We start from the raw sequence: 113,441 nt of genomic DNA on the forward strand, positions 1-113,441 counted from the left end.
CAAGCTGCTGCACATCGCCTATGGGGTACTTAAATCGGGCCAGCGTTTCGACCCTCAACTGGCCCTTGCGCGCTAATGGGGAAGACGGTATCTACAGCCGCAGCGCCGGTCCAATGTAGGGTGGAAAACGGCCACAGCCTTTTCCACCAGCATTCAACCGCAACAGAGGCGTCACGCCGTATCACAGCACGAACGGCTACTCGCCCGGTATCCCGCGCACCTGCTCGCCAACCTCGATCCCGTTGCGTTCGAACCATCCCTGATTCACCTCCAGCGCATAGCGCGCTGGCTCGCTTGAACAGCGAATCGCCTTACTCAACGGCTCCAGATCGATCACATCGACGATGCGTCCCTGCTCGTCCATGAACGCCGCTGACAGCGGTAGCGGTGTGTTCTTCATCCACAGGCAGTGACGACGAAAGTCATCGAAGCGAAACAGCATCCCGTGGTCGGCAGCCATCTCGGTACGCTCCATCAGGCCGCGTTCACGTTCAGCGGGAGAACGGGCGTACTCGGCCGCAACGCTTGCGCCCCCCACCTGAAGATCAAGAAGCGGCTCGCTTGCATGGACGATGGCTGGCCCGACCACGGCAACGAGAAACGGCAGTAACACAATACGCATCGATGATCGGCCTCTGATGGTTAAGCGCAGCGTGGTGAGAAGCATACAACGCCGGGTCTTCATTCCTTGTCAGCCGGCGCTTAGACCGCAACCTGATCGCTGTCGCCGTAGCGTTTCTGGCAACGCTCGCAAAAGAAGCTTCGCCGTTTGCTGCGGCCAAGCGATTTGGCCCGAATGAAGGGAATCTTACAGCGCGGGCAGGTGGTTTTGGTATGCGCGAGCCAGTGCGCCTTGAGCGTGCCCTCTCGCTTCCACAGCAGGAACTCAAAGCTGTAGGTGCGAACCTCACGCGTCAGCTCCCTGAGCTTCGGCGCAGAGAGATCGCCGATCAGCGAAAGCGGATGGATGCGGGTGCGAAACAGCACTTCGTTCTTGATGATGTTGCCGGAGCCGGAAAACAGCGTTTGGTCCAGCAGCGCATCGCAGGCCAGCAGTCGTGGCCGCTTGCGCAACTTCCTGAGCGTTGTGCGGTTGTCCCAGGCGTCGCTCATGACGTCCGCACGCCAGTCGTACGCCTCGTCCAGCGGGCCTTCGATGAACTGCACCGAGCAGCCGTAGAAATTCAGCTCACCGTTCGGGAAACCCAGGCTCAGGCGCGGCGCGGATTCCTTGCGCTCATTGATCCGGTAGCTGCCAAACAGCAGCAGGTGGATACGCAGGGACACATCGTCCAGCTCGATCAGGAAGTGTTTGCCCCAGCTGCGGAATGAGCGAACCGTCTGGCCGACCAGTCTTGATTTGTCGAGCTTGCTATTACCCTCCGCGCGCTCGATGGTCTTGCCGGTGAATGCGGCAACTTCTTCGCGGAGGATGACGATGGATGGGCCTTCAGGCATGGCGGCTTTGCTTCGGTGCGGGGACAGGAATATCGACTGGGACCTGACGAGAAGGTGCCGCGACGCTGCCCAGCTGAGCGAGGCGCGGAGTTCTTGCAGGCACCGCAAAACGGCGCGGAAGCGGATCGCCAGCAAGCTGGCTCCTACAAAAGCGGTGCGGTGGTCGTGCGCAACTATCTACGCATTCAAGGCAGGGGATCACGGATCGCCAAGTGTGCGTGCTGCGGTCCCGGCTAGTCCCGTAGGAGCCAGCTTGCTGGCGATCCAGGAGCCAAGGCACCCCGCGAAGACGGCGAATAAGCTCTGGAAACTACCAATCCAACTGCAGACGGCTCTCGAATTGGCGCAATTCGCCAGTAAGCGGATCTTGAAACTCTAGACCACGCGCCAGCAGCTTGAGCGGGTTGGCGTAGTCGTCCTGATCACGCCGGCCGCGTTCCAGCAGTTCGGGATAGAAAGGGTCATTGCAGATGCCGGCCCCCAGCGTGGCCATCTGCAGACGCAGCTGATGCTTGCGCCCGGTGACTGGATAGAGCGCATAGCGCCAGAGTTCACCACGACGCTCGAGCACCTCGATACGCGTCTCGCTGTTGGGTTCGCCGTCGCCCCGCTTCATCAGAAAGAACGGTTCGCCGTCGACCATGTGCAAGCGTTCATCACGCGGAAAGTCCAGATCAGGCAGCGCCGGGCAGATCGCCTCGTAGCGCTTGTCGATCTTGCGTTCGCGAAACAGCGCCTGATAGCGCCCGCGACTTTCGGGATTGGTAGAAAACAGCACCAGCCCGGCGGTCAGGCGATCGATGCGATGGATCGGCACCAGATCCGGATCGCCCACACGCTTGCTCAGGCGCGCCAGCAGGGTCTCGTTGACGTACTCCCCAGCCGGCATCACCGGCAGGAAGTGCGGCTTGTCCGCTACCAGCAGGTGCTCGTCGAGGTGCAGGATCTGCTCCTCGAAGGGAATTGGCTTCTCGTCCGGCACCTCGCGAAAGTAATAGACCTTCAACCCGACCTGATAAGGATGCGTCGCCTGCAGTGGCTGCCCGTCAGCGCCGAGTACCCGCCCTCGCACGAAGCGATCGGCCCAGGTGCTTCGGTCAATCGCCGGAAAATGCGCGCACAGGCAGTCGAGCACCGTCGCCCAGTTGCCTTGGGGGAGATGCAGCGTGCTGCGAGCGTTGGGGGCGGGCATGGACATGGCGACCGTCTGAACGAAGAGGCGCGAAATGATACTTCAACATCGCGGCCGAGCCGTGGCAGTTCCGTTGGCTGTCCTCGGCCGGAATCAATTTCGCCCGCGACGAGGACGGCAGCACCTTCATACCTTTTCTGCCTACCGCCGCGGCGCCGAAGAAGAGGCTCGTCCGTCACCCAGGTGAACTTTTGGGAAACCCTCACGGCCCAGTCCGGTCCAGACGTGAACAGCCAGGCATAGGGTTGCGACGGTTGCTTCGTTGCGCAGCGCACGACAGCAGCCTCGAAGTTCCAGCCCCTTGTGTCTGAACGCTCACGCCCAGACCACGCGAGGTTTCCATGGCAATGACAGTCGGTGACTACGTAATCGAACGCCTCTACCAATGGGGCGTGCGCCGCATTTATGGCTACCCAGGCGACGGCATCAACGGTGTGTTTGGCGCGCTGAATCGCTCCAACGAAAAGATCCGTTTCATTCAAGCCCGACATGAGGAAATGGCGGCATTCATGGCCTCGGCCGACGCCAAGTTCAACGGCGGGTTGGGCGTCTGTATTGCCACGTCCGGCCCGGGTGCGGCGCATCTGATCACCGGTCTCTACGACGCGCGACTGGACCACATGCCGGTACTGGCCATCACCGGCCAGAAATCACGCACCTCATTGGGCAGCCACTACCAGCAGGAAATCGACCTGCCGGCGCTGTTCAAGGATGTCTCCGGTGCGTTCGTCGAGCAGGCCAGCGCACCGGCGCAAGTTCGGCATTTGATCGACCGGGCGATCCGCACCGCAGTGGGCGAGCGCAAGGTCGCCACCATCATCCTGCCGAGCGACTTGCAGGACGCGGAGTACAGCGAGCCACCCCGCGCCCACGGGGCGGTGCATTCCGGCATTGGCTATACGCGGCCGAAGATGGTGCCGTACGAAGCTGACCTGCAGCGTGCCGCCGAGGTGCTCAACGACGGCAAAAAGGTCGCCCTTCTGGTGGGCGCCGGTGCGTTGAATGCCACCGATGAGGTCATCGCCGTGGCCGAGAAACTCGGGGCTGGCGTTGCCAAGGCGCTGCTGGGCAAGGCAGCCGTGCCTGATGACCTGCCTTGGGTCACCGGCTCTATCGGCTTGTTGGGCACGGAGCCGAGCTACAAGCTGATGACCGAGTGCGACACCCTGCTGATGATCGGCTCGGGCTTCCCCTACTCCGAATTTCTGCCTGAAGAAGGTCAGGCCCGCGGCGTGCAGATCGACCTCAAGGCCGACATGCTCAGCATCCGTTATCCGATGGAAGTGAATCTTCAGGGCGACTCGGCTGAAACCCTACGCGCGCTGTTGCCCCTGCTGCAGGAGAAGACCGAGCGCAAGTGGCGCAAGCGCGTTGAAGAGTGGCGCATGGATTGGGAAAGCGTGCTGGAGAAGCGAGCCCTGGTGGAGGCCAACCCGATCAATCCGCAGCGCGTCGCCTTCGAGCTGTCACCACGGCTGCCGGATTACTCGATCATCACCAGCGACTCGGGCTCCTGCGCCAACTGGTATGCCCGCGATGTGAAGATGCGCCGCGGCATGATGGGCTCGCTCTCCGGCGGGCTGGCTTCGATGGGTGCGGCGGTGCCCTATGCCATTGCCGCCAAGTTCTCTCATCCGGATCGCCCGGTAGTAGCGATGGTCGGCGATGGGGCCATGCAGATGAACAACATGGCCGAGCTGATCACGGTCGCCAAGTATTGGAAGGAATGGCAGAACCCGCAGTGGATCTGCTGCGTGTTCAACAACGAGGACCTCAATCAGGTCACCTGGGAACAGCGCGTGATGGAGGGCGACCCGAAATTCGAGGCATCGCAGGATATTCCCAACGTGCCTTACCACCGCTTCGCCGAATCCATTGGCCTGATCGGCATCTACGTCGACCGTGAGGATCAGGTCGCGGCAGCCTGGGACAAGGCTTTCGCGGCGGATCGGCCGGTGTTGATCGAATTCAAGACCGACCCGGACGTACCGCCACTGCCCCCGCACATCAAGCTGGAACAGGCCAAAGCTTACGCCTCGGTCCTGCTGCATGGGGATCCGGATCAGGCCGGGATCATCAAGCAATCAGCCAAGCAGGTGCTCAGCAAATTCATGCCTGGGCATGACAAGGATGATGACAAGGACAAGGACAAGGAATGACCAAGCGTCCGGACGCCGCTATCCGCGCGTTGCGGGTGGCGGCTTATCGCGTTCCCACCGATGCGCCCGAGGCCGACGGCACCTTCCAGTGGGACGCCACCACGCTGGTTGTGGTGCAGCTTGAGGCCGGCGGTCAGGCCGGGCTGGGCTACACCTATGCCGACGCGTCGCTGGTGCGGCTGATCGAGGGGCATTTTCGTGATCTGCTTGAAGGTGCGGATGCGCTCGCCATTGGCCAGATCAACGAACGGCTCTGGGCAAGCGTGCGCAACCTGGGGCGCTCCGGCCTCGCAGCCTGCGCCATCTCGGCGGTGGACACGGCGCTATGGGATCTCAAGGCGCGGCTACTCGATCTGCCGCTGGCGCAACTGCTGGGCATGCGCCGCGAAGACGTCGCTGTCTATGGCAGCGGCGGCTTCACCAGCTACGACGATGGCCGTCTGAGCGAGCAGCTGGGCCGCTGGGTGCAAGAGGACGGCTGCCACTGGGTGAAAATGAAGATCGGTGCCGACGCGCTGCGCGACGCCGAACGGGTCCGCGCCGCACGCGAAGCCATCGGCGCTGCCGGGCTGTTCATCGATGCGAACGGGGCGCATACGCCGCGCAGTGCCATCGCCTTTGCCTACCGCATCGCCGAGCAACAGGTCAGCTGGTTCGAGGAACCGGTCAGCTCCGACGACCTTGTGGGGCTGCGGCAGGTACGGGACGCCCTTGGTGCCAGCGGGCAGGCAATGGATGTCGCAGCAGGTGAATATGCCTACACCCCCGATGACTTTCGCCGCATGGTCGAGCACGGATCGGTGGATGTGCTGCAAGCGGACCTCACCCGCTGCGGCGGTGTGAGCGGTTTCCTGCAAGCGGCCGGATTGTGCGAGGCCTTTCATCTCGACCTATCCGCGCACTGTGCCCCGGCGCTGCACCTGCACGCCTGCTGCGCCGCGCCGCGCTTTCGCCATCAGGAATGGTTTCACGATCACGTCCGGCTCGAATCGATACTGTTCGACGGAGCGCCACAGGTCGAACACGGCAGGATAGCGCCGGACCTGGGACGGCCGGGACACGGTCTGACGCTGCGCGAAGCCGATGCTCGCCGCTACGCAATCTGACGGGGGTCTCATGGTTTCACGGACGCAACTCCGGCTACTGGCAGTTGGCACAACCACTGCGCTAGGACTCGCTGCACTGAGCTGGCAGAAGCACGAGAAACGCGGACGCGGCCTCTTGTTCAGCCCTAGCGAAGGCACCATGGTCGATGCGGCGCGTACGCTGAACCGTGGCGCGGGTTTACTCGCTACCTCGGTGGCGCTGGACAGCGCGCTGGAGCACTACCGTGGAGACTTTCAGAACCGCGCCATGTACACGCCGTTGGCGGCCTCGACGCTCTCGCTGCTCGCCAGTGGACAAGGCCAGCAGGACCCGGACGCCTTCGCCAGTAAGGTGCGAGACCCGATCTACGTATTGACTGGCCTGATCGGGTTGATCGGTGCTGGCTTTCATCTCTACAACGTGACCAAGCGTCCAGGCGGCATGAGCTGGAGCAACCTGTTCTATGCGGCGCCATTGGGAGCGCCCGCCGCGCTGGTGCTGTCCGGACTGCTCGGCTACTACAGCGAACAGCTACGCAATACCAGCGGTGACGCCGAACCACGCGTCATGGGGTTACCGGCCGGCAAATCCGTCGCGCTGATGGCCGCGGCCGGCCTGCTCGGCACCACGGCCGAGGCCGGGCTGCTGCACTTTCGCGGTTCGTTCCAGAACCCGGCCATGTACCTGCCGGTGACCGCCCCGCCGCTCGCCGCCGCGCTGCTAGCAGCCAGCGCCCTGACCAGCCCGCGGCGCAAGCGGCTGCGCTGGACGTCGCGCCTCGTCCTGCGCTTCACCGCGTTCATGGGCTTCGCTGGCGCGGGCTTCCACGCCTTGGGTATCGCCCGTAACAACGGCGGCTGGCGTAACTGGCGACAGAATCTACAGGCTGGCCCGCCGCTGCCGGCACCGCCGAGTTTCACCGGCCTGGCACTGGCCGGGCTGGCCGCGCATTCGCTACTGGATGAGGAAAAAGAACTCGCCCAATACCGATGGTGGAAATGATGAGCAACCGTTACCCCGATTACGACGTGCTGCGCAAACGCCAGGGGCCGTCGTGGAACGAGCCGAGCCGTCAGGTCGTCGACCGCCGGCTGGCGGTGCCGCGCGAGAATGGCGTTTTCAGCACGACGCAACGACGCACGCTGGAGGCGTTATGTGATCGCATCGTTCCGCAGCCAAAGGATCGACCACCGATACCGGTCGCCGCGCTGGTGCAGTTCAAGGTCGCTGAGGGACGTGGCGATGGCTACCGTGACGCGCGGCTGCCGCCTTTACAACAGGCCTGGCCGCTCGGCCTCGACGCCCTCGACAGCGAAGCGCAACTGAGCCATCAGCGCGGCTTCGCGGAGCTGGCCGCAGCCGAGCAGGACGCACTGATCGCCGCCATGCAGCGCGACGAACTCACAAGCGACGCCTGGCAGGGCGTACCGGCCGCCGCCTTCTTCAGCCATCGCGTGGTGCACGACATCAGCACCGCTTACTACAGCCACCCGACCGCCTGGAACGAGCTCGGCTTCGGTGGCCCGGCCAGCCCACGTGGTTACGTGCGCCTCGCCGAAGACAGCCGCGACAGCTGGGAAGCGGCCGAAGCTCATCCCGGCGAAGAAGCCAAAGCAAGGAAGTTGAACCGCCATGTCCGTTGATCCGTTACTCGACGCCCTTTACCACCCACGCGGCGGCGACGGTCGCGCACCGGATGTTTTTCATCGCCGAGGCTGGGTGCCGATGCGCGAATACCCGGAGCACGAGCCGGTCGACTTCGCCATTGTCGGCACCGGCGCGGGCGGCGGCACCCTCGCCTGCAAGCTGGCCGAGGCCGGCTTCTCTGTGGTCGCTTTCGATGCCGGTGCCTGGTGGCGACCGCTGGAGGAATTCGCCTCTGACGAGGCGCATCAGGAAAAACTGTTCTGGACCGACGAGCGCCTGTGCGACGGCGAAAACCCGCTGAAGCTTGGCACCAACAACAGCGGCAAGGCGGTCGGCGGCAGCACGGTGCACTTCGCCATGGTTTCGCTGCGCATGCGTCCGGAGTGGTTCAAGTCACGCTCGCTGCTCGGCTATGGGTTCGACTGGCCAATCGATTGGCAGGAGATGTGGCATTACTACGAAGAGGTCGAGCAGGCCCTGAAAATCGCCGGTCCGGTGCGCTACCCATGGGGCCCGAAGCGCCCCCGTTACCCTTATCGTCAGCATGAGGTGAATGCCTCCGGTCTGGCATTGGCAAAGGCCTGCGAAGCCATGGGTGTGGACTGGGCACCGACACCCCTGGCGACGCTCTCGGCGCCGCGCGACAACGCGCCGCCCTGCGTCTACCGCGGCTTCTGCGTCACCGGTTGCTCGACCAATGCCAAGCAGAGCGTGTTGAACACCTGGATTCCACGGGCATTGAAAGCCGGCGCAGAGATTCGAGACCTGGCCATGGTGGGTCGCATCGAAACGGACGCCGATGGCCTCGCCAACGGCGTGCACTACCACCGTAACGGCGAGTGGCGCTTCCAGCGCGCACGCCATGTAGTGGTCGCAGGCTACGCCATCGAAACGCCGCGGCTGCTGCTCAATTCGGCCAACTCACGCTATCCGGATGGGCTCGCCAATAGCAGCGGCCTGGTCGGCAGGAATCTGATGGTGCATACCAACCAGGCAGTGTGGGGGCGTGTCGACGAAGAGATCCGCTGGTACAAGGGGCCGCCGTCGCTGGCGGTTACAGAACACTGGAACTACGAGGACCGCGGCAAGGATTTCCATGGCGGCTACGCGATCATGAGTCAGGGGCCATTGCCGGCTGCGTGGGCCGCGACCCAGACCGGCAACCACGGTCTCTGGGGCCAGGCGCTTGTGGATGAGATGGCGCACTACAACCATCAGGTCGGGCTTAAAATCGTCGGCGAGACACTCCCCCTGGAGCACAACCGAGTTTCCCTGGCCGAAGAAAAGGACCAGTACGGGCTACCGATCGCACGCGTCACCTGGTCGATGGGCGATAACGATCAACGGCTGGTGGACCATTCCATCAACTTCATGCGCCGGGGGCTGGAAGGCATAGGGGCGCAGGACACCTGGAGCGAAGCGGACGGTACGGCGCATCTGATGGGCACCGTGCGGATGGGCAGTGACCCGGCCAACAGCGTGGTCGATGCAGATTGCCGCAGCTGGGACATTCGCAACCTGTGGATCTGCGACGGCTCGGTGTTTCCGACGTCAGGCGGGGTGAACCCGTCGCTGACCATCCAGGCCATCGCCTGCCGCACTGCCGATCGCATCCGCGACATGGCAGCGCGTGGCGAGCTATAGCCTGCCGAGCTGTCAGTCTTCCTCGTCCAGCGTGATCTTGCCGGTCGTGCCTTCCATCTGGAATTCGTACTTCTTGCCATCAGCTTTCAGGCCTTTGCCTTCCCAGCTTTTGTCGTCGACTTCCAGGCTATGCAGCTCGGTGTAGCCCGCCGCCTTGGCCTTTTCCATGGCCTGCTCGAAGGTAATCCAGTCCGCGCCGGGCTCATCCGCCAGCGCGATGGTGCTGGTAGAACCCAGTACGGCAATGGCAAGCGCGGCGGTCAGTTTCTTGTGATACATGGTCGATCCTCTCTGTGAATGAGCGTTGGGCGTATGACAGCCCTGTTACATACGAGCAACATCATTCATCGAGGGTTCATCGCAATTCGTCTGGAATGCGCCTTTCAGGGTTTCTCGATGGACACCAGAGCCGCTTCGTCGCCCTCACTCTGGAAGCTGATGCGAACCTGATCACCGGTTGAAAGCCCCTCCAGCTGCTCGCGCCGAGCCTGGAAGTCCATGGTCGCTGCTGGCCACTTCAGCGCGGGAATCGGGCCGTGGACGATGGTCACCACACCCCGCTCACGATCCAGGGCTTCGATGGTGCCAGTGGCGTGAATCACCGGCTCGGAAACCATCTCGGTGGCGGGTCCGCCGTTGATTTCCGGCGAACCCGTGGGCCCCTCAGGCTTGAGCAGATCCTGGGCCAGCGCAGGCGGGGCGACCAATATCAGGCTGAGCGTGACGCAATGGAATATCTTCATGGCAGACCTCCCGCAACAGGTGGACGTACCCCGTATTGGACAATGCCGCAGCGAGGATTACTGCCAACCTGCGCCCCCGTCTCACGACGCCTCGTTCAGTTTCGCGTAAGCCGCGCCTCGTAGCCTGTGAATCGTCGAAACCCACACAGGAAAACGAAACCATGAAAACACTGACTACGCTGATCACTGCCGCCACCCTCGCCCTCGGCGCCAACCTGGCCATGGCCCGCGATCTGGGACCGGATGAAGCTTTGAGGCTGCGCGATGCGGGCACCATCCAATCCTTCGAGAAACTCAACGAAGCTGCACTGGCCAAACACCCCGGGGCCACCGTCGAGGAAACCGAGCTGGAAGAAGAATACGGTCGCCACATCTATCAGGTTGAATTGCGCGACGACAAAGGTGTGCAATGGGACCTGGAGCTCGACGCCAAGACCGGCGAAGTACTCAAGGACCATCAGGACGACTAATGCGACCCGCCCCTCTTCTCATCATTCCACTGACCTTGCTGCTCGCCGCCACTCCGGTGGCGAGCCGCGACCTGGATCAGGATGAAGCCCTGCGCCTGCGTCGCGAGGGGCTGATCCAGCCGTTGGAAAGCCTGCTGAACCAGGCGATGGAGCGCCACCCCGGCGCCCGGCTGCTGGAAGCCGAACTGGAAGAAGAGGATGGCATCTACGTTTACGAGATCGAACTGCTGACTGCAGACGGCGTCGCCCGCGAGCTGGAACTGGACGCGCGCGACGGTCGTCTGCTCAAGGACGAAGAAGACTGATGCGCCTGTTACTGGTCGAAGACAATGTGCCGCTGGCCGATGAACTGGTCGCCAGCCTTACGCGTCAGGGCTATGCCACCGACTGGCTGGCCGATGGTCGCGACGCCGACTATCAGGGCAGCAGCGAACCCTATGACCTGATCGTTCTGGATCTTGGCCTGCCTGGCAAGCCGGGGCTCGAGGTATTGCGCGCTTGGCGTAGCCGAGGCCTGGCGACGCCGGTGCTGATCCTGACGGCCCGCGACTCCTGGGCCGAACGCATCGAAGGGCTGAAAGCCGGTGCCGACGACTACTTGACCAAACCCTTCCATCCCGAAGAGCTGCTGCTGCGTATCCAGGCGCTGCTGCGACGCGCCCACGGCGTAGCCAACCAGCCATTGCTACAGGCAGGAGGAATAGCCCTGGACGAAGCACGCCAGCGCTGCCACAAGGATGGTCAGGACATCGAACTGACCGCGGGCGAATTTCGGCTGCTGCGCTATTTCATGCTGCATCCCGGCCAGCTCATATCGAAAACCCAGCTGGCCGAACACCTTTACGACGGCGAAACCGAGCGTGACTCCAATGTCATCGAAGTGCACGTCAATCGCCTGCGCGGCAAGCTCGGCCGCGAGCTGATCGAAACCCGCCGCGGGCAGGGCTATCGCTTCGGCGGCGCGCCTTGAAGTCGATCCAGCGCAGTCTCAGTATCGGACTGATCTCGGTGCTGCTGCTGGTCGGACTGTTGCTGGTCCAGAGCAGTCTCTGGCTGTTCGAGTCGGGCCTACGGCGCAACCTGGCCACCGACCTGCGGGAAGAGACCGAAGGCCTGCTGATGGCCGTTGTTCAGGGCCCGGAGGGGTTTGTGCTGGATTCGAGCCGGCTCAACCCTCGTTATCAACGCGCATTTTCCGGCCACTATTTCCGCATCGACCTGCCGGCGCGCAGCTGGCGCTCACGCTCACTATGGGACGCCGAACCGGCCTGGCCGGATAGCAATGGCATGGCGGACGATCTGCTGGATGGCCCACAGGACCAGCGGCTGTTGGCTTATCGGACCGCCTATCGCCGCGACGGACAGACCATTGTCATCAACGTGGCGCGCGATTACACGCCCATCCTCAAAAGCTTTACTCAGGTTCGTCTCGGTGGCTTGGGACTGGTCGGCCTGGCGCTGCTGGTGTTGCTGCTGCTGCAGCGCTACGCAGTCAAACTCGCCATGCGCCCGCTGGAACGAGCGCGCCAGCAGATTGCGCAGCTTCAGCAGGGCCAGCGTCAGCAACTGGACGTTCAGGCACCGATCGAACTGCAGCCGCTCGTGGAGCAGATCAATCATCTGCTGGCGCACACCGACGACACCCTGAAACGCTCACGCCATGCGCTGGGCAATCTGGGCCACGCATTGAAGACGCCCCTGGCCGTGCTGGGTAGCCTGGTTCGACGCGAGGAAATGGCAGCGCATCCGGAGCTGCAGGCCAGCCTTGCCGAACAGCTCGAGCAGATCCAACAGCGGGTCACGCGGGAACTGGGCCGCGCACGCCTGGCTGGCGAAGTGCTGCCCGGCAGCTATTTCGATTGCGCAGCAGAACTCGGCCCGCTGTTCGATACGTTGCGGATGATCCACCGTCGGGATCTCGATCTGCATTGGCACAGCCATGAAGGATGCCGCTTGCCTTGGGACCGTGAAGACATGCTGGAGCTGCTCGGCAACCTGCTGGACAACGCCTGCAAGTTTGCCCGGTCGCAGGTGCGGCTGACGATCGCCCCGATCACCGACGGCTATCTCATCTCAGTCGATGACGATGGGCCGGGCATTCCGCCGGAGCGTCGCGAAGCAGTGCTGGAGCGCGGCATCCGTCTCGATGAACATGCCGAAGGGCATGGGCTGGGGCTTGGGATCGTGCGCGATATTCTGGTTGCCTGGCGGGGTGAGCTGTCACTGGAGCAGAGCGAGCTTGGAGGGCTCTGCGTACGCATCCGCCTTCCGATGCAACGCAAAGGGCAGATACAGCGGAGCGGGTCGTAACGAATGACGCGGTGGGTTACTGAACTCGCGCCAGCTCGTTGCGCATGTCTTCGAGGATGGTCTCAACCAGCAGACCGTTCTGCACGTGCCGGCCCGACACCATCCGGATGGCCTCGGTGCCATTGAGCGGATAACCGACACGTACGACCAGGTAACCGTCTTCTTGCGGTTCCACGCGGGTCTTGTAATCAGCCGGAAAGTTGTCGGCAAGGTGACGGGACAGGGTTTTCATGGGGGCCTCGTGCGCTGGGTCTGAAACAAAGACCCTGCTTTACACTCGGAGATTCCAACCACTCATCGGATGACTGTTCATCGGCAACGAAACTGTAACCACCCCTCACTTCCGTTCGTTAGCACCGTAAGCCAGCCACGCCAGAACGCCCATTCCGGCAAAGGCAGTAAACGAAAAAATAAGCGCATTCAATAACAGGCTCATGGGGGCGTTCCTCTATCTGCTTGCTTGAAGTACGCCCTGAATATATGTAGCTTCGCACGACACGTCGAGTCACCCGATAGTCGCGGTAAACATTTCCAACAGATGGGGCGCGCATGAAACGCAAGCAATCGATCAGTCAGGTTCGCTGGGATCTGGCACTGCGGTACCGCCTGATCGAGACGATTGCCTGGTGGGAAGGCCGCCTGACCACGGGTCACCTGATGCAGAGTTTTGGCATCAGCCGGCAGCAAGCGTCGAAGGACATCAACACCTACCTGAACGAACATGCGCCGGAAAATCTTACATATGACCGCCATCTGAAAGGCTATAAGCCAAGCCCGCAGTTCGAGCCGCTGTTCATCGATGGCAGCGCCAGCGCCTACCTGCACCTGCTGGATCAGAACCGCGACCGCGCCCCGCATATCGAAGGCCTGGCGCTGGCTTACTCCCACACCGAAGTGCTGCACATGCCTGACCGCAGCATCCGGCCCGAGGTGCTGCGACCGATTCTCAAGGCCTGCCGCGAAGGGCTGCGACTGGAAACCGAATACGTCTCCCTCGCCCACCCGGACGTGGAGATCCGCGTGATGGCGCCGCATACCCTGGTGTTCACCGGCACCCGCTGGCATGTGCGCGCCTATTGCGAGAAGAACCGTGGCTTTCGCGACTTCGTCCTCAGTCGCTTCCGTGGCGAACCGGACCTGATGGATGAAAGCGAGAACAGGCTCGAGCAGGACGAAGCCTGGAACACACCGGTGGATGTGGTCATCGAGCCGGATGTGCGACTCAGTGCGGAGCAGAAATCCATCATCGAAACTGACTACGGCATGCAGGATGGCGAGCTGCGCATCGCCACCCGCGGGGCGTTGGTGCAGTACGTATTGCAGCGGTATCAGATCGATCCGAATACGGTGCTGGCCAATGCGGCGGCGCAGCAGATTCAGGTGAGGAATCTGCAGGGGTTGAAGGTTTGGTTGTACACATGACCATTACCTGCGGCCGCCTTCCCTGCAGGGGCGAATTCATACGCCCGCCCTCCTCCATTAGGCCGATTGCGAGTGAAGCGCCTGTTGATTGGACAACGCACCGGCCCGTCGCCATTCGTAGGAGCGAGCTTGCTCGCGATCCGGCGTCGGAGGCACAACTAGATTTAGTAGACAAAGCGCATAAGGTGGCCCGTACCTCAGGTTTCACCCTGCTGGGCAGGGCGAAACCAATGCCTCAGCCAACATCGGCAATCGGGCGCCCCCAACGAAGCGAAAGCCAAATAGCTTCGCGAGAAAAGACTCGGGGCGCCACTCGCCCCAACAATCCTACCCTGAGTTCCATGCCCAGACGTTCGCATCCAGTCCCGCCCCGCTGCGACTCCAACGAAAAAAGCCCCCTCTTATGCGCCTGATCCATACCTCCGACTGGCACCTCGGCCAGACCCTCCACGGCCAGGACCGCGACTACGAACACGCGCAGTTCCTCGCCTGGCTGCTCGACCAGCTAACCGTCCACCAGCCGGACGCCCTGCTCATCGCCGGCGATATCTTCGACACGGTCAACCCGCCGCTCAAGGCCCAGGAGCGCCTGTACGACTTCATCGTCCGCGCCCACGAAAAGCTCCCGCAGCTGGACATCGTGATGATCGCCGGCAACCACGACTCCGGCGGGCGCATCGAATTGCCCGGGCCGCTTATGAGACGCCTTAACGCCCACGCCATCGGTCGTATCAGCTGGCTGGCGGACCATCAGCTCGACCACGGTCGGCTGCTGGTGCCGCTGCACGATGCCAAGGGCGAGGTGGCCGGTTGGTGCCTCGCCCTGCCCTTTCTGCGTCCGGCGGAAGTTACCGGCGGTGAGGCGGGCGAGGACTACATGGCCGGCATCCGTCATGTGCATCAGCACCTGATCGCCGCGGCAGAAGCACAGCGCCAGCCCGGCCAGGCGCTGATCGCCATGAGTCACGCGCACATGGCCGGCGGTGCGGTGTCGGAGGACTCGGAGCGCAATATCGTCATCGGCAATGCCGAGGCGCTGCCCGCCAGCCTGTTTCCCGAGCCCATCGCCTATGTCGCGCTCGGGCATCTGCACAAGCCGCAGAAGGTCGCCGGCCAAGAGCGCATCCGTTACAGCGGCTCGCCCTTGCCCCTGTCATTCGGCGAGATCAATTACCCGCACCAGATCCTGCTGGTGAGCTTCGACGGCGACAGGCTGGACACTATCGAGGCGTTGCCCATACCCCGCGCGGTGGAGATGATCCGCATCGGCCGCGCGCCGCTGGCCGACGTCATCAGCCAGCTCGAATCGCTGCCGCCGGTAGGCCTGTTCGCCGAGAACCTGCCCTGGCTGGAAGTGCGCGTGCAGCTCGACGAGCCGCTTCCGGACCTGCGCCAGCGCATCGAAACGGCGATCACCGGAAAGGCCTGCCGGCTGGTGCGAATCGCCAGTGAATATGCAGGGAAACGCGGTGAGGCCGACTCGGATGTGCTGCTGGGCCTCGACCAGATCACCCCGCAGGAACTCTTCGCGCGCGCCTGGGAAGAACAGTTCGGCAACCCGCCGGATGAGCAGGCACTGGACGACTTCGCCAGCCTCTTGCAAGGCGTTGAGTTCGAAGGTGAAGGAGACGCCCGATGAAGATCCTCGCCATTCGCCTGAAGAACCTCGCCTCGCTGGCAGGCGAGCAGGTCATCGACTTCACCGCCGAACCCCTGGCCAGCGCTGGCCTGTTCGCCATCACGGGGCCTACAGGTGCCGGCAAGAGCACGATTCTCGATGCGCTGTGTCTGGCGCTGTTCGGCAGTACGCCACGTCTCGATGGCGCCTCGCTGCTGAGCAAGGTGCCCGACGGTAGCGACGAGATCGGCAGTGGCGATGAGCGCAACCTGCTGCGCCGGGGCTGTGGCAGCGGGTACGCGGAAGTCGATTTTGTCGGCGTCGACGGGCATCGCTACCGCGCCCGTTGGGAGGTCAAGCGCGCCCGCGAGAAGATCGACGGGCGTTTACAGGCGAGCAACCAGAGCCTGCTCGACCTGGACCGCGACCAGTTGCTCGCCAGCGGCAAGAAGCGCGAATTCAGGGAACTGCTCGAAGCCAAGCTCGGCCTGACCCTGCCGCAGTTCACCCGCGCCGTGTTGCTGGCGCAGAGCGAGTTTTCCGCCTTTCTTAAAGCCGACGACAACGACCGCGGCACCCTGCTGGAAAAGCTCACCGACACCGGCCTCTACAGCCGCCTCGGCCAGGCGGCCTTCGAAGCGGCCAAGCGCGCTCGCGAAGCGCTGACAGCCTTGCAACAACAGGCCGGCGGCGTGCAGCCTCTAGACGCCGAAGCACGCCAGGCGCTGGAAGCCCAGCACCAGACGCAACTGGCCGAACTCAAGGCGCTGCAGCAGCAGCTCGAAACGTTGAAACAGCAAAGCCAGTGGCTACAGGACCTGTCCCGTTTGCAAGGCGAACGGGACAGCGCCAGGCAGCAGCTAACCGATGCTGAATCCGAGCATGAGAACCTGGCCGATGCCCGCCGCATCCTCGGGTTGTTCGAACTCCTGGCGCCGCAGCGGCATCGCTTCATCCGCGAGCAGGAGCTGGCACCGCTGCTGGCGAAGGTTGAGGAAAACCTGGCTCGCCATGGTCGCGAGCACAGCGCAGTCCAGCAGCGGCTCGACGAGCTGGAGCATCTCTGCGAGACGTCGACCGATGCGTTGAAAGCAGCGGAGCAGGCGCTCAAATCTGCCGAACCCCGACTGGTTCAGGCGCGCCGCGAAGAAGAGCGCCTTAGCCATCTGTCCAATGACCTGGGTGACGCGCGGCGGCAAACCGAACACGCCGAAGCCGCGAGCAAGGCCGGCGAACAGACCCTGGCTCAGCTGCGACAGCAACAGGAACGGGCCGCCACCCAACTGGCGGCCTTGACTGAAGGGCTCGCCCGCAGCACCGAATTGCAGCCGCTGTGCGCCGCCTGGAATGGCTACCGGCCGCGCTTGCAGCAGGCCGTGCAAATCGCGGCGCGCCTGCAACAGGGCCGTCTGGAACTCCCCGCTCTGGAAACTGCTGCCAAGACCGCCGAGGCCGCACAGGTGCAGGCACGCCAGGCACTCGACGAACTGCAAACTGGGATTGGCGGTGTGACGGGCCTGGCCGACCAGCTCGCGCAACTGAACGCAGGGCTCGACGTTTGGCGCGACGCCCAGCGCGAAGGCGAAACCCTGCTCGGGATCTGGTCCCGCCATCAGCAGCTAACAGATCAGCAGCGGACGTTGCTCCATGAGCAGCGCCGCCAGCAGCAGGAGCTCGACGCTCTGACGAAAGCCGGCAAGCTCGCTCGCACGGAACGCGATGACGCGGAAAAGGCGCTCACCGTGGTGCAGGCCCTGCTGGAGCGCCAGCGCATAGCCCGCAGCGCCAATGTCGAAGCCTTGCGCGCGGCGCTGGCCCCCGGCGAGCCGTGCAGCGTCTGCGGCAGCCTCGAGCATCCCTGGCATAACGGTAAGGCGCTGCTCGCTGCCCTCGACCAGGGCGACGAGCGCGAAGTCGAGCAGGCCCAGCTGCAGCTCAAAAGTCACGACGAAAAACTCCAGGCGCTGCGCGACCAGCACATCGCCCTGACCACGGGCATCAAACAGAACGCGCAGCGACACGCAGAAATCGCCGATGAGCTGGCGAAGCTGGAGCCGCAACTGACCGCACTGCCCCTTTATGCCGAGCTGCTGAAAGAGCCGGAAACCGGGCGCCACTCCTGGCTGGACACGAAACTCGCCACGCTCAAAACCGAGATCACCGCAGCCAACGTCCGCCAGCGCGAACTGCTGGCGCTGCAGCAGCGCAGCGAAACCCTGCAGCACGCTTGGCAAATTGCACGCGACGCCTGCGTTCAGGCGAGCCAGGCCCTCACCGGCCAGCGCGACGCCATATCCCGCGATGAGGGACGATTGGACGAGGAGCTGGCCGAATTCGCCAGCCTGCTACCGGCCGCCCTGCTCAGCCGTTGGCGCGAGGCACCGGCCGAAACCTTTATGCACCTTGACAGCCAGATCGAAGCCCGGCGCCAGCAGATCGACCAACAGGCTGAGGTAGCTGAGGAGCAGCAACAGCGCCAGAGCGCACTGGAACGCGAACAGCTGCAGCAACAGAATCGTCTAGATCAGCAAAAGGCCTGCGCGGCCCGCCTCAGTGAACTCGAAGCCCGCGAGCGGGCCTGTCGTCAGAGCCTGCGCGACAGTCTGGGCGAGCAAGCCAGCGCCGCGGCCTGGCAGCAGCAACTGGAGAACACGATCCAGATTGCTCGCCAGCAACAGGCCGACATTGACCGGCAACTCAACGAAGCGCGCGTCGAGCTGACCCGGCTTGCCAGCGAGCAGCAGAACTGCGCCGGGCGCCGCGACGAACTACTGGCCGAACGCAAAACACTCGGCGAAGAACTTGCCGCCTGGCGCGCTGCGCATCCTGATCTAGACGATGCGACCCTCACGCAGTTGTTGCAACTGGACGACTCATTGCTCGCCGAAGCCCGCGAACGTCTGCGCGCCAACACCGAACTGCTCGCCCGCAGCCGTGAACGGCTGGACGGCTGCACGCAGCGGCTGGCAGCGCATCAGGCCGGGCAGCCCGATGCGCCGGATGGCGAAACCCTGAAACGCCAGTACGCGGAGCAGGAAATCAGCTGCAATGCCGCCGAGCAACGCAGCGCCGAAACCCGCGCCGCGCTGCTCGACGATGATCGCCGACGCAATCAAAGCCAGGCTTTGCTTCAGCAGATCGCCGATGCGACGGCTGAAAGCCAGCGCTGGGGCCGTATCGCCGCACTGATCGGCTCCAGCGACGGCGGCGCCTTCCGCAAGATCGCCCAGGCCTACAACCTCGACCTCCTGGTGCAGCACGCCAATGTGCAATTGCGGCAGTTGGCTCGTCGTTATCGGCTCAAGCGCGGCGGCAGCCCGCTGGGGCTACTGGTGATGGATACAGAGATGGGCGACGAGCTGCGCTCGGTGCATTCGCTGTCGGGTGGCGAGACCTTCCTCGTCTCGCTGGCCCTGGCGCTGGGACTGGCCTCGATGGCGTCGAGCAAACTCAAGATCGAATCGCTGTTCATCGACGAAGGCTTCGGCAGCCTCGACCCGGAATCCCTGCAGATCGCCATGGACGCCTTGGATTCGCTACAGGCTCAGGGCCGCAAGGTGGCGGTGATCTCACACGTGGCGGAGATGCATGAGCGCATCCCGGTGCAGATTCAGGTGCAGCGACAGGGCAATGGTCAGAGCGGGTTGAGGATCGTCAGCGGAGCGGGCGTCTAGAACTCAGGCAAACTTGACGGCCTTGAGCAGCAGCTTCGCTGTCATTCGAGGCTAGAAGCGAACCCGGCAGACGCCGCTTGTGGCTGCGCGCCGGGGTTCGCACAAGAAAGGGTGAAACGGGCTCACCGCTTGTGGCCGTGTGCCTGCTGCGACGACAGGTCATCACCAGCGCCAGCAGGATACGAACCCAAGCTTTCAACAAACTGTCGATAACGGTGAACGTCACTGAATCGACCGCCATGTCACCCAGCCGCAGCACCGCCGAGCAGTTACAGGCCATGCACCAGCAGGGCTTCGTTCTGCTGCGCCAGGTGTTGCAGCCGCCGCAGGTCGAGCCTGTGCGAACGGCCATCGATCGCCTCGAACCCATCCACTGGGACTACCAGGGTCTGGTCGACGATCACTACAAATGCGTCTTTAACCGTGATCCGTTCTGGCTGCCCCTGCTTGATCTTCCTGGTGTAATCGAGTTGGCTGAAGCCTGTCTCGGCACGGATTGCCATGTCATCGGCCAGACTGCCTGGCGCAGCCATCCGGGCTTCGTTGGCGGTGAACTGCATGCCGATTACCTTGCTATGGAGCTGCCCGAGCGCTGCTTACACGATCCAGCTTTCGAGCTGCCGATGCAGGTCTGCACGGCGCATATTTATCTCGACCAGATCGATGCAGACCTCTGCCCTACCCTGGTGATACCCGGTAGTCACCGGTCCGGTCGCAAACCACGCACGGGTGAAATCCACTGGCAGGGTCGCGAGGCACAGCCAGTGCTCTGCGAAGCAGGTGACGTGCTGGTGTTTCGCAGCGACCTCTGGCACGCCGGCAGCCGCAACCGCACGCCTGACCGCAGCCGCTACCTGCTGCAGGTGCATTACGGCCGCCGCATGGTGGCGCAGAAGTTTTCGCCCTACCTGCAGTGGCGCTTCAACCCGGACGTGATAGCCGCTGCCACGCCGAGGCAGCGGCGTCTGCTCGGCGAGCATGAGCCGTCGGAATACGATTGAGCCGGCTGGGTAAGGCGCGGCCAGCCCAACAGGCAACCGACTGGCACATCCTCTGCATCGGCGTGTGCGTCCAGCCGCAATACGCGGCTCGCTCACTCCAGTCGAAGAGGAACCCCCGATGATTTCCTGCCGTAGCCAAGTGACCCAGATGATCGTTTCTGCCAAGGTCCGCAAGAACCTCAAATGGACCCAGGTCGCAGAAACCATAGGCATGTCCAAGGAATGGACCACCGCCGGCTGCCTGGGTCAGATGGCCTTCGACAAAGCCCAGGCAGAAACCCTCGGCAAGCTGTTCGAGCTGCCAGACGAAGCCGTCGCCTGGCTACAGATCGTGCCCTATAAAGGGTCACTGCCCACGTCCGTGCCCACCGATCCGCTCATTTATCGCTGGTATGAGCTGGTCAACGTCTACGGCAGCACCATCAAGGAACTGATCCACGAAGAATTCGGCGACGGCATCATGAGTGCCATCGATTTCTCCATGGACATCCAACGCCAGCCGGATCCCAAGGGCGACCGGGTCAACGTCGTCCTGTCGGGCAAATTCTTGCCGTACAAGAGCTATTGATCAGCGGGTGCGGATTTCCCCACGCGCCAGGCTCTCGACCTTATTGCCCATCGGATCGCTTGCCTCGAGATCGGCCCCGCGCTCGCGTAGTGCTTGGAGCAAGGCATCCCGCTGGAACAGCGCGGCATACATGGCCGGGGTCTGGCCTGCATGGTTGCGCTGATCGGGGTCGCATTCGGTGGCCAGCAGGCGCTTGGCGATGCGCAGCTCACCTTTGAAGATCGCGCCCATCAGGGCGGTGTTGCCGCGCGCATCCTGGGCACAAGCATCGGCGCCGGCAGCGATAAGCCGCTCCACCGTGTCCGGATGACCGTTGTAGGCCGCCAGAATCAACGCGGTGTAGCCCTTGTCGTCAGCAGTGTTGAGGTCGTATCCGGCCTGGATGAACTCGTCGAGCACTTCGTTATCGCCGAAACGCGCTGCGTTGAAGAAGTAATCGCGTAGCTGGATCTGGACCTGCTCGGCGTCGCTCGACACCGCGTTCAGTTCCGGCGCGGCGATTGCCTGCCCACTGCCGAGCAGCAAGACAGCCATCAGATAAAAGCACTTCATGCTCTGCTCCTGAAATAGATGACCCGAGCCGGGCTCGGGTCAGTGCCGTCGTGCGTGGCGACAGCCGTGCTGCATCAATCCTTCAGGTTGGCGGCCAGCGCTTTGACTCGCTCGAGGTCGGACTGGGCGACCCTGGTCAGGCCTTCGCCGTATTCGGCATCGGCCTTGTAGAAGTACGACAGCAGGAGGTAGCGCGCTTCCTGATCAGCCTTAGCCAATTCGCCACCCAATGTGTTGATCAGATCCGTCTGCTCCTTCTTGCTGAATGAGCGGTACAGCTCGCCGGTCTGCTTGAAGTTCTGCTCGCGGTAGATCGGCGCCTGTTGGGTGGTGCCGGTCAGTGCAGTCTTGCTGTAGACCGCCCGCGGCGTTTCTTCACGGTTTTCGCGGCGGCTCGGCTGATAGTTGACGCTGGTGGTGGTATGTCCGCTATTCAGCTGCCCATCCTGGTTACCATTGTTGATGGGCACCTTGGGACGGTTGATCGGCAGGCTCATGCCGTTGGCGCCGACGCGGTACATCTGGGTATCGGCATAGGAAAAGAGACGACCTTGCAGCAGACGATCCTCGGAGGGCTCGATGCCAGGCACCAGATTGGCCGGGGCCATGGCGACCTGCTCAGTTTCTTGAAAGACGTTGTCCGGGTTCTTGTTCAGCACCATCTGACCGATCTTGCGCTCCGGCACGTCGGGCCAGATCTTGGTGGCGTCCAGCGGATCGAAGTCGAACTTGGCCAGATCCTCAGGCTTGAGCACTTGGATGTAGAGGTCCCACTTCGGATAGTCGCCTCGGTCGATGGCGGCGATCAGGTCCGAGGTCAGGTGGCTGTAGTCCTTGCCCTGCATCTCCTGGGTTTCCTTCGGATCCAGGTTCTTCAGACCCTGCAGGCTTTTCCAGTGAAACTTCACGTAGTGCACATCGCCCTGATCATTGATCAGCTTGTAGGCGTGAACACCGTTGCCGTCCATCATCCGGTAGCTGGCCGGCGTGCCCTGGTTCGAATACAGCAGGGTCAGGGTGCGAGTGGATTCCGGATGGTGAGAGAGGAAATCGAAGCGACGCGTGTCGTCATCCAGATTGGTGCGCGGATCAGGCTTGAACGCGTGGACCATGTCCGGAAACTTGATCGCGTCGCGGATGAAAAAGGTCGGAAAGTTGTTACCGACGAGGTCCCAATTGCCGTCTGCCGTGTAGAACTTGGTGGCGAAGCCACGGGGATCACGTAGGGTTTCCGGCGAATGAAGGCCATGCACAACGGCGGAAAAGCGCACGAATACCGGCGTCGTGCTGCCCTTTTCAAAGACTTTGGCCAGGGACAAATCGGAAATATCGTCGGTGGCGGTGAATTCGCCATGGGCGCCCGTACCGCGCGCATGCACCACTCGCTCAGGTACACGCTCACGGCCGAAGCGCTGCAGCTTCTGCAGCAGTTGCACATCCTGCAGCAGGGTCGAGCCGTTCGGGCCGGCAGTCTGCGAGTTCTGGTTGTTGCCGACGGGCGCACCATTGTCGCGGGTAAGAGGAGCCGCATGGGCAGAAAGCGAAAGTACGCTTGCGGCAAGCACACCGAGCATCAATCGCGAAGGCGAAAAGCCAAGCAGGTTTCGGTACATCGTCACGTCCTTTTCTAGTTTTAGGTTGCGTCGCGCAACGCTGGGCAAGACTAGAAGGACGGGCTCTTGGGACCCAATTGAATAAGCGAAGCGGCGTGATAGCCAGATTCTGGTTGTTTCACGCCTCAAGATAGGCGACGCGCACCAGCACGCCAGAGAGCGGGTGTATCAATGGAGGCGTTGCGAATGGGTCAGCGCGTACTTGCTCCGAGCAGCTGCGCGGCGGCTTGCTGCTCTTGCTGTTCACTCAGCTGCAGCTGCGTCAGATAGGCGGCCAGGGCCTCTATGTCGGCCTCGGACAGCTGGCCAGCGATGCCAATCATCACCGAACCGGCTCGGCTCGGGTCATTGCTGCGGAAACGGCCGAGGGCCTTGCGGATGTATTCATCAGGCTGGCCGGCCAATCGCGGCATGGTCTCCTTGCCCTGCGCATGGCTGCCGTGACAGGCGGTACAGGTGCGCTGAAACAACGCTCCACCACGCTGGACCAGCGCCGCATCCGACGCAGTGGCAGTAGGCTCGACCTTCTGCTGACTGAAGTAGACGGCGATGTTGACGCGGTCTTCGAGCGACAAGCTTTTCGCCAGTTTCGACATCACGAAATCGACGCGCTCGCCCTTGGCGAATTTTTCGAAGGAATGGAACAGATAGATCGGATTCTGCGAAGCCAGATTGGGAATATGCGGGCGCTTGCTGTTGCCGTTTTCGCCATGGCAGTAACCGCAGAAGAGCGCGCGTTCTTGGCCGGCCGCATACGCCTGCTGGCGCCGGGCCGCATCGCCCATTACGTGCTGAAAGCGCTCCATCGCCTCTTCGCTGGCATGGGCGAAAGGAACAAGGCAACTGAGCAGAATAAGGCTGAATAAACGCATGGCAAGTCCGGCGCTGAGGGGTGATGAGGCGTGTATGGCAGCCTCCGGACTATAGGGAGAAAAACAGTCGCGATACTGGCGCAGGTCAATAAAGCCGCACACCACCGCACTGGATTTCCGGGCACGAGCAGCTGTTCGCAACTTCTGAGTGCTTCACGATCCGCGGCGCAACGGGCAGGCACGAGCGACCATGCTGCACACGGTTCATCATAGGGCGGTGAGGTAACACCGGCCTGCGCGCTATTGCCACATTGACCACCCGAAAAAAAACGGCTGATGGCGCAGATTTCTGGGCCACAGCCGTCTCGTATTCGACTAAAGTAGCAGCCCTTTTTGCCAGCACGAGCCGCGCAACATGCTTGATGGACATGCCGAACTGACCATGACCGTATTGATGACCCCGGACAAGGCCAACTTTTCGGGCAACGTACATGGCGGCACGCTGTTGAAATATCTGGACGAGGTGGCCTACGCCTGCGCCAGCCGCTATGCCGGCCAATACGTGGTGACCCTGTCGGTCGATCAGGTGAATTTTCGCCAACCGGTGCATGTTGGCGAGCTGGTGACCTTTCTCGCCTCGGTCAACTACGTCGGCAACACCTCTATGGAAATCGGTATCAAAGTAATCACCGAAGACATCCGACAAAAAACGGTTCGTCATACCAATAGTTGCTTCTTCACGATGGTGGCGGTTGGTGAGGACGGCCGCCCCGCTACAGTGCCTCCCCTGGAGCCAAAAACACCCGACCAGAAGCGTCGTTTCGCCCAGGCCCAGCAGCGCAGACAGATTCGCCGGGAGCTGGAAGAGCGCTACCGCGCGCTCAAAGACGATTACTGAGCCCTGTTGGCTGCCAACCTCCACCTTCACTCGTTCAGGCGGAGCGGGCAGCGATTCTCGACAGGTTCGCAAGTTTCCACGTCCTGGCGCACCCGCCCGCGAGCCGATAAAACCCTATACAATCCGCGGCTTTTCGCACCGCCAATGAGGATCCGCCGTGAGCGCTTTGCCAGCCTGCCCCCAATGCAACTCCGAATACACCTATGAAGATGGCCAGATGCTGGTCTGCCCGGAGTGCGCCCACGAGTGGTCGGCGAATGCTGCAGAGCCCTCTGGTGAGGACGAAAAGCTGATCAAGGATTCGGTAGGCAACACGCTGCAGGACGGCGACACCATCACCGTGATCAAGGACCTCAAGGTCAAGGGCTCTTCGCTGGTGGTGAAGGTGGGCACCAAGGTCAAAAACATCCGCCTGGTTGACGGCGACCACGACATCGACTGCAAGATCGACGGCATCGGCGCGATGAAGCTGAAGTCGGAATTCGTCAGAAAGGTTTGAAGCGAAAAGCTTCGCGCCGGGGCGGCCCTCTCACAGAAGCACAAAGCCCACCGCACGCTTGTGGGAGGCGCGCCCCGCGGCGAATGCAGTCCGTAGGGTGGATCGCGCTTCATCGATCCACCGAGCGGAGCCACGGTGGATGTAAAAGGCGACATCCACCCTACGGTCCTTCGCGCCGCCGCGGCGCTCCTACAGCTACCCCGATCAGGGCGTCAGATAGGAAGAACGTGTCAGTCCCAGCCGCAACGCATCGATGTACTGGGTGCGCTCCTTGGCGCTGAGCCGAGCACTGGAGACCTTGTCACGGTAGTAGGTCATCAGCTCCTCGGGCGACAGGTGCACGTAGCGCAACATGTCTTCGATGGTGTCATGGGTCTCGATGCCGGCGTGGTAGAAGGTGCCATCCTCGCGCTGATAGACGTTGACCGAATCGGTATCGCCGAACAGGTTGTGCATGTCGCCGAGAATTTCCTGGTAGGCGCCCACCAGGAAGACGCCGAGGAAGTATTCCTCGCCTGCCTGGATCTCATGCACCGGCATGCTGTTCTCGATGCTCTGCTCATCCACGTAATGCTTGATCTTGCCGTCAGAATCGCAGGTCAGGTCCTGCAGCACCGCGCGGCGCACCGGTTCCTCGCTCAGACGCTGCAGCGGCACGATCGGCAGGATCTGGTCGATCGCCCAGGTGTCCGGCAAGCTCTGGAATACCGAGAAGTTGCAGATGTACTTGTCGGCCAACTTGTCGTTGAGCTCATCGAGCACCGCGCGGTGTGAACGCTGGCGCGCCTTGAGCTGGTTGTACAAGCGGCGACAGATGGCGAAGTAGCTCTGCTCGGCCAGCGCCTTTTGCGCCAGGCTCAGCTTGCCGGACGCGTATTGCGCTGCGGCCTCGCTCATATAGTGAGTGGCGCGCCAGTAGGTCTCGGTAACCATTTCAGGATCGGTTGGGCCGAGTAGATCGGCCAGCGCCTGGACGATCTCGGGTAGCTCGTCGTAGCTCTCGATGGTTGGCGCTTCGTCGTTGTGGCGCTCGAAGTCCGTCACCTGCATCACCAGCACGGCGTGATGCGCCGTCATAGCCCGGCCGCTTTCAGAGAAAATGTGCGGGTGCGGGAGCTCCTGGCGATCGCAGAACTCCTTGAGCATCCCGACCACGGTGCCGGCGTATTCATCAATGTCGTAGTTGATCGAGCTGGCATTGCGCGAGTGCGTGCCGTCGTAGTCGACACCGAGGCCGCCGCCCACATCGATATGGTCGACCGGCAACCCGAGCGCGCGGAGCTCGGCGTAATAACGAATGGCTTCACGGAAACCGTCGCGGTAGTCCGCCAGGTTGGCGATCTGCGAGCCCATGTGGAAGTGCAGCAGCCGCACGCCTTGCTCCACGCCTGCGGCGCGGAAGCGCTCGATCACGGTGAGCAACTGTGCGGCTGAAAGGCCGAACTTGGACTTTTCGCCACCGGTATCGGCCCACTTGCTCGAAGCCAGCGACGAAAGCCGCACGCGCAAACCAACCTGCGGGATCACCTTCAGCTCCGCCGCTTCCTCGATGACCATGCCCACTTCCGACATCTTCTCGATGACGATGAAGACGTTGTGACCGAGCTTCTGCCCCATCAACGCCAAGCGGATGAATTCACGGTCCTTGTAGCCGTTGCAGACAATGGTGCCGCCCTTCGGTGCCAGCGCCAGCACGGCCATCAGCTCCGGCTTGGAGCCCGCTTCGAGGCCGATCGAAACATTCTGCGTGGCGATGATGTTCTCGATCACCGCCTCTTGTTGGTTGACCTTGATCGGGTAAAGCGCGGTGTACTTGCTCTGATATTCCAGGCGCTCGATATTGGCGTCAAAGGCACCGGTCAAATGACGCACGCGGTCCTGAAGAATGTCCGGGAAGCGCACCAGCAACGGCAGGGTCAACCCAGCGTCGCGTAGCTGCTCGATCAACCCGGTGAATTCAACCGCCGCGCCATTGGGACCTTGCGGGCGCACTTCGACATGACCGTCATCACTGATCGAAAAATAGCCGGCGCCCCAGTGGCGAATACCGTAGACGCTACGGCTATCCGCTGCGGTCCATTGGCTGCCGTCATCTTTACGTGTGCGTCTTACAGGCATCTAGGCCTCCTGCGAAAATGGGATGAGTCTGTCGAGCATGGTGCGACAACAGGGCTGTCCGAGTTGGACAGCCGGCGTGCCCGGAAATAAGCGCACGCGCCTGATTGATCAGGTCGAGCGGTCAACCGCCCGACTTCTTAGCCTTGAATCCGCGCTTGATCAGTTCGTCGATGAGCAATTGAACATGGTCGCCCTGGATCTCGATCACGCCTTCTTTGAGCGCGCCGCCGGTACCGCAGCGGCGCTTGAGCGCACTGGCCAGCTCCTTGAGTTCAGCTTCAGCGAGGGGAACGCCGGATATGGTCGTTACCGTCTTGCCGCCCCGCCCTTTGCTTTCCCGGCGAACACGAGCGATGCCATCACCCGCGGGAATCAGCAGTTGCTTGCAGATGCAGGCGTCCAGCGGTTGGCTGCAATCTGGGCAGTGGCGCCCCGTGTCGGTGGAAAAGACCAGACCGCCAAGGCCTGAAAGGGACGTGGTTTTCTTGGCCACACACAACCTCTTGAAGACAGAAATCGGCGCGACAAGGCTCAGCGCCATAAAGCCGTCCAATTTAACAGCAAAACCCGCGCACTCGAAGGGCTGCGCAGCGCTTTGCTGCAAACGCCGCCGAATAGCACGACAGCACCGCACTGAGTGATGAAATGCTGCGTTCAAGCTGCTGAAAGACCCGCCGCTCTGCCTTTTGGCCATCGGTTACGCATGCGTAACGGCGGACGTTGTGTACGGTCCGATCCGCGGCGAATGCCGACGCGCCTCAGCCCAAGGGTATCGATGTCGGACATGACGGTCCAACGAAACGACGCGCCCGACAATCAAACCCAACCAGCGCCGGGCTGGTCATCAATGCACAGTGCGCACCAAATCCTTGGCAAGACCAGAATCAGAGTCGACCAGCAGGAGCGTACGGCTCCGGATCGATGCAAGGCGAGCGATCCAGCATCAGATCCGTCAATAGCTGGCATGAAGCAGGCGCCAATACCAGCCCGTTTCGGAAATGTCCGCAGTTAAGCCAAAGCCCCTCGTGGCCCGGCACCGGCCCTATGTAAGGAATGCCCTCAGGCGAAGCAGGACGCAGACCCGCCCAATGCTTGACCACTGTTGCATCTGCCAGCCCAGGAAGCAGCTCAATGGCCGTCTCTCGGAGGCTTTCCAGGGCATCTTCGGTTGGCGTCTTGTCGAAACCGACATCTTCCAGAGTGCTGCCCACGAGAATGTGACCATCACGTCGCGGAATCGCATAACGCCGCTTGGCCAGCACCATGCTCGGCAGGAAATCTTCGGCGCACTTGAACAAGATCATCTGGCCCTTCATCGGCTTGACCGGAAGCTCGAGCCCAAGCTTTGCAAGCAGCCGCCCACTCCAGGCGCCCGCCGCGACGACAACCTGCTCGGCACGCATCTCACCCTGCGCCGTTTGCACACCGACGACTCGCGCTCCGTCATTGATGAAACCGCTTACAGGGCAATGTTCGATGATCGTCACATTGGGCAGCTTCGCCAATGCTGCACGCAGCGCCTGCAACAAACGAGGATTACGGACATTGGCGACGCCTGGCATGTACACCGCGCTTGAGAAACCATCGCCAAGCGAAGGCACAGCGGTATGTACCTGCTCCATGTCTACGGGGTGCAGCGGTCGACCATGGCGGTGTGCCCAGGCCAGGGCTTGGTCTTCATCTTCTAGATCCAGCCAGTACAGCCCCGTCTCGTGAACCTCCGGATCGACCCCGCTCTGCTGCAAGAGCGTCTTGCCTAGGCTGGGGTAGTAGTCCTGCGACCAGTGCGCTAGCGCCGTTATCGCCGGGCTGTAACGCCAAGGATAAAGAGGAGAAACGATACCTCCGCCTGCCCAGGAGGCTTCGGTGCCGGTCGCCGATGCCTCAAGCAGCAGCACCTTTCGTCCTTCATTCGCGAGAAGCTGGGCAGAGAGCAGCCCAAGAATTCCGCCTCCCACGATTATTGATACATCAACCACACTTACCTCCGAAAGATCAGCCTAGCCACCGACCAACGTCTTGACTTTGAGGCACACGAAGTTAAAACAAGGGCCGGTCTAGAAGACCGAATCATACGTGCAAAAGGAAGCGCACCATGAACTCCATCTATATAAGAGCGTTTACCCTTATCGAGCTGCTTGTTACCGTTGCGGTCCTGAGTGTCTTGCTGGGTATCGCCATCCCCAACTTTAGGTCCCTTGTCGAGCGGCATCATCGGTCAACCGCAAGCCTTGACCTGCTCGAAGCTCTCAATCATGCGCGGGGATTAGCGGTTACACGGCGCGAACGTATAAGCCTCTGCGCAGGCATCGATATTTGCAACGCATCGGCAGACTGGGAAGACGGAATCATCATATTCAGCGACCCAAACCAGAACGGGACTCTTGACGCCGGAGAACAGCTTCATCGGGTCACGACGCTACCGGACGAATACCATTGGAACTGGAGCAACTTCCGAAGCCGGACATTCATGACGTACAAAGCTAACGGAACGACCGATAGCTTAAACGGAACCTATACCCTCTGTAGCCGCGGCGAAGCGATACAGCAGCTCGTGATCAATATCACAGGACGACTGAGAACCCGGTCACCGGAGGGCAATGGCGCCTGTACCTAGCGACCGTATACCCCCAGAAAGGGACCGAACATCACCTTTGGATTCGTAGCCGACAGGTAAGCTGGGATGATTCTTTGGCCGTTACGCTAGAAGAGCAATCATGCCGAATTATCGTGGTTTCACCCTGATCGAATTGATGGTAACCATCGCTGTCCTGGCAATAATGGTAGCGATCGCCGTTCCTTCTTTTACATCGCTAATCCAGAACAATCGGACAACATCCCTGCATCACGAAATACTCGGGGCTATTCAGCTAGCGAGATCTGAGGCTGTGAAGCGCCGCAAAGACGTGATCATTTGCAGAACGGAAAATCAGAACGTGTGCGCAAATGGAACGAACTGGGCGGCAGGCTGGCTCGTCAGGGAGGTCGGTGGCGACGTAGTAAAGGTCTGGGATCCGGTAGCTGGAATGGCTTTAACCGGGCCGAATGCTGGGGTTGTGTTCCACAGCAGCGGCATGGCTGATGCGATAGCCAACTTCGTCACTACCTCATCCAGCTGCACTAGCGGAGCCAAATACGCGATTGGCGTTTCCTTGACCGGAAGCTCGACCACCAACAAGACAGGATGTCCATGATGCCGCTGCAGCGATACCACAAAGAAGCCGGGGCGACCCTGATCGAAGTGCTGATCGCCATGTTGGTACTTGCTATCGGGCTCCTCGGTCTGGCAGGCCTGCAAGCCACCAGTATTCAGAGCAATCACAGCGCTTACTATCGTTCTCAGGCGACTTTACTTGCTGGCGACCTGGCCGACCGCATGCGCGCCAACCGCCTCGAGGCATTGACCAACGCTTACCTAACGGACTTCCCGACTCCCTCTTCAACTAACACTGTAACGGGCACTACGGCTGAAAAGGATGTGGCCGAATGGCTAAACCAGTTAGCTCTAACGTTGCCAGAAGGCACCGGTAAAGTTGAGAAAAACGGCACCCTGATCACCATATCGGTTCGCTGGAACGATTCCCGGGGTCATATAAAAGCTAACAACGATAACAACACCCACAGCGAAACCTTCGCTTATCGGACAGAAATATGACCCACATATCCCTCCGACAACAACACGGCCTCTCGCTTGTTGAGTTGATGGTCGCGATGGCCTTGAGCCTGTTACTTATGCTTGGCGTTATGCAAATATTTCTCAGCAGTAAGCAGACATACAGCACTAACATTGCGCTCTCTCGGGTGCAAGAGAGTGGACGCTTCGCATTGGACTTTTTGGCCCGTGATATTCGTAACGCGGGCTACAAGGGCGAGTGTTTAGGAACACCTAACAATCTCCTTAACGAAGCATCCTCCGCATATTCCAGCGAGCTATTCGACCTAAATGTTGCCATCATGGGTTGGGATGAAAACGTCTCTCCTGCACCTGCTGCCAAAATAACAGGCATAGCTAACCGCACACCCGGGACCGATATGATCCTAGTCAAGCATGCAGCGCAGGCCTCCGGAGCCACCGCAACCGGCGCCACCCCCGCCAATTCAAATACTATAAGCGTCAATACAGCTAGTTCTATTCCCAACGATAGTATCGTGATTGTTGCTGACGCTCTGGGATGTGACGTTTTTCAGACAGCGAATAATAAAAACGCAAATTCACTAACCCGACAGAATCAAGGCACGCCCGGCAACAAGAATCCAGGCCACCATGAGTTTAGCCACGCCTATGGCAACAGTATGGAAATCCTAACGCTACAGTCTGCGCTTTACTACATTGGCACCGGGGCCAACAACCGGCCATCTCTACGTCGGGTGACCTTCAACAGCGGCACTCCAGTTAACATGGAACTCGTTGAAGGGATAGAAAATATTCAGATCATCTATGGACTGATCAATGCCAAACGCCAGGTTACCGAATATAAAAAAGCAAAAGACATGAGTTTGGCAGAGTGGGGAGACGTAGGCAGCGTGCGCCTCCAGATACTTGCCGCTGGCGCTGATCAAAATGTAGTCAGCGCTACCCAAAAGCTTATGTTCGACGGCGCCAGCATCGACATTAGTGATAGAAGGCTCGGCCAGGTATTTACTAGCACACTTGGCCTTCGGAATCGTCTCCAATGAGGTTGTTAGGGATGAAACAAACGGACACAAGCTCTCAAAAAGGAGCGGTTTTGGTAGTAGCACTGATCATGCTTTTATTACTTACCGTCATCGGGCTAGCCAGCATGCGTGGTACCTCGTTGCAGGAGAGTATGTCTGGGAATATGCGCGACAGTAGCTTGGCCCTGCAAGCATCGGAAGCTGCCCTCCGCAAAGGAGAAGAAGATGTCGTCAACCATTTTACTGCTGGCACACTGAACATTCTCGAGGCCGCCAACGCCTCCGATAGCTATGACGATTTTCCGGGTGCAAGCAAAGACCCAGAATACACCATCGTCCTACTCGCAAAGATTAGAACCAGTACAGAGGCTGGCGCGCCTATTGACGATGAGGGCGCATTGGTACGGGTCGAATCGGATGGCTACGGTGCCAGCGTCAACGCAGATAACGAACCCAGCTCACATATTAAGCTCCGCTCTACCTTTCTGGTCGAGCAATAAAACCTTAGTTGCCCGCCGACCTATTTTTCGGAGCGCCAATCATGATGTCGTACCAGTCCACTTTTTTCCCACTTAGAACCAGCGCTGGCTTTGCCCTCTCGCTTTGTATTGCCGCCGCCGCAACGCCTACTTACGCCGCAATAGCACAGTCCCCCCTGCTTCTGGGTGGTGGTAGCGTGCCGGGAAACCTGGCACTTGTACCATCAGTCGAATTCCCGACAGTTATTAGCGTTGCCAACATTGACACAACCTATACCCACGCAACCAACTATGTAGGAAATTTTGACAGCTCAAAATGCTATCAATATATAAAGGAAGACGTAAACCATATCATTTTCGGAACAATTAGTGGGGATGATGGCGGCGGGTATTTCACCCCTATCCGGAAAGGCAAGGACTGCACCGGTAACGAGGAGTGGAGCGGGAACTATCTAAACTGGGCCACCACCCAGACTATTGACCCCTTCCGCCTGGCGCTGACTGGTGGTTACAGGGTAGTTGACACGAGCAATAAAACAATTATTGAAAAGGCCACCCGAGCCAACCGAGGCGACTATTTTGACAATCGGTCCGTGACCGATGATGCATTGATAAGTAGCATAGCCCCTTATATCGGCAAGACATTGGCCAGCTCCGTCAAAAGCTCAGACGGCAGCAAAAGTGCGGCGATTCAGAACTACCAAAAGAACAAGACTCTTCGCATTATCAACGATGGTAAGACAGCTTTTTATTCCGTGCGGGTTGAGGTTTGTAAAAATCTAGATCTGCTAGAGAGCAATTGTGTTCGATATGGCAACACGTGGAAGCCCGAAGGGCTTATACAACGCTACGCAGACACCATCCGCTATAGCGCCTTCAGCTACTTGAACATTGATGGCAATGATCGCAATGGTGGCGTACTTCGAGCTCCACAGAAATATGTGGGACCAACCATGAGTACGCCCCGCACCGCCGGGATAGCTGCCAACCCAGCCAAGGAATGGGATGAAACCACCGGAATTCTTATAACAAACCCGCACAACGATGCCACCGGCAATAGTGGTGTTATCAATTACATTAACAAATTTGGCGAGTTAACAAACCAGCACAAGTCCAACGACCCGGTCAGCGAGCTTTACTACGCAGCTCTGCGCTACTTTAAGAACCAAGGCAATGTCGAGGCCTACTCCAACACATCGGATAACACTCAGAAAGACAATTTTCCTGTCATTACCGCCTGGAGCGATCCAATCCAATATGCCTGCCAGAAAAACGTAGTTCTAGGTATTGGCGACGTTAACACTCACCAAGATCATGATGTGCCTTATACCGGCGACACGCTTGCCGTGAGCAGTTATACGAAAACGGTATTCGACCTTGAACGCATAACCAAAAGCGCGACCAGCGAGTTCACTGGCCGCGGAAACTCAGCCCATATTGCTGGCCTGGCCTACTACGCCAATACCACCGATATTCGGAGCGACTGGGCGGGTAAACAAACGATTTCCACTTACTGGGTTGATGTACGCGAAGGGCGAACTCTGCTGGAAAAAAATCGTAACCAATACTGGCTTGCTGCCAAGTATGGTGGATTTAAAGTTCCCAGTAATTTCGGTGTAGCGCTGAACCGCAAAACTATACTCGACGAAGATTGGTGGCACACAACCACAGACACACTGGATACAACGGATCCAAGGCCCGACAACTTCTTCGTTGCCAGCGATGCCACCAACATGGTGGAGGGTCTGAAAAAGGCGTTTGCAAAAATTTCTAACGAGGTACAGAGTACCACCGCCTCCTTGGCCACCAACTCTACTCGCTTAGAAACTGATACCGCACTCTTTCAATCGCGTCTGGATAGTCGTTTCTGGAGCGGTGACCTGCTCGCACGGCGAGTCGATGAAAATGGTGTGGTTGGAGCGGATACAGCCTGGAGTGCAGCACAGAAGCTCGACAGCCTAGACTCTATCGATTCCCGCAATATCTTAACCATCACACCTGCCACTACTTCGGGTAATTCTGGCGAAACAATCGCTACACGTGGCGCCAATTTCACTTGGGACGGCCTTAACGGCGACCAACGAGCACTGCTGCAGAAGACTGCCGAGACCGGTACGGAAAACGCCGAGAAACGCCTGGCCTATCTGCGCGGAGATCGAACCAACGAAATCACAACAGAAGACCGAACGAAGTTATTCCGCCAGCGCGGCAGCCGCCTGGGTGATATCGCTAACTCCGACCCGCAGTTCATCCACAACCAAGATTTCGGTTATTCACGCCTCAGCTGGGGAACCAACGGCGCCGTAGGCACTGCCTATACCACTTTCCGCGCCAGTAGCGCTTATCGAACGCGTACGCCTCTGGTGATCGTAGGCGCCAACGATGGCATGCTCCACGGCTTCGACGCCCGGGTCAGCGATACAGCAGCCAACAACGGCGGTCGTGAGATCTTTGCCTATGTGCCTAATGGTGTTTTCAGCAACCTGATCAACCTGACCGACCCGGCCTACACACATCGCTACTATGTCGACGGCACTCCGCGCATCTCCGACGTGTGGATCGGAAGTTCCTGGAAGACCATGGTAGTAGGAACTACTGGCGCAGGTGGTAGAAACGTTTTTGCTCTCGACGTAACCAATCCGGACAGCATGACCAGCAACAGCGTCATGTGGGAGTTCAGCCACCCTGAAATGGGCTACACCATGGGTCAACCAGCGCTGGTTGCACTGCCCAACGAAAAATTCGGCGTAATTGTCAGTAGTGGCTATCACAACACGGCGCCAGAAGAAGGTAAGGTCTGGATACTCGACGCGGAGACCGGCAGCATCATTCAGGAGGTGGAGCTACCAACTACCGGTAACCTGGGCTCGCCTCTGGCTGCGGATACTGACTACAACCAGGTTGCAGATAGGGTATACGTGGCCGATACGTTGGGCAACGTATGGCGGATAGACCTGACCGGCAGCAACCCGTCCGGCTGGGACATTCCGGACAGTCTTGGCAATAACCCTCTGTTCGTTGCCAAAATTGGCAGCACTCGCCAGGCCATCACCGCTCCGCTTTCGTCGGCCTTTAATGATAAGGGCGAGCACATGATCTTCTTCGGAACTGGCAGCTTTTATCGCGACGGCGATAACGAAATACCAGAATCTCCATCCATCGATACCTTCTACGGAATCATTGACCGAGGTCAGGCTATCGATGGGCGTAGCTCCCTGCTAAAGCAAGCGGTAATAAAACAAGCGACCCTGGCCAGCGGGCTCAATGCACGGGCAATCACGAACAATGCACTCACCACTCAGTCCGGCTGGTACATAGACCTCGGCTGGTTAGAAGGTGAAGGCGCGACAGGAGCCCTTGGTGAACGCGTCATTGCCAAGCCAACCCTTCGAACCGATCGCGTAATTTTCACAACCATGACGCCTTCCGCCGATCCCTGCGCCTCCGGCGGCACGAGTTTCATCATGGCAATGAATTTATCAAGCGGATCCCGCTTGAACTATGCCTATTTCGACACAAACGGTGATGGCACTCCTGATAAAGATGACACGACTATCGGCGATGACGACGAGAACATCCCTTGGTCTGGCATCGACACAGATGACGGTGTGACCAAAGGTGTCACGTTACTACCAAAGCTCCTGTGCTTTGCCGGCTCCAGCGGAGCTACCCCGCTATGCATTCCTAATCCAGGATCGCAACGTTTTGGCCGCAACTCATGGCATGAAGTGAGGACGAATTGATGGAGAGGAAACTGACAAGGCAGGCTCATAAACCGAGCAGGGGCTTCACCCTGATTGAAGTTATGATTGTCGTGGCGATAGTCGGGATCCTGGCCGCGATTGCCTATCCGTCTTATCAGGAACACGTACGCAAGGCCCGCCGGGCGGATGCGCAGGCAGCCTTAATGGAGCTGGCGCAGTTTATGGAGCGTCACTATACGGCGAACGGCAGATATCTGACGGCAGCCAACGCGAACCCTGCTAACGCAGCCCCTACGTTGCCCTTTACAGATGCACCAAAGGACGGAGCGACGAAGTTCTATACCTTGGAGTTTTCAGCAACCCCAACCGCCAGTGCTTATACGCTCCGAGCAGTGCCAAAAAACGCAATGGCAAACGATAGTTGCGGCACGCTCACGCTTGCGCATACCGGAGCGAAGGGGCAGAAAGCCGGAGCGACATTGGCACAGTGTTGGAGACGTTAAAACAGACGGTATCGAAGGGAGCTATCAGAGCTCCCTCAACCGCAACTCTTTAGGCATCGAGAACGTCACGTTCTCGGGCCGGCCATCCAGCTCATCCATACCCGTAGCACCCCACTCGCGCAGCCGGTCGATCACCCCAAGCACCAACACCTCAGGCGCTGAAGCGCCGGCGGTGATACCGATCCGATCGACGCTCTCAAACCATTCGCGCCTGAGATCTTCCGCGCCGTCAATGAGATAAGCCGGCGTGCTCATCCGCTCCGCCAGCTCGCGCAAACGATTGGAGTTCGAACTGTTCGGGCTGCCCACGACCAATACCAAGTCGCACTCAGCCGCAAGCTGCTTGACCGCATCCTGACGATTCTGAGTGGCGTAGCAGATGTCGTCCTTGCGCGGGCCGCCGATACTGGGAAAACGCGCACGCAGCGCATCGATCACGCGGCTGGTGTCATCCATCGACAGGGTCGTTTGAGTGACGAACGCCAGGGCTTCCGGGTTGCGTACTTGCAATTCAGCAACATCCTTTTCGTCTTCCACCAGATAGATCGAGCCGCCACTGGCGGTATCGTACTGCCCCATGGTGCCTTCTACTTCCGGGTGGCCTGCATGGCCGATAAGGATGCATTCGCGCCCTTCCCGGCTGTACTTGGTCACTTCCAGATGGACCTTGGTCACCAATGGGCAAGTAGCGTCAAATACCTTGAGGCCGCGCCGTTCCCCTTCCATCCGCACGGCCTGGGACACGCCATGAGCGCTGAAGATGACGATGAAGCCGTCCGGCACCTGCTCCAGCTCATCGACGAAGATGGCGCCACGCTCGCGCAGGTCTTCCACCACAAACTTGTTATGCACGACTTCGTGCCGCACGTAGATCGGCGGCCCGAATACCTCAAGCGCACGGTTGACGATTTCAATGGCGCGGTCGACACCGGCACAAAAGCCACGAGGATTGGCGAGTTTAATTTGCATGGCGGGTATCTCGATGCGCGCGGCACGCGGGATGGATGGACAGATTATGACCCGTAGGGTGGATGGCGCTTTTAAACCCACCAGTGCGGCCTGCGGTGGTTCGGTGAAGCGTGATCCACCCTACGATCTGGCTCCTACAACAAGCACTTATTTACGTGAGCCGGTCACTCAGACCGGCTTGACTTCAAATATCTCTACTTCAAAAGTCAGTGCCTTGCCTGCCAGCGGATGATTGAAGTCGACGATGACCTGACGATCATCGAAGTTTTTGACGACACCCGGCAGTTCGGTCTTGGCGGCGTCGTTGAAGATCACCAGCAAGCCCTCGGACAGCTCCATACCTTCGAATTGATTACGCGGCATGGTTTGCACGTTCTGCGGGTTGTGCTGGCCGAACCCCTGTTCCGGAGCGATCTGGAAGGTCCGCTTGTCGCCTGCCTTGAGTCCGAACAGCTGCTGCTCAAAACCCGGTAGCAGGTTTCCGTCGCCCACCTTAAAGGTGGCTGGCTGCTTGTCAAAGGTCGTGTCGACCTGCTCGCCGTTTTCCAGGCTGAGGGAGAAATGCAGTGTCACCTGCATATCCTGCCCGATGCGCTGCTCACTCATTTACGGTTTCTCCCGTTTTACTGCTACGGAACATATCCAGCGCCAGCATGACAGCGCCTATGGTGATGGCGCTGTCGGCGATGTTGAACGCAGGGAAGTACCAGCGGTTCTGCCAATGCACGAGGATGAAATCGACAACATGACCAAGCACAACGCGGTCATAGAGGTTACCAAGCGCGCCACCCAAAACCAGCGCCAGGGCAACGGCAAGCCAAGTCTCACCAGCCTTCAAACGCTTCATCCAGACCACCAGCACGACGCTGACGCCCATGGCGATTACTGCGAACAACCAGCGTTGCCAACCCGAATGATCGGCGAGAAAGCTGAAGGCAGCGCCGGTATTGTAGGCCAGCGTCCAGGCGAAATAATCGGGGATGACATCGACCTTCTGATACAGGCTGAAGTTGGCCTCGAAGTAGTGCTTGGTTGCTTGATCCAGTGCAATCACCAGCACGCTTAGCCAGAGCCAGGCGAGCTTGCCAAGGCGGGCGGTCATGCTGCTGCCCTCGAAGAAGGATGCCGGTGGGCTGAAGCCCACCCTACGAGGCTGAAGTAGCTCTGCCGCTGTCCTGTTACAGAGCATTCGCCGCGAGGGCGCGCCTCCCACAAGTGCAGCCCAACCCATCCTTCGACGATCATCAAGCCGTGATTTTCAGCAAGCTGGCCCGTGCAGACGGGTGCGCGGTCACGCATAGTGGCGGACCTCGCCAGCGCCTTCGATGTTCTCAACGCAGCGACCGCAGATCTCCGGATGCGCCGGGTGGGTACCGACGTCGGGCAGGTGATGCCAGCAGCGACCACACTTGGCATGGCCAGTCTTGCTGATCTGCAGCTTCAGGCCCGGCAGTTCGCTTTGCACGGCTTCGGCCGGGGCGTCGGCGAGAGGCGCCACGGTCACTGCAGAGGTGATGAGGACGAAGCGCAGTTCACCGCCCAGTTTCGCCAGGTCGGAAACCAGCGCGTCTTCGGCGTACAAGGTGACCTCGGCCTGCAGATTGCCACCGATGGTTTTCGCGGCCCGCTGGGTTTCCAGCTCCTTGTTCACCGCCGCTTTGACGGCCATGACCTTTTCCCAGAACTCGCGACCCAGCTCGACATCACCTGGCAGTTCGGCAAGCCCGGTGTACCAGGTGTTGAGCATCACCGACTCGTTGCGCTCGCCCGGCAGGTACTGCCAGATCTCATCAGCGGTGAACGACAGAATCGGCGCAATCCAGCGCACCAGCGCCTCGGCGATATGGTACAGCGCGGTCTGGCAGGAGCGCCGCGGCAGGCTGTCGGCGCCGGTGGTGTACTGGCGATCCTTGATGATATCGAGGTAGAAACCGCCCAGCTCCTGTACGCAGAAGTTGTGCACTTTCTGGTAGACGTTCCAGAACTTGTAGGTGCCGTAGGCTTCCTCAATTTCCCGCTGCAGCAGTAAGGCGCGATCAATGGCCCAGCGGTCCAGAGCGATCAGTTGGTCGGCCGGAACCTGATGCTGCGCCGGATCGAACCCGTCAAGGTTGGAGAGCAGGAAGCGCGCTGTGTTGCGGATACGGCGATAGGAGTCCGCGCTGCGCTGCAGGATCACCTTGGAAACCGCCATTTCACCGGAATAATCGGTAGAGGCGACCCAGAGGCGAAGGATATCGGCGCCGAGGGTGTCGGTGACCTCCTGTGGAGCTACGACGTTACCCAGCGACTTGGACATCTTGCGGCCGTTCTCATCGACCACGAACCCGTGAGTCAGCAGCCCTCGGTAGGGCGCGTGACCATCGATGGCCGAGCCAGTCAACAGCGAGGAGTGGAACCAGCCGCGATGCTGGTCGGAGCCTTCGAGATAAAGGTCCGCACGCGGCCCGCTTTCGTGGCCCATCGGGTGCGAGCCGCGCATCACATGCCAGTGGGTGGTGCCGGAATCGAACCAGACGTCCAGGGTGTCGCTGATCTTCTCGTACTGCGCTGCTTCGTCGCCCAGCAGCTCGGCTGCGTCCAGCTTCGACCAGGCCTCGATACCGCCCTGCTCAACTTGCTGCGCAACGGCCTCCATCAGCTCGACGGTACGCGGGTGCAGCTCGCCGCTCTCCTTGTGCAGAAAGAACGGGATCGGCACGCCCCAGGTGCGCTGACGAGAGATGCACCAGTCGGGTCGCCCGGCAATCATGCCGTGCAGCCTTGCCTGGCCCCAGGCTGGAACGAACTGGGTCTGCTCGATGGCATCCAGCGCCCGACGCCGCAGCGAACTGCCGTCGTGCACGACTTTGTCCATGCCAACGAACCACTGCGCTGTGGCGCGGTATATCAGCGGCGTCTTGTGCCGCCAGCAGTGCATGTAGCTGTGTTGGATCGACTCGTGCTTGAGCAGCGCGCCTACTTCACGCAGCTTCTCGACGATGGCCGGATTAGCCTTCCAGATGAACTGCCCGCCAAAGAATGGCAGATCCGATACGTATACGCCGTGGCTCTGAACGGGGCTGAGAATGTCATCATTCTCCATGCCGTAATGCTTGCAGGAGCGGAAGTCGTCTTCACCGTAAGCAGGCGCCGAGTGGACGATGCCAGTTCCTGCACCGGTTTCTACGTAATCGGCCAAATAGACCGGCGCGAAGCGCTCATAGAACGGATGGCGGAAGCGGATGAGCTCCAGTTCGCTGCCCTGGCAGCGGGCGATGATCTGGCCCTGCAGGTCGTAGCGCTGCAGACAGGATTCAACCAGCTCTTCGGCGAGGACGAGCAGCTTGTCACCGGTATCGACCAAGGCATAGACGAAGTCGGGATGTACGTTGAGCGCCTGGTTCGCCGGGATGGTCCAAGGCGTGGTGGTCCAGATGACGATGCTGGTCGGTTTGGCCAGTGCTCCGACACCAAACGCAGCCGCCAGCTTGTCCGCGTCCTCCACCTGGAAGGCTACGTCGATGGCATCGGACTTCTTGTCCTGGTATTCGACTTCCGCCTCGGCCAGCGCCGAACCGCAATCAAAGCACCAATTCACCGGCTTCAGGCCCTTGAAGACGAATCCACCTTCGACCATTTTCGCCAGCGCGCGGATTTCACCGGCTTCGTTCGCAAAATCCATGGTGCGGTACGGATTGTCCCACTCACCCAGCACGCCGAGGCGGATGAAGTCAGCCTTCTGCCCTTCGATCTGCTCGGTCGCATAGGCACGGCAGCGCTCGCGCGTCAGGTCGGCCGGCTGGTTCTTGCCGTAGGTGATCTCGACCTTGTGCTCGATGGGCAAACCATGACAGTCCCATCCCGGCACGTAGGGCGCGTCGAAACCGGCTAAGGTCTTGGAGCGAACAATGAAGTCCTTGATGACCTTGTTTACCGCGTGGCCAATGTGAATGCTGCCGTTTGCATACGGAGGGCCATCATGCAGGACGAACTTTGGGCGACCCTCACCGATCTGCCGCAGCTTCCCGTAGAGATCAATGCTGTTCCAGCGCTGCAGGGTCTCCGGCTCGCGCTGTGGCAGACCGGCCTTCATCGGAAATGCCGTGGACGGCAGATTGAGGGTCGCTTTGTAATCGGTCATTTCAGTCCTGACTCGTGGTAAAGGGTGAAGCTCGCCAGTATTCGCGAGCCGCGGCGATATCCGCTTCGATCGCCGTCTTGAGTGCCTCCAGCGAGGCAAAGCGCTGCTCGTCTCGCAGCCTTCGGTGAAAGGTTACGCGCAGCAAACGACCATAAAGATCGCCCTGAAAATTCAGCAAGTGCACTTCCAGATGCGGCTGGCCGTCGCTTTCGACCGAGGGACGCATACCGATATTGGCGACTGCAGGCTGCACTACGCCATCGACTTCTGTGCTCACCATGAACACGCCGCTAAGCGGCGTATTCTTGCGCTTAAGCTGGATGTTTGCGGTCGGCGCACCGAGCTGACGCCCTAGCGCCTGCCCATGCATGACCCGACCGGTGATACTGAACGGCCGACCCAGCAGTTTTTCTGACAGCTGTAGATCACCAGCGGCGAGAACCTGGCGCAGCCGCGTACTGCTGACTCGCTCACCGTCGACCTCGATAGTGGTGGCGGCCTCGACGGTAAACCCTTCCGCAGCGCCAGCCTTCAACAAAAAGTTAAAATCACCAGCTCGGTCGCAACCGAAACGGAAGTCATCGCCGACCTCCAGGTGCCGGACACCAAGGCCTTCGACCAGCGTTGCATGGACGAACTCGGCAGCACTCAGCTCGCGTAAACGGCGATTGAACGCCAGGCACAACACCAGATCCACACCTTGCTCATTCAGCAACTGCAGTTTCTCGCGCAGGCGGGTCAGCCGAGCGGGCGCCTTATCGGGCGCAAAGTACTCGCGCGGCTGCGGCTCGAAGATCACCACGCAGCTGGGCAATCCAAGCTCGGCGGCTCGTTCACGCAGACGCGCCAGGATGGCTTGATGCCCCCGGTGAACTCCGTCGAAATTGCCGATGGTGGCGACGCAACCCCGATGCCGGGGCCGCAGGTTATGTAGACCTCGAACCAGCTGCATACCGCACTTCTTGCTTGAAAAGTCGCCGATTATACGCATGCGGCGGCAGTCGCGGACAGGTTTGCCACCCGCGCAGAGCGCGGATCAATGGCGGAGATGCCGAGGCCGCAAACCGAGCACCACCAAGCCTGCCGCGAAAGCCCCTAGCCCCGCCATCACGAGCAGCCCCAGCTGTATTGCTCGCTGCTGCCAGCCCCAGGCGAACCACTCGACCGACGGTACGTTTAGCCACCAGACCACCGCCACCATCGCCGTACAACCACCAGCCAGACGCAGCAGGAACACGACCCAGCCTGGCGCAATCTGGAACACACCGATGCGATAGAGCCCCCAGAACAGCAGCCCGGCATTAAGCATCGACGACAGCGAGGTCGCCAGCGCCAGCCCCACGTGCTTGAGCGGCCAGATCAGCATTAGATTTAGCACCATGTTGGCGATCATGCAGATGATTGCAATACGCACCGGCGTCTTTAAATCCTGCCGAGCAAAGAAGCCCGGCGCCAGCACCTTGATCAGCATGAATGCCAGGACGCCGAGCGAATATGCCTCTAGTGCGTTAGCGGATTGAACAACAGCCTCCTCACTCATTGCTCCGTAGAAGAACAGACTGGCAATCAGCGGCTCGGCCAGAATTCCCAGGGCCAGTGCCGCAGGAATACCCACCAGCAATACCATCCGCAGCGCCCAGTTAAGCGTATTGGAAAAAGCTTTCGGGTCCTCGCCCGCATGCTGACGCGAAAGACTTGGCAGGATGACCGTGCCTATGGCGATGCCAAACGCCCCCAGCGGTAATTCCGAAAGCCGGTCCGCGTAATAAAGCCAGGACACACTGCCGGTCTGCAGAAACGAGGCAAGCACCGTATCGAGCAGGAGATTGATCTGGCTAACCGACACACCGAACAAGGCCGGCACCATCAACAGCATGATTCGCCGCACTCCCTCGTCTCCGAACTTCACCCGAGGCCGCGGCAGCAATCCCAGCTTGGCAACGTAAGGAAGCTGGAAGGCCAACTGGGCGAAGCCGGCGATGAATACACCCCAGGCCAGCGCCATAATCGGCTGATCGAAATAAGGCGTTAGAAAAACCGCGGAGGTGATCATGCACACATTGAGCAGTACCGGCGTGAAGCCTGGAACCGCGAAATGCCCATAGGTATTGAGCACGCCCGAGGTAAAGGCGGTGAGCGAAATCAGCAACAGATAAGGGAAGGTGATACGCAACAGCTCGCCGGCCAGCTGCATCTTTGCCGGGTCATCGTGAAAACCTGGCGCGAAGACCATGACCACATAGGACGAGGCAAGCACTCCGACTGCTGTAATACCGGTCAATATCAACCCAAGCATGCCTGCCGTTCGATCAACCAGCAGCTTGACCTCAAGCAGCGTCCGCTTGGTCCGGTACTCGGACAGCACAGGGACGAAGGCCTGAGCAAACGCACCTTCCGCGAACAGGCGGCGGAGAAAGTTAGGAATTTTGAAAGCGATAAAGAATGCATCCGCTGCCGCACCGGACCCGAAGTAGCTCGCCACCACCATATCGCGTACCATGCCCAGCACTCGGGACAGCAGCGTCATGACGCTGACTACCGCGCTGGAACGCAATAATCCGCCTTTACCGGATGTCTCGGACATTTGTTTTCCTAGAAGTTGCTGCAGAGGTTCCGCAATGGCGCAGGCCATTGGAATCGACGGGCAATTACGACAGATAAAGAGGCCGCGAGTTTAGCGGCAGCCCTTCTGTCCGGCCAGCATGATCAATCTCTAAGCAGGCTTGACAAGCCATCGCCGTATCGGCATGATTCGCGGCCTTATTTGCTTTGTAATCCCACGTTTTCGAGGAGTTCGACGGTGGCCAACAGCCCTTCCGCCAAAAAACGCGCAATTCAGGCTGAGAAGCGTCGCAGCCACAACGCCAGCCTGCGCTCCATGGTTCGTACCTACATCAAGAATGTGGTCAAAGCCATTGATGCAAAAGATCTGGATAAAGCTCGTACTGCTTACACTGCAGCCGTGCCTGTAATCGACCGTATGGCCGATAAAGGCATAATCCACAAGAACAAAGCAGCTCGGCATAAAAGCCGCCTGAACGGCCATATCAAGGCCCTCGGCGAAGCTGCTGCAGCCTAAGCTGTACGCTCTTGTGAAAAACCGGCCTTGAGCCGGTTTTTTTATGTCTGCGATTCGATGCCAAGGCATCAATCTCAGCGAGCACAACCAGGCACCTTTATGGCTGAGCCCATGGCAGTATCGGAATCGCAGTAACGGCGTTCTGCGGACTCCCTTCGATAATACGATCGCTATACACCAAATAGACCAGCGTGTTGCGCGCCTCATCGAAAAAGCGCACCACTTGCATGGTTTTGAACACCAGAGACGTCCGCTCCTTAAAGACGACTTCACCATCCTTGAGCTTTTCGCCCACCTGAATCGGCCCCACCTGCCGGCAAGCGATCGACGCCTCGGCGCGATCTTCAGCCAGACCGAGCCCACCCTTTATGCCGCCCGTCTTGGCACGTGACAGATAGCAGGTCACGCCCTCAACCTTGGGATCGTCAAACGCCTCGACCACGATTTTATGATTCGGTCCGAGCCATTTGAAAACGGTATCGACCTCACCCACCTCTCGCGCCATACCAACCACTGGCCACGCCAGCAACACCATTAACGCTTTTGCCAGCCGCATCAAACCACCTCAGACCAAAATCATGTTGTCGCGATGAATAAGCTCTGGCTCATCAACATAACCGAGCAGCTTCTCGATTTCGTCCGACGGGCGACCAAGGATTCGTTGCGTTTCAGCCACACTGTAGTTCGCCAGACCGCGCGCGACCTCGCGACCATCCAGCCCGACACAGACCACCATTTCGCCACGCCGGAAACCACCGTGCGCAGCTTTAACTCCGACAGGCAACAGGCTGCGATTACCCTGTTTCAAGGCGTGTACCGCACCGTCATCGAGAACGACCGTACCACGCGTCTGAAGATGACCAGCCAACCACTGCTTTCGCGCAGCATGACGATTACATTCAGGCGCCAACAGCGTGCCGAGCGCCTCACCCGTCTTCAGCCGCGCCAGCACTCGCTCGATTCGGCCCCCAATAATGACTGTATAGGCACCAGAGCGCGCCGCCAGACGCGCCGCGCGCAACTTAGTCTGCATACCGCCCCGCCCGAGCGCGCCACCTGTGCCACCCGCCACCGCATCCAGCGCGGGATCATCGGCACGCGCCTCACTGATCAAATTGGCGTTAGGATTATTGCGCGGATCGGCATCAAACATGCCGTCGCGGTCGGTAAGGATGACCAGCAGATCCGCCTCAACCAGGTTCGCCACCAGGGCAGCAAGGGTATCGTTGTCACCAAAGCGGATCTCGTCGGTGACCACGGTGTCGTTCTCATTGATAACCGGCACCACACCCAGATCGATCAACGTGCGAAGGGTGCTGCGCGCATTGAGATAACGCTTGCGGTCGGACAGATCATCGTGGGTTACAAGGATTTGCGCGGTCTGCTGCTCGCAGCGCGCAAAGCTGGCTTCCCAGGCTTGTATTAACCCCATCTGCCCGACCGCCGCTGCAGCCTGTAGCTCATGGACGGCCTTTGGCCTGGCGACCCAACCGAGACGACTCATACCAGCAGCGACAGCGCCAGACGACACCAGCACCAGCTCGACACCCGCCTCGCGCAGCGCCACCATCTGATCGACCCAGACAGCCATTGCCGCCTGATCCAGCCCGCGCCCATCAGCAGTCAGCAACGCGCTGCCGATTTTCACCACCCAGCGCCGCGCGCCGCTCACCTTGTCCCGCATCGATCCTGCCTTCCAATCGGTACCCGGCCAAACCACTCAGCAAGCGGCTGATAAGCCAACCCGCAACCATTTGCTAGCGACGCCCGCAACGATGCGAGCATGCACCATCAACGCACGTAGAAGATCTCAGCACCGCCTTCATCGTCGTCATCATCATCGAAGTCGTCTTCGTCGACCTCGTCGACAGGCTTGACACCGGCGCGCCGCAAGGCACGCTGATCATCCAGCTCCTGCAAGCGAGCACGCGCCTCGTCTTCAATCTGCCGATCCAGCTCGGCAAGCGCTTCCGCGTATGCTGGCTCCTCGGCAATACGCACCGCGCGCTCATCCAGATAGCGCATGATGGCCTGACTCAACGCCTCGGTACCCTCGCGCTCGAGCGCAGAGATGACGAATACGGGGCCGTCCCACTCAAGCCGATCAACTACCCGCTGAACCCGCTCGTCGTGATCTTCTTCGAGCAGCTGATCAGCCTTGTTCAACACCAGCCAGCGATCTCGTTGCGCCAGCGCCGGACTGAATTTCTCCAGCTCATTCACGATCACCTCTGCCGCATCGGCCGGATCGCTTTCATCTAGCGGCGCCATGTCCACGAGATGCAGCAGCAGACGCGTGCGCGCCAGATGCTTGAGAAAACGGATGCCAAGCCCCGCACCCTCTGACGCACCCTCGATAAGGCCAGGGATATCAGCTACTACGAAGCTCTTATAGCGACCGACGCTCACCACCCCAAGGTTTGGTATTAGCGTGGTGAACGGGTAATCGGCAACCTTGGGCTTAGCCGCCGAGACGGAGCGAATAAAGGTGCTCTTACCCGCGTTCGGCAACCCAAGGAGACCAACGTCAGCCAAGACCTTCAGCTCCAACTTCAAATCGCGAGCGTCGCCCGGCTTACCGGGTGTAGTCTGGCGTGGAGCACGGTTAGTACTGGATTTGAATCGGGTGTTGCCCAGGCCATGCCAACCGCCCTGCGCCACCAGCAGACGCTGACCAGCCTTGGTCAGGTCACCGATTACGTCCTGAGTGGCTGCATCGATCACAGTGGTGCCGACCGGCACCGGCAGGATCAGATCGTCACCCTTGGCACCAGTACATTCAGTACTGCCACCCTTCTCACCATTGGGCGCATTGAAGCGGCGGGTGTAACGGTAGTCGACGAGCGTATTGAGGTTCTCATCAGCCTCCAGATACACGGACCCGCCATCGCCGCCATCGCCACCGTTTGGGCCGCCTTTTTCGATGAACTTTTCACGACGAAAGCTCATCATGCCGTTGCCGCCGTCGCCGGCCTTTACAAAAATCGATACTTCATCGACGAATTTCATGGGAACGCCTCCCGCCGCAAGGACGGGCTAGAAAACAGGAACATAAGGGTCTTGCAAAACCCGGCGATAATTAGAGCACAGCAGTGTTTTGCAAGAGCCCTACAGAGGATACAGAAACAAAAAAGCCCCGTCGCATGACAGGGCTTTTCCAGCAACGCCGCGATTAGGCCGCGACGACGCTCACGTAGCGACGGCCAAACTGACCTTTCACTTCGAATTTGATCACGCCTTCCACCTTGGCGAACAAGGTGTGATCCTTGCCCATGCCCACGCCGTAACCGGCATGGAATTGAGTGCCGCGCTGACGCACGATGATGTTACCGGCCTTGATGACCTGGCCGCCGTACATCTTCACGCCAAGACGTTTGGCTTCTGAGTCGCGACCGTTGCGGGTAGAACCGCCAGCTTTTTTGTGTGCCATGAGTTCAATACTCCTATAAGGGGATTCAGGCCCGATTAGCCCTGAATGCCGGTGATTTTGACCTCAGTGAACCACTGACGGTGGCCCTGACGCTTCATGTGGTGCTTACGACGGCGGAATTTGATGATGGTGACCTTGTCATGACGGCCCTGAGCGATCACTTCAGCAGTGACCTTGGCACCATCGACCACCGGAGCGCCGATCTTTACATCTTCGCCGTTGCCAATCAGCAGAACGCGGTCAAAAGTGACAGCTTCGCCAGTGGCAACTTCGAGTTTTTCAATCTTGAGGTATTCGCCTTCGGCGACCTTGTATTGCTTGCCGCCGGTAACGATAACTGCGTACATCTGTGTATCTCCGTTGATCCTGCTCACCCAGCGCTTAAGTGAAATAGTTGGAGGCTGGCATGGCTGCTCGGGGCCGGATAGGACGCCCTTGCAATTGCGTAAGGCAGGGAAATGCCCAGGGGGAAAGTTCAGGGTCCGCGATTGTACGCATCCACCTGACCCTGCGCAATAGCCGCCGGGCCTCGCCTTGACACTGCATGACCCGCCCCATAGCATGCCGCGCAATCTCCGAGGAGTACTCGTCCCCGATGCAACCCCAGGCCTTTTACCAAGTAGTGGCTGAAGATTTTGCCGCCGTTGACGGCATTATCCGCAACCAGCTGACGTCCCGCGTACCGCTGGTGGAAAAAATCGGGGACTACATTACCTCGGCTGGCGGCAAACGCCTGCGACCTCTGCTGGTCCTGCTCAGCGGCAATGCCCTGGGACTCAAAGGCGAGCAGCTGCGCCTGCTGGCGGCAATCATTGAATTCCTGCATACCTCGACCCTGCTTCACGATGACGTAGTCGACATGTCAGGCATGCGCCGCGGTCGCTCCACGGCGAATGCCCTTTGGGGCAACGCGCCCAGCGTGCTGGTCGGCGACTTTCTTTATGCACGCTCTTTCGAAATGATGGTCGATCTGGGCTCGATGGAAGTCATGCGGATCATCTCGCAGGCAACTCGCGTCATCGCCGAAGGCGAAGTACTGCAACTGTCCAAGGTGCGCGACGCCAGCACCACAGAAGAGGTCTACATGGAGGTCATCCGCGGCAAGACCGCGATGCTCTTCGAGGCCTCCACGCATAGCGCAGCCACTCTGGCGGGCGCTAACGAGGCGCAACGCGAGGCGCTGCGCACCTTCGGCGACTACCTCGGCATTGCGTTCCAGCTGGTCGATGATCTGCTCGACTATCAGGGCGATGCCGAAGCATTGGGCAAGAATGTCGGTGATGATCTCGCCGAAGGCAAGCCGACGCTGCCGCTGATCTACACGATGCGCGAGGGCACAGCAGAACAGGCCGCATTGGTGCGTCAGGCCATACAGAAAGGCGGCATCGAGGATCTTGAGAGCATCCGCGGCGCTGTAGAAGCCGCCGGCGCACTGGATTACACGGCCCGTTTGGCACGCGACTACGCCGATCGAGCCATAGCCTGCCTCGAGTTGATCCCTGCTAACAGATATCGCGACGCCCTGGTCGAATTAAGCCGTTTCGCTGTTGCTCGCACTCACTGAACACGCCGCTTAGTAAGGGTGCGATTGGGCACCCTTGAATTCACGCCATCGTCGCACTTGCCTACTGACCGCCACTAGTCGCACCGGCATCTTTACGCTTGCATCTTTGTAAATAACAATTATTCTCATTAGGGAGATTAATTGGAGGTGCACATGACTTATTTGATCGATGCATGGCTGGACCGCCCGCAACCTTACCTGCGAATACTCGACCGTAGCACCGGTGCGGTGTGCGTTAGCTTAGAGGGAGACGCCCTGGACGAGCTTCGCGACCAGGGCGATCTGGATCTGCAGGAGTTGAGCACCAGCGAACCCTGCGTGCTCAAGGAGCAGGTGCGAAACCTGTTCCTGTTCTCCTATGCCAGGGCGTTGCGCCCGTAGCAGCAGCGCTTACAGAACAGCCAGCAGCTCGACGTCGAACACCAGCACGCTGTGCGGGGGAATACTGCCAACACCCTGCGCGCCGTAAGCCAACTCGCTCGGCACGTAAAGCCGCCATTTGCTGCCCACGCCCATAAGCTGCAGCGCTTCGGTCCAGCCAGCAATCACGCCACCCACCGGAAACTCGGCCGGCTGGCCGCGCTGGTAGGAGCTGTCGAATACAGTGCCGTCGATCAGCGTGCCGTGATAATGCGTACGCACCTGGTCCTCGGCGCTAGGCTTGGCGCCCTCTCCTGCTGTCAGCACTTCGTACTGCAGACCCGATGGCAGGGTCGAAACCCCTTCACGCTGGGCGTTTTTAGCTAGGAAGGCCTTGCCTTCGCCTGCAGCAGCTTCTGCCTTTTGCTGTGCCTCGGCTTGCATACGTTCACGGATGACGGCGAAGCTGGCATTCAGATCTTCCGGACTGACCTGGCTGGCTGCTCCGGCAAAGGCATCGCGAATACCTGCGATCACTGCATCCAGGCTGATCCCAGGCGGCGGGTTCTCACGCAGCTGATCACCCAGTTGACGGCCGATACCGTAGCTCACGCGCGTTTCGTCAGTTGATAGGTTCAGTTCAGTCATGCATCGGCTCCACTGGAAAAAAGGCCGCACAGCCTAGCACAGCGACCAGCAGCGGCACGCAAGACTGTTTTTCGAACGGCACACAGCGGCACAAACCGGGCCTACCAGGCGGAACGCAAGCTGATCGGCACACGCAACGGTTCGCGAACGCCCTCGGCCAGGCCGCACATTTCATCGTATGCCGAGCTGTGAACCAGAAAGAAGGGGATTACTGGCATCTCGCTAAGTAGATCACGCGCATGCTCTACGGATCGCAGATGAATCACGTTGCTCTCTTCGTCGCGCAACACATGCGATTTGCCTCGGGAGTGGACACTCAATAGATAGAAGCCGCCCTCAAGTGACACCAAATCCAGCGCGTCGACATGGTGCGCTTGTACGCCTTCCAGCAATGCCTGCAGATTCATGCGATCTCCTCCATGTACAGAAACGATCCTCTTGTACAACATCAGGAGAACCAATCACAACCACTAACCGCGTTTCCATGTCTGCCGCAGCACGCTACGAATCGTAGTCACCTCAGTGCTTGGTGAGCTTATCCAAATAGCCCATGGCGAAGGCTGAAAAGACGAACGTCAGGTGGATGATCACGTACCACATCAACTGCTCGCTTTCGAGCTGCTGCGCGTCCATGAACATGCGCAACAGATGGATCGACGAGATCGCCACAATCGAAGCAGCGACCTTCATCTTCAACGAGCCGGAGTCCATCTTGCCGAGCCAGTCGAGCTTCTCCTTGCCCTCCTCCACGTCCAGCTGCGAGACGAAATTCTCGTAACCAGACAGCATCACCATCACCAGCAAACCGCCAACCAGGGCCATATCGATCAGCGACAACAGCTTGAGGATCAGATCGCCTTCACTCAGCGAAAGCACGGCAGGAAGGATGTGCCAAATTTCCTGAAAGAACTTGATCGCCAGGGCCAGCAGGGCAAAGGCCAGGCCAAAATAAATAGGCGCCAACAACCAACGGGCGGCGTACATGGTGTTTTCGATCAAGCGTTCCATCTGTTCTCACTGGGTGTGGCGGGTTTCGGCAAGCGAGTATACGCAGCGCGGTCGAGTCTTCAAGAAGACGCTATGGCGGCATGTTTCCGTTGTGGATAAGAATTCGCAGTGGGTATTTGCCGGCCCCGAAACGAGGGGCCAGACAGCCATACTTGAATCGGACAGTCAGGACTTAGCGCCCCAGCCGCTGAGATAGCGCGCCTGGTTTGCGTTGACCTTGCGCAGCTCAGCCTGCATGTGCAATTGCCAGATCGATGGCGACTCCGATTCTGTATAACCTTGTCCATAGAGGTTTTCGGCAATCGCCTTCAGCACCGACTCGGCCTCGCGTGGCCCGTGGAACGGGCCTTGCGCCTTGATAGCGGTAGGCTGCCCTGCGTCGATTCCAGCCGCGCAAAGCAACGTCCACAAGCCATTGCCGCCAGACAGCGGACGAATGATGCATTCGATACGGGTAACCAAACCCAGGCACTGGCGGTTCAAGCAGAGTGTTTGAGACATGACGGCGATCCTCGCGCTCGGTTGCGCGCCCTCATTCAGGAGGAAAGGGCCGCAAGTCCGTTACCCACACAAGCTGTGGATAACTATGTGGATAGAGAGTGGAAACTCTCTTCCATTGCAGACCCGCCGAACGCCGTATCGTTCCGTCCAGTTATTGCTCGGTCATTCGTCCGATTACTCTTGCTCTGCTCCCTTTGCCTGCGCCGCCGCCAGTACTTCATCGGGTGACGCCGCATCGCTTCGATGATCGTCTTCAAGCTCGATCTCGGCAATGTCACGCAAACGCTCGACCACCCGCGCGTTGACGCTGCCCTTGGGGAACTGTCCGTCCTTGTCCGCCCCGCCTACCGGCTCCCCCACCAACAGCGAAAGCGCCTCATCGACATGACGCACCGCATAGATATGGAACCGTTCCTGACGCACGGCTTCCAGCACACGCTCGTCGAGCATCAGCGTCGTAACGTTGGCAAAGGGAATGATCGCGCCCTGCTCCCCGGTCAATCCGCGTGCTTCGCACAGTCGGAAAAAACCTTCAATCTTTTCATTGACGCCACCGACCGCCTGCACCTCGCCGAACTGGTTGATCGAACCAGTGATCGCGAAGCACTGCTTGAGTGGCGTCCGCGAAATGGCCGAAATCAGTGCGCAGCATTCTCCCAGCGAAGCACTGTCGCCATCGACGTACCCATAAGACTGCTCAAGCGCGATGCTGGCGGAGATCTCCAGCGGAAACTCCTGCGCGTAGCGGCTGCCGAGAAAGCCGGTCAGGATCATCACGCCTTTGGAGTGAATCGGCTGACCGAGGTTAACCTCACGCTCGATGTCGACAATCCCCGAGCCACCCGGATAAACAGTGGCGGAAATCCGCGCTGGCATGCCAAACGCCGAATCGCCCACTTCGAGAACGGTCAAACCGTTGCACTTGCCGATCGCAGCGCCTTCGCTATCGATCAGGATCACGCCAGCAAGGATGTCTTCGAGGATGCGCGCCGAGACACGTCCGGTTCGAGTGGCCTTGGCTTTCAGCGCACGCTCGATGTGGCCGACATCGGTGACTTCATCCTTGGCCAGTTGTCGGATGAAATCCGCCTCGCTAACCAGCTGGAACAGATCACCAATCTTTGCCGACAGCCGACCCTGGTGCTCAGCCAAACGTGCACTGTAAGTGGCCAGGCGCGCCACGGCCGCGGCAGTCAACGGCGCCATACCCTCTTCGGAAGTGCGCGTTTTCATCAGCTGTGCGAACTGCTCGAGGCTGTCCTCGGCCAGCGGTATTTCTTCATCGAAGTCCACCAGCACGCGAAACATTTCCTGAAAGTCCGGATCCAGGTCCTGCAAGGTGTAATAGAGCTGGCGCGAGCCAATGATCACCACTTTGACATTGAGCGGGATGACTTCAGGATTAAGCGTCACCGTGGCCAGCCGCCCCAACTCAGCCAGCGGCGACTCCATCTTCAACTTGCGCGACTGCAGGGCACGTTTCAGCGCTTCCCAGACAAAGGGCTCGCTGAGCATCTTTTCCGCCTCAAGCATCAGAAAGCCGCCATTGGCCCGATGCAGCGCACCGGGACGCAGCTGACGATAACTGGTGTAAAGCGCGCCCTGATCGGTGCTGTATTCGATGCGACCGAACAAGTTGTCGTAGGTCGGATGCGGCTCGAACACCACCGGCGCACCGCCATCGAGCGGATGGCCGACCACAAGGCTCGGGCTGTACTGCTCTTCGAGAAGCTGACGGGTCTGGGCATCGGGACGGTTTTCGTCAACCAGCTGCTCGACCACCGTTTTCAGCAGGTTGACCTGCACGGCTTGGAGGTAGGCCTCGATGCCGGCGTTTTCCCCGTATTTCTCTGAAAGTGGCGCCAGCAAAGGCTGCAACGCCTGACTGATGGTTTCGTCATTAAGCTGCCGCAGCTGATTGCTGGATTCGCGCTTCCATTGCGGCAGGCTGGCCAGCCCTTCATTAAGGTGAACTTCGAGCGCGGAAATGTCTTCGTGGTAACGCTCGCGCTCGGCTTCCGGCAACTGGGCGAATTCCGCCTCGTCCATCGACTTGCCGTCTTTCATGGGCGTGAAGGCAATGTTGGTGCTGTCCCGGTAGAGCGCGATTTCTTTCTCTAGCGCCAGCTTTTCGATGATATCCAATGCCTTGTCGTAGCGCTGGTTGAAGGCACGATCAATCGCACTCTTCTTCTGCTGAAAGCTTGGATGCTCGAATACCGCCGGAAAGGTCGCCATCAGGTTGTCGATCAGCTGACCAATGTCGGCGATGAACTCGCCCGCTCCGCCCTGCGGCAGCTCTACCACGCGCGGCTCGCGTGGCTCGTCAAAGTTGTTTACGTAGAGCCAGTCCGACGGAGTATCCAGTCGCTTGCCTTCAGCCTTGAGGTAGCGACGTACAAACGAGAACCGCCCGGTCCCCGGCTCACCCATTACATAAACGTTATAGCCAGGGCGCGGCATCGCCACGCCGAACTGCAGCGCCTCGACAGCCCGCTCCTGCCCGAGCACGCCAAGAAAGGGTTCCAGCTCATCGGTGGTCTTGAAGGCGAACTGGCTGGGTTCGAAGGGACGGGTGAGCGCATCAGGCGCCAGGCGCAGGCCGGCAGCGACAGTTTCGGGCATTGGAAATCCTTGCAGAGTGGCCTTGTGACCACGATTGATGCTCCCATTCTGGCGATGCCTCCCGCTGGCTGCAAGGTCCAGCAAGATGCGACTTGAAGACTTGCCGGCAGCGTAGGCCCCAGCGCAAAGACGCCTGCCTGGCGTTGTTGCCAACTTTCTATTTCCCTATGGGTTTCGTTTTCGTGGTGCTCAGCGTTTACAAAAAGACGCCTGACGAATCTCCGTCTCAGCGACCGCATCTGTTGTCTGCCATCGGCGTGCGTAGGCCGAGAATGTCCGAGCGCTGGGAGCAAGTCAGAACCTGCGTCCATCCCTGCGACAGACGGACAGGCGATGACGACCGCCGCCTTGATTCAAGTCAACTTGCCTAGCGCGCAAGAAGCGCCTCATAGGGCGGCCAACATAGAAAAAGGACTCCGTGATGCGCTGCTCTGTACCCGTCCTGCTCAGCGGACTGATGCTGATCTCAAACATGGCCCACGCCGACGAGTTGCGTGAACGCGCCAATGCGATATTCAAGCCGATCCCGGCAAAGGTCACGGAGGTTCGCGGCAAAGCCGTCAGCCCTGATCAGGCACAACTGGGCCACAAGCTCTGGTTCGACCCGCGCCTGTCGCGCAGCCACGTCATTAGCTGTAACACCTGCCACAACCTCAGCCTCGGCGGTGGCGACAACGTCACCACTTCGATCGGTCACGGCTGGCAGAAAGGCCCACGCAACTCACCCACCGTGCTCAATGCCGTATTCAATGCCGCACAGTTCTGGGATGGCCGCGCAGAAGACCTCCAGGCCCAGGCCAAGGGCCCGGTGCAAGCCGGGGTCGAGATGAACAACACCCCAGAGCGGGTCGTAGCGACGCTCAAGAGCATCCCGGAGTATGCGAACGAGTTCAAGCAGGCCTTTCCGAACGACAAGGACCCGGTCAGCTTCGACAACATGGCTTATGCACTGGAGGCGTTTGAAGTCAGCCTGATCACGCCAGACGCGCCTTTCGACCGGTACCTCAAGGGCGACGACACGGCGCTCGACGCCAAGCAGAAAGAAGGCCTCGCCTTGTTCATGGACACGGGCTGCACCGCCTGTCACAGCGGCGTCAACGTGGGTGGCCAGGGCTACTTTCCGTTTGGCGTGATCAAGAAGCCTGGCGCTGAAATCCTGCCCGCTGGGGACAAAGGCCGCTTCACCGTAACCAATACGGCAACCGACGAGTACGTGTTCCGCGCCGCGCCCCTGCGCAACGTAGAGCTGACGCCACCCTACTTTCACAGCGGTGAGGTCTGGGACCTGGAACAGGCAGTGGCGATCATGGGTGACAGCCAACTAGGTCGCACACTCAAGGAAGACGAGGTCGGTGCCATCGCGGCCTTCCTGCGCAGCCTGACGGGCGAACAGCCTCACGTGGCTTACCCGGTTTTACCAGCCAGCACGTCAAACACCCCTCGCCCCGAATAAGAGGCAGAAAGTCGAACCTGCGGCCTCAGGCCGCGGGCTCGAAACCCTAACCTGCCTCGACGCATCCCCCTTCGTCAACTAGCCTCCGGTGACATGCACCAGAACGGTGAACGCCGATGGCTTTGCACCATGCTCAATCCGGGGAAGTGGTCAACGTCCTCACACACTCAGAACTATCAGCAGTTCAATCGCAAGCAATCGTCAGCACACCCGATCTCGAAGTCATGCGCCTGTGCATGCCGGAAGGCAAACAGCTCCCGCCCCACGCCGTCGCCGGCGCCATTACGCTGTTGTGCCTGCAAGGCACGGTAGACGTCCATGCGCACGGCACCTGGCACACCATGCAGGTGAACGATCACCTCTATCTCCAGGGTCACGCTGAACACGCACTTCGGGCACTCTCCGATGCCGTGGTACTGGTGAACATCCAGCGCCGGCCTGAAACCTGAGCGGACGCAAGCCAAACAAGCTCTGGCTAACGCCAGCCGTGCAACAACGCTTCGGCCAACGAAAGGATCATCACTTTGGTGAAGTTCTTCAGAGTTCTCAGTTTTGTGGTGTTGGCGCTGATGGCAGCTGCAGTCATCTACGCCGGCGTCATGGGTATCGTCCATTGGGCCGGTATCGGTGTTTGAGCGGAGCCTACGATGAACAAAAGACAGACCCGCTTGTTCGCCATCATCTCAACCCTGGTTGCCTCACTGGTATTCCTTGGGCTGACGATTGACAGCCACCGACAGTTCCCGGAGCTGACCAATGCCGACAGCATTACCCCAGCCGTAACCCGCGGCAACGACGTATGGCACGCAAACAACTGCATCAATTGCCATACGCTGTTTGGCGAAGGCGCCTACTACGCACCGGACCTGACCAAGATCACGCAACTTCGCGGTGCGCCCTATCTCAAGGCCTTCATGAAAGAGCCGGAGCGGTTCTACAACGAGGAACAGCATCGCCGACTGATGCCCAACCCCAACCTTGAAGACCAGGAGATCGACGACCTCATCGCGTTCCTCGACTGGGTCGCTAATGTCGACAATCAAGGCTGGCCACCGAGACCGATCCTGGTCACCGGGTCCTCGATCCCCGGCACAAGCCTGACCATCGCCCAGCAGGACATTTCCGGACCCGGCAAGACTGAGAACCAGATGCCGCCGGGCGCTCGACCAGTCACCGGAGACGAAAGCCCGATTGCCCTCGGCGAGGCGCTGTTCCGCACCGCTACCCCGGCGTGCAACGCCTGCCATTCCATCGCTCCCGGTGTGAACCTCGCCGGGCCAACACTGGCTGGGCTAGCAACACGGGCCCAGCAAACACTTGACTCACCCGGCTACGAGGGCGAAGCCGACAGCGTCGAGGGCTATATCCGCGAATCCATCGTTTCGCCAAGCGCGTACCTGCATCCTGGCGAGATGTATTCGGCCGAGGGCGTGTCGTTCATGCCCAACGGTTATGGCGAATCGCTGACCGACGAGCAAGTCGATCAACTGGTGCAGTACCTGGCGTCATTCAAATGAGTGCGGTGCGCAAAGCCCGCCGGACGAACATGCAGGGGTTCAGCCATGCGCTATAAATCACAATCGGTCGCCTACTGGTACTTCGCCGTAGCAATGGTGCTTTTCGGACTGCAATTGGTGTTCGGCCTGCTGTCGGCAACCAAATACCTGGGGCCGGACCCGCTGCTGAGTATCCTGCCGTTCGATGTCACCAAGGTGATCCACACCAACCTATTGATCGTCTGGGTCCTGACCGGCTTCATGGGCGCGACCTACTGGATGGTGCCCGATGAATCGCGCACCGAACTACACAGCACCAAGCTCGCTTACATCCAGCTGGGACTATGGACCGCCATGGGGGTTACTGCCGTCATCGGTTACCTGTTCGGCTACGGCACAGGCAACAAGCTTCTGGAGCAGCCGCTGCCGCACAAGATCGTCATCGTCATCTGCATGCTGATATTCCTCTACAACATCGGCATGACCATCAAGAAATCCGGCCGATTCACCACCACCGAAGGCGTGCTGCTACTGGGGTTGGTCAGCTCCGCCGTGCTGTTCTTTCCAGCGCTGCTGCACTACGAGAACTACACGGTCTCCATCTTCTACCGCTGGTGGACCATTCACCTGTGGGTGGAGGGCGTGTGGATGATGATCATGGGGGCCTTCCTCGCCTATCTGCTGATTCGCCTCTCCGGGGCGGACCGTGAAGTGCTGGAGAAATGGTTGTACGTCATCGTTGGCCTGGTGTTCATTGCCGGTATTCTCGGCACGGCGCACCACTACTATTGGGTCGGCGTGCCCCACTACTGGCTACCGATTGGCGGTTTTTTCAGCGCGCTTGAGCCGCTGGCCATTATCGGCATGGCGATGTACGCCTACAGCGCCATGCGCCGCTCGGGCATGGCGCACCCCAATTCGCTGGCGCTGCATTGGGCGCTTGGCAGCACCATCTTCACGCTGTTCGGTGCAGGCCTGCTGGGGCTGGCGCACACCTGGCCAAGCGTCAACAAGTGGACCCACGGCACGCTGATCACCGCCATGCACGGCCACGCAGCTTTTTACGGCGCCTACGCCATGATCGTGCTGGCGATGATCACCTATGCCCTGCCATCGCTGACCAACAAGCGGCCGGAGCAAGGCACAACGATCGGTTACTGGGCCTTCTGGCTGCAGCTGTCCGGCATGTTCGGCATGACCCTTTCTTTCGCCACGGCGGGGATCGGCCAGGTGTATCTGGAACGGATCATGGGCATGGGCTACCTGGATGCGCAGCTGAAAATCCAGATTCACTTCGTGATGCTGATCTCCACCGCCAGCATCTTCTCCGTCGGCGTCGGCTTATTTATCTACGACTTCTTCAGTTACCGACCGCGTTTCGAGGTAGAGGAACACGAGCCAACAGAAACCGGCATGCCTGCAGACAGGACCATCTGAGGTGGGCGTGGATCAGTCTGTTCATGACCTCACCGCTCGCCGACCGCAGGACGAGCCCTGGTATCGGCCGGCGGGTAACGAGGTCACGCTGTTCGAGCATTGCCACAAGCGGGGCCTGGCAGTCATGCTCAAGGGCCCTACCGGCTGCGGGAAAACGCGTTTCGTCGAACACATGGCGTGGCGGCTTGGTCGGCCGCTGATCACCATTCCCTGCCATGACGACCTGGCGGCGAGCGACCTCATCGGTCGTTACCTGATCCGACATGACGGTACCGTCTGGCAGGATGGACCGCTGACACGAGCCGTTCGTGAGGGTGCGATCTGCTATCTCGATGAGGTCGTCGAGGCGCGGCAGGACACGGTGGTGGTGCTGCACGCACTGACCGATTACCGACGCACTCTGCCGATCGACAAGACCGGTGAGAACGTCCAGGCAGCACCCGGTTTTCAGCTGGTCGTGTCTTACAACCCCGGCTACCAGCGCATGCTTAAAGACCTCAAACCCAGCACCCGTCAGCGCTTCGTCGCGATGGACCTGGATTTCCCGGCACCCGAGCACGAGGCGCTGATCGTGCAGCATGAAAGCGGCGTCGAGCCAGCCCTTGCTAAGGGACTGGTCAGCCTCGCAGGGCGTATCCGCCAGCTGCGTGACCGCGGGCTGGCAGAGGTCCCCAGCACCCGACTGCTGATCGCGGCGGGCACGCTGACCCTTTGCGGCATTCCGGTACGGGAGGCTTGCTATGCAGCTGTTGTGTCACCGCTGTCCGACGAGCCCTCGATGGTCAGCACCCTGCGCGATCTGGTTAACGGCACCTTTGTCTAGACATTGCACCTTCCTCCGCCACCCAGCCGCGGCTAACAAATACGCCGAGCAACGTCGCCGCGACGGTTCCTGTCGGCATGGCTGAAGCCGAGGAGCTGGTCAGCGACGCCGCACGCCATGCCACGGTGTTCGTGCAAAGGTTATGGCGCCGTCATCGTCCGCTGCCGAAAGGCCCGCCTACGGTAACGCTTGCTGATGCGGCGCCTCGCCTTGACCTGCTGATTACCGCCGTCACGGGTACAAGCTACCCGATCAGAATTGCGCAGCTCCCGCCGATACCCACCGTGCTGGCTCGGCTGTTTCGCCGGGCTCAGCATCCCTGGCAGAGCCAGGCAATTCCGGCCACCGACGGCAAGCACCTGTGGCTGCCCGCCGACTCCGGTATCGAGGACATCGAGCGCGGTCACGAACACTATCGAATCATGGCACTGCAACAGGCGATACGTGCTCAACGTGGCAGTGCCAGCTTCATCGACAGAACGCTTTCACCGCTACAGGCCGACGTCTATCTGCTACTTGAAGCCTGGGCGGTCGATGAAACGCTGGTCGAAATGCTGCCAGGCATGGGCTCGGCCGTTGAGCATTTACGGCGGCAGGCCTTGCGGCAACGCCCGTTACTCACCGCGTTCTCTCCGGCGCGCCAGCCGCTCGAATCGCTGCTGCGTCAGTTGCTCGCGAGCCCGTGCGGTCGAACGCTGGAAGATTTCCCGCTCAGCGAATCGCCTACGCATTCACAGCGGCTGATCGATCCCGTATTGAGCACGCTGGGGTTGTCACCCCAGGACTGTTCACTGGGTAATGCCCCGCTGCTGCGGGACTGCTGGACCGGCCACCTTTTTCGGCCCAGCAGCGCAGGGGAAGGGTCAGCAAACGCGCTGCCCGCAGACGGCCAAACCTCCACCGACACAGCACCGCCGCGCAGCGCTCACTTGCCCAGGCGCCCAGATATCCGCAACGCCGCCGAGGACGAGGACAAACACGACGAGGGAGTATTCATGGTGCAGGCCGATGAGCCGCACCAGCACGCAGAGGACCCGCTGGGCCTGAGTCGCCCGGTCGACCATGACGAGGACACCAGCGCAGACGAATACGGCGACATGCTTTCCGAACTGCCCGAGGCACGCCTGGTCTCGACACCCGGGCGTCCAAAAGAGGTGCTGATTTCGGACGATCCGCCAGACAGCAACACGGCCCTGCAGCTCAAACGTGCCATCGCCGACGGCCAAGGCCTTTCCTATCCGGAATGGGATTACCACACCAGGCACTACCGCCAGCCCGGCGCCATCGTCCGCGTGCTGCCCAATCTGCCCGGCTCCCCGCAATGGGTAGAAGCCACGCTGGATGAACACCGTTCGATGCTGAACCAGATCCGCCGGCGCTTCGAAATGCTGAGGGCCCGCCGCGCGACGCGACGGCGCCAGCTGGATGGCGATGAGATTGACTTGCAAGCCTACATCGACAGCTACGCCGAATTCAGAGCCGGCGGCTCGCTGTCCGATGCGCTGTATCAGAACCGACGCATAGCAGAACGGGATCTGGCGATTACCTTGCTGATCGATGTCAGCGGCTCGACGGACGGCTGGGTATCAGCCGGGCGCCGGATCATTGATGTGGAGCGTGAAGCGCTGCTCGTCGTCTGCATCGCGCTGGAAAGCCTGGGTGAGCCTTACGCCGTGCAGGCCTTTTCGGGCGAAGGACCGGACGCCGTGATCGTGCGCCAACTGAAACGCTTCGACGAACCTTTCAGCCAGGAAGTGGCCCTGCACATCAGCGCGCTCGAGCCGGAACATTACACCCGCGCTGGCGCGGCGATCCGTCATGCCAGCAGCGAGCTATTGCAGCAGCCTGCCACGCATCGATTGCTGCTGCTGCTCTCCGATGGCAAGCCGAACGACAAGGATGAGTACGAGGGTCGCTACGGCGTAGAGGACATGCGACAGGCCGTGACCGAGGCCAATCTGCAGGGCATCTCGACGTTCTGCCTGACAATCGACCGCCAGGCAGCCAACTACTTACCGACAGTATTCGGCGCTCATCAATACGCCCTGCTGCCAAAACCGGAACTGCTGCCAAGCGTACTGTTGGAGTGGCTCAAGCGGCTGATCGCGACCTGATCAGGCCAAAGTGTTTAGAGATCGAACGCCGCTGGAACCCGCTCAGGCTCAGGGTCGATTTTGCGCACGCAGTGCATCCCGGATCTCGGTAAGCAGCGTTTCCTCCTTGCTCGGCGCTGGCGGTGCAGACGGGGCCGCCGCCTCCTTGCGCTTCAAGCTGTTGATGCCCTTGACGGCGAGGAAGATGGCGAAGGCCACAATGATGAAATCGAATACTGTCTGCAGGAAGCTGCCATAGCTCAAGGTCACTGCGGGCGAATCACCAACCGCCTGCTTGAGCACAATGGAGAGGTCCGAGAAATCAACACCGCCGATCAACATACCCAACGGCGGCGTCACGACATCGGCGACAAAGGACGAGACGATCTTGGTGAAGGCGGCGCCGATGATTATCCCCACCGCCATGTCGATGACGTTGCCTCTGACGGCAAATGCCTTGAATTCGTTGATCATGCCCATCTTGCTTTCCTTCAATCGGATAGTTTTTTGCGGTCGGATCGTCCGCCGTAGCACTTCGACAAGCTGCAGCATAGATTGGGTTCAAGTCGCGAGCCAGAGACCTTCAGCGATGAGCGGCAGGCAACAGTACGGACTGCTTGATCGCCGTCAAAAAGAATCGCGTGGCGCAACGCTAAGGTACAGCTCTTCTCATCCAACCGGAGCGGCACCATGCACGTCGAACATCACCCCCTGGTCAAGGATTTCCCCGAAAAGCTCGAGCAACTTCATCAGCTGCGTCAGCAGGATCCCAAGTTCGCCCGCAAGGCTGAAACCTACGAGGCACTGGACAAGCAGATTTGCCGTGTCGAGGACGGTGTTGAACTGCTCGATGACGAAGCCCTGAGCGCGCTCAAATTGGAGCGTGTATCGCTCAAGGACGACATTGCGCGTGACCTCAAGCGTGCCAGCGGCAGCTGCTGCGGTGGCTGCTGCGGCTAATCCTGCTCGGCCCTCCCCACCCGTCAGCCTCGGTTCGCCTGGCGTGACGGGTCGCGGATATCTTCTCCCCCTTGGCTAACCTTTCAAACGCGTCCAGCCGCTAGCATCCAGCCGGTTTCTCTCTTCTGCGAGAACTGATAGACCGCGCTGTGGCGGTTAGAACAACCCGCCGAATCTAAAGCCCGATCCAACCCAGACGAAGGCCACCGCTGTCAGTGTGATCAGCACGATATGCACACCCAGTTGCGGCAAGCGCTGCGCATCGAGCTTCGGGATGATTGCCAGCCTTGCATGTACACCCAGCGCTGCGGTGAAAACCAGCAGCACCAGCTTGGCCTGAACCAGATGAGCAATTGGCGAGTCGCCAAACCATTGCGCGTGCGGCAACCACTGCCCGGCCAGCCATATTCCGGTGGCAATCTGTAACAGCAACGCCGGGATCCCGATCCGCTCGTAGAGCTGTTCAAAGGCCCGCACCGGCTGCACATCACGCCGGCGCAGAGCACCGGGCAACACGCTGAACAGCAAAACCAAGTGGCCGCCTACCCAGACGCTGGCACCTAGCAGGTGCAGAAACAACAAGTGGCGCATGGGATGACTCCTGTTCGGTTTGTTTACAGTCTGGAGGGTTATGTGGCGCTTGTGGCTGATGGCGATCAAGTCAGCCGCTATCATGCGGCTCCACTCATCCGACGCGGAGTCCCCCATGGCCAAGGCCAAGCGCATGTATGGCTGCACCGAATGCGGCTCGACCTTTCCCAAATGGGCCGGCCAATGTGGTGACTGCGGCGCCTGGAACACGCTGGTGGAGACCATTATCGATGGCGCAGCCCCACCATCGGGCCGCGCAGGCTGGGCTGGGGAGCAAGCCAACATCCGAACGCTGGCCGAAGTCAGCGTCGAGGAAGTACCACGTTTCTCCACCGCCTCCGGTGAGCTGGACCGGGTGCTCGGAGGCGGGCTGGTTGACGGCTCGGTGGTGCTGATCGGCGGTGATCCTGGCATCGGCAAGTCAACCATCCTGCTGCAGACCCTCTGCAACATAGCCCGCCAGTTCCCGGCCCTTTACGTGACCGGCGAAGAATCACAGCAGCAGGTCGCCATGCGCGCACGACGCCTCGATTTGCCGCAGGACCGGCTCAAAGTGATGACCGAAACCTGCATCGAAACCATCATCGCCACTGCACGCTTGGAAAAGCCCAAGGTGATGGTGATCGACTCGATCCAGACCATCTTCACGGAGCAGTTGCAGTCCGCCCCCGGCGGCGTCGCTCAGGTCCGTGAGAGCGCGGCGTTGCTGGTGCGCTTCGCCAAGCAGAGTGGCACCGCAATCTTTCTGGTTGGTCACGTCACCAAGGAAGGCGCGCTGGCAGGGCCGCGCGTGCTCGAGCACATGGTCGATACCGTGCTGTATTTCGAGGGCGAGTCGGATGGTCGCCTGCGCCTGCTGCGCGCGGTGAAGAATCGCTTCGGCGCGATCAACGAACTGGGCGTGTTCGGCATGACCGATAAAGGCCTCAAGGAAGTCACCAACCCTTCGGCGATCTTCCTCACCCGCGCTCAGGAAGCGGTACCCGGCAGCGTCGTAATGGCCACCTGGGAAGGCACGCGCCCCATGCTGGTCGAAGTGCAGGCCTTGGTCGATACCAGCCACATGGCCAATCCGCGCCGCGTCACCCTTGGCCTCGACCAGAACCGCCTGGCCATGCTGCTGGCCGTCCTGCATCGCCACGGCGGCATTCCGACCTACGACCAGGACGTGTTCATCAACGTGGTCGGCGGCGTAAAAGTGCTGGAAACGGCCTCAGACCTGGCGCTGATGGCAGCGGTGATATCCAGCTTGCGCAACCGCCCGCTGGATACCGACTTGTTGGTGTTTGGCGAGGTCGGTCTGTCCGGGGAGATCCGTCCGGTGCCGAGCGGCCAGGAGCGACTGAAGGAAGCCGCCAAGCATGGTTTCAAGCGCGCCATCGTGCCCAAGGGCAACGCGCCGAAGGAGGCGCCTGCCGGGCTGCAAGTAATTGCCGTGACGCGCCTTGAACAAGCATTGGACGCCCTGTTCGAGTAATCCCGGTTCTATCGCGGCTCGCCAAGCGCTGCCAGCTCACGTTCGAGCAGCGCTTCGTCGCCCAGGTTAAGTTCGACCAGCCGCCGTAGGTGGCTGATCGAGTCGACATCGATATGCCGGCAGACCAGCCCGACCAACTCACCGTCGCCATGAGTCATCTCTACTTCCATGCGCACCTCGGCGTCATCCGAGAGCCGAACGCGGGCTTCGAACGGCTGGGAGGGATCGGCATCCCAGCCAGCCGGGCGGTGCACCAACAAGCCCCTCAGGGAAAGATCGTGCAGCTGGACAGGCCAGCGACGCTGGCCTTGCACCAGCTCCGTTTCGGCATCGAATTCAAAGCGCTGGAAGCGCCGGCGGTCGCTGGTTGTCTCATTCATCATGTCCACTCCCCGAAGACTTCATTTCTCACTATAGGCGACATCATCACCCACCTGCTCAGAGCCACCGCCGTACACGCCGTCGGTAGATTCGATAGTCGTCACCAAACAGCCGCATCAGCAGGTGCTCTTCGTGAACGATCACGGTGCGTTGCATGCAGACGATCAACAAGGGCAATAGCAGCCACGGCCAGACACTGTTGAGCAACAGTCCAACACCGCAATAGATGAAGGTGTCGGCGAGATAAATCGGGTTGCGCGAGAAACGAAACGGCCCGCTCTGCAACAGACTGCTCGGCTTGCCGTAGGGGTTGATAGTGGTGCGATAGCGATGCATTTCCAGCGCCGACCAGAGCATCAGCACGATGCCGACCGCTATCGATACCCAGCCGGCATAAAACACCAGTTCATGCTCAGGCAGGTCGAGAGGCACCCATTTCGACGCCCCCCACGCACAACCCATGAAAGCCAGATAGACCAGCGGTGGAGGCGGAATCATTCTGACAGAGGCGTGGCTCATGGCGCGTCCCGATGTATTGGATGCACCTATCCTACAGAAGCCACCGCGTAACGCCGCCTGCTTTTAGTAGCGCGTCCCGGCGGCGCTGGCAGTTGCCAGGTTAATGCTGCCCTGGGAGCCAGCCATGCACCATTGCATGCTTCATCAGATCCGCCGGGCGGTCGATATCCAGTTTACGGCGAATGCTCAGGCGATGCGTTTCGACCGTCCGTACGCTGATTTGCAGTGTACGCGCCATGGTCTTGTTGTTATGCCCTTGGGCCAGCATCAGCAGCACTTCACGCTCACGAGGCGTGAGCTCGCGCTCCTCGGCGCTCCGGCTGGCCAGCTTCTCGGCGATACCCTCGCTGTAATAGGTGCCTCCGGCGGCAATCGCTTGGATCGCGACAATTATTTCCCGTGAGGGCGCATCTTTCAGTACATAGCCGCTGGCGCCGACCTTGACTGAAGTGTTCACGTATTCCTGATTGTCGTACATGCTCAGAATCAGCACGCGCAAGCCAGGAAACTGCTGGCGCAGTGATTGCGTCAGTTCAAGACCATTTACATCCTTCAGCCCGATGTCCATCAACACGACATCGGCCGTGACACGACCCAGCAGCTCAAGCGCCTCGGCGCCGCTGCCAGCTTCGCCGACGACGTCCAATTCGGGCACGGCCATCAGCAAGGCGCGGATGCCGTCCCGAACCAAAGCATGGTCGTCGATCAAAGCCACCTTGATACACGCTTGCGGGTTCATCGAGCGAGCCTCTTATTATTCAATGTTCGATAGTTCAGCCGGCCCGGGCCGGCAAGGTGACATCCAGTTCGGTGCCACCGGATTCAGATAGCAGGCTGAAACGCCCACCGAAGTGCTCCACCCGTTCACGGATGTTACGCAGACCGATGCCGCCGCCCTTGATGCTGTCGAGATGGCGCGGATTGAAGCCGACTCCGTCGTCCCTCACCCGCAGGCGCACCGACGCGTCGTTGCCGTCCAGATTGATGTGCACCGACTCCGCTGCAGCGTGACGTTCGATATTGGCAAGCGCTTCCTGCAACACCCGGAACAGCGCAACTGCCACCGAATCGTCAGGATCGTTCTCACCGAGGCCGTTGCTGTATAGCATTTTCAGCCCGCTGCGCTGTTCGAACTCGGCCACAAGCTGGCCAACAGCCGCCGACAGGCCCAGCGTGTCGAGCAGCGACGGATGCAGATCATGGGAGATGCGCCGCACCTCGCCAATTGCCCCCGCCAGCCGCTCGGTGCCGCGATCCAGCGTTGCCAGCGCATTGGGATTACCGCTGGCGAGCTCGTGACTGGCCAGTTCAAACTGGAACTTGATCGACACCAGTAACTGACTGATGCCGTCATGCAGCTCGCGAGAAACCCGTGAACGCTCTTCTTCCTGCAAGCTGACAATGCGCTGGGTCAGTAACTGCAGCTTGCGGTCGGCCAGTCGTCGTTCGCTGACATTGAGCGTCAGGCCGCTGGCGAACACCAGCAACACCGCGACGAGCGCGACGCCGGCGATGGCCAGCATGGTGGTGTAGATGCCACTGGCGACCTCTTCGCGCACCTGCAGAATCGCCTCATCTACGTCCTCGAGATAGATGCCGGTGCCCAGCATCCAACCCCAACGCTCCAGCATCACGACATAGGCCAGTTTCGCGGCGAACTGTCCGGTCGACGGCTTCTGCCAGGCGTATCGCTGGAATCCGGTACCTGTCTCGGCACTGCGCATCAGTGCCTGGATCACCGGCAAACCGTTAGGATCGGTCATGTTCCACAGATCCTTGCCGACCAGCTCGCTCTGGCGCGGATGCATCAGGTTGCGCCCGCTGCGGTCGTAGACGAAGAAGTAGCCATCGCTGCCGAAACTGAAGCGCCCCAAAGCAGCGAGCACCTTCTGTTTGGTCGCCTCATCGTTCAGACCGCTGTCATAGAACGGCGCGATGGTACTCAAGGCCATCTCGACGTAGTTCTTCAGCTCGGCCTGCTTGCTCGCCAGGATGCTGCTTTCGATCAGCTTCGCCTGCTGCTCGCCGAGCCGCTGGTTCTGGAACAGCACCAGCGCGCAGACCACCGCCACAGCCAATAGCAGGGGCAGGATGCTGAGCGCGGCAATCTTGTGCTTGAGCTGCATCGAGCCTCTCCGATGACCTAAATCTGGCAAAACGTGAGTGAAACTTAACCCAGGCGGCGCGGCAGGCACAGTACCAGATGGCACTTAGCCTTGACGCGCCGTGACGCGGGCGATTCCTCACTGAAACGAAAAAGCCCGGCACAGGGCCGGGCTTTCGTTACTGCACGAAGCGTCTTACTGACCGTAGACCGGGAATTTGGCGCAGACCGCCTCGACCTTGGCACGGACTGTTTCGATTACCGACTCGTCGCCCATGTTGTCGAGGATGTCGCAGATCCAGCCAGCCAGATCGCGGCACTCGGTTTCGCCGAAACCGCGGGTGGTGACGGCCGGAGTACCGATGCGCAGACCGGAAGTCACGAACGGCGAACGCGGGTCGTTCGGTACGCTGTTCTTATTCACGGTGATGTGCGCGTTGCCCAGGGCAGCATCCGCGTCCTTACCGGTGATGTCCTGCTTGATCAGGCTGAGCAGGAACAGGTGATTCTGGGTGCCACCGGAAACCACGTCGAAGCCGCGCTGGATGAACACTTCAGCCATGGCCTGGGCATTCTTCACGACCTGCTGCTGATAGGCCTTGAACTCAGGCTGCAGCGCTTCCTTGAAGCAAACCGCCTTGGCGGCGATGACGTGCTCCAGCGGGCCGCCCTGGGCGCCCGGGAACACTGCAGAGTTCAGCTTCTTCTCGATCTCGGCATTGGCGCGGGCCAGGATCAGACCACCGCGTGGGCCGCGCAGGGTCTTGTGAGTAGTAGTGGTCACTACGTCGGCGAACGGCACCGGGTTCGGGTAGACACCAGCAGCAACCAGACCAGCTACGTGGGCCATGTCGACGAACAGGTAGGCACCGACCTTGTCGGCGATCTCGCGGAAACGGGCGAAATCCAGTTTCTGCGAGTAGGCAGAGAACCCAGCGACGACCATCTTCGGCTTGTGCTCCAGGGCCAGGCGCTCGACTTCGTCATAGTCGATCAGGCCCTGGTCGTTGATACCGTACTGCACGGCGTTGTACAGCTTGCCCGAGGACGAGACGCTGGCGCCGTGGGTCAGGTGGCCGCCGTGGGCCAGGCTCATGCCGAGGATGGTGTCACCGGCCTGCAGCAGGGCCAGATAGACGGCGCTGTTGGCCTGGGAGCCGGCATGCGGCTGGACGTTGGCGTAGTCGGCGCCGAACAGTTCCTTGGCACGGTCGATGGCCAACTGCTCGACCACATCGACGTACTCGCAACCGCCGTAGTAGCGCTTGCCCGGATAGCCTTCGGCGTACTTGTTGGTCAGTACCGAACCCTGGGCTTCCATCACCGCCGGGCTGGTGTAGTTCTCCGAGGCGATCAGCTCGATGTGGTCTTCCTGACGCTTGGCTTCCTGCTCCATGGCAGCGAAGAGATCGGCGTCGAAACGGGCGAGGGTCAAATCACGGCTGAACATGGCAGTCCCCTGAGAATCAGCTGGCGGTAATAAAAGAGGCGCGGATTCTACCTCATCCGCCCGAGCGCGGGTATGAGCCGTGGTCATCTACAACATGAGACAAGCTGCAAGCGAGTCGAGGTTGCGGCTTTCAGGCTCGCTACAACGCAGGTCCTGGTTCTAGCTGGCCGATGGAGGCCTGTTGCTTGCAGTTTGAAATTGACGCTTTCAACTTTGCCGCTGGCACCGGCCGGCCGAGATAGAAACCCTGCACCTCGTCGCAGCCGTGCTCGCGAAGAAAATTCAGCTGCGCCTGGGTTTCGACGCCCTCGGCGATTACCGACAGACTGAGGCTATGCGCCATGGCAATGATCGCTCGGGCTATCTGCCCGTCCTGCTCGCCTTCGGGCAGACCATCGACGAAACTGCGGTCGATTTTCAGCACATCGATGGGGAATTGCTTGAGGTAGTTCAACGAAGAGTAACCGGTGCCGAAATCGTCGATGGCAATCGAGGGGCCGAGCTGCTTGAGCGCATCGAGCATGCGCATCGCGCCCCCGACGTCCTGCATCAGGATGCTCTCGGTCAGCTCCAGCTCCAGCCGGCTCGGTGCAATTTTGCTAAACGCGAGAATCCCGGCGATGCGCTGGCCAAGCTGGCCATCAGCGAACTGGCGGGCCGAAAGGTTCACCGAAACCTTCGGCACCACCACGCCCTCCCGCTCCCAGTTTCCGATCTGCCGGCAGGCTTCGCCGATGACCCAGTCGCCTACCTCGACAATCAGCCCCAGTTCCTCCAGCGCCGGAATGAACTCGCCGGGCGGCACCAGACCACGCGACGGGTGCTGCCAGCGCAGCAATGCCTCGACACCGGTCAGCGTATGGCCGTCGGCGAGGTATTGCGGCTGGTAGTGCAGCACGAACTGCTGCTGTTCGAGGGCGTGGCGCAGATCGCTTTCCAGCTCCAGACGCTCCAGTGCGCTGGCATTCATCTCGGCCTGGTAGAACTGGAAATTGTTTTTGCCGCGCTCTTTGGCGTGGTACATCGCGGTGTCGGCATTTTTCATCAGCTGGCTGATGTCGTTGCCATCCTGTGGGCTCAGGGCAATGCCAATGCTGGCGGTGACAAAGAACTCTCGGCCAGACAGCACGAACGGTTCGGCGAGACTGCCGAGGACCCGTTCAGCCACATGGATTGCCCGGCTCAGCGCCTCGTCGCGATCACCGCCGGGGCGCAACAGAAAGGTGAACTCATCGCCGCCCATGCGCGCCACCGTGTCGTCCTCATCAACGCACGACGCCAGGCGCACTGCGACGTCCTTGAGCATGCGGTCACCGGCCGCATGACCGAGCGAATCGTTGATTGGCTTGAAGCGATCCAGATCGAGAAACATCAGCACCACCCAGCCACGGCGCCGGGCGGCCAATTGCAGGCTGCTGTGCAGACGGTCCTGAAACAGCGTGCGATTGGGCAGCTGAGTCAGCCCGTCGTAATAGGCCAGCCGGTGGATACGCTTTTCGCTGGCCTTGCGCTCACTCATGTCGCTGAAAAAGCAGACATAGCTCACCAGCTCATTCTCATCGTCGCGAACGGCGGTAATGCCGATCCAGCATGGGTAAGTCTCGCCACCCTTGCGCTTGAGCCAGAACTCCCCTTCCCAGCTGCCGGTCTGCAGGACCTGGCTGTGCACGTAGTCCATCTGATTGGCCTGCTGACGGTCGGCGCTGAGCACCATCGGCAGCTCGCCTCTGATCTCGTCGACGCTGTAGCCGGTGATCCGGACGAATGCCGCATTGACTTGGACGATCTTGCCGGAGGGATCGGTGACAACGATGGCCGCCGTAGAATGGTCGAATACGGTCGCCGCGCGGCGCAATGCCGTCTCGGCCTGACGCTGTTCACTGACATCCCGGCCAATGCACAGGGTTCCATCGAACCGGTTGTTCTCGTCGGAGATCAGCATCATCCGCAGCTCGATCGCGACCGACCGGCCATCGGCCGCGAGGCAGTCGAAATACAGGGTTTGCGCCTGCAAGGTCTGCCCCAGCTTAGCCAGTTCAACCGGGCTGGCCGAAGCATCGCGCACCCGCCTCATCAGGTCATAGAAGCGCGCCGCCTGGCGCGGTTTGGCCACCACTCGATCCAGGCCATGCTGCGCCGCCCACTCTGGGCTGTAGCCAAGCACGGTCTGCACCGAAGGACTGATGTAGTCGATGCGCAGCGAACTGTCCGTGGTGAAGACCACATCGCGCAGGCTACCGGCGAGCATCCGGTAGCGGCGTTCGCTATCACGCAGGGAATGGCTGTGTTCCATGTTCGTGGTGACATCCCGGGCCACGCCAATCAAGCGCTGCACCTTCCCCTGCTCATTGCGCGTCAGGACCTGTTCAGTCACGCAGAACCAATGCCATTTGCCGTCACGGTGGCGCCAGCGCAGTAACGACTCCTGCACGACGCCGTCAATCATCGAACCGCGCAGGGCCAGCAGCCGCCAGATGTACTCCTGATCGTCCGGGTGGCTGATGCGTCGCCAGAACAGGTTGCTGTCGTCGCCGCGCTCTTCTTCGCTGTAGCCCAGCCGCGTGGCCAGGTTGCTGTTGCTGAACAGCAGCTTGCCGGCCTCCAGATCCTGGACATAAAGGGTGTCCGGCACTGCGCGCAGCACCTCCGACCAGAACCGCTCACGCTCAACCAATGCCGTCTGCGCCGACCGCTCACGGGTGATATCGCGCATGACCCAGACAAAACCAGACGGCTCCAGCTCACCCGCCAGGCGCAAAGCCCGCCGCGTGATTGAAAAAAGACGGCTCTCCCCCTCTTGGAGCAGTCCTACGGCCTCAAGGCACAGATCAACCGTCGAATTGGCCGCATCGAACGCCAGGGGATCCAGATTCGGCAGCAGCTCCTGCAGACGATAACGTGGAGCCTCGCGGCTACTCAGGCCGAACATTGTCTCGGCCTGGTTGTTGAGAAATTGCAGACGGCCACTGAAGTCGCTGATCAGAATCCGCTCTTCGATCGCCCCGAGCGCTGTCGCCGAATAGCGCAACAGTTGCCAACGAGCACGCAGGCGCAGCGGCACAAGAAGGCGCGCACAGGTCACAGCAATCCTGCGGACAAGCCTGTCGAGGCGGGCTGACGCTGATGGGGAAGGATGTTGATCGATCAAACGATTAAGTCCTTTGTGGCGTTGCGGCGAGCGCGGCATCGGACCAACGCCCGAACGGCGTCAAGAATGCCCTGAGAGCCATCAAAGCGCCAGCATCGAGTCAGCACCCCGGTTTGCCCTGCCAGGTGCATTCCGGTAGCTTTGCGAGTTCGGTTCGACCCGCCCACAGCGGCGGGATTCGCCTCACTTTTTCCTCGTCACGGGCACTCGTCTCCATGGCTCAATACGTCTACACCATGCATCGGCTCGGCAAAGTCGTTCCACCGAAGCGTGAAATTCTCAAGAACATTTCCCTGTCCTTCTTCCCCGGCGCCAAGATCGGTGTGCTGGGTCTCAACGGTTCGGGCAAGTCCACCCTGCTTAAGATCATGGCCGGGGTCGATAAAGAATTCGACGGCGAAGCGCGGGCGATGCCCGAGCTGAATGTCGGCTATCTGCCGCAGGAGCCGGAGCTCGACCCGAACAAGACGGTTCGCGAAGTCGTGGAAGAAGCCGTCAGCAGCATCAAGGATGCCCAGGCGCGCCTGGACGAAGTCTACGCCGCCTACGCTGAGCCGGATGCCGATTTCGACAAGCTGGCCGCCGAACAAGCCAAGCTCGAAGCGATTCTGCAGGCCAGCGACGGGCACAACCTCGGGCGTCAGCTGGAAGTTGCCGCCGACGCCCTGCGTCTGCCGCCGTGGGACGCCAAGGTCGAGCACCTGTCCGGCGGCGAGAAACGCCGCGTGGCGCTGTGCCGTCTGTTGCTCTCGGCCCCCGACATGCTGCTGTTGGACGAACCAACCAACCACCTGGACGCCGATTCGGTGGCCTGGCTGGAACACTTCCTCCACGACTTCACCGGCACCGTCGTCGCGATCACCCACGATCGTTACTTCCTCGACAACGTGGCTGGCTGGATTCTGGAACTCGACCGCGGCCAGGGCATTCCTTACGAGGGCAACTACTCCGGCTGGCTGGAAGCCAAATCCAACCGCCTGGCGCAGGAATCCAAGCAGCAGTCGGCTCATGAAAAGGCTATGAAGGAAGAACTGGAATGGGTGCGCAAAGGCGCTAAGGCCCGCCAGTCCAAATCCAAGGCACGCCTGCAGCGCTTCGAGGAACTGCAGTCGCAGGAATTCCAGAAGCGCAGCGAAACCAACGAAATCTACATCCCCGCAGGCCCACGTCTGGGCGACAAGGTCATCGACTTCAACAACGTCACCAAGAGCTACGGTGATCGCGTGCTGATCGAAAACCTGTCGTTCAGCATGCCCAAGGGCGCCATCGTTGGCGTGATTGGCGGCAACGGCGCGGGCAAGTCCACCCTGTTCCGCATGATCATGGGCAAGGAGCAGCCGGATTCGGGCAGCATCGAAATCGGCGATACCGTGCAGGTCGCCTGTGTCGATCAGAGCCGCGATGACCTGGACGGCAGCAAATCCGTATGGGAAGCGGTATCCGACGGCGCCGACATGATCCGTATCGGCAGCTACGAAGTTCCGTCGCGCACCTACGTGGGGCGCTTCAACTTCAAGGGCGGCGACCAGCAGAAGTTCGTCAAGGATCTCTCCGGCGGTGAGCGCGGTCGCCTGCACCTGGCGCTGACGCTCAAAGAAGGCGCCAACGTACTGCTGCTCGACGAACCCTCCAATGACCTCGACGTGGAAACCCTGCGCTCGCTGGAAGAAGCGCTGCTGGATTTCCCCGGCGCCGCCATCGTGATCTCCCACGATCGCTGGTTCCTCGACCGCGTCGCCACGCACATCCTTTCTTATGAGGATGACGGCAGCATCGTGTTCTTCGAAGGTAACTACACCGAGTACGAAGCCGATCGCAAGAAGCGCCTCGGCGATGCAGCCTCCCAGCCGCATCGGGTGAAATACAAGAAGCTTGCCCAGTAGCATCAACCGCGGAGCCGAAAGGCTCCGTTTTTGTGTGGCGAAGCGCCTCTGGTGGCAACTGGCCCAATACCGGATAATCGCGCTTTTTCGACGCTTGGCACGACACTTGGATGTCAGGCCGGCAGCAATCGCAAGGGAAGGTCACGGCCACCATGGCAGCACTGGGATTACGCGGCAAATCACTGCTGGCGTTGCTATTGACCTTCCTGCTGGCAATCGGAGTGGCGGTACTGGTTGGCCGCGAAGCATTGCAGGGCGTGCAAAGCCGCTTTGGCGAAGCCTATGCGCGCAACGTGGTTCAGCTCAACCGTGAACGACTGTTCGCACCGGTCACTCGGGAACTGGCGCTGGCGCAGCGGCTGGCGGAATCGGAGATTACCCGCGCCTGGCTGCTCGATGAGAATGATCCGGTCAAGCGGGAATTATTTTTCCGCGAGGCGGCTGGCTATCAGCGGGCTCTCAGTGACCACTCCTACTTCGCCGCATCGGCAGCCTCCAATCGCTACTACTCCAACGGCGACCAGCAACCTCCCAGCGAGGCGCCCCGCTATGAGATGAAGCCCGATGCGCCGGAAGACGAGTGGTTCTATGCCACCCTGCGTTCGGACGCGCCCTATCATCTCAATGTCGACCGCTCGGCCATCAGCGGCGACCTGAAGATCTGGTTCAACATCGTGGTCCGTGATGGCGGTCGCCCGCTCGGCATCGTCGGCTCCGGGATCAGCCTGAACGCGTTCGTCACCCAGTTCATCGAAGAAGACAAGACCGGCGTCGAGTCGATGGTGCTCGACAGCTACGGCTCGATCCTGGTCCACCCCAACCATAATCTCGTCACCCTGAACGCCGACACCTCGCAGGGCCGCTCGCTGTCCACCAGCCTGCTTGGCCTGCTCGACGATATCGACCAGGCCAAGGCGCTGCGCCAGGCCATGAGCTACGGCCGCGAACATCCTGGCGAGACGGCCACGTTGAAGGCGAGCCTCGATGGCGAGCCTCGCCTGCTGGCCCTGACCTGGATTCCGGAACTGCAATGGTTCGTCACCAGCGCTGTGGATCTACGAACCGCCCAAGTCATCGAGCTGAAGCCCCTGCTGCCTGCCCTCGGTGCTGTGTTGCTGCTGTTGCTGCTGCTGATTGCAGCCGGCGCCTGGCTGGTCGATCGTCGTGTGCTGAGCCCGTTGCGGCAACTGCGCAAGAGCGCCCAGGCTATAGCCGCTGGACAATACAACGCGCCGCTGCCGACCGATCGGGATGACGAGATCGGCGAACTCAGCGCTGCGTTTCGCAGCATGGCGCTGAAAATCCATAGCCACACCAGCGAGCTGGAAAGTCGCGTCAACGAGCGCACGCGGGAGCTGCAGCAGGCCAACCGCGACATGGCCGCCGCACATAAAAAGATCGACGACTCGATCGACTACGCCAGCCTGATCCAGCACGCCATCCTGCCCAAGCGCCAGCTGGTGGCCGACCTCGACGAACGCCACGCCGTGCTCTGGCACCCCCGCGACGTAGTTGGCGGCGATTTCTATGTCTATCGCGCCACCGAACAAGGTTGCCTGCTCGGCGTGGTCGACTGCGCTGGCCATGGTGTGCCCGGCGCGCTGATGACCATGCTCGCTCACGCTGCAATCGAACAGGCAATTGCCGACGCCGGGCACGCCGACCCAGCCGCCGTCCTCGCGCGTACCGATGGCATCGTGCGCAAGATGCTGCGTGACGACTCAACCCAACACGCCCTCGCCACCAACATGGATGTGGGCCTCGCCTACGTCGACTTCCAGCGTCGTCTGGTGGTTTATGCTGGCGCCAAGATCGCGCTCTACTACAGCGATGGCGAACGCCTCGACGAATTAGCGGCCGGGCGCCGCGCCATCGGCGACCGACGCATCGGCGAATATCAGAATGCTGAGGTAGAGTTGCAGCCCGGGCGAACCTTCTACCTGGCCACCGATGGCTTCCTCGATCAGGCGGGTGGTGAGCTGGGCTATGGATTCGGCAACAGTCGCTTCGCCGAGATGATCCTGCGGCATGCCCGCCTTCCTATGGGCGAACAGGGTGCGGCGTTCAAAGCGACCCTGGACGAGTATCAGGGCGATTACCCCCAGCGTGACGACATTACGATGTTGTGTTTCCGTTTCGATTGAGCGCCATCCACCGGAGTTGAGTTGCCCCATGGAAACCCTTGACCTGTTCGCCATGCGCGAAAGCTACAACCGACAGCAGATTATGCTGTGCTTCAACGGCCCGATCTCGCGCAGCCTGATCGAGGAAATCGGCAATGCGCTGCGTAACTACCTCGCCGCCGATCACGCCAACCCGTCATCGGCCATGGATGTGTTTGCGGTATACATCGAGATGACGCAGAACATTCGCCACTACGCCAAGGTCCGTAACTGGGCAGACCAGGAAGCGGGCGCCACGGTAGTGGTCGCACGCAACGATACCGACGGCCGCTATGTAGTCTCCGCCGGCAATCTGATCGAAACAGCCGATGGCGAAGCCCTGATCGCCAGCATCGAAGAGCTGGCCCGCCTGGACAAGGCGCAACTTAAGGCTCGTTACAAAGAACAATTGCGCAAGCCACGCGAAGACAACAGTGTCAGCGGCGCAGGACTCGGCCTGATCGACATCGCCCGCAAATCCAGCGAACCACTGAAAGCGTCGCTGCAAACCGTCGCCAACGGCCGCTCGTTCATCAGCCTGAGCGCGGTCATCTGACTTACAAGAGCCAACTGCACATGAATGATTTCTCCATCGCCGGCAGCCAGTCATCGCCAGCCATTCAGTCCGACTGGGAAAACGGCGTGCTCGCCATGCAAGGCGACTCCTACCCGGAAAATTCCTACGAGCTGTTCCACCAGGTCATCGAGTGGATCGAACGCTACCTGGCCGAAGCCGGCCGTCCGCTGCGCCTGGAACTGCATCTGCTGTACCTCAATACCAGCAGCATCAAGGCCGTGATGGACATCTTCGACATGCTCGAAGCCGCCCATCAAGAGGGAAAGGCGGTGGCCGTCAACTGGCACTATGACCGCCGCAACGAGCGTGTGGTAGAACTGGCCGAAGAGTTCAAGGAAGACTGCACCTTTCCATTCATGATCCTCAGCCACGATTAGAAGGTCCTTATGCGCGGGCAGAATCCGCTGGAAAGCCAGGTTGTGGAATCGCTGTCCGATCCACAGAACCAAGGCCATCCGCTGCATGAAACGCTGAGCCAGTTGTGGGAAGCACACCACAGCCTACTCAACCGCATCGAACGGATCGCCCGCGTTTCTGACGGGTACCAGAGCATCGTGCGTGACCGCGAAATGACCCTCTCGGCACGCTTCGACAAGCAGCTCCGACAGCTGGAGAAAGTCGCACGCATTTCCGATCGCTATCAGACGATGTTGCGTGATCTGAATATCGCTCTGAAAGAAGCCTCTACCCATGATGCCCTTACCGGCATCGCCAACCGGCGCTTGCTCACCGAGCGCTTGCGTGAAGAAACCGAACGGGCCAAGCGCTACTCACGGCCGCTGTGTGTGGTCATGGTCGACATCGACCGCTTCAAGGCCATCAATGATGATTACGGGCACGAAGTCGGCGACAACGTGCTGATGGAAGTGGTGCGGGTGATGGAGGCGGAGATCCGCGAGCATGACCTCTGCGGCCGCTGGGGCGGCGAAGAATTCCTCCTGTTGATGCCGGAGACCTCCACCGAAAGCGCGGTCCGGGTGATCGAGCGTCTGCGTGAAGCCGTCGCCAACCTGCGGGTGCGGGTCAATGACGACTCGTTGTCGGTCACGGTGAGCCTGGGCATGGCGCAGCTAAGAGCCGATGAAAACTATTCGAGCGCCATCAACCGCGCCGACGTGGCACTGCTGCGGGCCAAGCGCAACGGCCGTGATCGCTACGAGCTGGCGGATTGAGCCTTCGGCGGGTCAGTTCGCGGCCCGCCGCCCGGCAAGCATTCCAAGATCGACTCGACGATCCGCGCGGGGGAAGGCCTGATAGCCAGGGCCGTATCAAGGCGCCTCCAACGCCGCGTTACCAGTAGTTCTCCACGGCTACCTGGCCGGGACGCCGGGTCAGACTCAGGTTGAGGTCGCGCGCTTTAAGGATGGTGCGGGTGTCTTCGATCATCTGCGGATTGCCGCAGAGCATGATCCGCGAGTGTTCGGGCTCGAGCTGCAGATCGGCCGCTCGCTCCAGTTCGCCGTTCTCGATCAGCGTGGTGACACGACCGTGCAGCGCACCGGGCATCTGCTCGCGGGTCACTACCGGCAGATAGGTCAGCTTCGAGCCGAGGCCTTCCAGATAATCGCGCTGCGGCAGCTCGCGGATCAGGTCCTGATAGGCCAGCTCGGATGCGGTGCGCGCGCTATACACCAAGATGATCCGCTCGAAGCGCTGCCAGACCTCAAAGTCCTGCAGGATCGAGAGAAAGGGCGCGATGCCCGTCCCGGTGCCCAGCAGCCAGAGATCCCGACCATCGATAAAACGATCAAGAGTGAGAAAGCCGAACGCCTGTTTGTCCACCAGCAGCTCGTCGCCGGGCTTGAGGCGACTCAGTTCGCTGGTGAATTCACCATCCGGCACCACGATGGAGAAGAAGTCGAGAAACTCATCATGGGGCGCCGATACCATCGAGTACGCCCGCCAGACGATACTGCCGCTGGGCTTACGAACGCCGAGGCGGGCGAACTGCCCGGCAGTAAAGCGGAAGCCGGTGTCGCGGGTGGTACGTAGGGTGAACAGAGTGGGCGTCAGCGTCTGCACCTCGAGCAGACGCTGGCGGGTGAACTTCTCTTCGCTGACGGTCATACTTCGCTCCTTCCGGACATCGGGGGACACCAGCGTGTCCGGGCCGCGGAAAACGTAGGCGAGGCAGGCAAGACAAGGCAGAAACAGCCGAAGAAGCGGAGTTTAGGCGTTCTAAATGAGCATTCTGAGGCTGTTTCTAACGCAGTATTGCCAACGCAGGTAGTTTTCCGCGGCCTGGACCCTTGATACTCCTTTCTGACGCATGTAAACACCGCCAGTTCTTATGCCTATTCTCGAATCCGCCTACGCACGCCTCGATCTGATCCGCCAGCCGGAACAGCCCAACGAACCCTTGCAGGCGTTCGATGCGGCTGACGAATACCTATTGGCGCAGCTGCACGAGCAAGGCTTGGCTGCGACAACGCGGGTGCTGATCCTCAACGACAGTTTTGGCGCCTTGGCCTGTTCATTGGCGAAGCAGGCGCAGGTCACCAGCAGTGGCGACTCTCACCTGGCGCACCTGGCGCTGGAAAAAAATCTGCAACGCAACGCGCTGCCGGCTGACGCGGTGAGCTTCGTGCCCGCCAGTGAGGTGCCTCAAGGGCCGTTCGACCGGGTGCTGATTCGCGTCCCCAAGACGCTTGCCTTGCTGGAGGAACAGCTGATCCGCCTGCATGGCCAACTCGCGCCAGGTGCCCAAGTGATCGCCGGCTCGATGATCAAGCACCTGCCGCGTGCAGCGGGCGATCTGCTGGAGAAGTACATCGGCCCAATGCAAGCCTCGCTGGCGGTGAAGAAAGCGCGTCTGCTGACCGCGACTCCGAGCGACAAGCCGGCACCGCGCTCGCCCTACCCGACCCGCTATCACCTCGATAAGCCAGCCGTCGAACTGATTAACCATGCCAACCTGTTCTGCCGAGAAGACCTCGACATCGGCACCCGAGCCTTCCTGCCGCACCTGCCGAAGGCGCTCGGCAACCTGCGCGTCGCGGACCTGGGTTGCGGCAACGGTGTGCTCGGTATCGTTTACGCCCTGAGCAACCCGCAAGCGCAGATGACGCTGGTGGACGAGAGCTACATGGCAGTGCAGTCGGCGCTGGAGAACTGGCAGGCGATCCTCGGCGATCGCACTGCGGATATACGGGCCGGTGACGGGCTGGCCGAACAGCCCATGGATTCGCTGGATCTGGTGCTGTGCAATCCGCCCTTCCATCAGCAGCAGGTGGTCGGTGACTTCCTCGCCTGGCGGATGTTCACCCAGGCCAAGACGGCACTGGCCAAGGGCGGCGAGCTGTGGATCGTCGGCAACCGCCACCTCGGCTATCACCTCAAGCTCAAGCGCCTGTTCGGCAAGGTGGAGCAGGTCGCGGCGACGCCCAAGTTCGTCATCCTTCGAGCCATCAAGCCGTGAGCGAAGCGCCGGTTCGGCTGAGCATCCAGCAGTTCGCACTGCGAACCGGCCTTTCCGCCGACACCCTGCGCTATTACGAAAAGATCGGCCTGCTGCGCCATGTCGCGCGGGACGCCAGCGGCTTTCGTGTCTACGGCCCGCGCGATCTGGAATGGGTCGGCTTCATCCTGCGTCTCAAAGACACCGGCATGGCGCTGGACGACATCATTCGCTACGCCGATCTGCGTGAACGCGGCGAATCGACTCTGGCGGCGAGGCAGGCGCTGCTCGAAGTCCATGCAGCCAAACTGCAGGACCGCCTGGAGCGCGACCGCGAGCATCTGACCGCGCTGCAGGCAAAGATCGAGCTGTACCGCCAACAAACAACCCCTTGACCTGGAGTCCACTCCAACCCTCAGGCTTTCCTCTTCCCAATCAAGAGGAACGCTCCATGTCCGCATCCACCCGCTACACCGAAGGCCTGGCCAAACTCGAAGAGATCGACGGTGAGGCCGGCCGAAAGGTCATCGACAGCCTGCAAGCCATCGCACCGGACCTGGCCCGCTACGTCATCGAGTTTCCCTTCGGCGATATCTACCAGCGCCCTGGCCTCGACCTGCCACAGCGTGAGCTTGCGACCGTCGCGGCGCTAACGGCACTGGGACATTGCCAGCCGCAATTAGCGGTGCATATCCATGGCGCATTGAACGTCGGCTGCACGCCGGAGCAGATCGTCGAGGTAATCATCCAAATGGCCGTTTATGCCGGCTTTCCTGCAGCATTGAACGGCATGGCGACCGCCAAGGTGGTGTTTGCAGAGCGCGGGTTGTTGCCCGAATGAAGCCCGACGCCTGATCGCGTACGCACGGTGAACCCGGCCCGCCACAGATACCAACACGCGTCCACCGTGGGCTAAAGCCCACCCTACGGGGGAAAGCCAACGCATGATGTTCTACGTAGGGTGCGCTTCAGCCCACCAGAGCAACCTGTTTCGACTGCTGGCGGGCCAAAGCAAAACCCCGCTCGTCCTCCTTGCGCGGTTTTCAACAGGCAGATTCCCTCAAAGCGCCACCGCGACTGAATGCTAATCTGGCTCACTGCCCACCCTGCACCTCGACCTGATGTCCACACACACCAAACTCCTGCTGCGTCACCAACGCCCCTTCATCAAGTTCTGGTTCGCCCGCGTGTTCACCGCCAGCGGCTTCCAGATGCTGGCGGTCGCCATCGGCTGGCACATGTACGAGCTGACCGGCAGCGTGCTCGACCTCGGTCTCGTGGGCCTGGCCGAATTCTTCCCTCGCCTGCTGTTCATTCTCTGGACCGGCCATGTCGCTGACCGCTTCGACCGTCGAAGAGTGGCGGCGCTGTGTCAGGGCTTGCAAGGGCTGATCGCCCTGTCGCTGGTGCTTGGCGCCGGTGGGCTGGGGGTGACGCGCGAAATGATCTTTGTCCTTGCGTTCCTGCTGGGCACGGCGCGGGCGTTCGAGGGGCCGGCGACCCAGGCGTTATTGCCCAGCCTTGTGCCGACCCAGTTGTTTCCCGCTGCGGTCGCGGCTTCATCGTCCGCCATGCAGACAGCCACCATCGTCGCGCCCGCACTCGGCGGGCTGCTGTTCGCCATCGGCCCGCTGTGGGTCTATGGCCCGGTGGCGCTGCTGTTCGCCCTGGCCTGTAGCCTGATGCTGAGCCTGCCGAAACGCCCGGCGCCGCCCAAGCAAACCGGCCCGGCGATGGACAACCTGCTCGCGGGTATGCGCTTCATCCGCAGCCGGCCGGACATTCTCGGCGCCATTTCCCTGGATATGTTTGCCGTGCTGCTCGGTGGCGCCACGGCACTGTTGCCGGTGTTCGCCAAGGACATCCTGCTCACCGGCCCCTGGGGCCTAGGGCTGTTGCGCTCAGCACCGGCGGTGGGTGCGCTGCTGATGTCGCTGTGGCTGGCGCGCTATCCCATCAACAAAAGGGTCGGCCGGGTCATGTTCGCCGCCGTCGGGGTGTTCGGCCTGGCAACCATCGCCTTCGGCCTGTCGACTTCATTCTGGCTTTCGATGGGTGTGCTGGTGGTGCTGGGCGCGGCGGATATGATCAGCATGGTGATCCGCGGCGCGTTCGTGCAGCTGGAAACGCCGGACGCCATGCGCGGCCGGGTGAGTGCGGTCAATGGTCTGTTTATCGGCGCGTCCAACCAGCTCGGCGAGTTCGAGTCCGGCCTGACGGCTCACTGGTTCGGCACCGTGCCGGCTGTGGTGATCGGTGGCGTCGGAACGCTGATCATCACCGGTACCTGGATGAAGCTGTTCCCGACGCTGGCCAATCGCGACCAGTTGCATCGGGATCTGGATTAGCGGGCTCGGTGGAAGACGCGTCGCGCGTCTTCCACCCTACTCCTGCACACTCGACAGTCGCGCATCCGTAGGGTGGAAAACGGCAACGCCTTTTCCACGCATCCGGCCGGTTACAAGACCTTGTCCAAGGTAATCGGCAAATCACGCACCCGCTTGCCGGTGGCGTGGTAGATGGCGTTACCCACCGCCGCCGCCACCCCCACGATGCCGATCTCACCCACGCCCTTGGAGCCCAGCGCGTTGACGATTTCGTCCTTCTCCTCGACGAAGAATACGTCGATGTCGTTGATATCGGCATTGATCGGGACGTGGTACTCGGACAGGTTGTGGTTCATGTAACGACCGAGGTTGTGGTCGATCATCGTTTCCTCATGCAGCGCCTGCCCGATGCCCCAGACCACACCACCCGCGATCTGGTTACCCGCGGTCTTCGGATTGACCACGCGCCCGGCGGCCACAGCACTGACCACGCGACTCACCTTTACCGTGCCCAGCGATTCGTCCACCCGTACCTCGACGAATATCGCCGAGTGCGTAGAGATTGAATACTCGTTGCGTTTCTCGCCCGGCTTGGCGCTGACTTCCGCTTCGAGCACGCCGCTGGCGGAGACGATCTTCGCCAGCTCGACCCGCTGCTCGGGCGATGCCTTCAAGCGCATCTGGCCGTCGACGAACTCCACATCCTCGAGCTTGGCCCCGGTGAACGGCGACACCGGCGATTGCTGAGCCGCGTCGAGTAATTTGGCCTGCAGCCCCTCACACGCCTGCTGCACGGCTGTCCCGACGGACGACACCGTGAAGGAGCCGCCTTCCAGCGGCGCCTGCGACAGGTTCGAATCACCCAGGCGAAACTCGACCTGCTCCATCGGCAGGCCCATGGCCGCCGCCGCAATCTGGGTCATCACCGTGTAGGTGCCAGTGCCGATGTCGGAGGTGGCGCTGCTGACCACCAGGCGTCCGTCGGGCTCCAGGCACGCCTTGGCGGCGGCCGGCATCTGCATCGCCTCCCACACTCCGGTGGCCATGCCCCAGCCGATCAGCTGGTTGCCGTCGCGCATGGAGCGTGGCGCCATCGAGCGGCGCGACCAGCCAAAGCGCTCAGCACCCTGCTCGTAGCATTGGCGCAGCTCCTTGCTCGAATAAGGCTTGTCCTCGTTGGCGTTGCGCTCGGAGTAGTTGGTCAGGCGCAACTGCAGCGGATCGACATTCGCTGCGTAGGCCAGTTCGTCCATCGCGCTTTCCAGGGCGTAGACACCAATGGTCGCGCCCGGTGCGCGCATATCCAGCGGCGTGTAGACGTCCAGCGGCACCAGTTGGTAGTCGAGCCTTGCGTTCGGGCACTTGTAAAGCATCCCGGACCACTCGACCTCATGCTCGGTGAAATCCTCGAAGCTGGAGGTCTGACCGATCGCCTGGTGGGTGATGGCCTGCAGTTCTCCGCTGGCGTTTGCGCCGATCGACAGCCGCTGCACGGTGCGCGGACGATAGCCAAAGGTGAACATCTGCTGGCGCTTGAGGGTGACACGCACCGAGCGCTTGAGCTTGAGCGCCGCCATCACCGCCAACGTCAGCTGATACTGAGGACGCAAGCCGGAACCGAAGGCACCGCCGACAAACGGCGAGAGGATGCGGATCTTGCCCTCCATGTCGAACACGCCTTCCAGATAGCGCATGCAGTTCTGCACACCCTGGGTCTTGTCGTAGATCTCCAGGTTGCCTTCGGGAAAGTAGTGAACAGTCGAGGCATGCGGCTCCATCGGATTGTGGTGCTCGACCGGCGTGGTGTACTGCACATCCACTTTGAATTGCGCGCTGGCCAGGGCGCTGTCCACATCACCGCGCGGCTCCGGCAGGTCGGCCGGTGCCTTGTGCATGGTTTCCAACTCGCTGAGCAGGTCGGTGTGATGGGGCTCGCGCTCGTATTCGACGCGCACCAGGCTGCCGGCGTAGCGGGCCAACTCGAGGTTTTCCGCCACCACCAGCGCGATCGGCTGGCCGCTGTAGAGAATACGGTCGTTGAACAGCGGCCGGAACGGCGAGCCATCGGCGGCATCGTCGTCCTCGTAGGGCTCGTCATAGCTGGCAATGGGCGGACGGTTCTGGTGGGTCAGCACCAGCGCCACGCCAGGCACTGCTTCGGCCGCACTGGCATCGATGCTGATGATTCGACCACGCGCGATGCTGCTGTTGACCACGCTGCCGTAGAGCAGGCCGGGCACATCGAACTCACCGGCGTATTGGGCCTGGCCGGTAACCTTCTTGGGACCGTCGACGCGATTCAGGGGCTGGCCAAAAGGGGAAGTGGCGGGTTTCATTGAGCGGCTCCTCTGGCGGCGTCGGTCAGGGCGCGAACGATGGCGCGACGGCCGAGTTCGATCTTGAAGGCGTTGTGTTCGAAGCCACTGGCTCCCTCGAGCAGGATGTTCGCAGCGGTCGTGAACGCGGCCTCGTCAGCCGTTTTGCCGACCAGCGCCGCCTCGGCTTCGGCTTTGCGCCAGGGCTTGTGTGCCACCCCGCCCATGGCGATACGGGCACTGCGAATGCTGTCGCCGTCCATCTCCAGCGCAGCGGCGACCGAAACCAGGGCGAACGCATAGGAGGCACGATCTCGCAGCTTGAGGTAGCTGCTGTGGGCGGAGAAGTCTTGGGGCGGCAACTCGACCGCGGTGATCAGCTCGCCATCGACCAGGGTGTTGTCCTGCTCGGGTGTATGGCCCGGCAAGCGGTGAAAGTCGGCCATGGGAATGCGCCGCTCGCCCCGTTGCCCTTGCACATGCACCACTGCCTCCAGTGCCGCCATCGCCACGCACATGTCGGAGGGATGGACCGCGATGCAGGCGTCGCTGTGGCCGAGAATCGCGTGGATGCGATTGAGCCCATCACGCGCCGAGCAACCAGTGCCCGGTTCACGCTTGTTGCACGGCGTGGTGCTGTCATAGAAGTAGTAGCAGCGGGTGCGCTGCAGCAGATTGCCGCCGGTGGTGGCCATGTTGCGCAGCTGCGGCGAGGCGCCGGCCAGGATCGCTTGTGACAGCAGCGGATAGCGTGCTTCCACCAGCGGATGCCAGGCTAGATCCGCGTTGCTCACCAGCGCACCAATGCGCAGGCCACCGTCAGCCGTCTCTTCGATGTCGGCCAGTGGTAGTTGGGTAATGTCGATCAGCTGGGAAGGACGCGTAACGTTTTCCTTCATCAGGTCCAGCAGATTGGTGCCACCGGCAATGTAGCGGCTGTTCGGGCGGAATTGACCGATGGCTTCCTCAACGCTGCTTGGGCGTGCATAGCTGAAGGGATTCATGGCGTCACCTCCTTCGCACCGGCCAGGCGTTCGCGAGTGTCCGCCGTAGCGTCCTCGATAGCGGCGACAATGTTCGGGTAGGCGCCGCAACGGCAGACATTGCCACTCATCTGTTCGCGCAGATCATCACGGGTTTCCGCCCGACCCTCGGCGATCATGCCCACAGCGGAGCAGATCTGCCCGGGCGTGCAATAGCCGCACTGGAAGGCGTCGTGTTTGACGAAGGCGGCCTGCATCGGGTGCAGTTCCTCGCCCTGCGCCAGCCCTTCGATGGTGGTCAGCTCGGCGCCGTCGTGCATCACGGCGAGGGTCAGGCAGCTATTGATCCGCTTGCCGTTGAGCAACACGGTACAGGCGCCACACTGGCCGTGGTCACAGCCTTTCTTGGTGCCGGTCAGGTGCAGTTGCTCACGTAGCAGATCGAGCAAGGTGGTCCAGGGATAGACCTCGATTTCACGGCGCTGGCCGTTCAGTTGGAGGGAAATGGAACAGGCGGTAATCCCACCTGGGACGGAAGACGTTTCGCTCATGGCAGCCTCACGGTTTGGGGGGCTTCGGGTGCCTGTTCTATGCAGGATCGCCGAAGACCTCAGGCATTCGATGCGCTTTCCGTGCGCCTAGGAAGTACGACTGCCCACGCGGAAAAATCGTTCAGCCGAGCGCATACATAGCCATGCAAGGCGCGCTAGAGCTGCCAGGGCGCCACAATGGCAGGCAGCTACAGCCGGTCAGCTGTTGCGTCGATCATCGGGGCGATCAATGTCCTGCAACACGCCGGAGTCATCGACCTCGACTTCCCAGGCAGCACCACTCGAAAACAGCGCCTGAGCACCGCGTTCGCCGTCCAGCGATATCACCTGCAACGCGTGGTCGCGACCGATCCCCCGCGGATGGCCGCGCTGCCCCTGATGACTTGCAACCACCAGGCGCGGTGGCTCGATCTGCTCAGCGATGCGACGGAAGGTGGCGGGCCGCACATAAGGCATGTCGCCGAGCGCGACCAGCCAGCCCTTGTCGCTCGGGCACTGCCTGAGCGCCTGCGCCAGGCTGTGGCCCAACCCCTGGGTGTGCACGGCGAGCACCTCGGCACCGTACCAGTCAGCCTGCTGCCCAAGCCAGGCAAGCAGCTCGCTGTTGTCGTCACGGGTCACGACGACCAGCCGCTCGGCGACCCCACACAGCGCACCAAGCGTTGCCGCCAGCACGGGCGGGGCATCAGGCGTGCGATTGCAGGGGGCGAGCAATTTGTCCTGATCGGCATGCTCGCGGTAACGGCTGCCCTGCCCAGCCGCCAGCACCAGCGCGCATACACCGCGTACGGGTTCAACCATGCGGGTGTTCTCTCATGCGCCGCGAGCCGGGCTTGCCTAGGCGCCTGTGGCTTCCACCCAGCCGTCGGCCGGTGTGGTGTTCGGTCATGTTCCCTCCTCGCAGAACGGGGCCAATCGGGCCGTCAGTCACACTGACCCCGTCGCGAGTACAACCGTTGCGCGCCGGCTCCACAATCTCGCCCGGTGCTGGGTACAGGCCGGCGCGATCCCACCGTGAAAAGCAGAACTCACAAGTCACCGAATGGAAATTCAACCCGCTCGAGCGACGGTGTAAGATGCCCCGCTTTTTGCGGGCTTCGCCCGGATAAGCTTTGCTGTACCCCAACCGCACGAAAGACCGGCAAGAAGAGGAATCACCATGCTGGAGAAGCTGTTCCAACTCAAGGCGCACAACACCACGCTGCGCACCGAGATCCTGGCCGGTCTCACCACCTTCCTGACGATGGCCTACATCCTCTTCGTCAACCCAAGCATTCTTGCTGAAACCGGCATGGATCACGGCGCGGTCTTCGTCGCCACGTGCCTGGCCGCGGCCATCGGCTCGGCGATCATGGGCCTGGTTGCCAACTACCCGATCGCCTTGGCACCGGGCATGGGCCTGAACGCCTTCTTCACCTACACCGTGGTGCTGACCATGGGTTACACCTGGCAGACGGCGCTGGGTGCGGTGTTCCTCTCGGGCGCAATCTTCTTCCTGCTGTCGATCTTCAAGATCCGCGAGTGGATCATCCACAGCATTCCGCTGGCATTGCGTTCCGGCATCGCGGCGGGTATCGGCCTGTTCCTGGCGATCATCGCGCTGAAAAATGCCGGTATCGTCGTAGACAATCCGGCCACGCTCGTCGGTCTGGGTGACCTCACCGCCGGCGGCCCGCTGCTCGCCTGCCTCGGCTTCTTCCTGATCGCCGCGCTCGCCTATCGCAAGGTCACCGGTGCCGTGATGATCGGCATTCTGGTGGTGACCGGGTTGTCGATCCTACTGGGCCTTTCCGAGCTCAACGGCGTGGTGTCGATGCCGCCGTCGCTGGTGCCGACGTTCATGGAACTCGACATCATGGGCGCGCTGGATATCGGCCTGCTCAGCGTGATTTTTGCCTTCCTCTTCGTCGACTTGTTTGACACCTCCGGCACCCTCATCGGTGTCGCCCAGAAAGCCAACCTGTTGGACAAGGACGGTCGCATGCCGCGCCTGGGCCGCGCGCTGCTGGCTGACAGCACCGCGACCATGGCTGGCGCCGCACTCGGCACCTCGACCACCACCAGCTACATCGAATCCGCTGCGGGCATCAGCGCTGGCGGGCGCACCGGCCTGACTGCATGCGTCGTCGCGCTGCTGTTCCTGCTCAGCCTGTTTTTCGCCCCGCTGGCCGGCGCCGTGCCCGCCTACGCGACCGCACCGGCACTGCTGTTCGTCGCTGTGCTGATGATGAGCAGCCTGGCCAACATCGACTGGGAAGACCTCACCGTCGCCGCACCGGTGGCCATCGCCGCGCTGGCCATGCCGCTGACCTTCTCCATCGCCAACGGCATCGCCTTCGGCTTCATTGCCTGGACCGCGATCAAGCTGCTCGCCGGCCGCTGGCGCGAGCTGAGCCCGGCGATGTGGATCCTCTCGATCCTGTTCGTGGTCAAGCTGGGCTGGTTTGCCGGCTGACGTTCCGTAGGGTGGATGACGCTTTTTTCATCCACCCTTCATACGGCTACGGTGGATGGATGAAGCGTCAGCTGCGCGCCCCGATCCACCCTACGATTTACCTACCATTCCAAGAGTCTTCATGAGCGCTCCGCAATTCGACCCCGCCACTTACGACGCCCAACTCGCCGAGAAAGCCGCGCGGCTGGTGGAACTGCTGGCGCCCTTCGACGCACCCGCGCCGGAAGTTTTTGACTCGCCACGTGAACACTACCGGCTTCGCACCGAGTTCCGCCTGTGGCGCGAGGACGGCCAACGCCACTACGCGATGTTCGAGCAGGGCGACAAACACACGCCCATTCTTATCGACGAATTCCCCATCGCCAGCCGTCGCATCAACGACCTGATGCCGCAGCTCAAGGCCGCCTGGCAAGCCAGCGAGACCCTGAGTTTCAAGCTATTCCAAGTCGAGTTCCTGACCACGCTCTCCGGCGATGCGCTGATCACCCTCGCCTATCACCGGCCGCTGGACGATGCCTGGCAGCAGGAGGCAGAAAAGCTAGCCGAGGCGCTGGGCGCCAGCATCGTCGGCCGTTCCAAAGGCAAGCGCATCGTCATTGGTCGCGACTACGTGACTGAGCAACTGACCGTTGCCGGCCGCACCTTCAGCTATCGCCAGCCAGAAGGCGCTTTCACCCAGCCCAACGGCGAGGTGTGCCAGAAGATGCTGAACTGGGCGCATGACGTCCTTGGCGAGCGAAACGACGACCTACTCGAACTCTATTGCGGTAACGGTAACTTCACTCTGCCGCTGGCGACTCGCGTACCCAAAGTGCTGGCCACCGAGATCAGTAAATCCTCGGTGAACGCGGCGCTGGCCAACCTCGACGACAACGGCATCGACAACGTCACCCTGGTTCGTCTCTCCGCTGAAGAGCTGACCCAGGCGCTGAACGAGGTGCGCCCGTTCCGCCGCCTAGCCGGCATCGACCTGAAGAGCTACAACTTCGGCAGCGTTTTCGTCGACCCGCCACGCGCCGGCATGGACCCGGACACCTGCGAGCTGACCCGCCGTTTCGAGCGCATCCTCTACATTTCATGCAACCCGGAAACCCTCGCGGCGAACATCGCCCAGCTGCACGACACCCACCGCATCGAGCGCTGCGCGTTGTTCGACCAATTCCCCTACACCCATCACATGGAATCCGGGGTGCTGCTGGTCCGCAAATGAGCGGGTACTGAACCCGAACCGGCTGTCGGCGTCCCAACCGCGACGATCAATCGTTACGGAGGAGCGAGCATGCTGATATTCGAGCCGATCTATACCGACGGCCTGGCGCAGATTTCCTACCTGGTGGGCGACAGCAAGGCCGCGGTCGCCGCGGTGATCGACCCGCGGCGCGACATCGATATCTACCTCGACCTGGCCCGCGAAAAAGGCCTGCGCATCGGCTACGTCATCGAGACCCACATCCATGCTGACTTCGTCTCCGGTGCCCAGGCGCTGGCCGAACGCAGCGGCGCAGAGATCATCGGTGGCTGCTCGCCGAACTACGGTTTCGAGCTGCGCCAGGCTGCCGATGGCGAGGTGCTGGAGCTCGGCCAGGTCAGCCTGGAAATCATCTACTCGCCAGGCCACACGCCAGAACACATCTCGCTGCTGCTGCGCGACGGCCAGCAGGGCGATGAGCCGTGCGCGCTGTTTACCGGCGACACCCTGTTCAACCTCGACGTCGGCCGTCCCGACCTGCTCGGCGAAGACAGCACCCGGCAACTGGCCGCGCAGCTCTATGCCACCCTGTTCACCCGTTACCTACCCCTCGGTGAACGCATCGAGATCTACCCGTGTCATGGCGCCGGCTCGGCCTGCGGCAAGTCCATCGGTGATCGCCGGCGCTCCACCCTGGGTAACGAGTTGTTATTCAATCCGGCACTCAACCAGCGGCGTAACGAAGGCGAGTTCATCGACTGGCTGCTCAGCGGCATGCCCGAGCCGCCGCGCCACTATGCGCGGCTGAAGAAGCTCAACACCCGTCCAGCAATGAATACCGGCGGACCAGCGCTGCCGCCGCCGCTGGCACCGGAGGAGTTCCGCCAGCGCACCGCCGACCACAGTGTCGTGCAACTGGTAGATGTGCGCTCGATCCTGGCCTTCGGCGGTGGCCATGTGCCGGGCGCGTTGAACATCGCGCTGCGCAACGAGTTCGTCAGCTGGGCCGGCTGGATGCTCGACGACAAGCGGCCGATCTACCTGATCGGCGAAGACAGCCACGAGGTCCACCAGGCGACACTGCAGCTGTACCGCATCGGTCTCGATCGGGTGGCAGGCTATCTGCGCAACGGCATGACCGACTGGCAGAACGCCGGCCTGCCCCTGGCCAGCGTCGGCCAATGGACGGTGCACGAGCTGAACCGTCGCCGCGAGGATCCGCAGGTTCAGGTACTCGACGTGCGTGCACCCGAGGAGGTCGGGCAAGGGCGCGTGCCCGGCGCCAGGCATGCCTTCGTCGCACATCTGCCCGAAGGACTGGATCAACTGGATAAGGACAGAACCGTGGCGACCTACTGCGGCAGCGGTTATCGCGCCTCGATTGCCGCCAGTATTCTCAAGCGCCACGGGTTCAGCCGGGTAGTCAACGTGCCGGGTTCATGGATCGCTTGGCGCAAGGACGACCTGCCAGTGGCGGAGCGCTGAGCCAGCTGGGCACGATCTGCATAAGGTTGAGAACCAACGGATTTTCCACCCGACCCAAGTGCAAAGGCACTACCGTGTCGGTGGTTAAGGCTGCGCCGTTATTCACCCTACGCCCCGTCCACTTTAGGCGATTCGTAGGGGAAAACAGCAACGGCCTGTTCCACCTCAGTACTCCACCTGCAGTTCGGCGCTGCGCGGTTCGGCCTGGCAAGCCAGGACCCAGCCTTGACGCACCTCGCTTTCGCTCAGCACCTGATTGCTGCGCATGCTTACGCTGCCCTCGACCACGCGACACTTGCACGCGGCGCAGACACCCGAGCGACAGGCGCTCGGTGGCTGCAGGCCAGCCTGCTCCATCGCCTCCAGCAGTACCTCGCCACGCAGCACATCCAGCTCGTGGCGACGGCCATCGAGAGCGACCCGCAGGCGGCTGCGCTTGCCGCCCGAGGTGGCCACTGGCGCAGCCGCGCCGAAGCGCTCCAGATGGATGCGCGCAGCCTCTACGCCCAGCTCGCTCAGCGCAGAACTGGCAGCATCCATGAACGGCTGCGGCCCGCAGATGTAAGCCTCTGCGGCGGGCCAACCTGCGATCTTCGCGGCGATGGCCGGGCCATTCGGCGCACCCTGTTCCGCATCGAGCCAAATGCGCAGCTGCAGGCGTTCGGGATGGCGGGCGGACAACTCGGTCAGCTCCTCGGCAAAGATCAGCGACGCGGCGTCGCGGCTGGCGTAAAACAGGCACACCCGTCCATTACCCTCGACCAGCGCGGCCTGCAGAATCGCCATCAGCGGCGTGATGCCGCTGCCGGCACCGAGCAGCAGCAGGTCGCAGTCGAGACTGCGCGGCACGAAAACGCCAGCCGGCGGCAGCGCCTCGATGCAGTCGCCCACCTGCAGGTTGTCCAGCAGCCAGTTCGACGCCCGGCCGCCGGGCACCCGCTTGATGGTGATGCGTAGGGCAGCGTTGCCCTCCGGCCGTTGCGACAGCGAGTAGCAGCGCAGCAACGGCTCTTCGCCACAGCGCACCTTCAAGGTGAGGAACTGCCCCGGCCGCGCGGCAAAGCGTGCGCGCTGGGCGGCCGGTACCTGCAGGGTGAACGAGCAGCTATCGGCGGTTTCGGCCTGACGCGAGGCGATTTGCAGGCGAGTGAACTCGCCGGTGGCCGGAGCCGGGGACGCAGACAGGGAGGTCATGCCAGAAGTCGGTGTCGCTGTCGAAGTCGGCCCCGACGCGGACACGCCGCGCAGCATTGGCCACACCGTCTTGCGACGGAACAGCAGCACGTAGCCGACGTGCAGGCCAATCAGCCCCAGCCCCAGGTTGGCAAAAAACTCGTGCACCTCTTCAGCATCCCCCATCCAGCCGACGAAATCGATGTCGCTGGCAGCACCGAACACCTCTGGCCCCACACCGGGCAGCGCAGCCAGCACGTCGCCGTTGTCGGCCATGCCCAGGCCGACCAGGCTGGCGATGGCGAAACTGCCCAGCGCACCTACCGTCAGCCACTTGCCGATTGCCGACAGGCCCGGCTTGCGCCGCTGTCCCTTCGGCGGCAGCAACTTTGGAAAGCCCCGCAGGCGCAGCGGCACGACCAGCAGACGCCACACCAGCAGCACCACCAGGCCGTAACCCAGCCAGAGGTGCAACGACTCGGCGTCGTCGCCAGTCAGGTACACCGCGAGGAAGAAACCGGCCAGTAGCCAGTGGAACAAGCGAAAGCGGTTGAAGGCAGCCACGGTGGCAATCCTCGATATAGGGAATGCATCCCTTGTATGCCCCGCAGCTGAAGCCAAGCTGAATGCCATCATGCGGCCATGTTCAGTTTGGCGTAAGGCAGCGCGCCTAGGCTGCGCTCATTCCCAACCGGAGAGCGCACCATGAAAGCCCGCTGGATCATCCTCCTGTCCTGCTGCCTGAGTTTGTCGGTCCTGGCCGAAACCGAACATCCGCTGCTGGCCGGCTACGCCGCGCAAGCCCGTCAGCAGGATTCGAACTTCGCCGGCTTTTCCGCCGAACGCGGCAAGGCGCTGTACTTCGCCGAAGAGCAGCGCGACGGCAAGACCATGAGCTGTACCACCTGTCACACCGCCGACCCACGCCAGCCGGGCAAGACGCCCGCTCACCGCAAGGTCGAGCCGCTGGCGCCAGCGACCAATCCCGAGCGTTTCACCAAGCTTAAGAAGGTCGAAAAGTGGTTCCGCCGCAACTGCGACGACGTCTTCGCCCGCGAATGCACGGCGCAGGAAAAAGGCGACTTCATCAGCTGGATCGACAGCATCCAATAGGAGTGCGCCATGAAGATCGCCTCCATCGTTGCCGTCGCCGGGCTGACCTCTGCCCTGGCGTTGGCCGGCCTCAGCTTCGCTGACAACGACGACCACGACCGCCAGCGCTACAAGCGCCCCAAGCGTCTGTCGGTTCCGAGCGACGCACCACTGGTTTGGAAGGAGGAATGCGCCGCCTGTCACATGCTCTACGCACCGGGCCTGCTGCCGGCCGAGGCCTGGCGCCGGCAGATGCAAACCCTCGATGAGCACTACGGCAGCAATGCCACGCTCGACCCCGAACAGGAGCGCGAGATCCTCGAATTCCTGCTGCGCGCCTCGGCGGGCAACAGGTTGCCGGTCGAGCCGTCGCCGACCGCCGGCGAGCCGCCACGCATCAGCCAGACCCGCTGGTTCGAGCGCAAGCATGACGAGGTCAGCGAAGCCAAGTTTGCCCGCGAGTCGGTCGGCGGTCGCGCCAACTGCGTGGCCTGCCACCGCGACGCCGAACGCGGTGACTTCGATGACGACCGCGTAAAGATTCCGCGCTAAGCGGCTGTTTCCCCACTGAGGTAATCCATGATGACGACTTCCACTCTGCGCGGAGCCCTGGCGCTGTCGCTACTGGTCAACTGTGGCGTGCTGGGCGCGCTCGCCTGGCAGAAACTGCAAACCGACGGGCTGCCCATGCCGTCCGGCGCACCAACCGAACTTTCGCACCAGCTGGAGCTGAGCGCCAACCAGCTCGGGCGCTGGCATGACGGCCAGGCGCCCTATCTGGCCCGGCTGCGTGCCCTCGACAGTGACCTCGATGCCCAGCGCAGCAAGTTGCTACAGGCGCTGCTCGGCGAGCGGGTCGACCCCGCGCAGATCGCCAGCGAGCAGGCAAAGCTCGGTGAACTGCGCGATGCTCGCCAACAGCTGCAGATCGAGCAGCTGCTGAACGAACGCGAGCTGCTCGACGCCCGTCAGCGGCAGAAGCTGGTGAGCTTCCTCGCCCGCCAGAACGCGTCGACCGAATTGGCCTCGCTGCACGATCAGTAGCCGTCATACAGCCGAACGCCGCGAACCTCTCGGCCGCGACGTTCGCCACCGACGCGCTGAATCTCAGCCTTCGCTCGCCTTACGCACCTGGCTCGGCGTCTTGGACGGCTCTGCGGGTATGACCGCACTGGCCAGCGGCACGCCGCCCGGCGCAGCCTCACGCTCGCGATCACCGCTGCGGTTGGCCAGCAAGCTGGCGGTCGCGGTTTGCAGGTAGGCCTCCAGCTGGCGCTGCAACTGCGTCGCCTCGGCATCCGGCGCGAGTCGTTCGCCCTGCGGGTTGGCACCCAGGCGGTAGCGATACAGGCGCGCCGTTTGCTCCTTGGGCTGCACCAGGACGCGGTCACCGCGAATCATCGCCACCGTCTGATCGCTGCCCGACGGCTTGATGATGCCGAAACCGGGGTCGTTCGCCGCCAGGCTGAGCAGGTCGCGGCCCCAACACTGGTGCCGTACCTCGCCGCCAAGCCGGCCCATGATGGTCGGCACTACGTCGACCTGGGTACCCACCACATCGCGACGGCTGCCGAAACGCTCGGTAATGCCCGGCGCAATTAACAGCAGCGGCACGTTGAAGCGGAACAGATCCATCTCGGTGACCTCCTCCGGCACCCCGAAGCCGTGATCGCCGACCACCACGAACAGCGTCTGCTCGAACCAGGGCTCGCCACGCACGCTGTCGAAGAATTGCCCCAGCGCCCAGTCTGAATAGCGCATCGCGGTCAGGTGCTGATCCAGATTGCCATGCCCCTTTACCGGAGCGACCGGCAACTGCTCCGGCAGCGCATAGGGCGTGTGATTGGACAGCGTCTGCAACAGCGCATAGAACGGCTTGCTGCGGTCCAGCTGCGCCAGCTCCTCGGCAGCGCGGGTGAACATGTCCTGATCGGAAACGCCCCAGGTCGGATCGGCCACCACCGGGTCGACGTAGTCGCCGCGGCCGATGAAGCGCGTCATGCCCTGATTGCTGAAGAAACCGGACTGGTTGTCCCAGGCGAAATCACCGTTGTAGACGTAGAGGTCGTTGAACGCCCGCGCGCTGAGCAGTTGCGGCAGGCCGGAGAAGCGGTTGCCACCCTCCGGCGTCTGCATCAGGTACTCGAAGCCCGGCAGGTTGGGGAAGCAGGCCATGCTGGCAAACATGCCCTGATGGGTATGGGTGCCATTGGCGAAGAAGCGGCTGAACAGCAGGCCCTCTTCGGCGAGGCGATCGAAGTTCGGCGTGATGCCTTCCCCGCTGCCCAGCGCGCCGACAAAACGCCCGGCGAAGCTCTCCATCAGGATCACCACCACGTTGCGCACCGGCAGCTGCCCGTCCGCCGGCGGACGGAAATCACGGCGTACCGGCGCCAGTTCGGCATCCACCAGTTGATCGTTGCCGGTCAGTAGCAGCTCGCGGGTGATCGCCTGCGCTTGCTCGGCCGGCAGCGTCGCCTTCCAGCTGTTGTCGCGGTGGCTGGAAAAGCGGTTCTTCGCCGCGTCATACAGCGACAGTGTCGCGTTCAGGCCGAGGTGATTGGCGAACATCGACTCGGTGGTAAAGGCATCGCCCCAACGCAGCGGCGGTCCCTGGCGCAGCGTGCCTCGGGCAGCCACCACGCAGACCAGTATCAGCACGCCGAATACCGCCGCGCGGGTATACCAGGCCGAGCCGCGGCGGCGCGCGGCGGTCTCGCGCACAGCCGGCGCGCCACGGGTCAGCCGCTCCAGCCAGCCGAACAGGGCGTACATCGCCGCGCTCGCCACACCCCAGCTCGCCAGCAGTTGCAGTACCGGGAAGCCATGCCAGAGCATGCTCAGCACGGTGGCCGGGTCTTCCTGCAGGTACTGGAACACCAGGCTATTGAGGCGCTGGTGAAACTCGCGATAGAAGTTCAGCTCGATCAGCCCGAGCAGGATCGTCAGGCTGGCACACACACTCAACCACAGCCGCAGCAGGCCCCGGGCGGCCATCACTCGCATGCTCAGCACCCCGAGCAGCAGTGGCAGCAGGATGTACACCGTCAGCCGCAGGTCGAAGCGCAGGCCGTTGCCGAACGCCTCGACGAAGCTGGCCAGCGGTGTACTGCCGATCAGCTCGCGGTTGAACAGCAGCAAGCCCAGCCGCAACAGCGCGAACAGCGCCAGCAGGGCCAGCGCACAGGCGAACGTGAAGCGCAGGTGGGCGGCCAGGCCATTGAAGCCGGACGCCGGGCGCTCTCGAGCAGAGCGTCGCAAAGAGGAAAGCATGGTACGTCCTTCAGGGGATGAGAATCACCGCCCAGACCAGACCGATCAGGCACAGCGCCAGCAATTGCGCGGCGCTGCCCATGTCCTTGGCCTGTTTGGCGAGCGGATGCAGTTCGAAAGAGATGCGGTCGACCGTCGCTTCGATGGCCGAGTTGAGCAGTTCGACGATCAGGCCGAGAAACACCACGGCAATTAGCACGGCGCGTTCGACGCGGCTGACGTCGAGCAGGAAGGCCAGCGGAATCAGCAGCAGGTTCAGCAGCACCAACTGGCGAAACGCTGCCTCGCCCCGATAGGCAGCCTTGAGGCCTGCAACCGAATAGCCGGATGCGTACCAGATGCGCGCCAGCCCGCTGCGCCCCTTCAGCGCCGCACCGTCGGCCGGCACGCCAACACGGGTCACGGCCTCGGCAACCACGCAAGTCGGCTCAGATGACATCGCAGTGCAACTCGCTAAAGGTGCGGTGGGCAGCCAGCAATCGTTGCCAGTCCTGTTCCGGCATGGCCTGGCGATGACGCTTGAGCTGGCGCAGGTCATGCCGTGCCGCGGCGCTACGACGTAGCCGGCGGCGGCTCTTTTCCAGATCGAGCAGGGCGACCTCGACCCCGGTCGCGTCACCTTCGCCGTGAACCTTGAGGAAGATGTGCTTGGGATAGCAGCAGCCGTGCTGCCAGCGCGCCTGGTGGATGCGACCGAGAGTAATGCCGACGGCGTCGAGCATGCGCTTCTGCACCGCGTGACCGTAATACTCGGCCATGCCCTCGGCGTACCAGTCCTCCAGGCTGACGAAGCCTTCCAGCTCCGCCGTCACCAGCAGTGCCTGCCACTGGCCGGCCTGTTGCCGCGTGCCGCAGTAGACCAGTTCCGGCACCCGCACGCCGAGCCGGGCGAAGGCCTGCAGCGCCCGCAATTCGCGCAGCACCGTGGGCCGGCCGAACGGATGCAGCAGCGAGCGATACAGGTGGCCAATCTGCCGTTTGCAGTACAGCAGCGGCTGCTGCGGATCGCGCAGCCGTATCCGTTGCACACCGCTTTCGCCGGCGCGGCGCTGGTTAGGTTCCTCGACCCATTCGCCCTGGGTGTTCCACCAGCGCTGGAAGGTGCTGGTACGCGCTTCGCGGGCCGGCAGTACGAGTGGTCGGCTCATGTTCAACCCCGCTTGCGCAGCACGTAGACCCGCCACATGGCGTAGCCCGGGAGGAAGTCATTGCGGTCGAGGATGTCGAAGCCGGCCTCGGCGAATTCCGTCTCGATCACCGAGCGCGCGACGACGAAGCGGTTCTGGTTGTCCTTTGCCGGCCGGCGACGCTCCAGGCGCTTGCGCTTCCAGGCCTTGTAGTTGCCATCGACCCACAGCGAGACGATCAGCGTGTCACGGGTGACGCGGTGGAACTCACGCAGCATCGCCAGCCGGTGCTCCGGGTCGGCGATGTGGTGCAGTAGGCGCATGCAGAAGATGTTGTCTACCGCGTTGTCACCCATGTCGATGGCGAAGGCGGAGGTCTGAAAGGTCTCGACCCGCTTGAGCACTTCCAGCGAATGCGCCGATTCGGCGATCGCCAGCATGTCGGCGGAGTTGTCGGCGGCAAAGATCATCCGGCTTGGGTGCTCGGCCAGCAGCGGCCAGAAGCGCCCGGCGCCGCACGGCAGGTCCAGCACCAGATCAGGATCGCCGGCGATCTTCAGTGCGCGGCGCGCCATCTGCTCGTCACGCCAGTGCGACAGCCGCCGGGCCGGGCCATCCTGATGCTTGTGCAGGTATTCGTAGGCGTGCTGGCGGTCGTACTTGCGCGAGAACTCCAGTTCGATAGGGCTCGATGTGGTCATGGCGGGCATTCCGGTTGGAAACGGAACGCCAAACTAACCAGGCAGACATCAAGGGCACGTCAACGGGATGTGAAAAAAACGTCAAACCGCGCCGTCATGAAAGCGCACCTGAAAACAGCTGCCCTGCGGTTGCCGCGGCACCACACCTACCTGCCAGCCCTGGTGCGCGCAGATCCGCTTGACCAGCGACAACCCCAGCCCCAGCCCTTCGCCGCGCCCCTCGGCACCCCGCACGAACGGCTGAAACATGCGCTCCTGCTCCGCCAGGGGAATGCCCACGCCGCTGTCCTCGACGCGAAAGCCACCTTCGTCGAGGACCAGCCGCACCGTGCCGCAGTCGGTGTAATGCAATGCGTTGCGCAGCAGGTTGGACATCACCGTGCCGAGCAAGGTGTGGTTGTAGACGCCGCGGTCCTCGCCCTGCTCCAGCAGCTCGAAGGCCAGGCCCTTCTCCGCCAGCAACGGTGCCCAGCGCTCGCTCTGCTCGGTCGCCACGCTCCGCAAGCTGGCGTCGCCGGCCAAGGACGTCTGTTGCGGACGCGCCCGCGCCAGCATCAGGAAGGTTTCCACCAGCTCGTGCATTTCCCGCGCGGCGCGCTGGATGCGCGCCAGCGGTCGCTGCGCAGCTGGCGACAGCTCGGCCTGCTGCTCGAGGAGCTCGCAGGCGCCGAGCACCACCATCAACGGGGTGCGCAGTTCATGGCTGACATCGGCGGTGAATAGCCGCTCGCGCTCCAGGGTCTGGCGCAGCTGGCCGAGGGTGCTGTCGAACGCCGCGGCCAGATGGCCGACCTCGTCATCGGGATACTGCAGGGCCAGCGGCGGCGCCAGCGGATGCAGCTGGTCGCGGTGGCGCACCTGGTTGGCCAGGCGACTGACCGGCGCCAACACCCGGTTGGCCATCAGCCGCCCCAGCGCCCAGGCGCCGAGCACGCTGAGCAGAAAGCCGGCCAGCACGACGTTGAACAGCGCATCTTCACGGGCCTCGAACTCGTGCTGCTCCTGCACCAGCACGTAGCGGTCAGCGCCGACATTGCGCACATAGACGTAGTAGGCATCGTCACCGCGAACCAGCTCGGTGAACCCCTCACCGAGCCCGGCAAACGCCTTTGGCATCGGGTGCTCGGGCAGATGCGAGGCGAAGAAGTGGGTGCTGGTGTCCAGCTGCGGTGTCCGTCCCTTTGGCAGGTCCTCGTTGAGCACGATGTCCAGGTGGCGACTCAGCTCCTCGGTGACCAGCTGCTCCTCGATGAAGTGCACGACGCCGACGATGCCGAGGGCGAACGCACCGCTCACCACCAGCGTCATCAGCGTGAAGGCGATGACGATCCGCCGCGCCAGCGGCTGCTTAGCGAGCATCGCAGTCCTCCGCCAGGCGGAAGCCAAGGCCGTGCACGGTATGCAGCAACGGCTTGGCGAACGGCTTGTCGAGCACCTGGCGCAACTGGTGGATATGGCTGCGCAACGCATCGCTGTCCGGCACGTGATCACCCCAGACGGCATCTTCCAGCGCTTCGCGGCGCACCACCGCCGGGCTGCGCTGCATGAGGATCGCCAGCAGCTTGTGGCCGATAGGGTTGAGGCGAATCGGCTGGCCACCACGACTGGCTTCCAGGGTGTCCAGGTCGTAGCAGAGATCGGCCACCTGCAGCTGCCGGCGACGCGATCCCTGGCAGCGACGCAGGATCGCCTCGATACGGGCAACCAGCTCGGACAGCGCGAAGGGCTTGATCAGATAGTCGTCGGCACCGGCCTGCAGCCCCTTGATGCGGTCAGGCAGGGCATCGCGGGCGGTGAGCATGATGATCGGCGTATCACGCCCGGCATCGTCACGCAGGCGCTTGCACACCTGCAGTCCGTCGATGCCCGGCAGCATCAGGTCCAGCACGATCAGGTCGTAGTCCTGCGTGGCGGCCAGGTGCAGGCCGCTGAGGCCGTCCTGCGCGCAGTCGACCACGTAGCCCTTGAGCTCGAGGTAATCCAGCACGTTGGCGAGAATGTCACGGTTGTCTTCGATGACCAGGATGCGCATCGCTGGGGTACTCGCTAGAAGTTTTGGAACGGCAGACGCTGCTTATTACGCCTGCGCGCGGCGCAGAACATAGCCGAGACGATGTGAAAAAAACGTCGCCTCGCCAGCCCCGCATTTAGCGCCGTGCGGCTTAAGGCTGCCTTAAGTTTGCCGCCCAACAATCGCCCCAGGCTTCTAACCGAGGTTCCCCGATGGAACTGCCCTGGGTTGATCAAACTGACGTACTGGCGTGTATCGGCCGTGAGCCGGCGCTGACCCTGCAACTGGCGCAGGCCGATGCAGGCGAGCGGCGCGCAGCACTGGAACGCTTCATCCACCAACGATTCGCCGAGCACTATCAGGCACGGGTGCGGCACTTCATGCCCTGCCTGCTGGGCCTGCATGACCAGAACGGCGAGGTGCAGGGCGCGGTCGGTCTGCGCAGCGCCCAGCGTCGGCCGCTGTTTCTCGAGCGTTATCTGGACGAACCCATCGAGCAGGCCGTGAGCCTGCGCCATGGGCGTACGGTGCCGCGCGAGGAGATCGTCGAGGTCGGCAACCTGGCTGCGTTCGGCAACGCCTCGGCGCGCCTGCTGATCGTCGCACTGACCGACCTGCTGGTCGCCCAGGGTTTTCGCTGGGTGGTGTTCACCGGCACGCCAGCCTTGCTCAACAGCTTTCAGCGCCTCGCGCTCGATCCGCTGCCACTCGGCCTGGCCGATCCGGCGCGCATGGGCGATGAGCTGGCCGACTGGGGAAGCTACTACGCCAGCCGCCCGCAGCTGATGGCCGGCGAGATCCTGCCCGGCCACCAGCGCCTGCTGCAACTCGGCCTCTATGCGCGACTCGGCTACCGGCCGTTATTCGATGCCACGGAGGTGCCCCATGCAGCCTGCAGCTGAACGCTTCTGGACGACGCTCGACCAGCACGCCGGCATCGCGCTGAGCGAAGGGCCGCGTCAGCTGAGCTATGCCGAATTGCGCCACGAGGTAGCCGCGCGTGCCGCCCAGCTGCAACGGCTCGGCGTGCAGCGCGTCGCCTTGGCGCTGGACAACGGTCTGGAGTGGGCGCTGTGGGATCTGGCCCTGCTGCGAGCCGGTCTGGTCTGCGTGCCGCTGCCGGGATTCTTTTCCCCGGCGCAGCAGGAGCATGTGCTGAACCATGCCGGCATCGACTGCCTGATCGGCGCCGTCAGCCCGCTCAGCGAGCGCTGCGGCTTTCGTCCGACCGCCGGCGACCTGTTACAGCGCCAGCCGGATACCGTCACGCCGGTGCCCGACGGCACCCTGAAGATCACCTATACCTCCGGCACCACCGGCCAGCCCAAGGGCGTCTGCCTGAACGCCGAAGCACAGCTGGCGGTGGCCGAGAGCCTGCGGCAGGCCAGCCTGCCGTGCGACGTGCGACAGCACCTGTGCGTACTGCCGCTAGCGACGCTGCTGGAAAACATCGCCGGGCTCTATGCGCCGCTGCTGGCGGGTGCGCGGGTCGAGCTGCGGCCGCTGGCCGAGATCGGCTTCAGCGGCGCGGCGGGCTTCGAGCTGCAACGTTTGCTGGCCACGCTGCAGGCCAGCCAGCCGCACAGCCTGATCCTGCTGCCGCAGCTGTTGCTGGCGCTGGTCAGCGCCGCCGAACAGGGAGTGCCATTGCCAGCGTCGCTGCGCTTTATCGCGGTGGGTGGCGGCCGCGTGGCGCCGCAGCTACTGGAGCGCGCCGAGCGCCTCGGGCTGCCGCTGTTCGAGGGCTACGGCTTGTCCGAATGCGCCTCGGTGGTCTGTTTGAACACACCCGAGGCGCGGCGCATCGGCACGGTCGGCCGGCCGCTGCCACACGTCGAGCTGCGCTTGGCCGACGATGGCGAGGTACTGGTGCGCGGCCCGCACATGCTCGGTTACCTCGGCGAACCGCCGCTGACCGGCGAGTGGCTGGCCACCGGCGACCTAGGCCATTTCGAGGATGGCTTCCTGATCCTGCACGGGCGCAAGAAGCATCAGTTCGTAACCGCCTACGGACGCAACGTCAACCCGGAATGGGTCGAGGCCGAGCTGGTGCAGCAGGCGCCGATCGCCCAGGCCTGGCTGCATGGCGAGGCGCTGGCGCAGAACGTCGCCGTGCTCGTACCTCGCCGCCCCGAGCTGAGCGATGCCGAGCTGCAGGCGGCGGTCGAGCGGGTCAATGCCGGCCTGCCGGACTACGCCCGCGTACACCACTGGCTGCGCGCCGCCGAAGCCTTTCGCCCCGACAACGGCCTGGCCACCGCCAATGGCCGCCTGCGCCGCGACGCCCTGTTCAGCCACTACCAAACGGCCATTAACGCCTTTCTTTTTCCTGACTTCGAGGTACGCAGCATGGAATTTTTCGACCAACTGCAACAACAGACCAACAGCGAGCGCGAGTACCTGCTCGGCGCGCCGATCATCCACGCCGCGCTAGCCGGCACTGCGACCCGCGCGCAGTACATCGCTTTCCTCACCCAGGCCTATCACCACGTCAAGCACACCGTGCCGCTGTTGATGGCTTGCGGCGCACGCCTGCCGGAGCGCCTGGAGTGGCTGCGCGAGGCGATCGCCGAATACATCGAGGAAGAAATCGGCCACCAGGAATGGATCCTCAACGACATCCGCGCCTGTGGCGGCGATACCGAGGCGGTGCGCCACGGCCAGCCGGCACTGCCCACCGAGCTGATGGTCGCCTACGTCTACGACCGCATCGCGCGGCACAACCCGGCGAGCTTCTTCGGCATGGTAAACGTGCTGGAAGGCACCAGCATCGCCTTGGCGACCCAGGCAGCCGGCGTGCTGCAGGACAAGCTCGAGCTGCCGGCCAAGGCATTCAGCTACCTGACATCCCATGGTAGCCTGGACCTGGAGCACATCGAGTTCTTCAAGAAGCTGATGAACCGCCTCGAAAACGATGCCGACAAGGCCGCCGTGGTGCACACCGCTCGCGTCGTCTACCGCCTCTACGGCGACATCTTCCGCAGTCTGAGCGCGCCGGAGCACGACCATGCAACTGCGTGACGCGCGAATCCTGCTGACCGGTGCCAGCGGCGGCATCGGCCAGGTGCTGGTCGAGCGGCTCTGCGCGAACGGCGCACGGCTGTTACTGGTGGGACGCGACAGTCTTGCCCTGGAAGCGCTGACGCGTCGCTATCCGGGGCAGGTCAGCCTGGTCTGCGCCGACCTCACCCAGCGCAGTGGCCGGCATACGGTGCTCGATGCAGCGCGGCGTTTCGGCGGCCTCAACTGCGTGATCAATGCCGCAGGGATCAACCAGTTCAGCCTGCTCGAACAGCAGGACGAGGATGCCATCGCCCGCCTGATCGGCGTCAACGTCACCGCCACACTGCAGCTGACCCACCTGCTGCTGCCGCTGCTGCGCCAGCAACCGCAGGCGCTGCTGGTCAATCTCGGCTCGACCTTCGGCTCCATCGGCTACCCGGGTTTCGCCGCCTACTGCGCGAGCAAGTTCGCCCTGCGCGGCTTCTCCGAAGCGCTGCGGCGCGAATTGGCCGACAGCCACGTTAAGGTGCTCTACGTCGCGCCCCGCGCCACCCGCACGGCGATGAACAGCGCCGATGTGGTGGCGATGAACAACGAGCTGAAGGTGGAGATGGATGATCCGCAACAAGTCGCGCGGCAGATCGTCCACGCCATCGCCGCCGAGCGTGAAGAGATCTACCTCGGCTGGCCGGAAAAACTCTTCGTGCGCCTCAATAGCCTGCTGCCGCGGCTGGTCGACCAGGCGCTGCGCAAGCAGCTGCCGGTGATCAAGCGCTTCGCCCGCGCCGAACAGCCAACGCCACCCGCATCGCAATCTACCTCTACCGGAGAACACCCATGAAGCCTCTGCTCGGCCTTTGCGCCCTGATGCTGGCCCTGGCCAGCCAACCCTCCTTAGCCCTCAGCCCGGCCGGCAAGTCATCGCTGCGCCAGATCCAGACGCGCTGGGCGGAGATCAACTATCAACTGCCTGCGGCACAGCGCGAGGCGGCCTTCGCCCGGCTCGCCTCGGAGGCGGAAAGCGCGGCGGCCGGCGAACCCCAGGCCGCCGAGCTGCATATCTGGCACGGCATCGTGCTCAGCACCTGGGCCGGCGCCAAGGGCGGGCTCGGTGCGCTGAGCCTGGTCAAGCAGGCCAAGGCCGAACTGGAGGAAGCCATCGAACTTGATCCGCAGGCGCTGGATGGCTCGGCCTACACCAGCCTCGCGAGTCTCTACTACCAGGTGCCCGGCTGGCCGATCGGCTTCGGTGACGAGGACAAGGCCGAGGCGTTGTTCCATCAGGCGCTGGCGCTGAACCCGAGCGGCATCGACCCCAACTACTTCGATGGCGATTTCCTGCTGCGCCAGAAGCGCTATGGCGAAGCACGCGCCGCACTGGAAAAAGCCATCGCCGCACCCGCCCGCCCCGGTCGCGAAGTCGCCGATGCCGGGCGCCGCGAAGAGGCCCGCGCGCTGCTGGCCAAGGTCAAGGAAAAACTGGAATAACCGGTTGCGACGGCGTTGAATGCAAAGCAATGCCACAAACCCTTCAGGACGACAGAAACGACATGCGCATTCTGCTGGTGGAAGACGATCGTGCTCTTGGCGAGGGCATCCGCACTGCGCTGAAGCCGGAGGGTTATACAGTGGACTGGCTGCAGGACGGTGCTAGCGCGCTGCATGCGCTGAGCCACGAGAGCTTCGAGCTGGCCATCCTCGACTTGGGCCTGCCGCGTATGGACGGTCTGGAAGTGCTCAAGCGGCTGCGCGCCAGCGCCAACCCCGTACCGGTGTTGGTACTGACCGCGCGCGATGCCACCAGCGACCGCATTGCCGGGCTGGACGCCGGCGCCGACGATTACCTGGTCAAACCCTTCGATGTCGCCGAACTTAAGGCTCGCCTGCGCGCCCTGCTTCGGCGCAGCTTCAATCGCCCGGAGCCGACCCTGGAGTACCGCGGCATTCTGCTCGACCCGGTGAACCAGCAGGTCAGCTACCAGGGCGCGCCGATCAATCTGCCGCGCAAAGAATTCGTCCTGCTCCACGAGCTGATTGCCCAGCCCGGTCGGGTGCTGACCCGCGATCGGCTGCAGCAGGTGCTCTACGGCTGGGACGAGGAGGTCGAGAGCAACGCGCTGGAGGTGCATATCCATCACCTGCGCAAAAAATTCTTCCCCGAGCTGATCCGCACCGTGCGCGGGGTCGGCTATTTGGTGGACAAATGCTGAGGCGCTCTATCCGCAACCGCACCCTGGTGCTGGTGCTCGGCATCCTGCTGCTGTCGCTGAGCCTGATCTCCTGGCGCAGTTATCGCGACGCTCGCCACGAGATCGAAGAGCTGTTCGACGCCCAGCTGGCGCAGAGCGCGCGGCTTGTGCAGGGGCTGGTGATGCGAGAAATGGAGCCGTCAGCCCGCCACGCGCTGCAGAGCGCCTTGGACGCAGCGGTGAACGCGCGGCGGAATCAGGGGGTGCCCGGGCATGATTACGAAACCAAACTCGGCTTTCAGGTCTACGCCGCAGATGGCAGCAGCGTGCTGCAGTCAGCCGGCGCACCGAACGGCGCCTTGCAGGAATTGGCCAAGCCAGCCTCGGCGTCGCCCTTCAGCGCCCTGAGTGGCGGTTATCACGACGTGCAGCTCGACGGCCATGCCTGGCGCCTGTTCCTGTTGCACGATCCCGAGGACGAACTCTGGATTCTGGTCAGCGAGCGCGACGATGTACGCGGCGAGCTGGTCGGCAAGATCGCCCGACGCAGCCTGCTGCCTGACCTGATCGGTCTGCCTCTGCTGGCGCTGCTGATCTGGTTGGCGGTGGGCTTGGGCTTGCGCCCGCTGGCGCACATGGCACAGCTGCTGAAGAATCGCGATCCGGACAACCTCGCGCCGCTGCTGCTGGCACCGCTGCCGCAGGAGTTGGAGCCGGTGGCCGCCTCGCTCAATCGCCTGCTGCAACAGGTCAATCAACTGGTCGATCGGGAAAAACGCTTCATCGCCGACGCAGCTCATGAACTGCGCACGCCCCTGGCAGTGCTGCGCATTCACGCCCAGAACGCACAACAAGCCGACAGCGAGGCAGACCGTGACGAAGCCCTCAGGCAGCTCCTCGCCGGGGTCGACCGTACGACACGCGTAGTCACTCAGCTGCTGACCCTCGCGCGACTGGAACCCAGCGCCCAGCAACTGCGCCTGGCACCGCTGGACATGCGTCGGCTGACACGCGACACCCTCGCCGAGTTGACGCCACTGGCCATCGCCCGCGATCAGGAACTCACGCTGGAAATCGATGAGCACGATGACTGCTCACTGACCGGCGATGCCGCAAGCCTGGCCACGCTGTTGCAGAACCTGGTCGGTAACGCGCTGACCTACACCCCCAGCGGCGGGCGGATCGAGGTACAGCTGCGCAGCACCCCGGATAAGTTGATCATTGAGGTTGCGGACAGCGGGCCCGGTATTGCGCCCGAGCTGCGTGAGCAACTGTTCGAGCGCTTCGTTCGCCTCGGCGACGGTCAGGGTGCTGGGCTCGGCCTGTCGATTGTGGCGCGCATCGCCGAGCTGCACGGTGCGACTGTTGAATTGCTCGATTCGGCACTGGGTGGATTACGCGCGATTGTTCGTGTTCCCCGCACCTGAGCCTGTCCCCAATCCCAGGCCATCCCCTTCGCGCAGCACCAGTATTCGATCGCCGCGCCCCGTATCAGCCGTCGCTGCGCTGCCCTGAGGCATGCCGGGCAACAACACCGCGTCGAATCGTCGCGACACTTGCCCAGATAAGCTTCGCTTAAGTTTCGAGGCCTAGACTCGGCGGCAAGTATCCACACGAGGAGTAGGTGAAATGAACGATAAACTGATGCCGATCCGCTACGGACGGCTGTCCATTGGCTTGCACTGGCTGATGGTGCTGCTGATTGCAGCGGTCTACGCAACGATTGAACTGAAGGGTAATTTCGCCAAGGGCAGCGAGCCGCGCGAGTTGCTTAAGCAGTGGCACTTCATGCTCGGCTTGTCGGTGTTCATGCTGGTCTGGCTGCGTTTGCTGGCCAGATGGCTTCGCCCGGCGCCGCTCGCCATTGCCAGCGCAGCCTGGGAGCAACGGCTGGCCAAGCTGGCGCACCTGGCGTTGTACGGCCTGATGATCGGACTGCCGCTGCTGGGCTGGCTGACACTGAGTGCTGCGGGCAAGCCGATTCCCTTCTTTGGCCTGGAGCTGCCGGCCCTGCTCTCACCGGACAAGAACCTGGCCGGCGATATCAAGGAAATTCACGAAACCGTGGCCGAGCTCGGTTACTGGCTGATCGGTCTGCATGCCGCAGCCGCGCTGTTTCACCATTACGTTCGCCGCGACGACGTTCTGCGACGGATGCTGCCGCAGCGCCACCAGGCCTAACGCGCAGACATGAAAACGCCCGGTCGACTCGTCATCGACCGGGCGTTTTCGTTTGTCAGCCGAGCAGTTCGCTGAACGGCAGGTACTCCACCGTCTCCCCTTCTTCCAGCGTGCGGTTGCGCTCGACGATGGCCAGGCCTTCCGCCCAGCTGGCCGAGGTCAGCATCGCCGAGCCCTGCCGCGGGTGCAGGCACACGCGCATCTCGCCATCGACCTGCTCCAGCCGCGCGCGCAGGTACTGGCGGCGGTTGTTCGGTTTACGCCAGGCGAAGCCGGCGGTCAGGCGCAGCGGCTTGGGCAGCACCTCGGTGCAACCCTGGGCACTGAGCAGGAACGGCCGCGCCACCACCAGCGAGGTGATCAGCGCCGCAGCTGGATTGCCTGGCAGGCCGATCCACGGCTTGCCATTGACCTCGCCGAAGGCCAACGGCTTACCGGGCTGGATCGCCAGGCGCCACATGTGCAGCTCGCCCAGTTCGCGAATGGCCTGTTTGAGGTGATCCTCCTCGCCGACCGAGACGCCGCCAGAGGTGATCAGCATGTCCCACTCAGAAGCGGCCAGCGCCAGGGCGTCACGGCTGGCAGCCAGTTCGTCGACCAGGATTTCGTAGTCGTGTACTTCCATCCCGAGGCTGCGCAGCACGCTGAGCAGGCAGTAACGGTTGGAGTTGTAGATCTGTCCCGGCGCCAGCGGCTCGCCGGGTTCGCGCAGCTCGTTACCGCTGGAGAGCAGACCGATACGCAAACGACGATAGACCGCCACGCGGGCCACGCCGAAGCTTGCCAGCAATCCAACTTCCTGCGGTCGCAAGCGCTTGCCGGCCTGCAGCACGGCCTCACCGGCCTTCACTTCTTCGCCCTGCCGACGCACATGGGCACCCGGGATGACCCCAGGGAAATGCGCGCGATCGGCCTCGATCTGGCAATCCTCCTGCGCCACCACAGTATCGGCGCCCGGCGGCAGCGGCGCGCCGGTGAAGATGCGCACGGCGTGGCCGACGGGCAGTTGCTGGTCGGCAGCATCACCGGCGGCAATGCGCCCGGCCAGCGGCAGCCAACCGCCGCCTGCCGGCAGGTCAGCCGCGCGCAGGGCGTAGCCATCCATCGCGCTGTTGTCCCAGGCCGGCACCGGGAAGGGCGCGTCGAGGGATTCGGCCAGCACCCGACCAAGGGCATCGGGCAGCGCCACATGTTCGACCGGCGGCAGCGCGGGCACCCGCGCCAGCAGTTCGGCAATAGCCTCGTCGACCGGCTTCAGGCCACTGGTGTCGCAGCCACAGGCACTCATGAGCGTGGCCCGCAGTATTCGACCGCGGAAGCCTTGAGGTGCGGCACGAAGTTGCAGGGCTTGGTGCGGCTGTCCAGCTGCTCGACGAGGATCTTGTTCCAGGCGGTACGGCAGGCGTTGGTCGAACCGGGCAGACAGCAAACCAGCGTGCCGTTGCTCATGCCGGCCAGCGCGCGGGACTGCACGGTGGAGGTGCCGATCTCACCCAGTGAAACGTAGCGGAACAGCTCGCCGAAGCCGTCCACGTCTTTGTCTAGCAGTGGCTGCACCGCCTGCGGAGTGTTGTCGCGGGCGGTGAAACCGGTGCCGCCAGTGATCAGCACCACCTGCACGTTCTCGCTAGCGATCCAGCTGCAGACGCGGGCGCGGATCTGCCAGATGTCGTCCTTGACGATGGCCCGCTCGGCCAAGGTATGGCCGGCGCTCTGCAGCCCATCGATCAGCGCTTGGCCGGAGGTATCGGAATCGATGTTGCGGGTGTCGCTCACCGTAAGCACCGCGATGCTCAGGGGCTGGAATTCGGTGTTGGACAGATGAGCCATGCTGGAACTCCCCAGAAATGGTGGCGGGCTGGCCCGGGTAAAGGAGCGGCGCCTATGCCGGTTGGCTATTTGCTCACCCTGGACGCTCCGGGGCAAGGGTATCGTGACCGCGACCGGGAGTCGCGGATCGGGTCGGAACCGCACTAGTCGTCTGGCCGCTCGGCTAGGCGATGGGATCTCCACGCCGAAACGGCTGCGGTGCCGCTTCAGCTGGCACAGTTTCGTCAGTTGGAGGCGTGTCGCCAAGCTTGAATGGCATCGGTGATTCGCTGACGAGGCGATGGGTGGCAGGCTCAAGGCGCTCCGGCTCTGGCTCTGGCTCCGGACGCTCGCGAATAGCGCGCCAGGCGAGACCGGCGAACACCACAGCCAGCACGCGATAGAGCATGGAGGCGAGATCGAAGCCGACCAAGTCACCGCCATCCAGCCAGAGCGACACCAGCCTCCCCAGCACCAGCGCCGCCATGGTCATCACTAGCATGATCAGCGCTGGCCGGGCTCGCTCCGGTGCACGCGCGGCCCAGATCAGGAACAATGCCAGCCCCAGCTGCAAGCCGCCGTAATAGACACGCATGTGACTGACCGACGCGGTTTCCATCAGCAGCATGCCGTTGAGATTGGCCATCTCGTGAGGCCACAGCCAGTAGGCCAAACTGAGACAGGCCATCACCAATGCCTGCGCGAGCAGAACGAAACGGGCAAAACGCATCGAAAACTCTCCTGACGGCGGCTCCGCACCACGATGGATATCCGACCGGATCGCCCCGTTTTGGTTCGCTCCACGCTTGTTCGCCGACTCCTGTGACATTCGCTCACACCAGCAGGCTTGGGTGCCTGCGAGCATGGGGCTATGCTGCGCACAACCCCGCCGGAGAGACCTTCATGCGCCGTTTATTGCTTGTCACCGCTCTTTTCGCCAGCCTCGCTCAAGCCGCCGAGCCCATCGCCATCGAGGTGCACCGCGACGCCAATTGCGGTTGCTGCAAGGCCTGGATAGAGCATCTGGAAGCCAACGGGTTCGAGGTCGACGACCACGTTGAACCCGACATGGCCGCCGTCAAGACCCGCCTCGGCGTGCCAAATAGCCTGGGCTCCTGCCATACCGGCGTGATCGATGGAAAATTCGTCGAAGGCCACGTCCCGGCTGCCGACATTCTCAAGCTTCGAGCACAGCCCGATTTGATCGGTGCGGCGGTACCCGGCATGCCGATGGGTTCGCCAGGTATGGAGATGGGCGACCGTAAAGACGCGTTCAAAGTAATCGCTGTGAGCGACGAAGGTGAGCAGTCGGTGCTGGCCGAGTACCCGGCAGACTGACGTAACAGACGAAACGTTTGTAGCGCCGCTGAATTTGCTGAGGCTGAGGCCGGTCTGACTCAGGTAAGAACTGACAGAAGGACTCAGGCATGCGTTGGAAGAAGGCTCGTCGCAGTGACAATGTGGTGGACGCTCGCGGCCGAAGCGGGGACATCGGTGGCGGGCGCCTGACCCTGGCGGGCGTCGCAATCGTGGTGGTGATCGGCCTGTTGTCCGGCCAGGATCCCATGCAGATTCTCGGCCAGCTGGCCGACCAATCAGGTCCCGCAACGACCCAGCAGAGCAACGCCCCAGCCAACGGTGAGGACCCGCAGGTTGCCTTCGTCCAGTCCATCCTGGGCGACACCGAGGACACCTGGCGCGCCTTGTTTCAGCAGTCCGGCCAGCAGTACCGCGACCCGACGCTGGTGCTATTTCGTGGTGGCGTGAATTCGGCCTGTGGCTTCGCCAATTCGGCGGTCGGCCCCTTCTACTGTCCGGGCGACCAACAGGTGTATCTCGACCTGCAGTTCTTCGACGAGATGGCGTCGCGTTTTTCGGTCGCGGGCGATTTCGCTCAGGCTTATGTGATCGCCCATGAGGTCGGCCACCACGTACAGACACTGTTAGGTGTATCGCAGCAGATGCAGGCTGCCCGTCAGCGCGGCGCGCGCATGGAGGGCGACAAAGGCCTTCTGGTTCGCCAGGAATTGCAGGCGGATTGCTTCGCAGGGGTCTGGGCCAACCACGCCCAACAGCGCCATGACTGGCTTGAGGCGGGGGATCTGGAGGAAGCACTGAATGCGGCGAACGCGATCGGCGACGACCGTTTGCAGCAGCAAAGTCAGGGCCGGGTCGTTCCAGATGCCTTCACCCATGGCACCTCTGCGCAACGGGTGAAGTGGTTTCGTATTGGATTCGACAGTGGCGACCCGACACGCTGCGATACCTTCCAGACGCAGCGTCTGTAACGCGGATCGCAGTCGCGCCGTTCAGTCGACCCAGCGATAGACAGGTGCATCCGCACCGCTATCGACCTTGACTTGCGCGCAGTGGCGCAAGCGCACCAGCAGGCGCTTGCCCATTTGAGCGCTGCCCGCCAGCGCTTGTAGCTCGGCCAACAGCTGAGGCCCGTCCATGCTCTCTGCCGTTCGCAGCAACTGCTGCGCCTCGTGC

The 113,441-nt window shown here is 61.7% G+C and carries 110 protein-coding genes and 1 pseudogene (1 of these 111 running past the window's edge); 59 read left to right on the forward strand and 52 right to left on the reverse strand.

From position 1 onward, the window contains the following. Positions 1–196 precede the first annotated feature (196 nt). The 3 genes from ACIGHL_RS15840 to ACIGHL_RS15850 form a co-directional block, all read right to left on the reverse strand. Entirely contained in the window at positions 197–622 is a 426-nt protein-coding gene (locus ACIGHL_RS15840) for a DUF192 domain-containing protein (protein ID WP_128120880.1), read from the reverse strand. Between the two features lie 80 nt (positions 623–702). Next, positions 703–1,458 (reverse strand): DNA-formamidopyrimidine glycosylase family protein, encoded by a 756-nt coding sequence (locus ACIGHL_RS15845; RefSeq protein WP_128120881.1) that lies wholly within the window; start codon positions 1,456–1,458, stop codon positions 703–705. A gap of 310 nt (positions 1,459–1,768) precedes the next feature. Continuing rightward, entirely contained in the window at positions 1,769–2,656 is an 888-nt protein-coding gene (locus tag ACIGHL_RS15850) for a pseudouridine synthase (protein ID WP_206606869.1), read from the reverse strand. A gap of 335 nt (positions 2,657–2,991) precedes the next feature. Here ACIGHL_RS15850 and ACIGHL_RS15855 point away from each other — a divergent pair, with 335 nt between their 5' ends. From ACIGHL_RS15855 to ACIGHL_RS15875, 5 genes are all read left to right on the forward strand, one after another. Further along, positions 2,992–4,809: a thiamine pyrophosphate-requiring protein gene (locus ACIGHL_RS15855; protein WP_128120882.1), complete on the forward strand. Its 1,818-nt coding sequence runs from the start codon at positions 2,992–2,994 to the stop codon at positions 4,807–4,809. Beyond that, complete coding sequence (locus ACIGHL_RS15860; protein ID WP_128120883.1) at positions 4,806–5,915, forward strand: enolase C-terminal domain-like protein; 1,110 nt, start codon at positions 4,806–4,808, stop codon at positions 5,913–5,915. Before ACIGHL_RS15855 ends, ACIGHL_RS15860 begins: the two co-directional genes overlap by 4 nt. 115 nt (positions 5,916–6,030) lie before the next feature. Beyond that, complete coding sequence (locus tag ACIGHL_RS15865; protein WP_206606870.1) at positions 6,031–6,897, forward strand: hypothetical protein; 867 nt, start codon at positions 6,031–6,033, stop codon at positions 6,895–6,897. Next, positions 6,897–7,538 (forward strand): gluconate 2-dehydrogenase subunit 3 family protein, encoded by a 642-nt coding sequence (locus ACIGHL_RS15870; protein WP_128120885.1) that lies wholly within the window; start codon positions 6,897–6,899, stop codon positions 7,536–7,538. The genes ACIGHL_RS15865 and ACIGHL_RS15870 overlap by 1 nt, the downstream gene beginning before the upstream one ends. After that, positions 7,528–9,186: a GMC family oxidoreductase gene (locus ACIGHL_RS15875; RefSeq protein WP_128120886.1), complete on the forward strand. Its 1,659-nt coding sequence runs from the start codon at positions 7,528–7,530 to the stop codon at positions 9,184–9,186. The genes ACIGHL_RS15870 and ACIGHL_RS15875 overlap by 11 nt, the downstream gene beginning before the upstream one ends. Before the next feature lie 12 nt (positions 9,187–9,198). Here the strand turns inward: ACIGHL_RS15875 and ACIGHL_RS15880 are convergent, their stop codons facing one another. Together ACIGHL_RS15880 and ACIGHL_RS15885 are read right to left on the reverse strand one after the other, a co-directional pair. Further along, positions 9,199–9,465 carry a PepSY domain-containing protein gene (locus tag ACIGHL_RS15880; protein WP_128120887.1) on the reverse strand — a complete coding sequence of 89 codons (267 nt, stop codon included), beginning with the start codon at positions 9,463–9,465 and terminating at the stop codon, positions 9,199–9,201. A gap of 104 nt (positions 9,466–9,569) precedes the next feature. Next, on the reverse strand, positions 9,570–9,929 hold the full coding sequence (locus tag ACIGHL_RS15885; RefSeq protein ID WP_128120888.1) for a copper-binding protein: 360 nt from the start codon (positions 9,927–9,929) through the stop codon (positions 9,570–9,572). 161 nt (positions 9,930–10,090) lie between these two features. On the opposite strand from ACIGHL_RS15885, the gene ACIGHL_RS15890 reads away from it, so the two are divergent. Genes ACIGHL_RS15890 through ACIGHL_RS15905 form a run of 4 tightly spaced genes read left to right on the forward strand, consistent with a single transcriptional unit; the run spans position 10,091 to position 12,709 of the window. Then, positions 10,091–10,399: a PepSY domain-containing protein gene (locus ACIGHL_RS15890; RefSeq protein WP_128120889.1), complete on the forward strand. Its 309-nt coding sequence runs from the start codon at positions 10,091–10,093 to the stop codon at positions 10,397–10,399. Next, positions 10,399–10,704 (forward strand): PepSY domain-containing protein, encoded by a 306-nt coding sequence (locus ACIGHL_RS15895; protein WP_045430242.1) that lies wholly within the window; start codon positions 10,399–10,401, stop codon positions 10,702–10,704. The genes ACIGHL_RS15890 and ACIGHL_RS15895 overlap by 1 nt, the downstream gene beginning before the upstream one ends. Next, positions 10,704–11,369, forward strand: coding sequence for a response regulator transcription factor (locus ACIGHL_RS15900; protein ID WP_216706978.1), 666 nt, complete (start codon positions 10,704–10,706; stop codon positions 11,367–11,369). The genes ACIGHL_RS15895 and ACIGHL_RS15900 overlap by 1 nt, the downstream gene beginning before the upstream one ends. Further along, on the forward strand, positions 11,366–12,709 hold the full coding sequence (locus ACIGHL_RS15905) for a sensor histidine kinase (protein WP_128120890.1): 1,344 nt from the start codon (positions 11,366–11,368) through the stop codon (positions 12,707–12,709). The genes ACIGHL_RS15900 and ACIGHL_RS15905 overlap by 4 nt, the downstream gene beginning before the upstream one ends. A 16-nt stretch (positions 12,710–12,725) precedes the next feature. On the opposite strand, the gene ACIGHL_RS15910 is transcribed toward ACIGHL_RS15905, so the two are convergent. Then, complete coding sequence (locus ACIGHL_RS15910) at positions 12,726–12,941, reverse strand: hypothetical protein (RefSeq protein ID WP_128120891.1); 216 nt, start codon at positions 12,939–12,941, stop codon at positions 12,726–12,728. Positions 12,942–13,258: 317 nt separating this feature from the next. Between ACIGHL_RS15910 and ACIGHL_RS15915 the strand changes: the two genes are divergently transcribed. The 5 genes from ACIGHL_RS15915 to cynS all read left to right on the forward strand — a co-directional run bounded on the left by ACIGHL_RS15915 (position 13,259) and on the right by cynS (position 20,992). Next, positions 13,259–14,131, forward strand: coding sequence for a helix-turn-helix transcriptional regulator (locus ACIGHL_RS15915; RefSeq protein WP_128120892.1), 873 nt, complete (start codon positions 13,259–13,261; stop codon positions 14,129–14,131). A 403-nt stretch (positions 14,132–14,534) separates the two neighbouring features. Then, entirely contained in the window at positions 14,535–15,770 is a 1,236-nt protein-coding gene (locus ACIGHL_RS15920) for an exonuclease SbcCD subunit D C-terminal domain-containing protein (RefSeq protein ID WP_128120893.1), read from the forward strand. Beyond that, on the forward strand, positions 15,767–19,423 hold the full coding sequence (locus tag ACIGHL_RS15925; RefSeq protein ID WP_128120894.1) for an AAA family ATPase: 3,657 nt from the start codon (positions 15,767–15,769) through the stop codon (positions 19,421–19,423). The genes ACIGHL_RS15920 and ACIGHL_RS15925 overlap by 4 nt, the downstream gene beginning before the upstream one ends. A 239-nt stretch (positions 19,424–19,662) precedes the next feature. Then, complete coding sequence (locus tag ACIGHL_RS15930; protein WP_128120895.1) at positions 19,663–20,424, forward strand: phytanoyl-CoA dioxygenase family protein; 762 nt, start codon at positions 19,663–19,665, stop codon at positions 20,422–20,424. A 118-nt stretch (positions 20,425–20,542) separates the two neighbouring features. After that, complete coding sequence (gene cynS / locus ACIGHL_RS15935; RefSeq protein ID WP_128120896.1) at positions 20,543–20,992, forward strand: cyanase; 450 nt, start codon at positions 20,543–20,545, stop codon at positions 20,990–20,992. Here cynS and ACIGHL_RS15940 read toward each other — a convergent pair whose 3' ends face one another. The 3 genes from ACIGHL_RS15940 to ACIGHL_RS15950 all read right to left on the reverse strand — a co-directional run bounded on the left by ACIGHL_RS15940 (position 20,993) and on the right by ACIGHL_RS15950 (position 24,029). Beyond that, entirely contained in the window at positions 20,993–21,544 is a 552-nt protein-coding gene (locus tag ACIGHL_RS15940) for an ankyrin repeat domain-containing protein (protein ID WP_128120897.1), read from the reverse strand. Between the two features lie 74 nt (positions 21,545–21,618). Continuing rightward, a complete protein-coding gene (locus ACIGHL_RS15945; RefSeq protein WP_128120898.1) occupies positions 21,619–23,157 on the reverse strand; it encodes a catalase in 1,539 nt (512 codons plus the stop codon). 191 nt (positions 23,158–23,348) lie between these two features. Further along, positions 23,349–24,029 (reverse strand): c-type cytochrome, encoded by a 681-nt coding sequence (locus ACIGHL_RS15950; RefSeq protein WP_128120899.1) that lies wholly within the window; start codon positions 24,027–24,029, stop codon positions 23,349–23,351. A 355-nt stretch (positions 24,030–24,384) separates the two neighbouring features. Between ACIGHL_RS15950 and ACIGHL_RS15955 the strand changes: the two genes are divergently transcribed. Together ACIGHL_RS15955 and ACIGHL_RS15960 are read left to right on the forward strand one after the other, a co-directional pair. After that, positions 24,385–24,867 (forward strand): acyl-CoA thioesterase, encoded by a 483-nt coding sequence (locus ACIGHL_RS15955; RefSeq protein WP_128120900.1) that lies wholly within the window; start codon positions 24,385–24,387, stop codon positions 24,865–24,867. Positions 24,868–25,024: 157 nt separating this feature from the next. Further along, positions 25,025–25,366 carry a zinc ribbon domain-containing protein YjdM gene (locus ACIGHL_RS15960; protein WP_128120901.1) on the forward strand — a complete coding sequence of 114 codons (342 nt, stop codon included), beginning with the start codon at positions 25,025–25,027 and terminating at the stop codon, positions 25,364–25,366. A 204-nt stretch (positions 25,367–25,570) separates the two neighbouring features. Here the strand turns inward: ACIGHL_RS15960 and speA are convergent, their stop codons facing one another. The 3 genes from speA to thiO all read right to left on the reverse strand — a co-directional run bounded on the left by speA (position 25,571) and on the right by thiO (position 29,463). Continuing rightward, the gene (gene speA / locus ACIGHL_RS15965; RefSeq protein ID WP_128120902.1) at positions 25,571–27,484 is read right to left on the reverse strand and encodes an arginine decarboxylase; all 1,914 of its coding nucleotides are present in this window, start codon (positions 27,482–27,484) and stop codon (positions 25,571–25,573) included. A 121-nt stretch (positions 27,485–27,605) separates the two neighbouring features. After that, positions 27,606–27,977 (reverse strand): translation initiation factor Sui1, encoded by a 372-nt coding sequence (locus tag ACIGHL_RS15970; protein WP_046163963.1) that lies wholly within the window; start codon positions 27,975–27,977, stop codon positions 27,606–27,608. A 391-nt stretch (positions 27,978–28,368) separates the two neighbouring features. Beyond that, positions 28,369–29,463: a glycine oxidase ThiO gene (thiO, locus tag ACIGHL_RS15975; protein ID WP_128120903.1), complete on the reverse strand. Its 1,095-nt coding sequence runs from the start codon at positions 29,461–29,463 to the stop codon at positions 28,369–28,371. A 116-nt stretch (positions 29,464–29,579) separates the two neighbouring features. On the opposite strand from thiO, the gene ACIGHL_RS15980 reads away from it, so the two are divergent. The 7 genes from ACIGHL_RS15980 (at position 29,580) to ACIGHL_RS16010 (ending at position 36,826) form a co-directional block, all read left to right on the forward strand. Beyond that, complete coding sequence (locus ACIGHL_RS15980; RefSeq protein WP_128120904.1) at positions 29,580–30,101, forward strand: GspH/FimT family pseudopilin; 522 nt, start codon at positions 29,580–29,582, stop codon at positions 30,099–30,101. Between the two features lie 100 nt (positions 30,102–30,201). Next, positions 30,202–30,678, forward strand: a complete 477-nt coding sequence (locus ACIGHL_RS15985; RefSeq protein ID WP_128120905.1) for a GspH/FimT family pseudopilin — start codon at positions 30,202–30,204, stop codon at positions 30,676–30,678. After that, the gene (gene pilV / locus ACIGHL_RS15990) at positions 30,675–31,139 is read left to right on the forward strand and encodes a type IV pilus modification protein PilV (protein ID WP_241509194.1); all 465 of its coding nucleotides are present in this window, start codon (positions 30,675–30,677) and stop codon (positions 31,137–31,139) included. Before ACIGHL_RS15985 ends, pilV begins: the two co-directional genes overlap by 4 nt. Next, positions 31,136–32,161: a PilW family protein gene (locus ACIGHL_RS15995; protein ID WP_128120968.1), complete on the forward strand. Its 1,026-nt coding sequence runs from the start codon at positions 31,136–31,138 to the stop codon at positions 32,159–32,161. Before pilV ends, ACIGHL_RS15995 begins: the two co-directional genes overlap by 4 nt. A gap of 11 nt (positions 32,162–32,172) precedes the next feature. Beyond that, positions 32,173–32,640 carry a pilus assembly PilX family protein gene (locus tag ACIGHL_RS16000; protein WP_241509196.1) on the forward strand — a complete coding sequence of 156 codons (468 nt, stop codon included), beginning with the start codon at positions 32,173–32,175 and terminating at the stop codon, positions 32,638–32,640. Positions 32,641–32,681: 41 nt separating this feature from the next. Then, on the forward strand, positions 32,682–36,362 hold the full coding sequence (locus ACIGHL_RS16005; protein WP_253910909.1) for a pilus assembly protein: 3,681 nt from the start codon (positions 32,682–32,684) through the stop codon (positions 36,360–36,362). Further along, positions 36,362–36,826: a type IV pilin protein gene (locus ACIGHL_RS16010; protein ID WP_128120909.1), complete on the forward strand. Its 465-nt coding sequence runs from the start codon at positions 36,362–36,364 to the stop codon at positions 36,824–36,826. Before ACIGHL_RS16005 ends, ACIGHL_RS16010 begins: the two co-directional genes overlap by 1 nt. A gap of 24 nt (positions 36,827–36,850) precedes the next feature. Here ACIGHL_RS16010 and ispH read toward each other — a convergent pair whose 3' ends face one another. The 6 genes from ispH to murJ form a co-directional block, all read right to left on the reverse strand. Beyond that, positions 36,851–37,795, reverse strand: coding sequence for a 4-hydroxy-3-methylbut-2-enyl diphosphate reductase (ispH, locus tag ACIGHL_RS16015; protein ID WP_128120910.1), 945 nt, complete (start codon positions 37,793–37,795; stop codon positions 36,851–36,853). A gap of 168 nt (positions 37,796–37,963) precedes the next feature. Next, a complete protein-coding gene (locus tag ACIGHL_RS16020; protein ID WP_128120911.1) occupies positions 37,964–38,401 on the reverse strand; it encodes an FKBP-type peptidyl-prolyl cis-trans isomerase in 438 nt (145 codons plus the stop codon). Further along, positions 38,394–38,897 carry a signal peptidase II gene (lspA, locus tag ACIGHL_RS16025; protein ID WP_128120912.1) on the reverse strand — a complete coding sequence of 168 codons (504 nt, stop codon included), beginning with the start codon at positions 38,895–38,897 and terminating at the stop codon, positions 38,394–38,396. The genes ACIGHL_RS16020 and lspA overlap by 8 nt, the downstream gene beginning before the upstream one ends. 189 nt (positions 38,898–39,086) lie before the next feature. Further along, positions 39,087–41,918, reverse strand: coding sequence for an isoleucine--tRNA ligase (gene ileS / locus ACIGHL_RS16030; RefSeq protein WP_216706979.1), 2,832 nt, complete (start codon positions 41,916–41,918; stop codon positions 39,087–39,089). A gap of 1 nt (position 41,919) precedes the next feature. After that, entirely contained in the window at positions 41,920–42,870 is a 951-nt protein-coding gene (ribF, locus tag ACIGHL_RS16035; protein ID WP_128120913.1) for a bifunctional riboflavin kinase/FAD synthetase, read from the reverse strand. Positions 42,871–42,954: 84 nt separating this feature from the next. Then, positions 42,955–44,502: a murein biosynthesis integral membrane protein MurJ gene (gene murJ / locus ACIGHL_RS16040; protein WP_128120914.1), complete on the reverse strand. Its 1,548-nt coding sequence runs from the start codon at positions 44,500–44,502 to the stop codon at positions 42,955–42,957. A 216-nt stretch (positions 44,503–44,718) separates the two neighbouring features. On the opposite strand from murJ, the gene rpsT reads away from it, so the two are divergent. Further along, positions 44,719–44,997 carry a 30S ribosomal protein S20 gene (gene rpsT, locus ACIGHL_RS16045; RefSeq protein ID WP_003281567.1) on the forward strand — a complete coding sequence of 93 codons (279 nt, stop codon included), beginning with the start codon at positions 44,719–44,721 and terminating at the stop codon, positions 44,995–44,997. A 97-nt stretch (positions 44,998–45,094) separates the two neighbouring features. Here the strand turns inward: rpsT and ACIGHL_RS16050 are convergent, their stop codons facing one another. The 5 genes from ACIGHL_RS16050 to rplU form a co-directional block, all read right to left on the reverse strand. After that, positions 45,095–45,553: a CreA family protein gene (locus ACIGHL_RS16050; protein WP_128120915.1), complete on the reverse strand. Its 459-nt coding sequence runs from the start codon at positions 45,551–45,553 to the stop codon at positions 45,095–45,097. Positions 45,554–45,562: 9 nt separating this feature from the next. After that, a complete protein-coding gene (proB, locus tag ACIGHL_RS16055; protein WP_128120916.1) occupies positions 45,563–46,681 on the reverse strand; it encodes a glutamate 5-kinase in 1,119 nt (372 codons plus the stop codon). Between the two features lie 107 nt (positions 46,682–46,788). Continuing rightward, a complete protein-coding gene (cgtA, locus tag ACIGHL_RS16060; RefSeq protein WP_128120917.1) occupies positions 46,789–48,006 on the reverse strand; it encodes an Obg family GTPase CgtA in 1,218 nt (405 codons plus the stop codon). Between the two features lie 163 nt (positions 48,007–48,169). Beyond that, a complete protein-coding gene (gene rpmA / locus ACIGHL_RS16065; protein WP_019339713.1) occupies positions 48,170–48,427 on the reverse strand; it encodes a 50S ribosomal protein L27 in 258 nt (85 codons plus the stop codon). Positions 48,428–48,462: 35 nt separating this feature from the next. After that, positions 48,463–48,774: a 50S ribosomal protein L21 gene (gene rplU, locus ACIGHL_RS16070; RefSeq protein WP_003281576.1), complete on the reverse strand. Its 312-nt coding sequence runs from the start codon at positions 48,772–48,774 to the stop codon at positions 48,463–48,465. A 248-nt stretch (positions 48,775–49,022) separates the two neighbouring features. On the opposite strand from rplU, the gene ACIGHL_RS16075 reads away from it, so the two are divergent. Both ACIGHL_RS16075 and ACIGHL_RS16080 read left to right on the forward strand, forming a co-directional pair. Then, on the forward strand, positions 49,023–49,991 hold the full coding sequence (locus ACIGHL_RS16075) for a polyprenyl synthetase family protein (RefSeq protein WP_128120918.1): 969 nt from the start codon (positions 49,023–49,025) through the stop codon (positions 49,989–49,991). Positions 49,992–50,144: 153 nt separating this feature from the next. Next, positions 50,145–50,372, forward strand: coding sequence for a PA4570 family protein (locus ACIGHL_RS16080; protein ID WP_128120919.1), 228 nt, complete (start codon positions 50,145–50,147; stop codon positions 50,370–50,372). 9 nt (positions 50,373–50,381) lie between these two features. On the opposite strand, the gene bamJ is transcribed toward ACIGHL_RS16080, so the two are convergent. From bamJ to ACIGHL_RS16105, 5 genes are all read right to left on the reverse strand, one after another. Then, positions 50,382–50,999, reverse strand: a complete 618-nt coding sequence (gene bamJ / locus ACIGHL_RS16085) for a BamJ family beta-barrel-assembly machinery protein (protein ID WP_045430326.1) — start codon at positions 50,997–50,999, stop codon at positions 50,382–50,384. Between the two features lie 101 nt (positions 51,000–51,100). Next, positions 51,101–51,406, reverse strand: a complete 306-nt coding sequence (locus ACIGHL_RS16090; protein ID WP_128120920.1) for a DUF6482 family protein — start codon at positions 51,404–51,406, stop codon at positions 51,101–51,103. A 112-nt stretch (positions 51,407–51,518) separates the two neighbouring features. Further along, entirely contained in the window at positions 51,519–52,007 is a 489-nt protein-coding gene (locus ACIGHL_RS16095) for a TIGR00645 family protein (protein ID WP_045430332.1), read from the reverse strand. A 165-nt stretch (positions 52,008–52,172) separates the two neighbouring features. Further along, positions 52,173–52,508, reverse strand: coding sequence for a PA4575 family protein (locus ACIGHL_RS16100; RefSeq protein WP_045430335.1), 336 nt, complete (start codon positions 52,506–52,508; stop codon positions 52,173–52,175). Between the two features lie 174 nt (positions 52,509–52,682). Beyond that, positions 52,683–55,133, reverse strand: a complete 2,451-nt coding sequence (locus tag ACIGHL_RS16105; RefSeq protein WP_216706980.1) for a Lon protease family protein — start codon at positions 55,131–55,133, stop codon at positions 52,683–52,685. A 421-nt stretch (positions 55,134–55,554) separates the two neighbouring features. On the opposite strand from ACIGHL_RS16105, the gene ACIGHL_RS16110 reads away from it, so the two are divergent. The 6 genes from ACIGHL_RS16110 (at position 55,555) to ACIGHL_RS16135 (ending at position 62,456) form a co-directional block, all read left to right on the forward strand. Beyond that, complete coding sequence (locus ACIGHL_RS16110) at positions 55,555–56,586, forward strand: cytochrome-c peroxidase (protein WP_128120921.1); 1,032 nt, start codon at positions 55,555–55,557, stop codon at positions 56,584–56,586. Positions 56,587–56,702: 116 nt separating this feature from the next. Then, positions 56,703–57,035, forward strand: coding sequence for a cupin domain-containing protein (locus tag ACIGHL_RS16115; RefSeq protein ID WP_128120922.1), 333 nt, complete (start codon positions 56,703–56,705; stop codon positions 57,033–57,035). Between the two features lie 198 nt (positions 57,036–57,233). After that, entirely contained in the window at positions 57,234–58,103 is an 870-nt protein-coding gene (locus ACIGHL_RS16120) for a c-type cytochrome (RefSeq protein ID WP_128120923.1), read from the forward strand. A gap of 45 nt (positions 58,104–58,148) precedes the next feature. Next, positions 58,149–59,519, forward strand: coding sequence for a cbb3-type cytochrome c oxidase subunit I (locus ACIGHL_RS16125; protein WP_128120924.1), 1,371 nt, complete (start codon positions 58,149–58,151; stop codon positions 59,517–59,519). Positions 59,520–59,526: 7 nt separating this feature from the next. Continuing rightward, complete coding sequence (locus tag ACIGHL_RS16130) at positions 59,527–60,342, forward strand: CbbQ/NirQ/NorQ/GpvN family protein (RefSeq protein WP_128120925.1); 816 nt, start codon at positions 59,527–59,529, stop codon at positions 60,340–60,342. A gap of 77 nt (positions 60,343–60,419) precedes the next feature. After that, the gene (locus ACIGHL_RS16135) at positions 60,420–62,456 is read left to right on the forward strand and encodes a nitric oxide reductase activation protein NorD (RefSeq protein ID WP_128120926.1); all 2,037 of its coding nucleotides are present in this window, start codon (positions 60,420–60,422) and stop codon (positions 62,454–62,456) included. A gap of 48 nt (positions 62,457–62,504) precedes the next feature. On the opposite strand, the gene mscL is transcribed toward ACIGHL_RS16135, so the two are convergent. Then, on the reverse strand, positions 62,505–62,915 hold the full coding sequence (gene mscL / locus ACIGHL_RS16140) for a large-conductance mechanosensitive channel protein MscL (protein WP_128120927.1): 411 nt from the start codon (positions 62,913–62,915) through the stop codon (positions 62,505–62,507). A 210-nt stretch (positions 62,916–63,125) separates the two neighbouring features. On the opposite strand from mscL, the gene ACIGHL_RS16145 reads away from it, so the two are divergent. Next, entirely contained in the window at positions 63,126–63,395 is a 270-nt protein-coding gene (locus tag ACIGHL_RS16145; RefSeq protein ID WP_045430358.1) for an HP1242/YdcH family protein, read from the forward strand. Positions 63,396–63,551: 156 nt separating this feature from the next. On the opposite strand, the gene ACIGHL_RS16150 is transcribed toward ACIGHL_RS16145, so the two are convergent. Then, positions 63,552–63,986 (reverse strand): CopD family protein, encoded by a 435-nt coding sequence (locus tag ACIGHL_RS16150; protein WP_128120928.1) that lies wholly within the window; start codon positions 63,984–63,986, stop codon positions 63,552–63,554. 115 nt (positions 63,987–64,101) lie between these two features. Between ACIGHL_RS16150 and radA the strand changes: the two genes are divergently transcribed. Continuing rightward, entirely contained in the window at positions 64,102–65,463 is a 1,362-nt protein-coding gene (gene radA, locus ACIGHL_RS16155) for a DNA repair protein RadA (RefSeq protein ID WP_046163898.1), read from the forward strand. An 8-nt stretch (positions 65,464–65,471) separates the two neighbouring features. On the opposite strand, the gene ACIGHL_RS16160 is transcribed toward radA, so the two are convergent. The 6 genes from ACIGHL_RS16160 to ACIGHL_RS16185 form a co-directional block, all read right to left on the reverse strand. Then, on the reverse strand, positions 65,472–65,843 hold the full coding sequence (locus ACIGHL_RS16160) for a PilZ domain-containing protein (RefSeq protein ID WP_128120969.1): 372 nt from the start codon (positions 65,841–65,843) through the stop codon (positions 65,472–65,474). A gap of 58 nt (positions 65,844–65,901) precedes the next feature. Then, a complete protein-coding gene (locus ACIGHL_RS16165) occupies positions 65,902–66,363 on the reverse strand; it encodes a methyltransferase family protein (RefSeq protein WP_128120929.1) in 462 nt (153 codons plus the stop codon). Positions 66,364–66,463: 100 nt separating this feature from the next. After that, on the reverse strand, positions 66,464–67,102 hold the full coding sequence (locus ACIGHL_RS16170; RefSeq protein WP_045430370.1) for a response regulator: 639 nt from the start codon (positions 67,100–67,102) through the stop codon (positions 66,464–66,466). Positions 67,103–67,136: 34 nt separating this feature from the next. Beyond that, the gene (locus ACIGHL_RS16175) at positions 67,137–68,489 is read right to left on the reverse strand and encodes a cache domain-containing protein (protein WP_216706981.1); all 1,353 of its coding nucleotides are present in this window, start codon (positions 68,487–68,489) and stop codon (positions 67,137–67,139) included. 174 nt (positions 68,490–68,663) lie between these two features. Beyond that, positions 68,664–69,917 (reverse strand): serine hydroxymethyltransferase, encoded by a 1,254-nt coding sequence (gene glyA / locus ACIGHL_RS16180; RefSeq protein ID WP_128120931.1) that lies wholly within the window; start codon positions 69,915–69,917, stop codon positions 68,664–68,666. Positions 69,918–70,056: 139 nt separating this feature from the next. Beyond that, entirely contained in the window at positions 70,057–73,104 is a 3,048-nt protein-coding gene (locus tag ACIGHL_RS16185) for a bifunctional diguanylate cyclase/phosphodiesterase (protein WP_128120932.1), read from the reverse strand. 176 nt (positions 73,105–73,280) lie between these two features. Between ACIGHL_RS16185 and ettA the strand changes: the two genes are divergently transcribed. The 5 genes from ettA (at position 73,281) to siaD (ending at position 78,859) form a co-directional block, all read left to right on the forward strand. After that, positions 73,281–74,948 carry an energy-dependent translational throttle protein EttA gene (ettA, locus tag ACIGHL_RS16190; protein WP_128120933.1) on the forward strand — a complete coding sequence of 556 codons (1,668 nt, stop codon included), beginning with the start codon at positions 73,281–73,283 and terminating at the stop codon, positions 74,946–74,948. 152 nt (positions 74,949–75,100) lie between these two features. Beyond that, a complete protein-coding gene (gene siaA, locus ACIGHL_RS16195) occupies positions 75,101–77,092 on the forward strand; it encodes a biofilm regulation protein phosphatase SiaA (RefSeq protein ID WP_128120934.1) in 1,992 nt (663 codons plus the stop codon). 28 nt (positions 77,093–77,120) lie between these two features. Continuing rightward, positions 77,121–77,666 (forward strand): biofilm regulation protein kinase SiaB, encoded by a 546-nt coding sequence (gene siaB, locus ACIGHL_RS16200; RefSeq protein ID WP_046163904.1) that lies wholly within the window; start codon positions 77,121–77,123, stop codon positions 77,664–77,666. A 20-nt stretch (positions 77,667–77,686) separates the two neighbouring features. After that, a complete protein-coding gene (gene siaC / locus ACIGHL_RS16205; RefSeq protein ID WP_045430385.1) occupies positions 77,687–78,064 on the forward strand; it encodes a biofilm regulation phosphoprotein SiaC in 378 nt (125 codons plus the stop codon). A gap of 9 nt (positions 78,065–78,073) precedes the next feature. Further along, on the forward strand, positions 78,074–78,859 hold the full coding sequence (siaD, locus tag ACIGHL_RS16210; protein WP_046163905.1) for a biofilm regulation diguanylate cyclase SiaD: 786 nt from the start codon (positions 78,074–78,076) through the stop codon (positions 78,857–78,859). A gap of 118 nt (positions 78,860–78,977) precedes the next feature. Here the strand turns inward: siaD and ACIGHL_RS16215 are convergent, their stop codons facing one another. Next, positions 78,978–79,754: a ferredoxin--NADP reductase gene (locus ACIGHL_RS16215; protein WP_046163906.1), complete on the reverse strand. Its 777-nt coding sequence runs from the start codon at positions 79,752–79,754 to the stop codon at positions 78,978–78,980. A 223-nt stretch (positions 79,755–79,977) separates the two neighbouring features. Here ACIGHL_RS16215 and ACIGHL_RS16220 point away from each other — a divergent pair, with 223 nt between their 5' ends. The 4 genes from ACIGHL_RS16220 (at position 79,978) to ACIGHL_RS16235 (ending at position 83,432) form a co-directional block, all read left to right on the forward strand. After that, a complete protein-coding gene (locus tag ACIGHL_RS16220; RefSeq protein ID WP_046163907.1) occupies positions 79,978–81,105 on the forward strand; it encodes a methyltransferase in 1,128 nt (375 codons plus the stop codon). Further along, entirely contained in the window at positions 81,102–81,479 is a 378-nt protein-coding gene (locus ACIGHL_RS16225; protein WP_082082185.1) for a MerR family transcriptional regulator, read from the forward strand. The genes ACIGHL_RS16220 and ACIGHL_RS16225 overlap by 4 nt, the downstream gene beginning before the upstream one ends. A gap of 56 nt (positions 81,480–81,535) precedes the next feature. Further along, positions 81,536–81,925, forward strand: coding sequence for a carboxymuconolactone decarboxylase family protein (locus ACIGHL_RS16230; protein WP_046163908.1), 390 nt, complete (start codon positions 81,536–81,538; stop codon positions 81,923–81,925). A 280-nt stretch (positions 81,926–82,205) separates the two neighbouring features. After that, the gene (locus ACIGHL_RS16235; protein WP_046163909.1) at positions 82,206–83,432 is read left to right on the forward strand and encodes an MFS transporter; all 1,227 of its coding nucleotides are present in this window, start codon (positions 82,206–82,208) and stop codon (positions 83,430–83,432) included. 110 nt (positions 83,433–83,542) lie between these two features. On the opposite strand, the gene ACIGHL_RS16240 is transcribed toward ACIGHL_RS16235, so the two are convergent. From ACIGHL_RS16240 to ACIGHL_RS16255, 4 genes are all read right to left on the reverse strand, one after another. After that, positions 83,543–85,747 carry a xanthine dehydrogenase family protein molybdopterin-binding subunit gene (locus ACIGHL_RS16240; RefSeq protein ID WP_128120935.1) on the reverse strand — a complete coding sequence of 735 codons (2,205 nt, stop codon included), beginning with the start codon at positions 85,745–85,747 and terminating at the stop codon, positions 83,543–83,545. After that, on the reverse strand, positions 85,744–86,730 hold the full coding sequence (locus tag ACIGHL_RS16245) for an FAD binding domain-containing protein (protein WP_128120936.1): 987 nt from the start codon (positions 86,728–86,730) through the stop codon (positions 85,744–85,746). The genes ACIGHL_RS16240 and ACIGHL_RS16245 overlap by 4 nt, the downstream gene beginning before the upstream one ends. Next, complete coding sequence (locus ACIGHL_RS16250) at positions 86,727–87,260, reverse strand: (2Fe-2S)-binding protein (protein WP_128120937.1); 534 nt, start codon at positions 87,258–87,260, stop codon at positions 86,727–86,729. Before ACIGHL_RS16250 ends, ACIGHL_RS16245 begins: the two co-directional genes overlap by 4 nt. A gap of 198 nt (positions 87,261–87,458) precedes the next feature. Beyond that, a complete protein-coding gene (locus tag ACIGHL_RS16255; protein ID WP_128120938.1) occupies positions 87,459–88,061 on the reverse strand; it encodes a nucleotidyltransferase family protein in 603 nt (200 codons plus the stop codon). Positions 88,062–88,419: 358 nt separating this feature from the next. Between ACIGHL_RS16255 and ACIGHL_RS16260 the strand changes: the two genes are divergently transcribed. The 3 genes from ACIGHL_RS16260 (at position 88,420) to ACIGHL_RS16270 (ending at position 92,389) form a co-directional block, all read left to right on the forward strand. Beyond that, positions 88,420–89,715 (forward strand): NCS2 family permease, encoded by a 1,296-nt coding sequence (locus ACIGHL_RS16260; protein WP_064481430.1) that lies wholly within the window; start codon positions 88,420–88,422, stop codon positions 89,713–89,715. A gap of 121 nt (positions 89,716–89,836) precedes the next feature. Then, complete coding sequence (gene trmA, locus ACIGHL_RS16265; RefSeq protein WP_046163915.1) at positions 89,837–90,925, forward strand: tRNA (uridine(54)-C5)-methyltransferase TrmA; 1,089 nt, start codon at positions 89,837–89,839, stop codon at positions 90,923–90,925. Between the two features lie 69 nt (positions 90,926–90,994). Further along, complete coding sequence (locus tag ACIGHL_RS16270) at positions 90,995–92,389, forward strand: MBL fold metallo-hydrolase (RefSeq protein ID WP_046163916.1); 1,395 nt, start codon at positions 90,995–90,997, stop codon at positions 92,387–92,389. A 165-nt stretch (positions 92,390–92,554) separates the two neighbouring features. Here the strand turns inward: ACIGHL_RS16270 and ACIGHL_RS16275 are convergent, their stop codons facing one another. After that, a complete protein-coding gene (locus ACIGHL_RS16275) occupies positions 92,555–94,126 on the reverse strand; it encodes a 2Fe-2S iron-sulfur cluster-binding protein (RefSeq protein ID WP_046163917.1) in 1,572 nt (523 codons plus the stop codon). 141 nt (positions 94,127–94,267) lie between these two features. Between ACIGHL_RS16275 and ACIGHL_RS16280 the strand changes: the two genes are divergently transcribed. From ACIGHL_RS16280 to ACIGHL_RS16290, 3 genes are read left to right on the forward strand one after another with little or no spacing between them, the layout of a single operon-like run. Then, positions 94,268–94,675 carry a DUF1924 domain-containing protein gene (locus ACIGHL_RS16280; protein ID WP_046163918.1) on the forward strand — a complete coding sequence of 136 codons (408 nt, stop codon included), beginning with the start codon at positions 94,268–94,270 and terminating at the stop codon, positions 94,673–94,675. 9 nt (positions 94,676–94,684) lie between these two features. Beyond that, a complete protein-coding gene (locus ACIGHL_RS16285) occupies positions 94,685–95,206 on the forward strand; it encodes a diheme cytochrome c (protein ID WP_046163919.1) in 522 nt (173 codons plus the stop codon). A gap of 27 nt (positions 95,207–95,233) precedes the next feature. Next, complete coding sequence (locus ACIGHL_RS16290) at positions 95,234–95,698, forward strand: periplasmic heavy metal sensor (protein WP_023446843.1); 465 nt, start codon at positions 95,234–95,236, stop codon at positions 95,696–95,698. Positions 95,699–95,761: 63 nt separating this feature from the next. Here ACIGHL_RS16290 and ACIGHL_RS16295 read toward each other — a convergent pair whose 3' ends face one another. The 6 genes from ACIGHL_RS16295 to ACIGHL_RS16320 form a co-directional block, all read right to left on the reverse strand. Next, positions 95,762–97,927, reverse strand: a complete 2,166-nt coding sequence (locus tag ACIGHL_RS16295; protein WP_046163920.1) for an LTA synthase family protein — start codon at positions 97,925–97,927, stop codon at positions 95,762–95,764. A gap of 10 nt (positions 97,928–97,937) precedes the next feature. Beyond that, complete coding sequence (locus tag ACIGHL_RS16300) at positions 97,938–98,366, reverse strand: diacylglycerol kinase (RefSeq protein WP_082082186.1); 429 nt, start codon at positions 98,364–98,366, stop codon at positions 97,938–97,940. Next, positions 98,356–99,075, reverse strand: coding sequence for a lipopolysaccharide kinase InaA family protein (locus ACIGHL_RS16305; protein WP_046163921.1), 720 nt, complete (start codon positions 99,073–99,075; stop codon positions 98,356–98,358). Before ACIGHL_RS16305 ends, ACIGHL_RS16300 begins: the two co-directional genes overlap by 11 nt. Before the next feature lie 2 nt (positions 99,076–99,077). Next, positions 99,078–99,755 carry a class I SAM-dependent methyltransferase gene (locus ACIGHL_RS16310; RefSeq protein WP_041014918.1) on the reverse strand — a complete coding sequence of 226 codons (678 nt, stop codon included), beginning with the start codon at positions 99,753–99,755 and terminating at the stop codon, positions 99,078–99,080. Between the two features lie 81 nt (positions 99,756–99,836). After that, entirely contained in the window at positions 99,837–101,114 is a 1,278-nt protein-coding gene (locus ACIGHL_RS16315; RefSeq protein ID WP_046163922.1) for a sensor histidine kinase, read from the reverse strand. Beyond that, complete coding sequence (locus ACIGHL_RS16320) at positions 101,104–101,787, reverse strand: response regulator transcription factor (RefSeq protein ID WP_003302056.1); 684 nt, start codon at positions 101,785–101,787, stop codon at positions 101,104–101,106. Before ACIGHL_RS16320 ends, ACIGHL_RS16315 begins: the two co-directional genes overlap by 11 nt. A 191-nt stretch (positions 101,788–101,978) precedes the next feature. On the opposite strand from ACIGHL_RS16320, the gene ACIGHL_RS16325 reads away from it, so the two are divergent. From ACIGHL_RS16325 to ACIGHL_RS16360, 8 genes and pseudogenes are all read left to right on the forward strand, one after another. Next, the gene (locus tag ACIGHL_RS16325; protein ID WP_046163923.1) at positions 101,979–102,668 is read left to right on the forward strand and encodes a thermostable hemolysin; all 690 of its coding nucleotides are present in this window, start codon (positions 101,979–101,981) and stop codon (positions 102,666–102,668) included. Beyond that, a pseudogene (locus ACIGHL_RS16330) lies at positions 102,652–104,085 on the forward strand (AMP-binding protein); the annotation flags it as partial. The gene ACIGHL_RS16325 and the pseudogene ACIGHL_RS16330, both read left to right, overlap by 17 nt. Beyond that, complete coding sequence (locus ACIGHL_RS16335; protein WP_500137056.1) at positions 104,077–104,787, forward strand: iron-containing redox enzyme family protein; 711 nt, start codon at positions 104,077–104,079, stop codon at positions 104,785–104,787. The pseudogene ACIGHL_RS16330 and the gene ACIGHL_RS16335, both read left to right, overlap by 9 nt. Beyond that, entirely contained in the window at positions 104,774–105,610 is an 837-nt protein-coding gene (locus tag ACIGHL_RS16340; protein WP_128120941.1) for an SDR family oxidoreductase, read from the forward strand. The genes ACIGHL_RS16335 and ACIGHL_RS16340 overlap by 14 nt, the downstream gene beginning before the upstream one ends. Then, entirely contained in the window at positions 105,607–106,257 is a 651-nt protein-coding gene (locus ACIGHL_RS16345) for a tetratricopeptide repeat protein (RefSeq protein WP_128120942.1), read from the forward strand. Before ACIGHL_RS16340 ends, ACIGHL_RS16345 begins: the two co-directional genes overlap by 4 nt. Before the next feature lie 62 nt (positions 106,258–106,319). Next, a complete protein-coding gene (locus ACIGHL_RS16350) occupies positions 106,320–106,979 on the forward strand; it encodes a response regulator (protein WP_046163972.1) in 660 nt (219 codons plus the stop codon). Next, positions 106,973–108,385, forward strand: a complete 1,413-nt coding sequence (locus tag ACIGHL_RS16355; protein ID WP_128120943.1) for an ATP-binding protein — start codon at positions 106,973–106,975, stop codon at positions 108,383–108,385. Before ACIGHL_RS16350 ends, ACIGHL_RS16355 begins: the two co-directional genes overlap by 7 nt. 202 nt (positions 108,386–108,587) lie before the next feature. Continuing rightward, entirely contained in the window at positions 108,588–109,139 is a 552-nt protein-coding gene (locus ACIGHL_RS16360; RefSeq protein WP_128120944.1) for a cytochrome b, read from the forward strand. 55 nt (positions 109,140–109,194) lie between these two features. Here ACIGHL_RS16360 and ACIGHL_RS16365 read toward each other — a convergent pair whose 3' ends face one another. The 3 genes from ACIGHL_RS16365 to ACIGHL_RS16375 all read right to left on the reverse strand — a co-directional run bounded on the left by ACIGHL_RS16365 (position 109,195) and on the right by ACIGHL_RS16375 (position 111,678). Beyond that, a complete protein-coding gene (locus ACIGHL_RS16365) occupies positions 109,195–110,427 on the reverse strand; it encodes a molybdopterin molybdotransferase MoeA (RefSeq protein ID WP_128120945.1) in 1,233 nt (410 codons plus the stop codon). Then, positions 110,424–110,969: a molybdenum cofactor biosynthesis protein B gene (moaB, locus tag ACIGHL_RS16370; RefSeq protein ID WP_014821507.1), complete on the reverse strand. Its 546-nt coding sequence runs from the start codon at positions 110,967–110,969 to the stop codon at positions 110,424–110,426. Before moaB ends, ACIGHL_RS16365 begins: the two co-directional genes overlap by 4 nt. Positions 110,970–111,132: 163 nt before the next feature. Next, entirely contained in the window at positions 111,133–111,678 is a 546-nt protein-coding gene (locus ACIGHL_RS16375; RefSeq protein WP_128120946.1) for a DUF4345 domain-containing protein, read from the reverse strand. Positions 111,679–111,851: 173 nt separating this feature from the next. Here ACIGHL_RS16375 and ACIGHL_RS16380 point away from each other — a divergent pair, with 173 nt between their 5' ends. Both ACIGHL_RS16380 and ypfJ read left to right on the forward strand, forming a co-directional pair. After that, on the forward strand, positions 111,852–112,286 hold the full coding sequence (locus ACIGHL_RS16380; RefSeq protein WP_128120947.1) for a DUF411 domain-containing protein: 435 nt from the start codon (positions 111,852–111,854) through the stop codon (positions 112,284–112,286). Between the two features lie 89 nt (positions 112,287–112,375). Then, positions 112,376–113,236 (forward strand): KPN_02809 family neutral zinc metallopeptidase, encoded by an 861-nt coding sequence (ypfJ, locus tag ACIGHL_RS16385; RefSeq protein WP_128120948.1) that lies wholly within the window; start codon positions 112,376–112,378, stop codon positions 113,234–113,236. A 21-nt stretch (positions 113,237–113,257) separates the two neighbouring features. Here ypfJ and ACIGHL_RS16390 read toward each other — a convergent pair whose 3' ends face one another. Then, positions 113,258–113,441, reverse strand: the 3' portion of a protein-coding gene (locus ACIGHL_RS16390) for a hypothetical protein (RefSeq protein ID WP_128120949.1). 158 nt of this gene lie beyond the right edge of the window; the window shows 184 of its 342 coding nt (coding positions 159–342); its start codon lies beyond the right edge, outside the window — the gene reads right to left on this strand; its stop codon occupies positions 113,258–113,260.

Source organism: Pseudomonas sp. NPDC077451 (assembly GCF_044543345.1).
Taxonomy (GTDB): Bacteria; Pseudomonadota; Gammaproteobacteria; order Pseudomonadales; family Pseudomonadaceae; genus Stutzerimonas.

Coding starts and splice junctions, on each gene's coding strand:
- ACIGHL_RS15840 (WP_128120880.1), bottom strand. CDS start 622: ATGCGTATTGTGTTACTGCCGTTTCTCGTTGCCGTGGTCGGGCCAGCC.
- ACIGHL_RS15845 (WP_128120881.1), bottom strand. CDS start 1,458: ATGCCTGAAGGCCCATCCATCGTCATCCTCCGCGAAGAAGTTGCCGCA.
- ACIGHL_RS15850 (WP_206606869.1), bottom strand. CDS start 2,656: ATGTCCATGCCCGCCCCCAACGCTCGCAGCACGCTGCATCTCCCCCAA.
- ACIGHL_RS15855 (WP_128120882.1), top strand. CDS start 2,992: ATGGCAATGACAGTCGGTGACTACGTAATCGAACGCCTCTACCAATGG.
- ACIGHL_RS15860 (WP_128120883.1), top strand. CDS start 4,806: ATGACCAAGCGTCCGGACGCCGCTATCCGCGCGTTGCGGGTGGCGGCT.
- ACIGHL_RS15870 (WP_128120885.1), top strand. CDS start 6,897: ATGAGCAACCGTTACCCCGATTACGACGTGCTGCGCAAACGCCAGGGG.
- ACIGHL_RS15875 (WP_128120886.1), top strand. CDS start 7,528: ATGTCCGTTGATCCGTTACTCGACGCCCTTTACCACCCACGCGGCGGC.
- ACIGHL_RS15880 (WP_128120887.1), bottom strand. CDS start 9,465: ATGTATCACAAGAAACTGACCGCCGCGCTTGCCATTGCCGTACTGGGT.
- ACIGHL_RS15885 (WP_128120888.1), bottom strand. CDS start 9,929: ATGAAGATATTCCATTGCGTCACGCTCAGCCTGATATTGGTCGCCCCG.
- ACIGHL_RS15890 (WP_128120889.1), top strand. CDS start 10,091: ATGAAAACACTGACTACGCTGATCACTGCCGCCACCCTCGCCCTCGGC.
- ACIGHL_RS15895 (WP_045430242.1), top strand. CDS start 10,399: ATGCGACCCGCCCCTCTTCTCATCATTCCACTGACCTTGCTGCTCGCC.
- ACIGHL_RS15900 (WP_216706978.1), top strand. CDS start 10,704: ATGCGCCTGTTACTGGTCGAAGACAATGTGCCGCTGGCCGATGAACTG.
- ACIGHL_RS15910 (WP_128120891.1), bottom strand. CDS start 12,941: ATGAAAACCCTGTCCCGTCACCTTGCCGACAACTTTCCGGCTGATTAC.
- ACIGHL_RS15915 (WP_128120892.1), top strand. CDS start 13,259: ATGAAACGCAAGCAATCGATCAGTCAGGTTCGCTGGGATCTGGCACTG.
- ACIGHL_RS15920 (WP_128120893.1), top strand. CDS start 14,535: ATGCGCCTGATCCATACCTCCGACTGGCACCTCGGCCAGACCCTCCAC.
- ACIGHL_RS15925 (WP_128120894.1), top strand. CDS start 15,767: ATGAAGATCCTCGCCATTCGCCTGAAGAACCTCGCCTCGCTGGCAGGC.
- ACIGHL_RS15930 (WP_128120895.1), top strand. CDS start 19,663: ATGTCACCCAGCCGCAGCACCGCCGAGCAGTTACAGGCCATGCACCAG.
- cynS (WP_128120896.1), top strand. CDS start 20,543: ATGATTTCCTGCCGTAGCCAAGTGACCCAGATGATCGTTTCTGCCAAG.
- ACIGHL_RS15940 (WP_128120897.1), bottom strand. CDS start 21,544: ATGAAGTGCTTTTATCTGATGGCTGTCTTGCTGCTCGGCAGTGGGCAG.
- ACIGHL_RS15945 (WP_128120898.1), bottom strand. CDS start 23,157: ATGTACCGAAACCTGCTTGGCTTTTCGCCTTCGCGATTGATGCTCGGT.
- ACIGHL_RS15950 (WP_128120899.1), bottom strand. CDS start 24,029: ATGCGTTTATTCAGCCTTATTCTGCTCAGTTGCCTTGTTCCTTTCGCC.
- ACIGHL_RS15955 (WP_128120900.1), top strand. CDS start 24,385: ATGCTTGATGGACATGCCGAACTGACCATGACCGTATTGATGACCCCG.
- speA (WP_128120902.1), bottom strand. CDS start 27,484: ATGCCTGTAAGACGCACACGTAAAGATGACGGCAGCCAATGGACCGCA.
- ACIGHL_RS15980 (WP_128120904.1), top strand. CDS start 29,580: ATGAACTCCATCTATATAAGAGCGTTTACCCTTATCGAGCTGCTTGTT.
- ACIGHL_RS15985 (WP_128120905.1), top strand. CDS start 30,202: ATGCCGAATTATCGTGGTTTCACCCTGATCGAATTGATGGTAACCATC.
- pilV (WP_241509194.1), top strand. CDS start 30,675: ATGATGCCGCTGCAGCGATACCACAAAGAAGCCGGGGCGACCCTGATC.
- ACIGHL_RS15995 (WP_128120968.1), top strand. CDS start 31,136: ATGACCCACATATCCCTCCGACAACAACACGGCCTCTCGCTTGTTGAG.
- ACIGHL_RS16000 (WP_241509196.1), top strand. CDS start 32,173: ATGAAACAAACGGACACAAGCTCTCAAAAAGGAGCGGTTTTGGTAGTA.
- ACIGHL_RS16005 (WP_253910909.1), top strand. CDS start 32,682: ATGATGTCGTACCAGTCCACTTTTTTCCCACTTAGAACCAGCGCTGGC.
- ACIGHL_RS16010 (WP_128120909.1), top strand. CDS start 36,362: ATGGAGAGGAAACTGACAAGGCAGGCTCATAAACCGAGCAGGGGCTTC.
- ispH (WP_128120910.1), bottom strand. CDS start 37,795: ATGCAAATTAAACTCGCCAATCCTCGTGGCTTTTGTGCCGGTGTCGAC.
- ACIGHL_RS16020 (WP_128120911.1), bottom strand. CDS start 38,401: ATGAGTGAGCAGCGCATCGGGCAGGATATGCAGGTGACACTGCATTTC.
- lspA (WP_128120912.1), bottom strand. CDS start 38,897: ATGACCGCCCGCCTTGGCAAGCTCGCCTGGCTCTGGCTAAGCGTGCTG.
- ileS (WP_216706979.1), bottom strand. CDS start 41,918: ATGACCGATTACAAAGCGACCCTCAATCTGCCGTCCACGGCATTTCCG.
- ribF (WP_128120913.1), bottom strand. CDS start 42,870: ATGCAGCTGGTTCGAGGTCTACATAACCTGCGGCCCCGGCATCGGGGT.
- murJ (WP_128120914.1), bottom strand. CDS start 44,502: ATGTCCGAGACATCCGGTAAAGGCGGATTATTGCGTTCCAGCGCGGTA.
- ACIGHL_RS16050 (WP_128120915.1), bottom strand. CDS start 45,553: ATGCGGCTGGCAAAAGCGTTAATGGTGTTGCTGGCGTGGCCAGTGGTT.
- proB (WP_128120916.1), bottom strand. CDS start 46,681: ATGCGGGACAAGGTGAGCGGCGCGCGGCGCTGGGTGGTGAAAATCGGC.
- cgtA (WP_128120917.1), bottom strand. CDS start 48,006: ATGAAATTCGTCGATGAAGTATCGATTTTTGTAAAGGCCGGCGACGGC.
- rpmA (WP_019339713.1), bottom strand. CDS start 48,427: ATGGCACACAAAAAAGCTGGCGGTTCTACCCGCAACGGTCGCGACTCA.
- rplU (WP_003281576.1), bottom strand. CDS start 48,774: ATGTACGCAGTTATCGTTACCGGCGGCAAGCAATACAAGGTCGCCGAA.
- ACIGHL_RS16075 (WP_128120918.1), top strand. CDS start 49,023: ATGCAACCCCAGGCCTTTTACCAAGTAGTGGCTGAAGATTTTGCCGCC.
- ACIGHL_RS16080 (WP_128120919.1), top strand. CDS start 50,145: ATGACTTATTTGATCGATGCATGGCTGGACCGCCCGCAACCTTACCTG.
- bamJ (WP_045430326.1), bottom strand. CDS start 50,999: ATGACTGAACTGAACCTATCAACTGACGAAACGCGCGTGAGCTACGGT.
- ACIGHL_RS16090 (WP_128120920.1), bottom strand. CDS start 51,406: ATGAATCTGCAGGCATTGCTGGAAGGCGTACAAGCGCACCATGTCGAC.
- ACIGHL_RS16095 (WP_045430332.1), bottom strand. CDS start 52,007: ATGGAACGCTTGATCGAAAACACCATGTACGCCGCCCGTTGGTTGTTG.
- ACIGHL_RS16100 (WP_045430335.1), bottom strand. CDS start 52,508: ATGTCTCAAACACTCTGCTTGAACCGCCAGTGCCTGGGTTTGGTTACC.
- ACIGHL_RS16105 (WP_216706980.1), bottom strand. CDS start 55,133: ATGCCCGAAACTGTCGCTGCCGGCCTGCGCCTGGCGCCTGATGCGCTC.
- ACIGHL_RS16110 (WP_128120921.1), top strand. CDS start 55,555: ATGCGCTGCTCTGTACCCGTCCTGCTCAGCGGACTGATGCTGATCTCA.
- ACIGHL_RS16115 (WP_128120922.1), top strand. CDS start 56,703: ATGGCTTTGCACCATGCTCAATCCGGGGAAGTGGTCAACGTCCTCACA.
- ACIGHL_RS16120 (WP_128120923.1), top strand. CDS start 57,234: ATGAACAAAAGACAGACCCGCTTGTTCGCCATCATCTCAACCCTGGTT.
- ACIGHL_RS16125 (WP_128120924.1), top strand. CDS start 58,149: ATGCGCTATAAATCACAATCGGTCGCCTACTGGTACTTCGCCGTAGCA.
- ACIGHL_RS16135 (WP_128120926.1), top strand. CDS start 60,420: ATGGCTGAAGCCGAGGAGCTGGTCAGCGACGCCGCACGCCATGCCACG.
- mscL (WP_128120927.1), bottom strand. CDS start 62,915: ATGGGCATGATCAACGAATTCAAGGCATTTGCCGTCAGAGGCAACGTC.
- ACIGHL_RS16145 (WP_045430358.1), top strand. CDS start 63,126: ATGCACGTCGAACATCACCCCCTGGTCAAGGATTTCCCCGAAAAGCTC.
- ACIGHL_RS16150 (WP_128120928.1), bottom strand. CDS start 63,986: ATGCGCCACTTGTTGTTTCTGCACCTGCTAGGTGCCAGCGTCTGGGTA.
- radA (WP_046163898.1), top strand. CDS start 64,102: ATGGCCAAGGCCAAGCGCATGTATGGCTGCACCGAATGCGGCTCGACC.
- ACIGHL_RS16160 (WP_128120969.1), bottom strand. CDS start 65,843: ATGAATGAGACAACCAGCGACCGCCGGCGCTTCCAGCGCTTTGAATTC.
- ACIGHL_RS16165 (WP_128120929.1), bottom strand. CDS start 66,363: ATGAGCCACGCCTCTGTCAGAATGATTCCGCCTCCACCGCTGGTCTAT.
- ACIGHL_RS16170 (WP_045430370.1), bottom strand. CDS start 67,102: ATGAACCCGCAAGCGTGTATCAAGGTGGCTTTGATCGACGACCATGCT.
- ACIGHL_RS16175 (WP_216706981.1), bottom strand. CDS start 68,489: ATGCAGCTCAAGCACAAGATTGCCGCGCTCAGCATCCTGCCCCTGCTA.
- glyA (WP_128120931.1), bottom strand. CDS start 69,917: ATGTTCAGCCGTGATTTGACCCTCGCCCGTTTCGACGCCGATCTCTTC.
- ACIGHL_RS16185 (WP_128120932.1), bottom strand. CDS start 73,104: ATGCCGCGCTCGCCGCAACGCCACAAAGGACTTAATCGTTTGATCGAT.
- ettA (WP_128120933.1), top strand. CDS start 73,281: ATGGCTCAATACGTCTACACCATGCATCGGCTCGGCAAAGTCGTTCCA.
- siaA (WP_128120934.1), top strand. CDS start 75,101: ATGGCAGCACTGGGATTACGCGGCAAATCACTGCTGGCGTTGCTATTG.
- siaB (WP_046163904.1), top strand. CDS start 77,121: ATGGAAACCCTTGACCTGTTCGCCATGCGCGAAAGCTACAACCGACAG.
- siaC (WP_045430385.1), top strand. CDS start 77,687: ATGAATGATTTCTCCATCGCCGGCAGCCAGTCATCGCCAGCCATTCAG.
- siaD (WP_046163905.1), top strand. CDS start 78,074: ATGCGCGGGCAGAATCCGCTGGAAAGCCAGGTTGTGGAATCGCTGTCC.
- ACIGHL_RS16215 (WP_046163906.1), bottom strand. CDS start 79,754: ATGACCGTCAGCGAAGAGAAGTTCACCCGCCAGCGTCTGCTCGAGGTG.
- ACIGHL_RS16220 (WP_046163907.1), top strand. CDS start 79,978: ATGCCTATTCTCGAATCCGCCTACGCACGCCTCGATCTGATCCGCCAG.
- ACIGHL_RS16230 (WP_046163908.1), top strand. CDS start 81,536: ATGTCCGCATCCACCCGCTACACCGAAGGCCTGGCCAAACTCGAAGAG.
- ACIGHL_RS16235 (WP_046163909.1), top strand. CDS start 82,206: ATGTCCACACACACCAAACTCCTGCTGCGTCACCAACGCCCCTTCATC.
- ACIGHL_RS16240 (WP_128120935.1), bottom strand. CDS start 85,747: ATGAAACCCGCCACTTCCCCTTTTGGCCAGCCCCTGAATCGCGTCGAC.
- ACIGHL_RS16245 (WP_128120936.1), bottom strand. CDS start 86,730: ATGAATCCCTTCAGCTATGCACGCCCAAGCAGCGTTGAGGAAGCCATC.
- ACIGHL_RS16250 (WP_128120937.1), bottom strand. CDS start 87,260: ATGAGCGAAACGTCTTCCGTCCCAGGTGGGATTACCGCCTGTTCCATT.
- ACIGHL_RS16255 (WP_128120938.1), bottom strand. CDS start 88,061: ATGGTTGAACCCGTACGCGGTGTATGCGCGCTGGTGCTGGCGGCTGGG.
- ACIGHL_RS16260 (WP_064481430.1), top strand. CDS start 88,420: ATGCTGGAGAAGCTGTTCCAACTCAAGGCGCACAACACCACGCTGCGC.
- trmA (WP_046163915.1), top strand. CDS start 89,837: ATGAGCGCTCCGCAATTCGACCCCGCCACTTACGACGCCCAACTCGCC.
- ACIGHL_RS16270 (WP_046163916.1), top strand. CDS start 90,995: ATGCTGATATTCGAGCCGATCTATACCGACGGCCTGGCGCAGATTTCC.
- ACIGHL_RS16280 (WP_046163918.1), top strand. CDS start 94,268: ATGAAAGCCCGCTGGATCATCCTCCTGTCCTGCTGCCTGAGTTTGTCG.
- ACIGHL_RS16285 (WP_046163919.1), top strand. CDS start 94,685: ATGAAGATCGCCTCCATCGTTGCCGTCGCCGGGCTGACCTCTGCCCTG.
- ACIGHL_RS16290 (WP_023446843.1), top strand. CDS start 95,234: ATGATGACGACTTCCACTCTGCGCGGAGCCCTGGCGCTGTCGCTACTG.
- ACIGHL_RS16295 (WP_046163920.1), bottom strand. CDS start 97,927: ATGCTTTCCTCTTTGCGACGCTCTGCTCGAGAGCGCCCGGCGTCCGGC.
- ACIGHL_RS16300 (WP_082082186.1), bottom strand. CDS start 98,366: ATGTCATCTGAGCCGACTTGCGTGGTTGCCGAGGCCGTGACCCGTGTT.
- ACIGHL_RS16305 (WP_046163921.1), bottom strand. CDS start 99,075: ATGAGCCGACCACTCGTACTGCCGGCCCGCGAAGCGCGTACCAGCACC.
- ACIGHL_RS16310 (WP_041014918.1), bottom strand. CDS start 99,755: ATGACCACATCGAGCCCTATCGAACTGGAGTTCTCGCGCAAGTACGAC.
- ACIGHL_RS16315 (WP_046163922.1), bottom strand. CDS start 101,114: ATGCTCGCTAAGCAGCCGCTGGCGCGGCGGATCGTCATCGCCTTCACG.
- ACIGHL_RS16320 (WP_003302056.1), bottom strand. CDS start 101,787: ATGCGCATCCTGGTCATCGAAGACAACCGTGACATTCTCGCCAACGTG.
- ACIGHL_RS16325 (WP_046163923.1), top strand. CDS start 101,979: ATGGAACTGCCCTGGGTTGATCAAACTGACGTACTGGCGTGTATCGGC.
- ACIGHL_RS16340 (WP_128120941.1), top strand. CDS start 104,774: ATGCAACTGCGTGACGCGCGAATCCTGCTGACCGGTGCCAGCGGCGGC.
- ACIGHL_RS16345 (WP_128120942.1), top strand. CDS start 105,607: ATGAAGCCTCTGCTCGGCCTTTGCGCCCTGATGCTGGCCCTGGCCAGC.
- ACIGHL_RS16350 (WP_046163972.1), top strand. CDS start 106,320: ATGCGCATTCTGCTGGTGGAAGACGATCGTGCTCTTGGCGAGGGCATC.
- ACIGHL_RS16355 (WP_128120943.1), top strand. CDS start 106,973: ATGCTGAGGCGCTCTATCCGCAACCGCACCCTGGTGCTGGTGCTCGGC.
- ACIGHL_RS16360 (WP_128120944.1), top strand. CDS start 108,588: ATGAACGATAAACTGATGCCGATCCGCTACGGACGGCTGTCCATTGGC.
- ACIGHL_RS16365 (WP_128120945.1), bottom strand. CDS start 110,427: ATGAGTGCCTGTGGCTGCGACACCAGTGGCCTGAAGCCGGTCGACGAG.
- moaB (WP_014821507.1), bottom strand. CDS start 110,969: ATGGCTCATCTGTCCAACACCGAATTCCAGCCCCTGAGCATCGCGGTG.
- ACIGHL_RS16375 (WP_128120946.1), bottom strand. CDS start 111,678: ATGCGTTTTGCCCGTTTCGTTCTGCTCGCGCAGGCATTGGTGATGGCC.
- ACIGHL_RS16380 (WP_128120947.1), top strand. CDS start 111,852: ATGCGCCGTTTATTGCTTGTCACCGCTCTTTTCGCCAGCCTCGCTCAA.
- ypfJ (WP_128120948.1), top strand. CDS start 112,376: ATGCGTTGGAAGAAGGCTCGTCGCAGTGACAATGTGGTGGACGCTCGC.